We start from the raw sequence: 91,250 nt of genomic DNA, 5'->3' as shown, positions 1-91,250 counted from the left end.
CTTGCATCTCCTAATCTATACTTATTGAGCTTGTCCAATACGACATACTTATTGAGGTATGTACAAATATGAAAAAAATTTTCTGGCAAAAGACAACACTTACCCGTATATATATTATAATAAATATGTGTATTTCGCAATCCTAAAATGGGGATATCATGGTGGAAATCTAAAGATTTCTATGTGGATATGGGGATAAAAAGTTACCATAATAAATGAAAAGCTTTAAAAATGTGTATAACTGAGCGAAAAATGAAAAATCTTGTAAAATCAAGGGGTTTAAGGTAAAAATGTGTAGAAATAGTGGATAGTAAAACCAGTCATACACAATAAATCCACGTATAATCCACGGAAAAAAGTAAAGTTATCCACAAGTTATCCACAATTTGTGGATAATATTACGTAAACCGAAATAAAAGAAAAAAGTAACTATTGAGCCGTTTAAACTCAGATTCGCAGTGGTCTATGCTTTTCCGTCGCACACGCGGCGGAATCTTCGCTGATGGCTGAATAGTTACAGAAAAAACTTTTATTTTCTACTTTATACTTGACGTAGACAATGTTTATGAATATAATGGAAATGATGTTCTATGAAGAAAAATAGCAGAATTTAAGAATAGATAAAGGAGGTGCTGACCTATGAAAATGACTTTTCAGCCGAAGAAGAGATCCAGAGCAAAAGTTCATGGATTCAGAGCAAGAATGAGTACAAAAGGCGGACGTAAAGTATTAGCTGCCAGAAGATTAAAAGGAAGAAAGAAATTATCAGCATAAGACCGCATTTATGTGGTCTTTTCTTCTCTTGGTAAATTTAGACGGCATATATAAATAAGAAGGGACAGGAGTCCTAGAGAGTAAAGAGAAGGAAAAATTTATGGAATTTTCGGAGTCGTTAAAAAAAAATAGAGATTTTCAAATCGTCTATCGTTGTGGAACATCACTTGCAAACCGTTATCTAGTTATGTATGTGCTGGAAAATGAGTTAAAAAAAAATCGTTTGGGAATATCAGTAAGCAAAAAGGTCGGCAACAGTGTAGTAAGACACAGGCTGACCAGATTGATAAGAGAGTGTTATCGTCTGAATGAAAGCAGATTTCAGGTAGGGTATGATATTGTGGTAATTGCCAGAGTATCTGCAAAAGATCAAAATTATAAGAAGATCGAACAAGCGCTTCTTCATTTAGGAGAAAACCATAAAATTCAATCAGGTAGGTAAGATGTTAAAGAAATTTATGATAAAAATTATAAAATTTTATCAAAAATATCTGTCTCCGATGAAGAGAACAAGATGTCCGTATTTTCCAAGCTGTTCACAGTATGGCTTGGAGGCAATACAGAAATATGGAGCAATAAAGGGCGGATTGCTGGCAATTTGGAGGATTTTAAGATGTAATCCATTTTCCAAAGGTGGATATGATCCGGTACCCTAAGTTCAGGAGGAAATAGTTTTGGAATTATTAATAGCGACAAAAAATGGGATCCCCATCATTGGACAAATAGGTTCTGTCTTGGGTTGGATCATGGACGGTATTTTCAAAGTTTTGAACAGTATGTTTGGAATAGAGAATATTGGTCTTTGTATTATCATTTTTACAATTCTCATGTATTTACTGATGACTCCTCTGCAGATTAAGCAGCAGAAATTTTCTAAATTAAGTGCGGTTATGCAGCCGGAGATCACAAAGATTCAAAAGAAATATCAAGGAAAAAGAGACCAGATTTCCATGCAGAAAATGCAGGAAGAAACTTCTCTGGTTTATCAAAAATATGGCGTTTCACCGACAGGAAGTTGTGTGCAGTTAGCTATCCAGTTTCCAATATTGATGGCGTTATGGCAGGTAATTTATAAAATACCTGGATATGTAGGAAGCGTGAAAGGTGTATTTACTGATGTAGTAAATCAGATTGTCGGTGTCAGCGGTTATAGTGATTTAATTCAGAATTTTATGACAGACAACCATGTAACCCGTGCAAAGCTTATCATGGATGGGGCAAATGCCACAAAGGATTCTGTCATTGATGTGTTATATAGTTTTTCTCCAGATCAGTGGAGAAGTTTTGCCGATATCAAGGAATTTGCCGGTTTTTCTGATGTAATACAAAGTACAGCCAGTAGTCTGTCTGATATGCAGATTTTTGGTGTGTTGAATATCGCAGACCAGCCTTTGACGATTATTAAATCAGCTTTTGGAAGCGGTTCTTGGTTGGTATTGGCAGCAGCAGTGCTAGTACCACTGCTGGCATGGCTGACTCAGTGGCTGAATTTCCGTTTAATGCCTACTGCGAGTCAGAATAATAATAACAATAAAGATAATCCTATGATGAATTCTATGAAGACTATGAATACAATTATGCCTGTATTTTCGGCAGTAATGTGTCTAACATTGCCAGTTGGTATCGGTATATACTGGATTTCTGGTGCTGTTATCCGTAGTGTTCAACAGGTGATTATCAATCGTCATATGAGCAAAATTGATATGCAAGTTCTGATTGAAGAAAATATGAAGAAGGCCGAAAAGAAACGAGAAAAGCAAGGTCTTCCCCCACAGAAAATTACAAGTCAGGCTCATCAGAATGCGAGAAATATTGATAAAAATACTAAAGGAGCAGGAAGTTCCGAAAGAGAGAAGAAGGTAGAACAGTCTTATCAGAATGCACAGTACGCAAAACCTGGAAGTTTGGCGGCGAAAGCTAATATGGTTCGAGAATTTGATGAGAGGAATAAGAAGAAAAAGTAATCGAATTGGAGGGGATTACAAATGGAAGAGTATATTCAGGTTTCTGCAAAGACAAAAAATGAAGCGATTACCAAGGCGGCTATTGAGCTGGGAACTGCCAGTGATGAATTGGATATTATTGTAGTAAGTGAAGGAAGTTCAGGATTTTTTGGTATAGGCAGTAAGCCAGCTATTATTAAAGCTAGAAAAAAGGCAGAAGAGATTATAGAAGAAGAATCCCTGAAGGAATTGGAGAAAGAAGTTGTGGAGACTGTAAATCCTACAGTAGAATTGAAGCAGGAAAAGGTCTCAAAGAAACCCCAGGTAGAGAGACCTGCCAGGGAGAAAAATACCAAGAATACTCATAAGAAAGAAGAAAGACAAGATATAGTAAAAGCTGAGGTTAAAGAGAAGACAGGTAAAGAAAAGATAGCGAAGGAAAAGCCTATCAAAGAAAAACCTGTCAAAGAAAAAGTAGTGAAGGAAAAACCAGCAAAACAGACAGAGATACTCACGAATCCAGAAGAAATAAAGGAAATCGAAAACAGAGCAAAAAAATTCTTAGATGAAGTTTTTGCGGCGATGAGTCTTGATGTGGAGATTAAGATTGTCTACAATAAAGAGGACGGCTGTCTGGAAGCGGAGTTTCTTGGCGACGATATGGGAATTCTGATTGGTAAAAGAGGACAGACTCTGGATTCTCTTCAGTATCTAACGAGCTTGGTAGTAAATAAAAACAGACAGGGATACATCCGTGTGAAATTAGATACGGAAGATTATAGAAGGCGGAGAAAAGAAACTCTCGAAAACTTGGCCAGGGGTATCGCTTATAAGGTTAAAAAGACCAGAAAAGCCGTGGTATTAGAGCCAATGAATCCTTATGAGAGAAGAATTATCCATTCAGCGCTTCAGGGAAATCGCTATGTGGAGACGACAAGTGAGGGAGAGGAGCCCTACCGTCATGTAGTCGTAAAACTCAAAAGGGAAAGATAATCTAAAGAATATCAGTATTTGAAAAACTTTAAAGTTGTATGAATGAACAGAAAAATGTTATTCTAGGTGAAAGCGTGAATAACACGACTTGTACGTGTGCGAACCTAGAATAACATTTTTTTATGTAATAGGAAAGGCATTGTCATGCTAATGCATGAAAGTCCTTTCCTATATAAGAAAAACTTATTATACTAAGGTATAAAATATTGGGGAGGTATCGGTTATGAATACAACGATTGCAGCGATATCCACAGCTATGAGTGCTTCAGGGATAGGAATTGTTAGAATTAGCGGTGAGCATTCGGTGGATGTGATAAAAAAGATATATCGATCGAAAAACGGAAAAAAGCAGTTAGACCAAGTGCCATCCCATACCATTCATTATGGTTATATCTATGATGAAGAGGAAATGATCGATGAGGTATTAGTGATGGTCATGAGAGCTCCAAGGACGTACACAGGGGAAGATACCGTAGAAATTGATTGTCATGGCGGAGTCTGCGCAATGAGAAGAGTCTTGGATACGGTTTTGAAGCACGGAGCGAAAACAGCAGAGCCCGGAGAATTTACGAAACGAGCTTTTTTGAACGGAAAACTGGATTTGTCACAGGCGGAGGCTGTTATAGATGTGATAAATTCTAAGAATGAGTTTGCTCTGAAAAGTTCTATGAGTCAGCTTAAAGGTTCTGTGAAAAGGGAAATCGAGAAGATCAGGTCTTCTCTGATTTATCACATCGCCTATATAGAATCGGCTTTGGACGATCCGGAACATATCAGTATAGATGGATATGGGGAGGAACTGAAAATGACGACGACTCAGGAAAAAGAAAAAATATACCGGCTTTTGAGTACTGTAAGAGAAGGCAAAATGATAAGAGAGGGAATTCAGACAGTCATTCTCGGAAAGCCAAATGCCGGAAAATCCTCTCTTCTCAACCTTTTAATAGGGGAAAATAAAGCGATTGTGACAGACATTGCGGGTACTACTAGGGATGTACTGGAAGAATGTATTACTCTGTCAGGTATTTCATTGAAAATTATTGACACAGCCGGGATTCGGGATACAGAGGATTTGGTTGAACAGATCGGTGTGGATAAAGCAAAGGAAATGGGGAAAGAAGCGGACTTAATCCTGTATGTTGTGGATTCTTCTGTTCCATTGGATGAAAATGATGAGAAAATTATAGAAATGATGGAAGGAAAACAGGCGATTGTTCTTTTAAATAAAACGGATTTAGAGTCAGTTGTAGAAGAAGAAGAGTTGAAGGTGAAAACAGGACATTTTGTTTTACCAATTTCCGCAAAAGAGGAAACAGGAATTCAAGATCTGGTGGAAAAAATTAAAGAGATGTTTTTTGATGGAAATATTACTTTTAATGATGAAGTGTATATCACAAATGTTCGTCAGAAGGAAGCTTTAGAAGAAGCCTATCACAGCTTGGAATTAGTGGAACAAAGTATATCTATGGGAATGCCGGAGGACTTTTTTTCTATAGATCTCATGAATGCATATGAGGCACTGGGAAGAATTCTGGGTGAATCTGTGGGAGAAGATCTGGTGAATGAGATTTTCAGCAAATTTTGTACAGGAAAGTGAGAAAGGAGAAATCATGAAACGGCTGACGGAATCGTATGATATCGTAGTAGTTGGAGCAGGACACGCCGGATGTGAGGCGGCTCTTGCTGGTGCACGGCTTGGGTTTTCCACCGTGATGTTTACTGTGAGTGTGGACAGTATTGCAATGATGCCGTGCAATCCCAATATAGGAGGAAGTTCAAAAGGACACTTGGTAAGGGAAGTGGATGCACTTGGCGGGGAGATGGGAAAAAATATAGATAAGACTTTTTTGCAGTCCAAAATGCTGAATCGCTCAAAGGGACCGGCAGTACATTCTCTGCGTGCTCAGGCGGATAAACAAAGATACAGTAATGAAATGAGAAAGACTCTGGAAAATACTCCGAATCTGACCATAAAGCAGGGTGAGGTAACGAAGCTTCTTGTGAAAGACGGAAAGATTACAGGAGTGGAGACTTATTCAGGAGCTGTCTATGACTGTAAAGCGGTGATTCTGTGTACGGGTACCTATTTGAAAGCGAGATGTATTTACGGCAATGTGAGCAGTGATACGGGGCCGAACGGTCTTCAGGCGGCAAACCATCTGACAGATTCTCTGAGAGAATTGGGAATAAGGATGTATCGCTTTAAGACGGGGACACCGGCCAGAATTGCGGGAAATTCCATAGATTACAGTAAGATGGAAGAACAGTTCGGGGATGAGAAGATTGTACCATTTTCTTTTTCTACAGATCCGGAAAGTGTACAGATTCCGCAAATTTCCTGTTGGTTGACTTATACCAATGAGAGAACGCATGAGATTATCCGGGAGAATCTGGACAGGTCTCCGTTGTTTTCAGGTATGATTGAAGGAACAGGTCCTAGATACTGTCCGTCTATTGAAGATAAAGTGGTACGTTTTGCAGATAAAAATAGACATCAGGTGTTTATCGAACCAGAAGGACTGTATACGAACGAGATGTATATAGGTGGAATGTCCAGCTCTCTTCCTGAGGATGTCCAGTATCAGATGTACAGATCTGTGGCAGGACTGGAAAACGCCAGAATTGTGAAGAGTGCCTATGCGATTGAATATGATTGTATCGATGCGAGACAGCTAAATGCGACTTTAGAGTTTAAAAATATAAAGGGGTTGTTCAGCGCGGGACAGTTCAATGGAAGCTCCGGCTATGAGGAGGCGGCCGCTCAGGGACTGGTGGCTGGAATCAATGCCGCTTTAAAGATTCAGGGTAGAGATTTCATGGTATTGGACAGATCGGAGGCTTATATAGGAGTGTTGATTGATGATCTGGTCACGAAAGAAAATCATGAACCCTATCGAATGATGACTAGCCGGGCGGAGTACAGGCTGCTTTTAAGACAAGATAACGCGGATTTGAGGCTTAGAAAAAAAGGATATGAAGTGGGATTGATCGACGAAGAGGTTTATCAAAGAACTTTGGAAAAAGAGCGATTAATCGAAAGGGAGATTAAGAGGATAGAACATGTGACTTTAGGAGCTTCAGAAGCGGTTCAGAACGTACTAGAAAGGTATCAAAGTACGGCCTTAAAGAGTGGAACAACGCTTGCAGAGCTGATTAGGCGTCCGGAGCTGAATTATGAAATCTTAGCTGAAATAGACCCAGAACGTCCGCAGCTTCCTTGGGATGTAAAAGAACAGGTCAATATCAACATAAAATATGATGGATATATCAGAAGGCAGAAAAAACAGGTGGAACAGTTCAAAAAATTAGAGGAGAAAAAGATACCTGAGAATATTGATTATGATGAGATCAGCGGACTAAGAATTGAGGCGAAGCAAAAACTGAAATTATATCGTCCAATGTCTATTGGTCAAGCTTCGAGAATAGCAGGTGTGTCTCCTGCGGATGTATCTGTGCTCCTTGTATATATGCCTAGATTTTATAAAAAAAGAGAGGGGGAATAAGATGTACGATCTCACAGTTTTGGACAGAGGATGCGCAGAATTGGGAATACAGCTTGAACAAAGACAGAGAGAACAATTTGTTCAATATTATGAACTGTTGATTGAGTGGAATAAAGTGATGAATCTCACGGGAATCACAGAGTTTGAAGAAGTGCTGCAAAAGCATTTTGTGGACAGCCTATCAGTGAAGAAAGTAGTAGATTTGACAAAGATAAGCAGGGTGATTGATGTGGGTACTGGTGCTGGATTTCCAGGAATTCCACTGAAAATTGTATTTCCAGAATTGAAGATTACATTGTTGGATTCGTTGCAAAAGAGAATTAAATTTTTAAATGAAGTGATAGGGAGATTGTGTCTGAAGGATATAGAGGCGATTCATGGAAGGGCAGAGGAATACGCTCGCAGGAAAGAATACAGGGAACAGTATGATTTGTGTGTCTCTAGGGCCGTTGCGAATCTAGCCTCTTTGTCGGAATACTGTCTTCCTTACGTGAAGGTAGGTGGTTGGTTTGTTCCATATAAGTCAGGAAAGATACAGGAAGAGCTGGAAAACTCGAAAAAGGCGATGGAATTGCTGGGAGGTAGAAAAAAAGAAGTTGTTTTCTTTCAGCTGCCTGACAGTGATATTGACCGTTCTTTGGTAATTGTGGAGAAGGCGAAAAATACCTTGAAAAGATATCCGAGAAAGGCCGGAATGCCGACGAAGGAGCCTTTGATCTAACAACAAATGAAGCATTTATTGAGAAGCAGAGATATGGAGATGTCTCTGCTTCTTTCACATTATAAACACATTTCTACCCCATTTCCATCACAAAAAAATCGTAGAATTGATCTGTGACTGTGAGGTGTTACGGTTTACTCACTTACAGTTCGTGAGCAGTAACATGCTTCGTGATGCACACAAACTGCTGTTTACAGCAGTTTGGTGCAAATACGTCTCGGGATTTTTGTACAAATGTACAAAACACCTCGCGGAATATTGGAGGCATGAACTGTAACCGTGAGGGTTCTCTGTTTTTAAATCTAAGTTTGAAGGAGGAGAGATTATTTGATTGAGGTAAAAAATTTAGTCAAGAGATATGGAGATCATTTGGCGGTGGATGATCTCAGTTTTACAATCGAAGAAGGAAAGATTTATGGCTTTTTGGGGCCAAATGGAGCAGGAAAATCGACGACAATGAATATGATAACAGGGTATATCGCATCTACAAGCGGTGATATTTTCATTGACGGGCACAATATCCTGGAGGAACCGGAGCAGGCGAAAAAGTGTATTGGCTATCTGCCGGAACAGCCGCCGGTTTATGGGGACATGACAGTGGAAGAATATCTGAAATTTGTTTCGGAGTTAAAGAAAATTCCAAAGGAAAGAAGAATGTCAGATATATCTGAGGTTATGGAGTTAGTGAAAATAACGGATATGTCCCATCGACTGATTAAAAACCTTTCCAAAGGTTATCGCCAACGTGTAGGGCTGGCACAGGCAATCTTGGGATATCCGGAAGTCATTATTTTAGATGAGCCTACAGTCGGCCTGGACCCAAAGCAGATTATTGAAATCAGGGATTTGATTAAGAGTTTAAAAGAAAAACATACTGTAATTTTAAGTTCGCATATTCTCTCAGAAGTGAGTGCGGTGTGTGATTATATTTTAATTATTTCCCATGGAAAGCTTGTGGCCAGTGATACGCCGGATAATCTCAGTCAGTTGGCTTTGGGTTCGAATACGTTGAAAATTACGGTGAAAGGGACCAAGGAGACGGTAGAAGCTGCCTTAAAAGAGATGGAAAATTTAGAAGAATATCAGATCAAAGAGTCCTCAAACGAGACAGACGCAGTGGATGTCACAATCAAGACTGTGGAGAAGACAGATGTGAGAGAGGATGTTTTTTATAAAATGTCTGAAGTTCGGTGCCCAATACTCCAAATGCAGATGAATCAGGTATCTCTGGAAAATATTTTCCTGGAGCTGACAGAGGATTCAGACAAAGAGGAGGAGAAACCGGAGAGAAAATCCTTTTTTAAAAAAAAGCGTGAAGGATTCCTGGAAAAAAAGGAATTAGAAGAGGAAGAGATTCTGGAAAAGGGGGATGACGAAGATGCTGGCAGTTTATAAAAAAGAATTAAAGACTTATTTTACTTCTGTGATCGGATATCTTTTTATCTCCTTCATTCTTGTACTGATAGGTATATACTTTACAAGCTATAACATCGGGGCAGCTTATCCCAAGTTTGAGGTTACTTTAAGCGCGGGAACCTTTGTCTTTCTAATTGCAGTTCCAATTTTGACGATGAGGATACTTGCAGAAGAGAGGCGACAGAAGACAGACCAGCTTCTTTTTACCTCTCCGGTTTCTATAGGAAGAATTGTAATGGGTAAGTATTTAGCGTTGGTGACAATCTACTTAGTTCCCATTGTTATATTGTGCTTTTATCCTTTGATACTCAGACAGTATGGAGAGGTGACTTTAGGGTCGGCATACTCTGCTATTTTAGGATTTTTTCTGTTGGGATGCGCGAATCTGGCAATAGGTGTATTTATGTCTGCGGTGACAGAGAGCCAGGTAATCGCGGCGGTGCTTACGTTTTTAGTGTTGTTTGCCTGCCATGTGACAGAAGGAATTTCTTCCTTTTTTTCAGAAACAGCATTTACCTCCTATGCGGCTTTTGTCGTGGTGTTGGCTGTCCTTACATGGGGATTGTATACGATGATTCATAATACATTTATATCGGTGACAATTGGTGTAGCAGCAGAGGTAGCGCTTTTGATTGCATATCTGACTAAAGCGAGTATATTTGAGGGGGCAATTCAAAAGGTTTTAAATATATTCAATATTAGCGGCCATTTTGATAATTTTATCAATGGAATTCTGGACATACAGGGAATTATATATTTCTTGTCAGTGGTAATTGTATGTATCTTTTTGACAGTACAGTCCATTGCAAAGAGACGCTGGAATTAGGAGGGCCCAAGTTATGAAAAAATTTAAGATAAATGGAAAAGGACTTGTGGGGACAATCAATAAGAAACAGATGAAAAAAGGGTCTTATAGTATTGCAATTACAGCTATCGTGATTGCGATAGTGATAGCTGCGAATTTAGTTATGGCAGAGATTCCCTCTCAATATACACAGGTTGATGTCAGTGAACAGAAGTTATATACAATATCAGATGAGACACAGAAATTGTTGAAATCTTTGGATGAAGATGTCACCATGTACTTTATTGTACAGTCCGATAACAAGGATGGAACTGTGGAAAAATTGCTGGAACGATATGAGGATGCTTCTTCGCATATCAAAGTAAAGCAGATGGACCCTGTTCTTCATCCTAGCTTTACAGATAAATATACGTCTGAAGAGTTGGCGGAAAACAGTGTGATTGTGGTATGCGAAGATAAGAGCAAAATAGTAGACTACAGCTCTATGTACCAGCAGGAAATGAATTCATATAGCATGTCCTATGAAACGACAGGATTTGATGGGGAAGGGCAACTCACGAGTGCGATTTCTTATGTAACTTCAAATGATTTACCGATGATGTACAATATAGAGGGGCATGGAGAGAGTAGCTTGAGTTCATCTCTAGAATCGTCCATTAAAAAGGGTAACATAGATGTACAAAGCTTAAATTTGCTGACAGAGGGAAAGGTTCCGGAGGATGCTGACTGTATCCTTATAAATTCTCCGACAAGTGATTTTTCAGAAGATGAAAAAAATGCAGTGATTGAGTACCTGGAAGATGGTGGAAAAGCGTTAATCTTTTCCGATTATACTGCGGAGGACATGAAAAATTTTGATGAGATTCTCAGAACATACGGTGTGGAAAGAGAAGATGGAATTATTTTTGAGGGTGACAGCCAGCATTATTTATCACAGATGCCATATTATTTAGTTCCTGATATAAATAGCACAGATATTACACAGGATTTGAAAGAAAAGGGAACATATGTTCTTGTTCCGGTTGCGCAAGGAATTAAAAAGATAGATAAATATAGAGACAGTCTGGATATACAGTCATTACTCTCTACAACGACTTCTTCTTATTCTAAGGTGAACATGAACAGTGAGACACTGGAAAAGGAGGAAGGTGACATAGATGGACCCTTTGACACGGCAGTTTCTATTCGGGAGGAAGTGGATGAAGATACAGAAACTCAGATTGTGTATTTTTCAACCTCTGCGATACTACAGGAACAGGTAAATCAGATGGTGTCGGGCGGAAATATTGACTTGGTCATGGACTGTCTAAGCTGGATGTGTAAGAGCGAGAATACTGTATCTGTACAGGCAAAAGATCTGACAGTTTCATATTTGACTTGGACTGGTCATGCGGCCGGAAGCTGGAGCATCTGTCTCATTCTAGTAATTCCTGGAGCAATTTTGATTTTAGGTGTTGTTATATGGATGAGGAGGAGAAAACAGTGAAAAGGAAGAATGTTTTAAAAATTGTTTTCTCTGTCTTGGCATTGGTTTTGCTGATAATAACGTATGTTTCTCTGAAAAATATCAATGAAAAAAAGGAGAATGAAGAGAAGACGGCAGAAGAAATATTATCAATACCAGCCGAAAACGTGGAAAAAATATCTTTTTCTTTAGATGAACAGACAGTAACCTTTGAGAAGCAGGATGATAAATGGATATATGCCGATGATAAGAATTTTCCAGTCGATGAAGAGAAATTACAGGAGACTGTGGATGGATTAGAGTCGATTACTTCTGATAAAGAATTAAAAGACGTAGATGACTTGAGTGAGTACGGACTGAAAGATAATTCTGGTAGGAAAATTGAAATCTATACTACGGAAGGTGAAAAAAGGACTATTCAGATAGGAGACATGAATACGACTACTCAAAGTTACTATGCAATCATCGATGACATAAAGGATACGGTATATATGATTGAATCTAGTTTTGTATCTCTCTATGATGGAAAACTTTATGACTATGCAGAGGCTGGAACATTTCCAGTGATATCTTCAAATGAAATTGATGAGATACAGGTAAAGAAGAGTGATTCTTCATATACCCTGAAAATATCTTCAGAAGTGTCAAGCGGTTGGATGATTGAGACAGAAAACGTAAATGAGGAGGCAGATTCTTCAGCGGCTTCGCAAGCTGCAACTTCTATCAATAGTCTCTCTTATTTGGACTTTATTGATTATAATTGTGAGGATTATTCAAAATATGGATTGGAGAATCCAGAAGCTGAAATTTTAGTAAAATATCATCAGGAAGTCGAGTTAAAGGAAGAAGATAGTGAATCGGATGATGAAGAGACCAAAATAGAAAACAAGGAGATTCTGTTGAAGATTGGAAATAAGGAGGATAACAATTATTATGTATGTGTAGATGGTTCGAGAGAAATCTATACGATGAGTAATGATTCACTGGAAAACTTATTGGGAAAAACAGTCTCCGACTATTGGAATCTAAAAGTAAATTATTATTCAATTACGGATCTCAAATCTATGAGTGTTGAGCATGGAGGGGTAAAAGATGTTCTCTCAATAGAGAAGAAGACTGATGAAGATGGAGAAGGAGAGGAGCTCTATTATGTGAATGGAGAAGAAGCCGAAGAGGACAGTTTTAAAAACTTTTTCAACGGCGTAGTGAATATTTCAGCCAAAGAAAGATTAGAAGAAACTTATCAAGCAGACGGGGATCCTGAATGGAAGTTTATATTTGAAAACGAAGACGCGAGAGAAGAAGTATCATACTATATATTTGATGAAAATTTTTATGTTGCTGTTAAGGATAATGGTACCTCTTACCTTATCAACAAATTAGATGTTACAAATTTGGATAATTTACTGAAGGTATTAAAGAATGGAGGAGATGGTGGAGAAGAGCAATAAAAGAGAACTAATGAATTTGGGGAAATGTTTCACGTGAAACATATTGGTAAAGGAAAGCTGCCATAAGGCAGCTTTCCTTTTTGGAAATATACCATAACACTTCACTAAGAGGATATGCACGCCACAATGACGATTTTTACCGTAAAACGGTGTTGCGGCAATGCACATAAAGGCTTCGCACGAGCCGCAATGCGGCGGAATGGAAGATGGTGATTTGTGCCTTGCCATAGGCGGAGAAATCCTGCAAGCAGGATTCTTTTTTATTCGCTTTTGCTATAGATTTTTAGAGTATTTAAAAACTCAGATGGATTTTCAAGGTGTGGAAAATGTTTTGAATAGCCTATGATAGTGGTTTCGATGGCAGGGTTGTATTCCACGTAGTTTTCAGAGATTTCCTTTCCACCTGGTTCTTCTTCGCCTTCTAGAATTACAATACTCTGATTGATAGAGCGAAGTCCGTGAACAATATTTAAATTCAAGAATTTTCCAGTTATACTTGCAAATAAGTATTTAGAGCTTCCTTCTTTTTCGCGGTGAGCTGCCTCATAGTATGCGTCCACATTTTCAGAGGTTACATGGAATGGATTAAAATAATAATTTTCCATAAATAGTGTTGTCACGTTTTCTCTGGAAGTTAGCATATTGTAGATGAGTGTACCAAAAATAGGAATTTCTATAGCAAATTTTCTAAGTTTACTTTTCTTATCGGGAGATTGATTTAAGCAGTATAGGCTGGGCGGATTTACTAAAAAAATCTTATTAAAAAGAGATTTTTCGCTGTGACAGGCCATAATAGTAAAAGATCCAGAATAACCGCTGGCTATTACAGTTGTCTTTTCACCTATAACTTTTTTAATAAAGTCATTGATTAGTTGTACATAGATGAAATTTGTGTAAGTGATTTTAGGCTTGTCTGAACGTCCACATCCCAGTAAATCGAGGGTGTAAACAGTATGGTTTTGTGACAAATCTTTTTCAATTTTGTGCCATTCATACGCAGAACCGCCAGGAGTCAGATCATGAATTAATAGGACAGGAGAACCCTGACCATGTTTTGTATAATAAATTTGACCAAATCTCCAATCAAAATAGTTCTTATTATATACGTGAAGCGTATCTTTCAAAATAGAGGATGCTGCAATGATGCGATTGATAATATGAATAATGGCAGTGGCGGATGTAAAAAGAATTCCTAAAGTGATAAGTTTACGTTTGTGTTTTTTCATTTAGGCGCCTCCGTTATGTAATAAATTATATTATTATTATACGTCATTGAGACTTAATATACAATAAGTTTATAAAGATTTGAGATTTATGGAAGTATTCACAACTTTTCCCAAAGACAATTAGGAATGAAAATCTTTCTTAATTATAGAGCATATTTTTTGTCCGGTGTGTCTTATATTTCAGTAAAAGAGTTAGAGGTATGTAGGGGGACTTTTTCATCTGTAGATCTCAAGGTCAGTGAAACAGATCTATAAAAAGTAAAGAAGATTTACAGTTTTGAGAGCTTTGAATCGTAAAAATTTACGAAGGGATAGAGAAAATGATGGTAGGGAATTTAATTGATATTGTAATATTTTGTGGATGATATGGACAGAAAAATTTGACAGAGTAAAAAAAGAGCAGGTTAAACTAAGAGCATGTAATCAATATCAGTATAAAAAATCTGTATTTATAGTAAACGTGGTATATGGTAACACAGAAAGCAAATTATGTGTATTGTTATGAGGATTTGTACTAAAATAATTGATAGATAAATATGCAAGTGAAATATCAAAGAAACGTGATATAGTATCTTTTGTTCGGTTAAGCACAGTTTATATTTGGGAAAGGAATAAACCATATATGTTAGATATATAAAATTTAGAATTAAGTTATAAAATAAATTTAGAGTGCATAAATACATAGGTAAAATAGAAGGTAGAATGTTTCACGTGAAACATACCAAGTGTTTCGTGAAAATGCATAATTTTAGAACAAAATAAATAGAGTTTTTCTTTCATGTTTCACGTGAAACATTTTTTCGATTTTGTAGATATAGAAAATGAAAAGTGCTATAATACTACTATCCTTATAAAAAATTGGAGGAATAGTAGTGGGTAGAACGATTGCAATAGCAAATCAGAAAGGCGGGGTCGGTAAATCGACAACGGCAATTAATTTGTCCGCGTGTCTGGCTGAAGCTGGTAAAAGAGTTCTCACAGTTGATATTGATCCGCAGGGCAATACAACCAGCGGTTTGGGAACGGATAAAAATGGAGTGGAATATACGTTATATGAATTATTGTTGGGTGATTGTGATCCAAAAGATTGTATTATTGAAAATGTAGTAGAGCGTGTGGACTTGATTCCTTCAAATGTGAACCTTTCTGGGGCGGAAATTGAATTAGTCGGAATAGAAGAGCGTGAGTATATTCTAAAAAATGTTTTGGAGAGAATTAAAGAAGGCTATGACTATATTATTATGGACTGTCCGCCTTCATTGAGTATGTTAACAATTAATGCGTTAACAGCAGCCGATTCGGTGTTAGTTCCCATACAGTGTGAATATTATGCATTGGAAGGTCTTTCACAGCTTATTCATACAATTGAATTGGTTCAAGAGAGGCTGAATAAGAAGTTAGAGATAGAGGGCGTAGTGTTTACTATGTATGATGCTAGAACAAATTTGTCATTGGAAGTCGTAGAAAATGTTAAAGAAAATTTGAATCAAAATATTTATAAGACAATTATACCGCGAAATGTGCGGTTAGCAGAAGCACCAAGTTATGGATTGCCCATTAATATGTATGATCCTAAATCTACAGGAGCAGAGAGCTATAGGTTATTAGCAGAAGAAGTGATAAATAGAGAGGGTGGTGAATAATGGCTATGAAGAGAGGTCTTGGCAGAGGTCTGGATGTTATGATTCCAGACAATCATACTGGAACGACAAAAAAGAGTAGTAGGACAACCAAGACGATAGTCTCCATGGAGCAAGAAAGTGAAAAGAATGTAAGAGATTATGTGGTTCCAACTGGTGAGGTGAAAGTAAAGATTTCCAAGGTGGAACCAAATAGAGAACAACCAAGGAAACAATTTGATGAAGATTCACTTTTGGAACTTTCAGAGTCCATTAAACAGTACGGAGTTTTGCAGCCGCTAGTTGTGTCCGATAAAAAGGATTATTATGAGATAATTGCAGGGGAGAGAAGATGGCGCGCGGCTAAGCTTGCCGGATTAAAAGAAGTTCCAGTAATTATAAAAGAGCTTAGCAAGCAGGAGACAGTGGAGATATCTTTAATTGAGAATATTCAGAGAGAAGATTTGAATCCCATTGAGGAGGCTATGGCTTTCAAACGGCTTTTAGATGAATTTCATTTAAAGCAGGATGAAGTTGCAGACCGCGTGTCAAAGAGTCGCACTGCCGTTACAAATGTAATGCGTCTGCTAAAGTTGGAAAGTGAAGTACAGCAGATGCTGATTGACGAAATGATTACGGCAGGTCATGCAAGAGCACTTTTAGGGATATCAGACAGAGAGCTTCAGATAAAAATAGCGAATAAGGTATTCGATGAAAAATTGAGTGTACGTGAGACTGAAAAGCTGGTAAAATCCATTTTAGAATCTAAAAAAGAAAAACCTATGAAAAAGGATACAGCAGAAGATGCGATCTATGAAAGTCTGGAAGAAAAAATGAAAGGGATTATGGGGACAAAAGTAATCATAAATCGTAAAAAAAATAATAAAGGAAAGATCGAAATCGAATACTATTCTAGAGACGAATTAGAGCGTATTATTGAGCTTTTCGAAACCATAGGGTAGGGAGGTTCAAAGAATGAGTGATCTTTTTAGTTCAATGGGGATTGATACTGGAATCGTTGTGATTATATTAATGGTTCTGGTGGTTATACTCTTGGTATGTCTGATTAGTACAAACTTGCGTTTGTCAAGGTTGGAACATAAATATAAGATATTTATGAAAGGTAAGGATGCAAAATCTCTGGAAATTACTTTCGCCAGAAAGATGGCGCAGATTGATAAGCTTTCAGAATTGACAGAAAGATATATGAAAGAAAACAATCAACTGCAAAAAAATTTTCAGAGAATTTTCAGCAAATATGGAGTTGAGAAGTATGATGCCTTTGACGATGTCGGAGGAAAGCTAAGCTTTGCACTGGCGATGTTAGATAAAAATAATTCTGGATTGGTTTTAAATGCTGTGCACAGTAGAGATAACTGCTTTTTGTATCTCAAAGAGATTGTAAAGGGAGAATCTTATGTGATGCTCAGTCAGGAAGAAGTGGAAGCACTTCGAAGAGCTGTTAATTATGGAATTGAAGATTTAGAGGAAGTTACAGAGAAAAGTAAAAAAGACGTTTCATCAAACCAAATGAAAAAAGAATAAATTCCGAAGGAGGATATAAAATGTTAGATATAAAATTTGTAAGGGAAAATCCAGAGCTTGTAAAACAAAACATCAAAAATAAGTTTCAGGACAGCAAGCTGCCGCTGGTAGATGAGGTTTTGGAGCTGGACAAGCAGAATAGAGAGATTAAACAGGAAGTAGAAGCGCTGAGAGCCCAGAGAAATAAAATTTCTAAGCAAATCGGAGCATTAATGGGACAAGGGAAGAAAGAAGAGGCGGAGGAAGTCAAAAAACAGGTAGCTGAATCGGGAAATCGTATTGAGGAGCTTTCTACTAAAGAAAAAGAAGTGGAAGAAAAGCTTCTCCGAAATATGATGGTGATTCCAAATATCATTGACCCTTCTGTTCCGATTGGCAAAGATGACAGTGAAAATGTGGAAGTTGAGAAATTTGGGGAGCCGATAGTACCAGAATTTGAGATTCCTTATCACACTGAAATAATGGAAAGTTTTCAGGGAATAGATTTGGACAGTGCCAGAAGGGTTGCTGGAAACGGATTTTACTATTTGATGGGAGATATTGCTAGACTTCATTCGGCAGTGATTTCTTATGCACGTGATTTTATGATTGATAGAGGTTTTACTTATTGTGTGCCACCATTTATGATTCGCAGTAACGTGGTCACTGGTGTCATGAGTTTTGCTGAGATGGACGCAATGATGTATAAGATAGAGGGTGAGGATTTATATCTCATTGGGACTAGCGAACACTCCATGATAGGAAAATTTATTGATACAATCATACCTGAGAATACGCTTCCTCAGACCTTAACCAGTTATTCTCCTTGTTTTAGAAAAGAAAAAGGTGCACATGGTCTTGAAGAGAGGGGAGTGTATCGTATTCATCAATTTGAGAAGCAGGAGATGATTGTAGTATGTAAACCTGAAGAAAGCCCAATGTGGTTTGATAAATTGTGGCAGAATACGGTAGATCTGTTCCGCTCTTTGGATATTCCTGTACGGACTTTAGAATGCTGTTCGGGTGATTTGGCAGATTTAAAAGTTAAATCTGTAGATGTAGAAGCCTGGTCTCCGAGACAGAAAAAATATTTTGAGGTGGGCAGCTGCTCAAATTTGGGGGATGCTCAGGCACGCCGTCTGAAAATTCGTGTAAATGGTGAGAAAGGCAAGTATTTGGCGCATACACTAAATAATACCGTAGTTGCACCTCCTAGAATGCTAATTGCATTTTTGGAGAATAACTTGAATGCGGATGGTTCTGTGAGTATCCCAGTGGCGTTGCAGCCATATATGGGCGGTATGAAGAAAATCGAGAAGAAGAATTAAGGAAATCTTAAATATTTCCGGGAGGTGATAGATTTGCATAGCTATCTGAAGACCATAGGATTCTCCAGCTTAAGCAAAGCTGAGTTGAATGAGATTTTGGAAGAAGTAGTAAAGAACTATGATGAGAAATATGTTGCAGAGTCTCATCCAGAACATTTGTATGCTGAGTTTTCTAAAAATTACGGATGTGACTGTGGAATTACTGTGTGTGGAGAATATGATGAAGAGAATCAGTTCCACATGGAGTACTATTATCCGTTTTTTCGCGGCACAGGAATCACCACTCAGGAAAGTGTGATCGTCGAGAAACATGCGGATAAAGAATCTTATGCAGGCGCCTGTGATGACCTTAGAATAGGGGTGACGATGATTTTCTATCTCCAGAATTGTACAGAGTATGTGAGTGAGATGCAAAAGAATAATTTTGATCAAAATCATATGCCGTTGACTCTATCAGGGCTAGCGAAGGAAGGGAAAATTCTTCTTCCAGTCAAGAAAGATCAGAAGCAGGTTGCGAAGGAAAAAGAGCTTGCGAAAAACAGATCGACACTGATAGCGGCAGCCCGAAATGGGGATGAAGCAGCAATGGAAAACCTCACTATGGATGATATCGACACATACTCTATGATTTCTAGAAGAATTGTAAAAGAAGACGTGTTTACAATTGTAGATTCCTATTTTATGCCTTATGGAATTGAGTGCGATAAGTATAATGTAATGGGAGAAATTATTGATTGTGTTGATTTTCGGAATATCCTGACAGGCGAAAAGATTTATCAGATGACTATAGAATGCAATGATATGCAGTTTGATATCTGTATTAATGAGTCTGATTTGTTGGGAGAACCGAAGGTGGGGAGAAGATTTAAAGGAATCATATGGCTGCAAGGGCAGATACAGTTTTGCAGTTATGCTTAGGTATAGAAAAGGATATGGTTTTTCCATGAATTTAGAGTTTTATCGTGTGATGTTGGAATTTTTCATGTAAAAGTAAGTATATAGAATTATCCACCTTTGCTAATGTCTTTTCATTTAGAAAAGGTGGATAATTTCATATTTTGCTATTTTATGAAGTAGTATTTATAGAAAAGAAATCACTGTTCTTGTATGGGTAGTCATGTTCTATGGGTAGTTCTTCTTTGGTGATTTTTTGAAAGCCTACTTTTTCTTAGAACCTATGTGCCAGTCTGTATTTTTAGGTGTGTCTAATATGATTCTTTTTATACCATTCTCTTTTGCAAAGTTTAAAAGTGTCTCATATAATTTACTTCCTAAGTAATGAGGACTTCCTCGTTAGGTTTGTATACGTGAAACTTTTATAAGATGGCAAGGCCATTGCCGCATACCATTAGTCCAATAGAGCCTGTAACTTTTCCTTGATCTTTTGCAACCTCCAAATTTCCATCCTTATCTATATAGTTTACTTTGATGTACAGCAATTCTGGCTGATTGTCTATTGAGACAAACGGGCGTGCAAGAAAGGATACAAAGCCATTCCATTTTGGGGTTGAGAACTGTAGCTGTGAGCAAGAATAAGCCTTGAATAGCAATATACCACAAATCGAAAGAAAAAGGAGTGTGATCGGCTCTAAGCCAGCAAAAACACTATTCTATACATCTAATTCCCAATTTTGTCCTTATATAAGTGCAACTCCAATACACGTGAAGAGAAATCCTATTAAGACGATATTGGAAATTGGAAGCTTTCAAAAAGCGGCAGAACATCTTAACTATGCACAGTCCACCGTAACTCCGCAAATGCATCAGCTAGAACAGGAATTTTCTATCAAATTGTTTGAAAAGATTGGACGTATAATGAAGCTCACACAAGCGGGTAAAGGGCTGATTCCATATATTGATAATGTGATTGAAGTGGTTCACAAATCAAATGCCTCAGATTTTGAAAAATTTTTGCCAAGATGGTACTAAGTGGAATTGTCCATAAACGCTACCGTTTGTTATGACATACGAATAAAAGCAATGAGTGGTCGTTGATCTTGGAATTCATTATAATATCGGAGGTTATGGGGATACAATTGTAGCAGAAAGTTTACAACAGGATGAATTTGTTTTGATTTGTAGTACAGAACTTGAAGTAATTGATACAGATTTCATTTTTCGAGACCAGCGGAAAAAATTATGCCTGTTGGCCGATTAAGGTAGCTGTTATTACAGAAAGATCATTGAGTATCTACGCACAAAAAAATCCTTTTGGAAAGCGAAATCAATCTTTTCAGTACAGAGGCGATAAAACAACTTGTAAGAGAGAATCTAGGGATTGCATATCTGCCTTGTTTATAGTAGAGCAAGAACTAAAGAATGAAATTGTTCGAGAGATTCCCATAGGTATCCAAAATAAAATGATCGAAACTGTTTTGAGAAAAGACCAAAAAGAAAACTGTCGCTTCAAATATTGAAGCGACAGCCTCTTATGTATAATGAGATGATTGCAATATAATTTTGTTAGATTAATCCTTCTGACATCATAGCATCAGCAACTTTCTTAAATCCAGCAATATTTGCTCCAGCTACCAAATCATAGCCAAGACCATACTCTTCAGCTGCGGATGCAGACATATCATGGATATTTTTCATAATCTGTTTTAATTTTGCGTCTACTTCTTCTTCTGTCCAAGAATATCTCATGGAGTTCTGAGACATCTCCAGAGCTGATGTTGCAACACCACCGGCGTTAACTGCCTTAGAAGGAGCAACCACTTTACAATTTTTCTGCAGATATTCCAGAGCGTCATTGGTGGTAGGCATATTAGCTACTTCGATGTAGTATGGAACACCATTTGCAACGATCTTCTCTGCCCATTCCATGTTGACATCATTCTGAGTAGCACAAGGCATAATCAAATCAACTTTAACGCCCCATGGTTTTTCACCAGCATGGAATTCACAACCAAATTTATCAGCATAATCCTGAACTTTATCACGTCCGGAGTTACGCATTTCCACTAAGTAGTTGATCTTTTCAGGGGTAGTAACACCATCTGGATCATAGATGTATCCGTCTGGACCAGACAGGGTAACAACTTTTCCGCCCAACTCAGCAACTTTTTTACAAACGCCCCAAGATACATTACCAAAGCCAGAAACTGCGATAGTCTTTCCTTTGATATCCTCTCCAAAGTGTTTCAGAACTTCAACTACATAATATACAGCGCCGAATCCGGTAGCTTCTGGACGAATCAGAGATCCACCGTAGCTTAATCCTTTACCAGTCAGAACGCCATTTTCAAAAGCGCTTCTGATTCTCTTGTACTGTCCAAACAGATAACCGATTTCACGTCCACCTACGCCAATATCACCAGCAGGAACGTCTACATCTGGTCCAATGTATTTGTAGAGCTCAGTCATAAATGCCTGACAGAAACGCATGATCTCTGCGTCAGATTTTCCTCTTGGGTCAAAGTCAGAACCACCTTTGCCGCCGCCGATTGGAAGACCGGTCAAGCTGTTTTTGAAAGTCTGCTCAAAACCGAGGAATTTGATGATTCCAGAATACACAGAAGGATGGAATCTTAAACCACCTTTGTAAGGTCCAATAGCGCCATTGAACTGGCATCTATATCCACGGTTAACATGTGGTACCCCATTGTCATCTGTCCAGGTAACGCGGAAGGAGAACATTCTATCAGGTTCAACCATTCTCTCTAACAGAGCAGCTTTTTCGTATTCTGGATGTTTTTCAATAACTACTTCCAGAGATTTGAAAACTTCTTCTACAGTCTGGATAAATTCTGGCTCATTTCCATCGCGTTGTTTTACAGTATCAAGAACTCTTTGCATATAAGCATTCATGTTAAAAATACCTCCTTAAAAATGCTTTAGTTAATCTGCTGTGAACGCCCCAATTCATTCACCTAAACTTAGTCTAATCCGACGAGGCGCAAAAGTCAATAGGGTAAAAATAAAAAAACTATTTATTAATTCTTAACAAATTATATTTATTTTTTAACGAAAAAATAGGATTTTTGTTTATTTAATGCAGAGTGTTTTAAAAAATTAGCCTGACAAGCTGCTGAGAGGAGAAAAAAATTAGCCTTGTTGTGCTAATTTTTAAAACAACTCAATGAATATTTGACATATGCCATTAAAAATTTAAGAAAAAAGAGTCTATATGATTTTGAAAAGTTGTGAAAAAAAAGACATATAAAAATATTGTGAGAATTGCCATTGAAAATGAAGTGGACAGTAAAAGAATAGAAGAATAAAATTGAAAAAAGTCTTCTCAAATAGGAATAATTGTGATATAATGTTTTAGCTGAATTAGACAGATTATGTCTAATTCAAGAAGACAGTTTTTTGGAATTTAGCATAGCTCAGTTGAATGGAGCGATGAATGCCAAAATAGTGTTTCATTAGGATTTAAATTGAATAATTGGGTTGTAACGATTGTATAAGATCGTTATAATATAGATGGGTTCCTGTAGCTCAGCAGGATAGAGCGATTGCCTCCTAAGCAATAGGCCGCTGGTTCGACTCCAGTCAGGAACGTAAAAACGCCATGAATCAGAAGATTTATGGCGTTTTCTAGTAGTAAGAAAAGACGATAAAGTTTTATAATATCATAAAATGTATTCTTATTTATGTCCAAAGGCTAGGCAACATAATATTATGTTGCCTAGCCTTTGGATTTTTTATGTTAATGGAAATACTTTTTTAAATTAGCGTGAAAAAAGTATTTCCTTATAATATAAACGCTTTACAAGGATGTGTATTTCAAGATTGAAGGGATGAAGGAGCTGAAGTGGGCTTGCTCACTTTGTTCAGTTTTGTTTTATAGATCATAAGATAATATTTGTGCAAGGGTTATTGTCAATGTGCGGCCGTTATCTACGATAAAATATTTGAGATTTCTTAGGTAATCGAAGTGATCTTTTCGGAATTAGGAATATAGATGAAGTCTGTTTTTTTCACAAATTTAAGAGAATTTCTGTGCTAACATATGCTATATTTCAGAGCTTCTAAAGATGTTATAGTGAATTTAGAATTGATAATTTATCTATTTGGAGGGAACGATATATGTTTGAAAGACAGATTAAAGTAAGTAACAAAACAGGGCTTCACGCTAGACCGGCATCTGATTTGACAGTTCTATGTCAAAAATTTGATAGCGATATATTGATTATAACACCAGATACAGAGATCAATCCAAAGAGCATTATCAGTATTTTGGCAGGAGGAGTTAGTCAAGGAACGACGATCAGGCTTCGTGTAGAAGGAGTTGATGAAGAAGAAGCAGGAGAACAGATCAGTAGATTTATCGAAGAGCTGAAAGAATAAAAACTTACTATGTAAAACGTGACGCGGCAAGGGGATGGTAGATGTGGAACTAAAAAGCAGGTCGGCGTATATTTTGAAGTTTATATTAGAAAACCCGGAAAGTAGCTCGATAAAACAGATTACAGAAAAACTAAATATTACACGCAGAACATTTTATTACGATGTGGAGCAGATTAATGATTGGCTCAGCAGTGAGGGACTCGGAAAACTGGTGATTAAATCTCGAATGGTCACGATAGATTCCGATAGGAGGGATGAGCTGGTTAATAGAATAAAAAGAAATGAGAGTTATTTTTATTCGATAGAAGAACGAAGAATACTAGAACTAATCTTTATATCACTGTCCACGGAGGTCGTGACGATTGAAAAAATGCAGAAAATCTTCGATGTCAGTAAAAATACCATATTAACGGACATCAAAGAGTGGAAAGCAGCCTTAATTGGACTGGATATTTCTATTGTGAGTACGATAAAAGTAGGGTATGTGCTTCAAGGTGAAGAATTCACTATAAGAAAAATGATCGGAAAACAGATAAAAAAGCTAGAGAATTTTCAACCTAAAATTGTCCTGGGAAAATGGATGCAGGAGTCTCTCGCGAAGATATCTGGAGAAGAGTACGATTACCGGGAGATTGCCAGATGTCTGATTAAACAGTATGAACAAGATGAAAATATTAAATTGGTCTCAGAGAATGAGGAATTTGAATGTAGCATGATACTTGTATCATGGATAAGAAGTATGGAAGGGTATACGGTAGTTCTCAATGCGGAGGAGAGAGCAGCTCTGGCAGTGACATGTCCATATCAGTCATTGAAAAAGAGTTTTCAGAAGCTGAAGGAATATAACCTGGAAATACCAAACTCGGAGATTTATTACATTGCGACTCTTTTGCTGGGAATTAAGATCGCTCAGTTTGTATCGCAGGATCAAGAGAACCTGTATATCTATCGCTTTACAGCTTCATTGCTAAAGAATTTTGAAAGAATTGCATGTATAGCGTTTGAAAACAGAGAGAGATTGGCTAACAGGCTAAGAGGTCATATACGTCCATTGTACTATCGTCTGAAATATGGCATGCAGTCTACAAATCCTCTGCTTAAAGATGTTATGAGAATGTATCCTGAGATATATGAGTTCACAGAAAGATCGGTTCGTGCCATGCCGGATGAGTTGGCGCAGACGTTGACGGACGATGAAATTGCGTATCTAGCTGTTTATTTTATCAGTGATGAAAAAAAGCAGGTGGTGACGAATACTGTTGAAAATAAGTCAAAAATATTAGTATTGTGTGCAGCTGGTATGGCTACGTCTACTCTGGTAAAGGAGCAGTTAAAGGAATTGCTTGGAAATATCGCTGATATAGAAGTCGGGATTGTCTCGGAAGCTGAAAAATATAGATTAGATAATTATACTCTCATCGTGTCGACGAGCTATTCGGATATATTGAATCAACACAGAAATACAATTTTTACGGAAGTAGTTCTGCAAGATAAAGATAAGAGAAAGATCATTCAGCTATTAAATCAGTACGGTATTGTCGGCAGATATGATAGAACAATACAGAGAATTATAGCGAGCGTAGAAGATAATCTAACAGGTCAGATTGAAAAGAACGAGTTATATTTTGATATTCTTCGTATTTTATATGAGGACGGGAAACGGGAGAGTATCGGAGAACAAATTTCTTTCAGAGGCTATATGGAAGATGGATGTTTCGTGAAAATTCCAAAGACCGGTGATATGGAGGAACTTCTTATAAAAGGCTGTCAGACTGCGGTCCATGAAAAATCATGGAAACGGCTTTATGACAGGCTATACAATATGATACGCCGGCACAGATTGAAATATTATGAAATTCAGAAGAATGTCGTGTTGATTCATTGTCCTATGCAAGGAGATATGAACCGGTCAGTCGGATTTTCTGTTGTGGTTTCAGAAACCGTTATTCCAATTACAGAGTATATTTCCGGCAAGATATTCATATTTTTCGTGACAATTGACCAGAGAACACATTTTGCATTGTTAAAAGAAATATATGATTACTGTGACAGTGGGGAGGGCAGGGAACTGCTTGAAACTGTCATGAAAGACTAGTGAGGAGGAGCGATATGATTGAGATAAAAGGCTCAGAGGGGGCTGTAGGGTATGCGGTAGGAAAGGTCGTCATCTTGAAGGAACAGAAATACACTGCCGAAATTAGAACAGTTAAAAATCCGGAAGAAGAACTGAAGAGATTAGAAAAAGCGAGAGACGATTACAGGAGAGAACTAGAAGAAGTGTGGGAAGAGACAAAGATCAATGCGGGTGCGGATTCCGCCGCAATTCTTCAGGCGTATAAAGAGATGGTAAACGACGAAATCTTTTTTCAGAGACCAATCAGACGTGTGCGGGAAGAACGTATCAATATTGAGCTTGCGCTGGAAGAAGAGAAAAAAAGTGTGGCAGCAGTGTTTATGAGTATGGATGATCCTTATATGAAGGAAAGAGGAACGGATATTGAAAATGTATGTAATACTCTGATTAAAAAGATGAAAGGGATAGAGTCTCCTGCTGAAAAAATCGAAAAGATCAAAGAGAGTTTTATTTTGGTGGCGGAAGATCTCACGCCTATTGATACCGTACGTTTGGATAAAAGATACTTGAAAGGTTTCGTGACAGAAAGAGGCGGCAGGACTTCTCACACGGTTATTCTCGCGAAAACACTTGGTATCCCTGCCGTGGTAGGGGTAAGTGGTATCACGCAGCGTACTAGAGATGGTGAAACGATTTGCATTGATGGTGCTGGGGGCAGAGTAATTTTAAATCCGGAGGATGAGATTCTCAAACAGTATGAAAAAGAGAGACAGAAAACTGAGAAAAGAAGGGAGCTTTTCGAACGGTTAAAAAATGAACGGGCAGTTACAATTGACGGACGTAGGATAGATATCTGTGTCAATTCCGGAGATATGGAAAGTGTACGTGGGTTGGACATGGAAAGCTGTGATGGAGTGGGGTTGTTCCGCACAGAATTTCTATATATGGCTCAGGATGATTACCCGACAGAAGAATTTCAATATGAGGTATACAAGGAATTGGCCAGAAAAGCGGGAGGAAAAGAGGTGATTATACGTACTCTGGACATAGGAGGAGATAAACAGGCTGATTATATGAAGCTACCCAGGGAACAAAATCCATTTTTGGGATATCGTGCTATCAGAATATCTCTGGACAGGACAGAGATATTTAAAACTCAGTTAAGGGCAATACTTCGCGCGTCGGCATATGGAAAAGTATCGATTATGTTTCCTATGATCGTAAATCTTGAAGAATTAAGGAGAGCAAAGACTTTTGTAGAGGAGTGTAAGTGGGAACTGGACAAGCAGGATATCCCTTATGACACGGAGATAAGAGTCGGGATTATGGTGGAGACGCCAGCGGCTGTACTTTTGAGTGATAAACTAGCTGAGGAGGCGGACTTCTTTAGCATTGGAACTAATGATCTGATTCAATATATTACCGCAACGGACCGTATGAATGAACATACACAATACTTGTACAAAAGCTGTAATCTGTCAGTTCTTCGCGCTGTGAGGATGGTTGCTGAAAATGCGCATAGGGCAGGAATCCCGGTGGGAATTTGTGGAGAAGCTGCGTCTGATGAAAGAATGACATACATATGGTTGGGGCTTGGAATTGATGAGTTGAGTATGGTTCCTTCACAGGCATCACATATTAAATATATTGTTAAGCATATTTCACAAAAAGAGGCGGAAAAGACGGTCCAAAAGGTTTTTGAAATGGATGCTGCCGATGAGGTGGAACAGTATCTGAAAGAAAGAATGGCGGACTATGAGGAAATCCTATAAAGGGGGAGATCAATGAGGACAACTTGTATTTACTGTGGGAAACCACTGGGGAAGAAACCTCAGATCGTATTGGTGGGAAAGGACAGAAAAGAAAAACTTTTGTGTTGCAGTGTGCAGTGTTATAACGATACAAAACGATTTATTGAGTGGGATAGGAGGTACCGTTTGATATCATATATCGTCATTGCAGTATGTGTAGGGATGAATCTGTTTGTGATAGGAAATGAGGTCGATCGTTGGTGGAAGTATATCCCCACTGTAATTATAGGCATTTGCCTGTCTGTTTGGCCTCTTGTATTTACACATTATCATACTTATGAAAGATACGGTATTACGAGGACATTAAAGTATGTAAGGCTTGCAGGATATGTAATCATTGCTGCGGGTATCATTTTTACGGTGTTTGGTCAATAGAACAACGACGAAATTTTCTGATCTTCCAACGATAATAGGTATAAAAATTGTAAATTTAATTTGGGAAAATGTGAAAAAATCTGTTCTTTTTGCATTAAAAGCAGAATGATATCATATTATTACAAATTATGTTATCGATAACTATAATAATTCTAAAAAGTAAAGAGGTGATGTGGTGTGAAATTACTGGATGAAGAATTGGTAATCCTGGATGCGGATGTCAGGACAGCAGAAGAATGTATCCGTCTTGCGGGAGAGGCGTTTCTTCAGAAGGGATATGTGAAGGAACCTTATATACAAGCAGTTGTGGAACGTGAGAGAGTATATCCCACAGGGCTTCCCGGAAAAGGCATAGCGATAGCAATTCCTCATACGAATAATACATATGTGAATAAACCGGCGATAGGGGTTGTCATTCCAAGTAGTCCTGTGAAGTTCTGCGCGATGGGGACAAAAGAACAGTGGCTTGACTGTGAAGTTGTTATTCCGCTTGTAATCAAGGATTCTGATATGCAGATCAATATGCTCAGGCAGATGATGAAGATTATACAGAATGGGGAACTGCTCAGAAAAATCAGAGATTCAAAGGATAAACGGGTGATACTAGAGTGTTTGAAATCTTTGGAAGAATAAAATTAGGAAAAGGAGACTAAATTATGAGAGCGATTAAAGTGTTGTCAGTATGCGGTTCAGGAACAGTAAGTTCTGCTATGCTATCGTCCAAACTTGAGGACGTATTTGCAGAGAAGGGATATGATATGGAAGCGACAGAGGTGAGTCCAGGAGGTGTTCCTGGTGCAATGCAAAGCGGTGGTTACGACATGATCGTATATACAAGTCCAGTAGAAGGTGATTATGGAGTTCCAATTCTGAATGCGACAGGTTTTTTGGTAGGAATCAACGAAGAAGAGTTTATAGAAGAACTGATGCAGGTCGTGGAGAAACTACAGTTGTAGGAAAGGGAAAGTTTTTAGAACGTGAATACGAGAGAGGAAAGGTAGTGTTATGTGGGATGTATTAAAACTATTTTTTGATACTTTTGAAAACTATATTACAGTTCCAATTATTATCTTTATCATTTGTCTGATATTTAAAGCGCCAGTGAAAAAAGCATTTATGTCAGCCGTACTGATCGGGGTAGGGTTAAAGGGCATGGCGTTTATCACAAGTGCATTTGGTTCGGTGCTGTCGGAGCTGGTGAATAAACTGATCGAGAATACAGGGCTCAACCTACCTGCATTAGATGTAGGATGGCAGGCGGTTGCGTCGGTAGCATATTCAACAAATATTGGAATGATGTTCATCGGGGTAGGATTGATTTTCCAAATTATTATTTTTTTGGTCAAGATTACTGATATTTTCCAGCCTTCAGATCTCTGGAATAATTATTCTATCATTGTATGGGGGTCCATGTTTTATCAGATTAAGAAAAATATGTTAATGGCATTTGTCTTGATGCTTTTCATTAATCTGGTGACGCTACTGATCGCAGAAGTAGTTCAAAAGAGATGGTCTACCTATTATAATTATCCAGGCTGTGCGATGATTGCACCACATCATATGGGAGACGCACCAATGTACCTTGTATTGGATGTGGTACTTGGCAAACTCGGTGCAGATAAGATTAATTTGAGGCCGGAGACTATCAAGAAAAAGATGGGCTTCCTTGGAGAACCGATGTATGTCGGTTTGATTGTCGGAGTGATTTTGGGTGTAGTTGGGAATATCACTACACTTAATACAATGGAGTCCTGGGGACAGATTGCGAATGTGGCAGTCACCTGTTCGGCAGTTATGGCAATCTTTCCAAAGGTTGCGGGTCTATTTGCGTCAGGGTTTACCACAATCACAGATTACTCAAGAAAAACTTTGAAGAAATCCAAATATGGAAAAGACAGAGAGTTTATCATTGCTGTGAATGATGCGTTGGGTTATGGCGAGGCGGCAACTCTGACAACAGGCTTGCTCGTGATTCCGGTCGCGCTGCTGTTAGCATTTATTCTTCCGGGGAATATTGTTCTTCCGGTCATGGTACTCCCATCGCTGCCATATATGGTGGAAGTTCCGGTTTCACTGTCGAATGGAAATATCTTTAAATCCTGGGTGGCAGCGTGTATCGTATTCTGTGCGAAACTTTTGATGGCATCCTCTTGGGCAGCAGTATTCACTGAGATTGCAGTGGGGGTTGGATTCGAGGTGACGGAAGGTGCTGTTATGATTATCGGATTTATCATGTCTAATTGTACGGCTGGTCTGATTACGTATGCGTTTATGACAATGAATCCAGTAATTATTATTCCAGTAGTGGCACTGTATGTAGTTTGTTTTGTGTTATTCAAGAAGAATAAGACAAAAGTATGGGATTATCTCGAGAGAAATGCGACAGGATACCAGAAGACAGCGGCGGCGTCAGGCGGAGACACAGTTTGATAGGGATTTAGGAAAGGGATCAATATGAAAATTGTAGCAGTAGGAGATATTATCGTAAGTGAAGCTCTTCTTGCGCAGGCGGCGTCTTCGCTGAATGTGGGAGAGAAGGCGGAGATCATAGAAATGTTCTGGCCGGCAAGAGACAGAAAAGATTTTCAGCGGAAAGCACTGAATTTGGAGATGAATGGACCAGATGCGGAAGAAATCCCAAATGAGCTGTACGAGGAAGTGAGAGACGCGGACATATTGCTGGTTCATTTCTGTCCGGTATCAAGGCGTCTGATCGAAGCAGGAAAAAAACTGAAACTGATCGGGACGTGTAGGGGCGGTATGGAGCATATAGATGTTCAGGCGGCGACAGAGAAAAATATCCCTGTTATCCATGTCATCAGAAATGCGGAGGCTACGTCTGATTTTACGGTGGGACTTATGTTTGCAGAGACGAGAAATATTGCCAGAGCTCATGCAGCGTTAAAAGAAGGGATATGGAGAAAAGAATATGTGAATTCCGGATATACAACAGCAATGCGCGAGATGACAGTAGGAATCGTGGGGCTGGGTCACATTGGGAGGCTGGTTGCCGAGAAAGTTACCGGAATGGGGATGAAAGTGATTGCCTATGACCCATATGTCACGCAGGAATCTGTGGATGAAAGAGGGCTAACTGTGACGATGAAGGAAAAAGAGCAAGTTTTCAAAGAAGCCGATATCGTATCTCTTCATTTGCGGGTGACACCGGAGACAGAAAACAGTATCAACAAAGAGATCATCGGCCTTATGAAGCCGACTGCTTACCTGATTAATACTTCCAGAGCCAAGGTACTGGATAAGAACGCCCTTATAGAAGCACTTCAGAATAGGGCGATCGGTGGAGCGGCATTGGATGTATATTGGGATGAACCTCTGGACAAGGATGACCCAATTCTGAAGCTGGATAACATTACACTGACACCGCATAATGCCGGCAATGTTGTGGACGCCCTTCCAAAATCTCCGAGGCTTCTCGTGGGAGTAATCAATGATTTCTGGGAGACCAAAAAGAGTGATATGGTAGTGAATCTCAGGCAGATTATGCTGAAACAGTGAACAAGACAAAAAGGAGAGCTTAATATGTTATTACAGAAGGAAAGAGAGCTTGTGGTTGAATATGGAAAGAAAATGAGTTCATCGGGACTTAGCAAAGGGACAAGCGGAAATATCAGTATCTATAATAGAAAAGAGCAGCTAATGGCCATAAGCCCGTCAGGAATTGGATATTTTGAAACTATGCCGGAGGATGTGGTCATCATGGATCTCCACGGGAATATCGTAGAAGGGGATAAAAAGCCTTCGAGCGAATGGGGACTTCACACGGTATTTTATCTAAATAAACCGGATGTGGAGGCAGTGGTACATACACATTCTACATTTTGTACAACATTTGCGTGTCTTAATCAACCGATTCGCGCGTTGCATTATGTGATCGGCGGAGCAGGTACAGCGACAGTTCCATGTGCTCCTTACCGCACATTTGGCACACCGGAGCTTGCCGAGGCTGCGATAGAGGCGTGTGGAAAAGGGAAAGCGGTTCTTCTTGCGAATCACGGACTGCTGACGTGTGGTCCTAATATCGGTAAGGCATTTGGTCTGGCAGTCAACATGGAGTTCTGCGCAGAGATGCAGTTTCGTGCAATGTGCGTGGGGGACCCGGTAATTTTAAGCGATAGCGAGATGGAAAATGTCATGGAGAGATTTCAGTCATATGGTCAGCCGAAGAAGGACGGGGAGAGTAAAGAACCAAATTGTTATTGATCCACACAGGAGAAAACGATGAAAATGAGAAGAGCAGTTTTATACAGGCAGGAGGAATTGAGAATCGAGGAGTGTCCTATCCCAGAGATTGGTGACGGTGAGGTTCTTGTCAAAAACAAGATATCTACGACTTGTGGAACAGATGTCAAGATTTATAAGCGAGGATATCCTCTTCTTGTTCCGCCTCACCCATTCGGACATGAATTTTCAGGAGTAATCGCCGCAGTAGGAAAACGAGTAAAGGGATTTAAAGAAGGAGACAGAGTGGCCGTGCATAATACGGCCCCCTGTAATGAGTGTTATTACTGCAAGAGAGGCCTGTCTTCCATGTGTGAAGATATGCTGTTTAACCGCGGCTCATATGCGGAATATGTAAAGGTTCCAGAGAGGATTGTCAGACAGAACATGTTTGTATTGGGGGATAGAGTTTCTCACAAGACAGCATCGCTTATGGAACCGTTTTCCTGTGCGGTATATGGAATTGAGGAATGTCCGATTCATCTTGGAGATACTGTGGTGGTGAATGGGGCAGGGCCTATAGGACTGATGTTTGCGAGGCTTGCTGTTCTAAGAGGAGCAAGGGTTCTGGTGACGGACATGGCAGAAAACAGACTGGAACAGGCGAGAAAAATGGGAGTTCACAAGGCAGTCAACATGACGGGAGTGGATGACACTGTCACAGCAGTCAAAGAACTGACCGTTGGCGGCAGAGGAGCGGATGTGGTGATAGAGGCAACAGGTCTGATAGGAGTATGGGAGACGAGCGTGGAGATGACGAGAAAGGGCGGATTTGTTCTTTTGTTTGGAGGGACGAAATCAGGAAGTGTCCTGCAGGTGGACGCGACACGCATTCACTACTCCCAGGTGACAATAAAAGGTGTGTTTCACACGACGCCGAGACATGTACAGACGGCGCTGGAACTTTTGAAGATGGGAGTTATTTCCAGCGATGATTTTATTCAGCATGAATACCCTCTGGAACATCTAGAAGAAGCAATCTTAGAACATGCAGCACAGAAGGTAATAAAGAACTGTATTGTGTATTAAGAAGGAAGGAAAGAGATGTATTCAATTAAATTAGGCTGTGAAAAGATGTATTGTGGCGAGAATGCGGTACAGGCACTGAAGACATTGGGTGGAAAAAGAGCATTCATCGTGATGAGTGGAGATATATTGATCGAAGTTGGTTCTTATAAGAGAGTTGCCGATGTATTGGCGGAGGCGGGTTTTACATGTGAAGCCTATACGGAGGTGGAACCGGAACCGAGTTTTCAGACCATTCTAAAAGGCGCAGAAAGGATGAATGAATTCGAACCGGACTGGGTGATCGGTTTCGGCGGCGGTTCAGCAATGGATGCCGCAAAGGCGATGTGGGTGTTCTATGAGAATCCTGATTATACGACATTGGAAGAGACGATGCCGCCTAATACGATCAGGCATCTGAGGGAGAAGGCAAGAGTATGTTGTATTCCGACATCTGCTGGGACAGGAAGTGAGGCGACGAGGGCTGCATTGATTAAAGATACTGTGCATAAGAAAAAGTACTCAGTGCGGGATATGAATGGCCGCCTAGTTCCTGACGTTGCTATTTTGGACCCTTCATTTACCGTATCAATGCCAAAGAGCTTAACGGCAGCATCGGGAATGGATGCTTTGACTCACGCTATTGAGTCTTATGTGACACCGACGGCAAATCCATTTTCCAGAGCTATGTCACTCGCGTCGTTTCTATATGGATATCAAAATCTGGCACTTTGCTATGAAAGGGGAGACGATCTGGAAGCGAGGGCAAATATGCTTGCAGCCTCCTGTATGGGGGGAATTGCATTTTCAAATTCTGGACTAGGAATTGTACACGGAATTGCTCATTCGTTTGGTGCGGAGTATGGAGTGCCTCATGGACTGGCCAACGCTGTTGTGCTTCCATATGGTTTGGAGTTTAACAGTCAGTTGAGAGAAGTGAAGAAGCAATATGATGAGCTGTCAAGTTTTGTTGGACAGCCCTCGCTTGTGGAGGCAGTAACAGAATTGAATCGACGTATTCATATTCCGATTTGTATGAAAGAAGTGGTGAAGGACGAGCAATTATTTATAGAAGAGCTGGAGAAATTAACAGATAAGGCGATGAGTGATGTAGCTACGCCGTTTAACCCAATCTCTCCCACACGTGAGGAGATGCAGAGTCTGATATTGAAGGTATATTATGGAGAATAGAAGCAGTCGAAGCTGCCATACTGATTTACAGTATGGCAGCTTTAATTATTAGTCGATGAAAATTTCTTCTTAATCTAGTATAAAAATAGTTTATGTAGATGCATGCTGGTCTATAAATTCGATTTCGACTTATGGCAAAATACAATGGATGAAGTAGTTTTAATCCCATTTTAACATGATGAGAATAACTCATAATCCCTATTTTATTTTGGGTATGCTAAATTCTTAGGGTACTTAAAGGAAAGGTTAGGGATGAAAGATGTTTAAGGTATTTAGGCCGGATGGATGATTACAGAAGAGAATAGCTTGCAACAGATTTCAGCTAAGTATAGATCAGGAAGAAAGGAGAGTATGGAAAATCCATACAAAGAAATCATATGATGGATGTTATTATGGTTGCTGTTTTGCTCGTCTGCTTTGGAAGTATGAAGCTGTTTGCTGACTGGTGCGAAAAGCAGGTAAAAGTTCAGAGAGTAAAGGAGGATGAAGAATCATGATTTTACTTGGAGCGATTATCATACTTTTAGCAGGATATCTGGTATACGCACTGGTATATCCGGAGAAATTATAAAAAGTGGAGGAGAAATAAATGTTACAGATACTTATCTCGCTGGCGATATATATGGTATTGGTAATACCGATGGGTACTTACATGTATCATATCGCGACTAATAAAAAGACGTTTGCGGATCCGGTTTTCAACCGTATTGACAACGGAATCTACAAATTGTGCAGAATCAATCGCCAGGGCATGAACTGGAAACAGTATGCGCTGCACCTTTTGATGGCCAATGCTGTCATGGTATTTGTAGGTTATCTCGTTTTGAGATTCCAGGGAGTTCTTTTCAACAACCCCAACGGAATCGAAGGAATGGAACCAACCCTTTCTTTTAATACAATCATCAGCTTTATGACGAACACAAACCTTCAGCATTATTCTGGAGAGTCAGGTCTTTCTTATTTGAGCCAGATGTTGGTCATCATTTACATGATGTTCACATCAGCAGCTTCCGGTTATGCGGCTTGTATGGCATTCTGCCGTGGACTTGCCGGAAAGAGAAAAGATCTTGGAAACTTTTACGAGGATATGATTCGTATCACTACGAGAATCCTGATTCCAGTTTCCATTATCGGTGGTCTGATTTTGATTAGTCAGGGAACACCAGAGAACTTCTTGTCTAACCAGACGATACATACAATTGAAGGCAAGCTTCAGGACTTAGCGATGGGACCTGTCGCAGCTCTGGAGATTATTAAGCACTTAGGAACAAACGGTGGTGGTTTCTTTGGCGCGAACTCGACAACGCCATTTGAGAACCCGACCATTATTTCTGACCTCGTAGAGATGTATTCCATGATGATTCTCCCAGGTGCCTGTGTAATTACCTTTGGTAAGATGGTACAGGAGAGAAAAAGATCTGAGAATAAAACTGTTGAGGCAGCAAAGAAGATTTCAATCTTTGGAAAACAGGGAAGAACCGTTTTTGCAGCTATGGCAATTATCTTTATGGTAGGTGTTTGTGTCTGCTTCTTCTCTGAGAAAGCCGGCAACCCGATTCTGGCAGACGCTGGGGTCAGCCAGGCGATGGGAAGTATGGAAGGGAAAGAAGTGCGATTTGGCATTGATCAATCTGCGCTGTTCACTACGGTTACGACTTCCTTTACAACCGGTACTGTAAACAACATGCATGATACACTGACGCCACTCGGCGGTATGGTTCCGCTGCTTCACATGATGTTGAACTGCGTATTCGGCGGTAAGGGCGTTGGTTTGATGAATATGGTTATGTACGTCATCTTGGCAGTCTTCTTATGCGGCCTGATGATCGGACGTACACCGGAATACTTAGGAAAGAAAATTGAAGGCCGAGAGATGAAACTGGTTGCGCTTGTACTGATCGTACATCCGTTGCTGATTCTTGGTTTCTCAGCTTTGGCAGTTTCTACAACCGGAGGCATTGAGGGAATCACAAACCCAGGATTCCATGGACTTTCCCAGGTGCTGTATGAGTACTCCTCATCAGCGGCCAACAACGGTTCTGGATTTGAAGGATTGGCTGATAACTCTTACTTCTGGAATATTACCGCAGGACTTGCGATGTTCTTCGGAAGATACATTGCAATCATTGCTCAGCTTGCTATCGCAGGAAGTATGCTTGCTAAGAAGAAAGTGAATGAGACTGTCGGTACACTGCGTACAGACAATGCAATCTTTGTGATTATTCTTGTAGTTGTTGTATACATTTTTGCAGCACTGACATTCTTCCCGGCATTGGCACTTGGACCGATCGCAGAGCATTTGACTTTGTGGATGTAACAGCTGACTGACGTTCGGGCTGCATGATTTGTAGCTATTAAAATGAGAAAGGATATCAACTAAGATGTCAAAGGAAAATAAAAAGACTAAATTTGTGACAAAAGATATTCTGAAAAGCTCCTTAATTGGGGCCTTTCAGAAACTGAGTCCGAGATATATGATAAAGAACCCCGTAATGTTCGTGGTTGAGATCGGATTTTTCATTGCACTGGTTCTTACCATTTTCCCAACAGTGTTTGGTGACGACAGTACTCTTAGAGTATATAATGGTTTGGTAGCGGTGATTCTGTTTATCACAGTTTTGTTTGCAAACTTCGCAGAATCTGTGGCAGAAGGACGAGGCAAAGCACAGGCAGAGTCCTTGAAGAAGACAAAAAAAGATACCATGGCACATTTGCTTTTGGACAATGGCGAAGAGAAGCTGGTAAATGCTTCTGAGCTGAAAAAAGGCGATGTTGTTATTGTAAGAACAAATGAGTTAATTCCTAACGATGGTGAGGTTATCGAAGGTATCGCTTCTGTAGATGAGTCAGCGATCACTGGTGAGTCTGCACCGGTAACCAGAGAGGCAGGCGGAGACTTTTCTTCCGTCACAGGAGGTACTACCGTAGTCAGTGACTGGCTGAAAGTCAGAATTACTTCTGAACCTGGTAAATCCTTCCTGGATAAGATGATTTCCCTGGTAGAGGGAGCTTCCAGACAGAAAACTCCAAACGAAATTGCATTGAATACCCTGTTGGTTGGTTTAACAATCATTTTCCTGATTGTAGTAGTAACTTTGTATTGCTTCGCAGATTATTCAGAGACAGCTATTCCGGTAGCAACAATGATTGCACTGCTGGTTTGTCTGATTCCTACCACAATCGGTGGTCTGCTCTCCGCAATCGGTATCGCGGGTATGGACCGTGTAACCAGATTTAATGTCATCGCAATGTCAGGTAAAGCTGTAGAGGCCTGCGGTGATGTTGATACCATGATCCTTGACAAAACTGGTACCATCACTTATGGTAACCGTCTGGCGGCGGATTTTAAACCGGTAAAAGGAAGATCAAAAGAAGACCTGATTGACTACAGTGTTATGACTTCTCTGTGTGACAATACTCCAGAGGGTAAATCAGTAGTGGAATTGGGAAAAGAGATGGGCACCAAGATCGGCGAGGAAGCAGCAGAGCAGATGGAATTCGTAGAGTTTACTGCTCAGACTAAGATGAGTGGTGTCAACCTGAAAGACGGCACTCAAGTACGTAAAGGTGCTTACGATGCAATTAAGACTTATGTGACAGAAAAAGGCGGAAAGGTTCCGGAGGATTTGGAAGGAATCGTGACAGAGATTTCCAGCTTAGGGGGAACACCGCTGGTAGTGTGTGTAGATAACGTGATTTACGGTGTCATTTACCTGAAGGATACTGTAAAACCGGGTCTGGTAGAGAGATTTGCAAGACTCCGTGAGATCGGTATCAAAACTATCATGTGTACAGGTGATAACCCACTGACAGCAGCTACTATCGCAAAAGAGGCTGGTGTGGATGGATTTATCGCAGAGTGTAAACCAGAAGACAAGATCGTTGAGATCAAGAAAGAGCAGGCAGAAGGTAAGATCGTGGCTATGACCGGTGACGGTACGAACGATGCTCCGGCTCTGGCACAGGCTGACGTTGGTCTGGCTATGAACAGTGGTACAGCAGCGGCAAAAGAAGCAGCAAACATGGTAGATTTGGATTCTGACCCGACGAAAATTTTGGAAGTCGTTGAGATTGGTAAACAGCTTCTGATTACCAGAGGTTCTTTGACGACATTCAGTATCGCGAACGACGTGGCAAAATACTTTGCAATTATCCCGGCAATGTTTACGCTGGTTATTCCACAGATGGAAGTACTGAACATCATGCATTTGGCTACTCCGTTCAGCGCGATTTTGTCAGCACTTATTTTCAACGCGATTATCATTCCTTGTTTGATTCCTATCGCAATGAAGGGTGTAAAATACAAACCAATGCGTTCTGAAAAGATGTTGCTGAAAAACATGGGAATCTATGGACTTGGCGGTATCATTGTTCCGTTTATCGGAATCAAGATTATTGACTTGCTTGTGTCACCGTTGCTTGCTCTTTTAGGACTATAAAAGGAGAGAAGAGAAAAGATGAAAAATTTTGTATCATATTTTAAAAAAGCTTTTATCCTTACCCTGGTGTTGATGGTAATGTGTTCCGTTATCTATCCGCTGGTATTGACCGGGTTAGGCCAGGTGATGTTCAAAAAACAGGCGAATGGAAATTTGGTCGAGGTAAACGGTGAGGTAGTAGGGTCCGAATTGGTGGGACAGAATTTTACTGATGACAGATACTTCCATGGGAGAGTTTCTTCTGTAAACTATAACACTTATACAGAAGAGGAAGCGGAAGATGGAACCTATGGTGGTGTAAGTTCAGGTTCATTCAACTATGGTGCGACGAATCCTGATCTGGAAGCCAGAGTAAAGGAAAGCGTAGCAGACTTTAAAGAGCGCTATAAAGACGCTACTGGCGAGGAACTGACAGAGGATATTCCAGCAGACCTGATGACAGCATCCGGTTCTGGTCTGGACCCACACATCAGTCCTGCATCAGCAGAGATTCAGGTGCCGATTGTAGCTGCAAACAGCGGACTCTCTGAGGAGAGAGTAAGGGAGATTGTAGACGAGAATACAAGTCACAAGATCCTAGGCGTCTTTGGTGAGGAAAAAGTAAACGTTCTGAAATGCAACATTGCCATTGCACAGGAGATCGGAGAACTCACAGCAGATGCAGAGTAAGTATAATGGACAGCGTGGTGAGAGAGGAAATCACTGTGCTGAATCTAAGAGGTTGCTGCAGAAGGAATACCTTCTGCGACGGCCTCAATTTTGCGTGATAAGCTCGGCAAGTGGTAACCGTACTTGCACGAGCGGACATTTGCCGGGCAACGGACGGCGAGCAGCTATGCTGCGAGCTGTACGCAGTATTGAGGCGGATAGGGGACGATAGCTCTCTCCTATCCGGTTGTGTAAAGGGGAGAAAATATGAGCGAAGAGATGAGACCTGACCCAGAGAAGCTGCTGCGGCAGATTCAACAGGAAGAACAAAAGGAGAAGAAAAAAAAGAGAGGCAAATTCAGTATCTTTTTGGGATATGCGGCAGGTGTTGGAAAGACCTATGCGATGTTGGATGCTGCGCATCAGGCACAGAAAAATGGGATAGATGTAGTTGCAGGTTACATCGAACCTCATGCACGGCCTGAGACGCGAGCAATGATGGAAGGCTTAGAGGTATTGCCGCCGCTGATGGTGGAATATAAGGGAATAGAACTGCGGGAGATGGATTTGGATGCAGTCTTGAAAAGACGGCCGCAGCTCGCCTTGGTGGATGAACTGGCCCATACGAATGCTAAGGGGCTGAGGCATCAAAAGCGGTATGAGGATATCGAGGAAATCCTGGATGCAGGAATTGATGTCTACACGACGGTTAATATCCAGCATCTAGAGAGTCTGAATGATATCGTGGGAAGCATTACCGGAATCCATATGAAAGAAAGAGTGCCGGATACGGTATTTGATTCTGCAGACCAGGTGAAAATTATTGATATTGAACCTGAGACACTGATACAAAGGTTGCAAGAAGGAAAAATCTATAAGTCAATTCAGGCTGAGAGAGCGCTGAATAACTTTTTTGCAAAGGAAAAGCTAATCTCATTAAGAGAGATCGCTCTGCGCAGAACTGCGGATAGAGTGAACAGAATAGCGATTGAAGAGAGCAAGATGTACCGTGACAAAAAGTACTATACGGGAGAACACGTTTTGACTTGTATCTCTCCTTCTCCTACCTGTGCAAAAGTGATTCGGAGCGCCTCACGTCTGGCTTATGCTTTTCATGCAAACTTTACTGCCTTATATGTTGAGACTCCTGATCTTCAAAATGCAGACCGAAAAGTAAAAAAAATGGTCGAAGAAAATATGCATTTAGCAGAAGCTCTGGGAGCGAAGATCGCTACGGTGTTTGGAGAGGATATTCCCTTTCAGATAGCGGAGTATGCAAAAATCTGTAGCGCATCAAAGTTGGTTCTAGGAAGAACAAATCACAAAATATGGCTGGGACAGAAAAAGGGAACGCTCACCGATCAAATTACACAATATATTCCTAACATGGATATCTATATTATTCCTGATACCAGCAATCGGGCTGAGAGATGGGCGGTTCCCAAAGATGTGGCAAAGCACAAGAAAGAGGAGAAAAATGGAAGCCTGTTTTTAGACCTTATAAGGGGTGTTGCTACACTTGGAATTGCCACAGTAGTAAGTTTAGGTGTGGAACAAGTCGGCTTTATGAGTGCAAATATTATCATCATTTACCTGTTTGCGATTCTGATGCTGTCTCTCTACTCACGGAGAAGGTGGGTTTCGGCAGTGGCGGCACTGCTCAGTGTATTTTTGTTTAACTTTTTCTTTGTACCGCCGATCTACAGTTTTGCCGTTCATGCGCCGGCTTACTATACGACCTTTGTGTTTATGTTTCTGTTTGCATTTATTATTTCTACGATTATCACCAGTGAAAGAAAACAGGCAAAAGAGAGTGCGAAATTTGCATATCGCACGGAATTACTCTTGGAAAATAGCAAGAGGATGCGGCGGGTTCATACAGTCAGAGCTCTATTGAAGGAACTCAGCAATCAGGTACTGAAGTTGATGAATCTGTCAGTGATATTTTTTGTGAAAAAGGATAATAAAATGACGGGACCATGGTTATTTCCAAGGGTAGGGATGGACAAGGCTCAGCTTCGGGATATGTTAGATGATCAGGAACGTGCCGTTGTACAGTGGGTCCTGGAGAATAAAAAAAGAGCTGGCTGTTGTACACATACGCTTCCAGGCGCCCAGGCTATGTATCTTCCTATTAAAAGTGGTGACGAGATCTATGCGGTTATGGGAATTGTTTTGGAGGAGAAAAGGGAAATTCCGCCTTTTGAGTATGGACTGCTCACTGCTATGCTGAATGAGGCAGCGCTGGTGTTTGCGAGAATATATATGACCAACAATAATGTAGAAGAGCAAAAAGGAGATCAAAAAACGGCTCGATGACGTGGGAGTCTATTTCTGTACAATTCATTCATTTTTTGATATATTTATATGAATAAAAATAAAGAATAGGGGTGAATCGTATGTCTGCTCATATACAAAGTGCTGCCGATGAAAATGAACACATCATGGTATGTCTGTCGGCGTCCGCTTCAAACCCAGAAGTGATACGTCAAGCAGCCAGGATTTCCAGTTCTTTTCATGGAAAATTTACTGCGTTTTATGTGGAGATGTCTGGTATGGATGATATGCCAGTTCAAGAGAGAAATAATCTTCAGGCAAATATTCGAATGGCGGAACAATGCGGGGCTAATATCATAGTCTCCTATGGAAATGATGTGGCTGAACAGATCGCTGAGTACGTCAAGGTGGCAAAAGTGACACAAATCATAATGGGGAAGACCTATAAGGGCAGACGTTGGCTTTTTAAGAGAGACAGTATCTCAGACAAACTGTTAAAGATTGCCCCTAATTTAAAGGTGATGCTGATTCCAGATCCATTGGAAGAAGAACATAAAATTCACTGGGTCAGGAGAAGAAGGAACCAAGATTTCTACCGGAATTCTCTGAGGCTGTCAATAGATATACTGACAATTTTTTTATTCTTGCTGCTCTCAACAGGCATTTGTGTTCTTTTTGAGGAAAATGAATTTCAGACGGACAATCTGCTGATGATCTATATGATGGGTGGGCTTTTACAGGCACTGTTTGCACGGTGCAGAATCAGCAGTATTTTGTATGCTTTAGGCAGCGTGATAGTATTCAATTATTTTTTTACCGAACCTCGGCTGACACTGCATGTGAATGATACGAGTTATATCACCACCTTTTTTGTGATGTTTGCCACATCAATGACCGTCTCTACTCTAGTTCAGCAGATGAAAAGAGTGGCAAAACAGGCTGCAGAGAAGGCATATCGTACAGAAATTTTGTTGGAAACAAGCCAAAAGCTGCAACAGGCAGAGGATGTCTCTCAGATAGCACTACAGTCTATTCAGCAGTTGGAAAAACTGTTGAACTGTACTGTGTACTGTATTCCGGGAAAACCAAGCTCAGATATGAAGTTGCAGGACTACTTTGCCAGCAACAAGGAAGCCAATGGGCTGTCACGGGATGAAATTGCGGTGGCAAGCTGGGCATATAAGAACAACAAGCACGCAGGGGCTACAACGGGAACACTTCCTGGCGCGAGATGCCTTTATCTGACTGTACGCAATGGGGATAAAATTTTTGCGATTATAGGAATTGAGTTAAATGGAAAGGTTCCCACCGCCTTCGAGAAAAGTGTAATGCTGGCTTTGCTCAACGAATCGGCGCTGGCATTTGAGAAAGAGGAACTGCGTAGGCGAGAGAGGGAGACTGCTCTTAGATTACAACAGGAGCAGCTCAGAGGGAATCTGCTGCGGGCGATTTCTCACGATTTGAGGACACCTCTTACGAGTATTTCAGGAAATGCGGATATGCTGATGAAAAGCTATCAAATGATGGCGGACTCTGAGCGCACGAGAATATTTCACGATATCTATGAGGATGCGGTGTGGCTGATTAATCTGGTGGAAAACTTACTGTCGGTGACGAGAATTGAAAATGGAACCATGGATATTGTACTTCAGCCAGAGATGGTAGAGGATGTTCTGGATGCTAGCATGAAGCATTTGAACCGTCATGTGAAAAACCATAAGCTCAAAGTAAGTCAGGCTGATGATATGCTGATGGCAAAAATGGACGCAAAATTGATCATACAGGTACTGACTAATTTAGTCGACAACGCGTTTAAGCATACACCGGAAGGGTCTGAGATTGAGATAAATGTATATGAGAAAAGACATAAAGTTGTCTTTGAGGTGGCTGATAATGGTGACGGTGTGCCGGAAGACCAGAAAGAGAAAATTTTCACAATGTTCTATTCAGGAGATCACACTACATCGGATGGACGAAGATGTATGGGAATGGGGCTAACACTTTGTAAGTCAATTATAGAAGCCCATGGAGGAAGAATTTGGGTGGAGGATAATCATCCGCATGGAGCTGTCTTTCGGTTTGAGATAGAAGCAGAGGAGGTAAATTTCTGATGAAAAAAGAAAATATGCTGATTATGGTGGTCGAAGATGACAAGCTGGTGGGAAATCTCATAACGAGTACTTTGAAAGTAAATGATTACAAGTATATACTGACTACGACAGGAAATACGGCGATTATGGAAGCAGTCTCCCACAGGCCGGATGTAATTCTGTTGGACTTAGGACTTCCTGATATAGATGGGATTGAGGTGATTAAGAGTGTGAGATCTTGGTCTATGTGTCCGATCATCGTCATAAGTGCCAGAAGTGAAGACAAAGATAAAATTGACGCGTTAGATGCAGGTGCGGATGACTATCTGACAAAACCCTTCAGTGTAGATGAATTGCTGGCCAGGCTTCGCTCTACAATGAGAAGAATTCAGTATCTAGAGGATAATGCGGGAAAAGAGACACCGGTTTTTGAGAACGGTCAGCTTCGAATCGACTACTCTTCCGCGTCGGTTACGGTAAAAGGAGAAGAAATTCATCTAATGCCCATTGAATACAGTCTTTTATGTCTACTGGCACAGAATATCGGCAAAGTTCTGACGCATTCCTATATACTGGATAAAATCTGGAAGAACAGTATTGAGAGCGATTTGTCTTCTCTGAGAGTATACATGACCTCTCTGAGAAAAAAAATAGAAATTGGATGTGAGAGGGGAACCTATATACAGACGCATATCGGCATTGGATATCGTATGGTTCGGGTGGAAAAATGAGTGATAAAAGGACAGTGGTCTTGAAAATGATACAGGTGTTGAAATCGGTGGCGGTGATGATTGGATGCCTTGCGGGCGCGACTTTGATAGGAATGGTTTTTCACTGGATGAAATTTCCAGATACCAACGTGGTGATCATCTATATTTTTTCTGTACTGCTGACCGCACGTTTTGTCCCAGGCTATGGATATGGGGTTGCGGTTTCCGTAGCGGCGACACTGACGTTTAACTATTTTTTTACAGCACCGTATTTTACATTGAATGTGTATGATCTGTCTTATCTGGTGACCTTTGTGATTATGACAGTGACCGCGATTATGACCAGTGCGCTGACATCTAGGGCGAGGAAGAGCGAGCGCCAGGCGTGGGAAAAAGAAAAAATCGCGAATGCACTGTATGGATTGACACATCGGCTTACCAATGCAGCAGATTTGGATGAGATTGTCTCAGCGGTCATTGAGCAGGTGAGTAAAGTATTGGGATGTGATGCAGCGTGCCTGTGTTTTAATCAGGAGGGTTGTCCCATGGAGACTTATCAACAGCAAAGAGGTAGTGAACGGATGATTCAAAAAACTGGAGAAGAGGATTTCGCCAGGTATTCCGAGGGAAACGTCTTTGGGAAAAACACAGTCTGTGTGGGAGAGAAGTTTTGTGATTGGCCTATCTACGGCAAAGACAGAATTCTAGGTGTACTGCGGTTGCCAAAAGATACCGCGGTTGGTACCATGAGAGGTTATCTGCCGTTGATGCAGGCTATGTTGGAAAACACAGCATTGGCTATGGAGCGAGTATGGAATGTGCAGGAGAGCAATCGTTCGAAGGCGGAGATGACCCAGGAGAGATATCGCGGGAATCTGCTGCGGGCAATCTCACACGATTTGAGGACTCCTCTGGCGGGAATCATGGGGAGTTCGGAACTTTTGATGGATATGCTGAAGGAGGACAAGGAGGGCCGTGAGCTGGCCTCTGGCGTCTATAAGGATGCCGATTGGCTGCTGTCTTTGGTAGAAAACATCCTGAATCTCACGAGGCTCCAAGATGGCAGGCTTATCTTGAATAAGCAGCCGGAGGCGGTAGAGGAGATTTTGGGCAGTGCAATTGCCCATGTGACAAAGCGTTATCCAGGAAGAGAAATTACGGTGGATATTCCGGAAGAACTGCTGATGGTACCTATGGATGGAAGATTGATGGAACAGGTTCTCGTGAATCTGATGGACAATGCAGTGAAGCACACATCGGAGGAAAAAGAAATTCGTGTGGTGGTAAAGACGCAGGAGGAGCAAGGAGAAGTACTGTTTCAAGTGTTGGATGAGGGTAGTGGAATCGCTCCGGCAGATTTGCCTCATATTTTCCAGCTGTTTTACACGACGAGTACGAAAAGTGCAGATGCCAAGAGAGGTGTTGGTCTGGGATTGGCGATCTGTGAGTCTATTGTGAAGATGCATGGAGGAACGATTACCGCGGGCAACCGGAAAGATTGCAAAGGAGCGGAGTTTTCCATTCGGCTCCCTATGGAGGTGTCTCATGAAAAATAGTAGTATTCATATCTTGGTCATAGAAGATGATCCTCAGATTAGAAACTTTATATCTTATGTGCTGAAGCAGGAAGAGTTTTTGTGTACAGCTGTGGGGACTGCGCAGGCTGGCATGTCGGAGTTGGTGTCAGGGCAGATAGATTTGATGATTCTGGATCTGGGGCTGCCGGACTATGATGGCATCGAGGTGATTCAAAAAGTCAGAGAGTGGTCGGAGATTCCTATTGTGGTGGTGTCTGCGAGAGACCAAGATCAGGAAAAAGCAGCAGTGCTGGACAGCGGAGCAGATGATTATCTGACGAAGCCTTTTTCAGCAGTGGAGCTTTTGGCCAGAATTCGGGTGGCGCTGCGGCACCTTTGCAGGCTGGGAATCGGAGGACAGAGGGTTCAGACTACGGCGAAGGTCAAGGATTTGAGTATAGATTTTGAGAAGCATTTGGTGTACTTGGAGGGAAAAGAAATCCATGTGACTCCCATGGAGTACAGCCTTTTGAATCTATTCTTTCACAACATCGGAAAAGTACTGACCACAAGTTATATTTTAAAAGAAGTTTATGGAGTTCATTATGGAACAGACACTCAGGCGTTGAGAGCACTGATGGCTGGTCTCAGGAGGAAAATAGAAAAAAATCCGGCGAAGCCCCAGTATATTTTGACAGAGATTGGAGTGGGATACCGGCTGAGTGAAAATTAAATTCTCACAGGATTCTCACACAGATTTAGAATCTCTCACACCATCATCACAAAATCTTTGTTATTCTTTAGATAAAGAAAATATCCTCGATAAAGAGGTAAAGGAGAAGATAGAGATGATGGAGAGAGTATTTAACAGAAATAAAAGTAATTTATATACATTTTGCAAAGCAGGAAAGAAGCTGATTAATAAGGGTAAATATGAGGAGTGCAGATTGTTGGCGGCGGATGCCATGAAGAATTATCCAGATGCGCCGGAACCTCATAATATATTTGGAATTGTATTGGAGAAGCAGGGAAACCACGCGTCAGCAATGAGACATTTTCGGGCTGCGTACGCATTGGACCCATCTTATGCGCCGGCACGGCAGAATCTTGAAAATTTTGGAACCTTTGAGCAGAATTTAGGCTGTGCGTTTGGTGATCTGGAGGAGCAGCAGAATGCACAGAGTGAGGATAAAGTAATTGCATAACAGGTAGTTGAAAGGGTACTGTTGCCGTGAAAGCGGCAGCAGTTTTTTTATTGTATAGGAAACGAAGTTTCCTATACAATAAAAAGCCCTCCGGGCGAGATGCACACGCCGCAATGGGGAATTTCACCGCAAGGCGGTGCTGCGGCGGCGCGCAAAGTGGGGCGCGCCCCTCAAAGATTGAGAGAATGAGGAGTTGAAGTGGGCTTGCCCACTTTGTTATATAATAGGAAAGACCTTGTCACGCTAATGGGTGTAAGTTCTTTCCCATTACATAAACGCTCCGCTATGGATGCGAACGCCGCAATGAGGAATTTCACCGTTTTGCGGTGTCGCAGCAGTGCGCAAGCGGAACGAGCCCCTCAAAGATTGAGGGGATGAGGAAATGGAAGCAGGCTTATCCACTTTATTATGCTATTTGATATTGAAAAAAATTAAATCTTATGATAAATTGAAAATAGTCAGAATTAAGTCAGAAAATAGCTTTCAAATTTTTAAAAAGTTAGATGTCGACAAAATAGGAGGACAAGGAAATGCAGACTGTGAGATTGGGAAAGACGGAGATTGTGACCAATAAAAATGGTTTTGGGGCGCTGCCAATTCAGAGAATCAGCGACGCGGAGGCTGTGAAGCTGCTGAGAAGAGCTTACGACAGAGGGATTACATTTTACGACACAGCTAGATTTTATACAGACAGCGAGGTTAAGATTGGTCTCGCCTTCAAAGGAATGAGGGATAAGGTATACATTGCTTCAAAAACAGCGGCGGTGACGCCGGAGGCTTTTTGGAAAGATTTAGAGACCACGCTGAATAATCTTCAGACGGACTATCTGGATATTTATCAATTTCACAATCCTGATTTTTGTCCGAAGCCGGGGGACGGCAGTGGGGTCTATGAGTGTATGCTAAAGGCGAAGGAGCAAGGGAGAATCCGTCATATTGGTATCACCAATCATCGCTTAAAGGTGGCTGAGGAGGCAATTGATTCCGGGCTTTATGACACTCTTCAGTTTCCATTCTGTTACCTGGCTACGGAGAAAGACATTGCACTGGTGAAAAAATGTGAAAAAGCGGATATGGGATTCATTTCTATGAAGGCTTTGTCAGGAGGATTGATTAATAACTCAGCGGCAGCTTATGCTTTTCAGGCACAGTATGAGAATGTTTTGCCCATTTGGGGAGTACAAAGGGAGGAAGAACTGGATGAGTTTCTGTCCTACATAGATCATCCGCCTGTGATGACGGAGGAGCTGCGGCAGGTCATTGATCATGACAGGGAAGAGCTGTGTGGGAATTTCTGTCGTGGATGTGGATATTGTATGCCATGTCCGGCAGGTATCAAGATCAATGACTGTGCGAGAATGTCTTTGATGATACGGAGGGCGCCGACTCAGATGCAGCTGACAGCAGATATGCAGAAGATGATGATGAAGATCGAAGACTGTCTGCATTGTAATCAATGTATGGAAAAATGTCCTTATGAATTGAACACCCCTGAGCTTCTTCAGAAAAATTTGAAAGATTATAAGGAGATTCTAGCAGGAAAAGAGATTCTTTCCAATAAAGAGACGCAGTTTTAAAAAAAATGTAACGAATAGCCAATAGCAGCTTCCGGTAGTGAAATAAGGTGATTGTAAAATAACAGTGTTGTTGGTATAATGATAAAAGTAATAGAAATATAGGCATTTATGACAATGGAAAGTTCGCGAAGCGTGCTTTCCATCGTTTTAGGAGGAAGTCTTTATGAACCGTAAGAAGATTATAATAGACTGCGACCCCGGGATTGATGATTCAATCATGCTCTGTCTGGCAGCAGCATATGAGAGACAGCTGGAAATTCTGGCAGTGACTACAGTTGCGGGAAATCATCTGATTAATAAAGTAACCAAGAATGCGCTGGATGTTTTAGATTTTCTGAAGATGGATGTGCCGGTGGCCAGAGGGATGGATACACATATTCTGAATCCAGTAAGACCGGCAGAGGATGCTCATGGGGAGAACGCATTGGGAAATGTGACACTTCCTGACTCCGTGAGAAAACCGGTGGATGAGCATGCGGTGTTGTATATTCGCGACCTTTTGATGGGATTGGGAGAAGATGAGAAAGTCACGTTGGTGGTTACTGGCCCTTGTACCAATATAGCAATGCTTTTCCGGCTGTTTCCACATATAAAAAAGAAAGTTCAGCAGATTGTACTCATGGGAGGCGGTGTAAAAAGCGGCAATGTGACTTCGGCGGCAGAATTTAACATGCATGAGGACCCGGAAGCGGGAGAAATTGTATTCCAGTCAGGAGTTCCCATCGTCATGGCAGGTTTGGATGTGACCTGGCAGTGCGGACTGACCCGTCGGCAGATTGAGAAGCTCTGTCAAGTGGGAGGAAAGGTAGCTAAATTCTGTGGAGATATGGCAGGATACGCCTTTGAGAGAAGTTTTCATGAACTGCGTAGAATTTTGCCCATACATGATGCGGTGACGATTATGTATTTGGTTCACCCAGAAATCTTTCAGGATGAAGATGCGTTCGTCCATGTGGATTGTTCTTATGGAATCAGCCGCGGAGAGACAGTCTGCGATTTTCGCTGGTGGAGATTCGAGGAGGAGCCTGCAGTCAAGGTTTTGCTGAGCGCAGATGAGAACAAATTTCAGGAACTTTTAATAGAAGCTATATTTGAACTGGATGAGAGACTGGGTAACCTATGAACTATATTGTGATGGATCTGGAATGGAATCAGTGTCCGGACGGAAAAGAGTATGCCAATGAAAAGCTGCCTTTTGAGATCATTGAGATTGGGGCAGTAAAACTAAATCAGAACAAAGAGATTGTTGGACGTTTTCATGAGATCATCAGGCCCCAGGTGTATAAGTGGATTCATGCGAAGACCAGAGAGGTGGTCCATCTGAACTATAGGAATTTAGCAAATGGCAAGTCCTTTTCGGCAGCAGTCCAGGATTTTTTGGTGTGGTGCGGAGAGGACTATCGATTTTGTACCTGGGGAACTCAGGATTTGCTTGAATTGCAGAAGAATATGAGATATTATCAAATTCTAGAGAGTCTTCCTGGGCCAATTCGTTACTACGATGTACAGAAATTATTCAGTATAGCCTATGAAGATCGGTCCAGCCGCAGAGCTTTGGAATATGCAATTGAGTATTTGAATATAGAAAAAAAGTATAAGTTTCACAGAGCACAGTCGGATGCCTATTACACGGCAGAAGTTCTTCAGAAGATTGAGGACCCTGAAGTTTATTGTTATGATTCCATAGACGTGTATCAGAATCCTAAGGGGAAGAAGCAGGAAATTCATATTAAATATCCTACTTACGATAAATTTATTTCCAGGGAATTTAGCAGTAAGGAAAAAGCGATTCGGGATCGCGAAGTGAACAGCACGAGATGTCCCGTGTGTGCGGTGGCTGCCAAGAGAAAGATCCGTTGGTTTACTACGAATTCCAAGCAGTATTACAGCGTGTCTCTATGTCAGAGCCATGGCCTGGTAAAAGGAAAAATCCGCATGAAGAAGACAGAGAACGATACTTTTTATGTGATTAAAACTATCAAGTTGATAGATACAGCAGATGCGAAGAAGATTCAGGAAAAGCAAGAATCCCTTCGCATCAGAAGACAGTTAAGAAGAAAGCGCAGCAAGGAAAAGTAAATTTTCTTGCTGTTCATAGGAATCGGAAGCTCCCAAGAACCAGTTGTTGTGTTTGTACAGATAGCTGGTTCTTAATTTTTTGTTTCCAATAGGGTTTGGAATAATGGTTGTCTTTGCGTATATTTTGTCTGTGTCTATCTCAGTAGGCACGGTGATAAAATAACCGTGATAGGCAAACATTGGACTTTTTGACTGTCTGTAATCGAGCACAGTCTGGGTGAGGGGGTCTAGATTGATATCCAAATATTTAGGCCCTTTCTTTTCGACTTGGATATTCTTGAAGTTGTTAAATCCGTAGTCAAAAAGGGCAGCCGTATCTGTGTAAGTGTAGGTTCCCTCGTCTTGCAGTACTACACAGATTAAAGTCATATGTCCTCTCTTAGCATAAGTCACCAGAGTGTTTCCGGCAGCTTGGGTGTAGCCGGTTTTGCCGCCCAGACAGCCTTCATAATAATAACCTGTGTTTGACATCATCTTGTGGTGATTGTACAAAACGCGGGGCTCCGTGTACAGGTTTGTGGGTTCGATCGTGTACTCCAAGGTGGTTGCTACTTTGCGAAACTGGGTGTTTTTCCAGGCATACCGGGCGATCAATGCCATGTCATGGGCAGTAGTGTAGTGGTGTTTATCGGGAAGACCGTTGGCGTTGTTGAAATGCGTTCTGGTACATCCGATTTGTCTCGCGGTCTGGTTCATCAACTCCACGAAGTTTTTTAGATTTCCACAGCTTTGTTCTGCAATAGCTGTCGCTACTTCATTGGCGGATGCCAGCATGATGGCACGGTAACAGTCGGAAACTTTCATCTGTTCTCCTACCAGGCAACCGATATTGGAACTGTCCACATCCTGATGGGTGATTGCATAGTCAGAGAAAGTGACGGTATCATCTGGATTACAGCGCTGCATCGCGAGTGCGGTGGTCATAATCTTAGTGATACTGGCAGGGTATAGCTTCTTATGGGCGTTTTTGCTGTAGAGAATAGCTCCGGTATTCGCGTCCATGAGAACGGCTGAGCCAGCTTCTACTTTTGGACCTTCAGGCCATCCTTTGATTTGGTTTGAAGTGATCTTGCCGTCGTAATAGGCGGTATGGGGAACTGGGGTCGGAGTGGGGTCGGAGACCGCTTCATTCGCAGGCGGGATATCTTCTGCTGTGGCGGATACTGGGACAGTAATAAAGAGAGACTGCATCAGCAAAATCACAGCTAGGATTGAGAGCAGTATAGTTTTATTTTGCTTCATAGTAATTCCTTCTTTCGTTGTGAATTTTTTCAAAATATTTTTTATGATTTTGTCTTTGTCTATAGGTGTTCTTTGATGATAACAAGAAAGCGAGAATTTGTCCAGGCAGGTATATGTAAAAATGGTAGCAGTTCATCTATGAGAAGAGACTCTATAAGTACCATGTTAACAATAATGAAATGTCACAAAAAATAAGAAGAATAGGAAGAAGGTCTTGACACGGGGAATTAATCATTAGTATAATACACTACAAATAGGGAAAAACCACGATGGAGACAGTAGGTTGTATTTGAAAAGCACAGCGAGCCGGGGCGGGTGGAAGCCTGGTATGAGTAGAAACAGTTGAAAATCCCTCCGGAGTTTCGAGTCTGAAAGCGGAAGCGAGTAAGAGGAGACGGATTTCTTCCGTTATCAGGAACGGGTATAAGCTAAAACAGCAGTACCATGTAATAGGTGGTCAGCGAATGCAGAACTTTCGTCCTTTTACAGGATGGAAGTTTTTTTTTCCTAAAATAAGAGAAAGAAAACGTTGTAGAAATTTAATAATAAAGTAGTAGGAGGTATGAATCGTGTATCAGAAAGTAGATACGAATCTGAATTTCGCAGACAGAGAGAAAAAAGTCGAAGAATTCTGGAGAGAAAACCATATTTTTGAAAAAAGTATGGAATGCCGCAAAGAAGGCGAGACTTATACTTTTTATGATGGTCCGCCGACGGCCAATGGAAAACCTCATATCGGACATGTATTGACTAGAGTAATCAAGGATATGATCCCCCGTTACCGTACAATGAAAGGGTATATGGTTCCGCGAAAAGCGGGCTGGGACACCCATGGACTTCCTGTGGAACTGGAAGTGGAAAAAATGCTGGGCTTAGATGGCAAAGAGCAGATTGAGGAGTACGGTCTGGAACCATTTATCAATCACTGCAAAGAAAGTGTTTGGCAGTACAAAGGAATGTGGGAAGACTTTTCCCAGACGGTAGGCTTTTGGGCGGATATGGAGCATCCTTATGTAACCTATCATGACGATTTCATTGAATCTGAGTGGTGGGCATTAAAGAAAATCTGGGAGAAAGGGCTGCTCTACAAGGGATATAAGATTGTTCCCTATTGTCCAAGATGTGGAACGCCATTGTCCAGCCATGAGGTTGCTCAGGGGTATAAAGACGTGAAAGAGCGCTCCGCAGTTGTACGCTTTAAGGCAGTGGGCGAGGATGCCTACTATCTGGCATGGACCACGACTCCATGGACTTTGCCGTCCAACGTGGCTCTCTGTGTCAATCCGGTGGAATGCTATGTGAAGGTCAGAAAGAATGACGAGGGAAAAGTCTACTACATGGCAGAAGCTCTGGTGGAAAAAGTGTTGGGCGAAGATGTGGAGATTTTGGAGCGTTACACAGGAAAAGATCTGGAATATAGAGAATATGAGCCGTTGTTTAATTTTGTAACGCCAAAGAAAAAAGCTTACTATGTGACTTGCGCGGACTATGTCACTTTGACAGACGGTACCGGCGTGGTACACACTGCTCCGGCGTTTGGTGAGGACGACTCTCAGGTCGGCCGCCGCTATGATCTGCCGTTTGTACAACTGGTAAATGAAAAAGGTGAGATGACTGAGGAGACAGCTTGGGCAGGAAAGTTCTGCAAAGACGCGGACCTGCCGATTCTTCAGGACTTGGAGGACCGTGGTCTGCTGTACGACGCTCCGAAGTTCGAGCACAGCTACCCGCATTGCTGGAGATGTGACACCCCGCTGATCTATTATGCCCGTGAGTCCTGGTTCATCAAGATGACTGCGGTCAAAGACGATCTGATTCGCAACAACAATACGATCAACTGGATTCCGGAGAGTATCGGAAAAGGACGCTTCGGTGATTGGTTGGAAAATGTCCAGGACTGGGGAATCAGCCGTAACCGTTACTGGGGGACTCCTCTGAATATCTGGGAGTGTGAATGTGGACATATGCATTCCATCGGCAGTAAGGCAGAGTTAAAAGAGATGTCTGAGAACTGTCCGGAGGATATTGAGCTTCATCGTCCTTACATCGATGAAGTGACGATCAAGTGTCCGAAATGTGGAAAGGAAATGCACAGAGTACCAGAGGTAATCGACTGCTGGTTTGACTCTGGGGCGATGCCTTTTGCACAGCACCATTATCCATTTGAGAACCAGGAACTTTTTGAACAGCAGTTCCCGGCAGATTTTATCTCTGAGGCTGTAGACCAGACTCGTGGATGGTTCTATTCTTTGCTGGCGATCTCAACTTTGATCTTCAACAAAGCTCCATATAAGAATGTAATCGTTCTGGGACATGTGCAGGATGAGAATGGACAGAAGATGAGCAAATCCAAAGGCAATGCGGTTGACCCGTTTGACGCGCTGAGAGATTACGGTGCAGACGCAATCCGCTGGTATTTCTATGTGAACAGCGCTCCATGGCTGCCGAACCGTTTCCATGGAAAAGCGGTTGTGGAAGGCCAGCGTAAATTCATGGGTACTTTGTGGAATACCTACGCATTTTTCGTGCTGTACGCGAATATTGATAAATTTGATGCGACAAAATATACTTTGGATTATGACAAGCTGCCGGTTATGGACAAATGGCTGTTGTCTAAGCTGAATTCTGTAGTAAAAAGTGTGGATGAGAATCTGGAAAACTACCGGATTCCTGAGAGTGCGAGAGCGTTGCAGGATTTTGTGGATGAGATGAGCAACTGGTATGTCAGAAGGAGCAGGGAGCGTTTCTGGGCAAAAGGTATGCCCCAGGATAAAATCAATGCTTATATGACACTGTATACAGCTTTGGTGACCATCTCTAAGGCAGCAGCTCCGATGATTCCGTTTATGACAGAGGATATCTACCGCAATCTGGTATGCAGTATCGACAAAGATGCTCCGGAAAGTATTCATCTGTGCGACTTCCCTGAGGTGAAGGAGGAATGGATTGACAAGGAACTGGAGAAAAATATGGAAGATCTGCTGGATGTGGTTGTGTTGGGAAGAGCTTGCAGAAATACCGCAAATATCAAGAACCGCCAGCCAATTGGAACCATGTTTGTGAAAGCTCCATTCGAATTGGATGATTTTTACCTGGATATTATCGCAGATGAGCTGAATGTAAAAGAAGTGAAGTTCGCGGATAATGTCGGCTCCTTTATTTCTTATAACTTTAAGCCACAGCTGAAGACTGTAGGCCCGAAATATGGTAAACTGCTGAATGGTATCCGTCAGTATCTCTCTGAGGTGGACGGAACGAAAGCGATGGAAGAGTTAAAGGCAAATGGAACTTTGAACTTCCAGGTGAACGGCAGTGATGTCTCTCTTTCTGAAGAGGATCTGTTGATCGAGACAGCTCAGAAAGAAGGATATGTGACAGAGAATAGTGGCAAGATTTCCGTAGTTTTGGATACGAATCTGACACCGGAGCTTTTGGAAGAAGGCTTTGTGCGTGAGATTATCAGCAAGATCCAGACCATGAGAAAAGAAGCGGGCTTTGAAGTGACAGATAAGATCTGTGTATCTGCAAAGAATAATGAGAAGGTTATGGAAATCATGAAGGCCAATGCAGAGGAAATCAAAGTGGAAGTTTTGGCAGATGAGATGCTCTTAGGTGAGACGAAAGGCTTTGAAAAAGAGTGGAACATCAACAAAGAAAAAGTGACGATGGGTGTATCCAAACAGTGATAGGAGGACGATATGATTATCGACAAACAGTTTGAAAAAGAGACGTTTAAGAAGAGTGTGCGCGACAATGTGAGATTTTTGTTCAGAAAGACATTGGAAGAGGCGACTCCTCAGCAGATCTTTCAGGCAGTTTCTTATTCTGTAAAAGATGTAATCATTGATAACTGGCTGCTGACGCAGAAGACATACGAAGAGCAGGATCCAAAGACGGTGTATTATATGTCTATGGAGTTTTTGATGGGTCGTGCTCTTGGAAATAACCTGTTGAACTTAACTGCTTATAAGGAGGTTAAGGAAGCTCTGGATGAGCTGGGAATCAATCTGAATGCGATTGAAGACGAGGAACCAGACCCAGCTTTAGGCAATGGTGGTCTGGGCCGTCTGGCCGCCTGCTTTTTGGATTCTCTGGCGACTCTTGGATATAGTGCCTATGGATGTGGAATTCGTTACCGCTATGGGATGTTCAAGCAGAAGATCGAGGATGGATATCAGATAGAAGAGCCGGACAACTGGTTGAAAGATGGGTATCCATTTGAGCTGCGCCGGCCGGAATATGCAAAAGAAGTGCATTTCGGTGGGTATGTGAGAGTGGAGTACGATCAAGAAAAAGGTGAGAATAAGTTTATTCACGAAGGGTACCAGGCAGTAAAGGCAATTCCCTATGATATGCCGATTGTGGGCTATAACAATAAGATCGTGAACACGCTTAGAATCTGGGATGCGGAACCGATTGTGGATTTTGGACTGGATTCTTTTGACAAGGGAGATTACCGCAAAGCAGTAGAGCAGGAGAATTTGGCGAGAAATATTGTGGAAGTTCTCTATCCAAATGACAATCACTATGCAGGAAAAGAGCTTCGTCTGAAACAGCAGTATTTCTTCATCTCCGCTAGTATTCAGGCTGCGATTGTAAAATATAAGAAGACTCACGATGATATTATGAAGCTTCACGAAAAGGTGACGTTCCAGATGAATGATACGCATCCAACGATGGCGGTGGCTGAGCTGATGCGTATCCTGATGGACGTGGAAGGCTTAGGATGGGACCAGGCATGGGCAATCACTACAAAGACCGTGGCTTACACCAACCATACGATCATGGCGGAGGCGTTGGAAAAATGGCCGATTGAGCTGTTTTCCAGACTGCTTCCGAGAATCTACCAGATCATTGAGGAGATCAACCGTAGGTTCATTATCGAGATTCAGAATCGCTATCCTGGCAATTATGAGAAAATTAAAAAGATGGCGATCATCTATGATGGTCAGGTAAAAATGGCGCATCTGGCGATTGTGGCAGGCTATTCCGTAAACGGTGTGGCGAGACTTCATACGGAAATTCTGAAAAATCAGGAGCTGAAGGATTTCTATGAGATGATGCCAGAGAAGTTTAACAATAAGACCAATGGAATTACCCAGAGACGATTCTTGCTTCATGGAAATCCACTTTTGGCGGATTGGGTGACTAGCCATATCGGAGCGGACTGGATTACCGATTTGAGTCAGATTCGTAAGCTGGCGATCTATGCAGATGACGAGAAAGCTCAGCAGGAGTTTATGAATATCAAGTATCAGAATAAGGTGCGCTTGGCGAAGTATATTCTGAAGCACAATGGCATTGAGGTAGATCCCAGATCTATTTTTGATGTACAGGTGAAGAGGCTGCATGAGTATAAGCGGCAATTGCTGAATATTCTGCATGTGATGTATCTGTATAATCAGATCAAGCAGCATCCAGAGATGGACTTTTTCCCAAGGACTTTTATCTTTGGTGCAAAGGCGGCAGCAGGTTACAGACGTGCAAAGCTGACGATTAAATTGATTAATGCGGTGGCGGATGTAGTAAACCATGACACCAGCATCAATGGAAAGCTGAAAGTGGTATTTATTGAGAACTATCGTGTTTCTAATGCTGAGATGATTTTTGCAGCAGCCGATGTGTCTGAACAGATCTCGACGGCGAGCAAGGAAGCTTCCGGTACTGGAAATATGAAGTTTATGCTCAACGGTGCCGTGACTCTCGGAACCATGGATGGAGCGAATGTAGAGATTGTGGAGGAAGTTGGGGAGGAGAATGCGTTTATCTTCGGCCTTAGTTCCGATCAGGTTATCAATTACGAGAATCATGGAGGCTATGATCCTCATGTGATCTACAATACGGATGGGGAGATTCGCCAAGTAATGATGGAATTGATTAATGGAAAATACTCCAATGATACAGAATTGTTCCGAGATCTCTATAATTCTCTGCTGAATACTCAGAGCAGTGACCGGGCGGACACCTATTTCATTTTGGCGGATTTCCGGTCATATGCAGAGGCTCACAAAAGAGTCGAAGAGGCATATAGGGATGAGAGACGTTGGGCGAAAATGGCGATGCTGAATACTGCGTGCAGTGGAAAGTTCACATCTGACAGGACGATACAGGAATACGTGGATGATATTTGGCACCTGGATAAGGTGAAAATTGACGCGGAGTAATCATCGGATAGGGGGCCCTTCCCCCATCCGCCGCGTTTATTGTGCAGAATAGGAGCTGTTGCAAAATAGATGTTTCATCTATGGAGCAATAGCTCCTTTTTCAAGAGTTCCAGATAGGTAATCGACAACTGACTCAAGGGCATGTTAGCTGGAACTATATAACCGAAGTGAACACGGAGGTTTTCATCCAGGGGTCGACTGACCAGGCTGTATTTTCGACAGGTTTTTTCGTCCAGAGGCATACAGTCCAGCGTAAAGGCCCGGTTATCAGAAACAAGTTGGTACATAATATCGGTGTTGGAGACCGTAATCCGAGCTTTCGGGCAAATCTTGTCAAGAAGTGAGTAGACTTGCAGAGTGAGGGAATTCATACGGGAGCATTTCTCGGTGATATAGGTATAACCTTCCAAGTCTTCAGGCTTGATGGAACTTCTGGCAGCAAGGTCAGAGTTCTGGTGAACAGTGATTTGATATTTGGAACAGAGTAGATCATGAAAGTCTAGCTTAGAGCTTTTGAAATAAGACATCCAGTCGCTCAATTGCGGGTCGATAATTGTGACAATTCCTAGATCGTAACCAAAATTTTTTACTCGGTCCACAGCCTCATAACATCCGCAGAAAAACATGTCAAAGTTAAGATGAGGGTTTTGGGCATTTTGGCTGCATAGGTTGACAAAGGCGTTCTGAGCCTGGGAGACAAGGGTTGTTGCAAGGTGGAAAGAAGATACCGGAGACTCCTTGAAGTTTTCCAGGCTGGAGAATTGCTTTAGCACATTGCGGGCCTGTATGATAAATTCATATCCGCGCACGGTGGTTCCAGAGATGCCCTTTCGGTTTCTCTCGAAGATATCAAAGCCCAGTTCTCTTTCTAAGTCACGTATTGCCTGGCTGAGCCTTGGCTGGGAGACAAAGAGAGAGTGAGCGGCCAAACTGAAAGAGTGTAGTTTATATACTTCTACAACATAGATGATTTGTTGAATATTCATAAGTCCTCCAAAGGTTCAATAGTCCTAAATACTTACTTTGGTATATATTAATACACGAAACAGTGAGAGTAAAGAGTTATTTGCTTAAACCAAAGCATAGACACTGGCATACCTTAAAGTGAGAATGAGAAATAGGGTGAAAGATTATGGAAATCAGAGGTATTGATGTGAGCGCGTATAATCGTGTGACAGACTACAAAAAAGTGGCGAAGGCTGGGATTAAAGTAGCAATTCTTCGAATCACAGAGAGAGGAAATAAAGTAGACTCTACTTTTTATGGAAATTATGAAGGCTTTGTGGGAGCAGGAATTAAAGTAGGGGTATATAAATACAGCTATGCGCTGTCTGTAGCACAAGCCCAGGAGGAGGCCCGCAAAGTCTTGGAGACTCTGAGCGGCAGAAAATTGGATTATCCAGTTTTCTATGATATGGAATGGAGTGAGCAAAGATCTTTACCGAGAACCACAGTGACAGCTATAGTGAAAGCATTCCGCAAGGTGATTGTGGATGGTGGCTACTTATTTGGAATTTACTGTAATACAGATTGGTATTACCATGTGCTGGATACAGCATCCCTTCCTTATGATTATTGGCTGGCTGCGTATCCTTATAATGATAAAGGACAAATCGTCGAAAGTTTGCGTCCACCGGTAGGAATCGGCTGGCAGTACAGCTCAAAGGGACGGATTCCGGGGATAGAAGGAGACGTGGATTTGGATGTGTTTTATAAAGACTTTTCCGGCGGGAGCTCTGGGGAAGATGCTTCAGGTACTGTTTCCTACACGGTAAAAGCAGGGGACACACTATCTGGAATTGCTCAAAAATACAATACTACGGTGGAGAAACTGGTGAGCCTGAATCATATCAGCGATGCAAATCTAATCTATGTCGGACAGAAGATTCAGATTCCGAAGACAGATGAGGCCTACAAAACTTGGGTGGGTGCCTGTACGGGAAACAGTGTCAATGTGAGAAAAGGACCGGGGTTGAGCTACGGCAATATTGCAGGGTATCCGAGACTGAACAAGGGGAACCTTGTGGATGTAATCGGGGAGAAAAACGCGAATGATGGGGTACCGTGGTACTATATTTGGATTGCGAAGAAGTATAAAGGTTATGTCCGTCATGATTACATCCGCAGAGTATGATGAGAAAATCGAGTGATACAGGAATGAATCAGAGAGAAACTTTCATATATTGTAAAAAAACTGGCAGGTGCTTATGAACTATCTATGGGGCGGTATGATTCTCATAGGAATCGTCTATGGAATGTGTACTGGTAACATATCAGAAGTCACGCAGGCAGTCATACAGTCATCGAAAGAAGCGGTGAATCTTTGCATTGGAATGGCGGGGATCACCGCTTTTTGGAATGGGCTGATGAAGATTGCGGAGGAGTCCGGGATGGTGGAGGGGATGACCATTAAAATTCGACCTCTGTTGAACTTTTTGTTTCCCGGTTTGGTGGGGGAGGAAAAGGCCAGGAAATATATAGCGGTAAATATGATCGCAAATTTTCTGGGGCTGGGAATGGCAGCCACACCGGCAGGGTTAAAAGCGATGGAAGAACTGGAAAAGATAGAGGAGGCCAGAAGAAGAGGTGCCATCTCTGGAAAACCGCGGCCGAGGGGAGAAGCGAGCAATGAGATGTGTAACTTTCTTATTATAAATATTTCTTCGTTGCAGCTAGTGCCGGTGACTATGCTGGCCTACCGTGGTCAGTATGGCAGCGTAAATCCAACGGCGATTATAGGTCCGGCGATTGTAGCGACTATGGTCAGTACTGTGGCAGGAGTTATTTACTGTAAATGGAAGGACAGAAGGTAGAAAGATGAGATTTTTTATGTTTCTCTCTAATTTTATATTCCCTCTTATGATATTTGTGATTGTCGGTTATGGGCTTTTGATGAAGAAGGACATATACAGTGCTTTTTTATCAGGAGCTCAGGAGGGCCTGGGAATTGTTGTGAGGATACTGCCTACGCTCATTGGACTGATAATAGGGGTGGGAGTTCTGCGTTCCTGTGGGGTGTTGGATTTGCTGGGAGATTTGTTTTCTAGATTTACAGCCGAGACGGGCTTTGGACCAGAGCTGTTTTCCCTGGCGCTGGTGAGACTTTTTTCTTCCAGCGCAGCGACAGGGGTAGCCCTAGATATTTTTAAGGAGTATGGGACCGATTCTCTTACAGGACTTGCAGCGTCCATTATGATGAGTTGTACGGAGACCGTGTTTTATACGATGAGCGTCTATTTTGCTGCTGCTAAGATCACGAAGACCCGTTATACGGTGAGAGGGGCGCTTCTGGCTACGGCGGCGGGAATCGCGGCGAGTGTAGTGTTGGCGGCAGGTATGATATAAATATATCGGCATAAAAGATGGGTAGATATAAGAAAAACGAATAACAATATAAGTTTTGGATATTATACAAGGAAAAGGCCCAACGCTATAATAAATAACAATGGTGCTGTACTGAAGTATGCGGTTTGAAAAAACTGTTGTTGAGGGAAGGTAGCAGATGAAAAAAGACCAGGCTGTCCTGGGACGCGCGGCTAGGATTGCGGTCAGATAGTGAGAGGGAGAAATATGAGTGAAAAAACAAGTCTGTTGAATATCATACGTTTTGCCGGAGCTTATATTGCTTATATCATAGGTTCTGGTTTTGCGACGGGACAGGAGATTATTCAGTTCTACACGTCTTATGGATATCTCAGCGTCGGTGCAATTTTAATCAGTATGTTTTTCTTTGCATGGGTAGGAAGTACCGTAATGAAGGTGGGATATGACCACAAGAACGAGCCGGAAGGAGGAGCATATCAAAGATACTGCGGTAAGTATCTGGGTACGTTTTATGAGTATTTTGTGCCGTTCTTTCTGTTCTGTGTAGTGGTGATTATGATTTCAGGAGCGGGAGCTACACTGAATGAGTACTATGGAATGAATCACTATGTAGGAAGCCTTTTGATGGCAGTTCTCATTTACGTTGCATATATATTTGGCCTGAAGGGTCTGGTAAATATCATTGGATGTATCGGGCCTGTGATTATTTTGTTTACCATGATCGTAGGGCTGGTTACTTTGGTTGAATCAGGTTCAGGTTTGGCTGAGGCAGGTAAGGTAATGGAGGAAATGTCCATTGCTCAGGCTGCGCCGAACTGGTTGTTAGGCGGTCTGCTCTATGCGGCTTACAATATCTTTGGTTCCATCATCTTTTTAACTGCCCTGGGACGGACAGCCAAGAGCAGAAAGGAAGCGTCTATGGGTGGTGCTGTAGGCGGTATTACACTGATGCTGGCGACTCTAGTCATGAATCTGGCATTTTTGTCTGATATTGGAGAGGTTGGAACTTTGGCAATTCCTACGCTGCACCTGGCTGACAATATCTCGCCGATTATCGGTGTCATCTTCTCCGTTGTCCTGCTGTCTGGTATTTTCTCCACAGCGGCTCCTATGACATGGACTGTCTGTGATAAGATCGTAAAAGAAGGTTCTTTAAAATCTAAGATTGTGGCAGGAGTGATTGTCGTTGCGGCATTCTTCTGCGGACAGCTTCCATTTGACCAGCTGGTAGGCACTGTTTATCCGTATACCGGATATCTGGGAATTCTATTGTTTATCTGCGTGATTGTGTATGTGGTCAAGGGAAAAGCGGGGAGGAATGAAAAGTGAAACTAAAGATTCGCAAAGAGCTGTGTGAGATGGAGAAGAACAGCTACGCGTCGGACCAGATCGTACTTCCAGAAGGGGGAATTGACTGTAGCGAAGGGTGTAACCCTTATGGCTATCCGGAGGGAATACTCCAGGTGGCTAGAGCGTTTAAGTCGGAGAGATTTGCGCCATATCCGCACAGTATGGCGGCTTACAATGGAATCTGTGCATACTGGAAGAGTCAGTGTTTCCTGAAGCGGGATAACATTATGCTGACGGATGGAAGCATCTCTGCTATCTATATAATTAATAATATTTTTAATGTCAAGGGAGCTAAGGTGTTGGGAATTGCGCCGCAGTTCACGGACTTCGGCGCGAACATCCGCCTTCTAGGAATGGAATATGTGTCTGTTCCGTTGAGAAGGGAGAATAACTTCCAGATTGACATAGAGGAATTATTGGACAAGATAACAGGAGATCTAAGCCTGTTATATATCGACAATCCTAACAATCCTACGGGACAGGTAGTGGACAGCAAAGATATCGAGCGGATTTTGAAAAAGGCAGAGGACTGTGGGGTTTGTGTGATTGTGGATGAGGCATATGGAGACTTTATGCCGAAAGATAATTCTGCAGTAAAGTTTTTGGCATCCTATGAAAACCTGATCGTGATTCGTACGTTGTCAAAGGGATTTGGGCTGGCCGGCCTTAGGGTAGGCTATATCTTGGCTGCCGAGAATCTGATTCGCTGTATGTATAAGATGACAAATCCATATCAGGTAGGTGAGATTTCCAGAGAGCTGGCGGGAGCGGCTTTGACGGTGGAAAATCATATCGCAGACCATATGGAGAATTTCGCGAGACAGAAAAGAGAGCTCAGAGAGAATCTGGGTGGGGAGCTTCGGATGGCTGAAACTTGTGACACGGTATCTATCTGTTTGATTTATCATCAGGATTCGAAGGTTGATCTGCACAGACGCTTTATTGAGGAAGGTGTTCTGACTGTACCGGGAGCAGAATTTGACGAATTGAATTCTTCCTATGTGAGAGTGAGAATGCCAATGGAGAAAGATTTTCCTGTTTTGCTAAAAGCAGTAAAGAAGATTGGCCAGGAATAGAAACGGTGGTGCAGTCATTGATCTGACAGCATGGATTTAAAATAATGAGAGAGAGTATCCTAGAAGCTTGGGATATTTTCTCTCATTTTTTCTGTTTCAGGAAAGATCTTTCCTATAGCAGAAACGCTCCGTTTTGTGATGAAAGATTCATGGGACATTTGCATATAACAGTGTAAAGAAGGTAAACGGAGAAAATATATGTTTACGATAAGTCTGTGTATGATTGTGAGAGATGAGGAAGGGACGTTGAGACGGTGTTTGGACAGCGTTAAGGAGGTAGTAGATGAGATTATTATCGTGGATACAGGTTCCAGAGATCATACTGCCGAGATTGCGAGGGAGTTCACAGAGAAGGTCTATGAATTTCAGTGGATAGATGATTTCTCAGCGGCCAGGAATTATGGTTTGGAGAGGGCTACTCAGGATTACTGTATGTGGTTAGATGCGGATGACGTGTTAAAGCCGGAAGAAGCGGAAAAGATTCAGAGACTGAAAGAGGAGATGCCGGTGGACGTAGATGTGGTGATGATGAAATATGCGATTGCCTTCGACGAGTGGGATAGACCGACTTTTACCTATTATCGTGAGAGACTAGTGCGAAACGGAGACAGATGCCGGTTTGCAGGGCGGGTACATGAGGCGATCACACCATTTGGAACAGTCAAGTATGAAGAGATTTATGTGGAACACCGGAAGGTGAAAGCCTCAGACTCGAATCGAAATTTGCGGATTTATGAGAGAATGGTGCGGGAAGGGGAGATATTGGGGCCGAGGGAGACCTATTATTACGGAAGAGAGCTGTACGATCATGGACGGTGGAGAAAGGCAGGGAGAATGCTGCGGGAATTTCTAAAGATGCCTTCTGGGTGGGAGGAGGATAAAAAAGAGGCATGCAGACTTTTGGCTGTTTGTTATTATAAACAGGGACACAGAGAAAAGGGGTTGCACAGCCTGCTAAGAGGACTGGCATATGGAGCTCCAAGACCGGAGCTATGCTGTGATTTAGGTGGGTGGTTTTTGGAGGAACAGATGTGGGAGACTGCGGTCTATTGGTATGAACAGGCGCTTCAGGCGCCACGTCCGGAAAAAGGATTTTGCCGAGAGAACAGTAGGGGGTACCTACCTTGTTTACAGCTGTGTGTGTGCTGGTATCGGTTGGGAAATTATGACAAGGCTCTCTATTATCACAAAGAGGCTGGCAGATGGAATCCAAGGGGGAAGGAGTATTTGAGAAATGTTCCTTTTTTTGAAAACCTAGCATATTGTAAATAGAAACTTGGTATTTGGGAGACGAGTATAGAATGATGTTTAGAAATAATGATTCTTCAGATGAAATGAGAGCCAGTTCGAATTGCTGTGGATGTGGTCCAAATCATGGCATGGTAGGTCCGACCGGGCCGAGAGGTTGTCCTGGCCCTCCAGGCCCGAGAGGATGCCCGGGTCCGACCGGCCCGAGAGGCTATACGGGGCCTACAGGGGCAATGGGGCCTCAGGGATACGTGGGTCCGACGGGGGCCACCGGTCCGACTGGGCCTATGGGAGTAACCGGTCCGACGGGTCCTACCGGCTTAGCAGGAGTGACAGGGCCCACAGGCCCGACCGGCCCAACCGGAACGGGAGCGACGGGTCCGACCGGCCCGACTGGTCCAACGGGAGTAACGGGTCCGACGGGTCCGACAGGAGCGACGGGAACAGGAGCCACAGGTCCGACCGGCCCGACTGGTCCAACAGGAGTAACGGGCCCAACGGGTCCGACAGGAGTGACGGGAACAGGAGCCACAGGTCCGACCGGCCCGACTGGCCCAACGGGAGTAACGGGCCCAACGGGTCCGACAGGAGTGACGGGAACAGGAGCCACAGGTCCGACCGGCCCGACTGGTCCAACGGGAGTAACGGGCCCAACGGGTCCGACAGGAGCGACGGGAACAGGAGCCACAGGTCCGACCGGCCCGACTGGCCCAACGGGAGTAACGGGCCCAACGGGTCCGACAGGAGCGACGGGAACAGGAGCCACAGGTCCTACAGGTGCGGTGGGAGCGACAGAGGCGTTGATATATGCCCAACACTGTTGGTTTGGTTAGTGTAGAAGAAAATTATAGTTTACGATAGATAAAGAGAATTTTTCGCATAGCGGACAATCAGATTTTCATAGGATGTATGGAAAAATTTCTATATAAATCAGCTTTGTAGAAGTAAACGGGGGAATCGATATGACAGATGTAAGACGACCGTCGAAAATGAGTCAGCAGAGATGGGGGGATATAAGAAAGGAGGAATTGACGGATATTTCTCAGATTCATCTGGATGAGAATTTAAGCCCGGAGCAAAAAATGTGTTCCTTTTTGGAACAGGTAGGAAACCCTTACTGCTTTTTGTGTGGGGAGACACCGGTGCAAATTTGTTTTACTGAAAATGGGCCTGAGCTTGGAGAGCTTCTGCAGGCTTATTTTTTGCGTTTGAAGCAGAGCTGATTGCTTTCGGAGATTAGAATGGTACGTATAAGGAAGGAATTACCTGAAGAATCTTTCGAATTAAAAAAACGTATTGTCTGGCGTATAGCTGTCTATATCCGTCTTTCCCGCGAGGATGGAAAGGATGAGAGCCTAAGCGTCTCCAATCAAAGAAAGATTATCTTAGAGTATGTGGAGGAGAATTTTCAAGAAGAGGATATAATTGAGGATATTTATATCGATGATGGACAAAGCGGCACAGATTATGACCGTCCTGAGTTTCAGAGAATGCTGTGTGATGTGGAGAGAGGAAAGGTTAATTGTATTGTCTGCAAAAATCTTTCCCGAGCGTTTCGCAATTACTCTGATCAGGGATACTTTTTGGAAAGCTATTTTCCTAAGTTTCACACTCGATTTGTCACGCTAGGAGACCCTAAAGTAGATACTTTTACCGACCCTGAGGTAGTTAGCGGAATGGAGGTTCCGATCAGCGGGCTTATGAATGACCGCTTTGCTTGCAAGACTTCTAACGATATCAGAAGAACTTTTGACACAAAAAGGCGTAGGGGTGAATTCATCGGAGCTTTTGCCCCCTATGGATACCTTAAAGATCCTGAGGACAAGAACCATCTAATCATTGACCCGGATGCAGCAGAGGTGGTGAGAGATATTTTCTGTTGGTATGTCTATGGGGATATGAAAATGGAGAAAGAAAAAGAGGAACGATTCAGAGGAAATATGAGCAAGGAGGGAATAGCCCGAAGGCTAAATGATCTGGGAATTCCCAATCCCACCGCCTATAAGCGTCGTCAGGGATTGAAATACTGTAATCCTCAGATAGAGAAAAATGATGGACTTTGGCAGGGGGCTAGTGTTGCAGCAGTTCTCTCCAATGAAATGTATACTGGAACTATGGTTCAGGGAAAACAAAGAGTGGTCAGCTATAAGGTACATGACAGAGAGCGAGTGCCAAAAGGAGAGTGGTATAGAGTACGGAATACCCATGAGGCCATTATCACGGAGGAGATGTTTGCTTTAGCTCAAAAGATGCAGGCGAGAGAGAGGAGGCGAGCTCCAGGAAAGCGTTGCAACTATCTTTTTTCAGGATTTTTGAAATGTGCGGATTGTCATAAAAGTATGACTAGAAAACCATCGAGAAATATCGTCTACTTTAACTGTTCTACCTATAAACGCAAATCTAAAAATAAATGTACCATTCACTCAATTCGGCTGGATGTGCTGGAAAAAACTGTGCTGACGGTGATTCAAAGACAAATTGAACTGGCGGGCTGCGTGGATGAGACGATTTCAAGAATTACTAAATGGCCTGTTGCTGGCATAGAAAAAAGTAGATTGCAAACATTGCTGTTTATGCGTACCCGGGAGCTGAAAAAGTCAGAAGATCTCTTGGCGGAGTCTTATCTGGACTGGAAAAATGGAACACTCACGCTTGAACAATACAGTAAGATAAAAGGGAAACTGGAAGAGCAAGAAAATCGGCTTAAAATTGTGTTGAAAAATATTAAAGAAGACTTGAAATCAGAAAGGCAAAAAAATATTTGTGGCAACATTGATCTTGAATATTTCCTGAGACATGGAAATATTTTTTCTTTGTCCCAGGGAATTCTTACAGAGTTGGTAGAAGAAATTCTTGTGCATGAGAACGGTGGGATTACGATTGTCTTTTGCTTTAAGAATCCATATTCATAGTGTACAACGGAATCAATAATTGGGCATAAAAGAGTGGAGCGACTGGTCCGACAGGGCCTACTGGGGCGACTGGTCCAATAGGTGCAGACGGACCAGTAGGGCCCACCGGTCCGACGGCCGCAGTAATATTAGAACAACCGATAGCTGAAAATTTGCCGTTGGACTGCTCAGATTTCATTGCTTGGGAAAGGGTCTGAAAACCGAAAGTTTATAGTGACTTTGCCGTTTTCGTGAACTTGAATAGAGTGGATAAGTTCTGTCAGCAGACTGTGTTCTAGCTTGCTGATGTTCTTTGTGCTAAGAAAGTTATCCAGATAGGGAGAAGCAGAGTTTTTCAGAGAGACGCTTCTTTCTTTTAAGGCGGAGATAGATTTTTGAAGCTGACAAGAACGATCTTTCAGTCGGGTATACAGCCTTGTATAATCGTCTGAAGAGAGAATGCCGGCATACAAGTCGAGATGGAGTTGGTCTTGTACGGTGCTTAGTTTTTTCAATTCTTTGTTTTGTGAGAGTAACTGATTGTCAATTTGAGTTGCTTCTGAACTGGAATTCGAAGCGATTTCTATCGTTTTTAGGATTTGATGTAAATTTACCAAAAGTTCAATTTGCTTTTGGAGGGTGAAAAGGACGGCTTCTTTGAGACGGTCTTCATGGATACTGTGTCTTGTGCACTTGAATTTAGATTTGCGGGTATAAGTACTGCAACAGTAGTAGACATTGTTTTTTGAGGTTTTACGGGTCATAGATTTTTGGCAGTCGGCACAGCGAAGAAGGCCAGAAAACAAATGTACTTGGGTTTGTCCTGGTGCAGTTCTGGTATTCAGACGGCTGCGGGCCTGGGCTTTTTCAAACAGCGCGGGGCTCACGATAGGGACGTGAACATCTTTCACAATATACCAGTCTTTTTCTGGAAGCTGTACCCGGCGGTGAAGCTTATAGCTGAGTACTTTTTGGCGGCCTTGGACGAGACATCCGGTGTAAGTTCTGTTTCGCAGGATATCGTGTACAGTTTTTTCACTCCACAGGCCATCATTATTGTAAATCTGGGGATTCCAGTAATTAAGTCCCTGGCGGCGTTTATGAATGGTAGGGTTTGAGATACCCATTTCGTTGAGCTTCAGGACAATACCACGTTTACTCATCCCATCGTCGGCAAACCAATGAAAAATATCTTTCACGACTTTTGCGGCCTCTGGGTCAACGACCAGATGGTTTTTGTCCACTGGGTCTTTGAGATACCCATAGGGAGCAAATGCGCCGATGAACTCGCCGCTTTTTCGTTTTGTATCAAAGGTGCGGCGAACATCCAGGCTGGTTTTGTAGGCGTATTGCTCATTGATAAATCCCGTGATGCTGACTTCTAGGCTATGGACGACCTCTGGGTTCAGGTAGGTATCAATTCGGGGCTCATAAAGGGAGATAAAGCGGGTGTTGTACAAGGGAATAAACTCTTCTAAGAATTTTCCTTGGTTGGCGCTGTTTCTGAATGCACGGGAAAGGTTTTTGGTGACAATGCAGTTGATTCGTCCGTTTTTTACATCGCTGGTCAGACGCATGAATTCTGGCCGTGTGTCGTCAGAGGTGCCAGTGCGTCCGTCGTCTATATATTCGTCTGTCACGAAGCAGCTGCCGTCGAAACAGGCGGCGATCTGTTCGTCCAGTATTTTTCTCTGGTTCGTGATACTTTCACTCTCGCTGTTTCCATCGTCCCTGGAAAGCCGGATATATTTTCCGATTCGCCAGACTTTTGGGGCGGAACTGTCTGAATACGAAATAGAAGTCTGATGGATATAAGTCATAATACCTCCAGTACATGATTTAATAAAAGATTCCGATCAAGAATATGATATGCTGCCTGTCTTTTATGCCGAGACACACGAATCGAAATTCCATTGCCCTAGGCAGTCTGAGAAAAACGGTGATGTCAGCCACGATAAGTGCACCGTATGGTTTTACGAATGGTGCTGGCTGAACTGTTACAATCTATAAGGGAAAAACTGGATAAAAAAGGTTGAAATTTCAGAAAGAATCTCGTATAATTAGATTAGCCAATACAAACATCGAGAAAACATAGCCAAGTATCATTGAAAGACTGACTGAAAAGCAGTTGTATCGGCTAGAATAATATAAAAAGCAGACGGAGGTAATATTATGAAAACAGTGATTATCGGAGCAAATCATGCGGGCATTGCTGCCGCGAACACATTGCTGGACAATTATCCGGAGCAGAAGGTAGTAATGATTGATCGAAATAGTAATCTGAGTTATCTCGGTTGTGGTACTGCACTTTGGGTGGGCAGACAGATTGATTCCTATGAGAATCTTTTCTATACTAACAGAGAGGCTTTCGAGGCAAAGGGAGCAGATATCCGCATGGAGACTACAGTGAAAAAAATCGATTTTGAGGGAAAGAAGATTTTCTGTGAGAGTTTGGATGGAGCTACTTTTGAGGAGAGCTATGACAAGTTGATTTTGGCGACAGGTTCTCTGCCGATTGCTCCTCAGATTCCAGGTAGTGATCTGGAGGGAATCAGCTTTTTGAAGCTGTTTCAGGATGGTCAGGAAGTAGACAGACAGATCAGCGACCCTGCGGTAAAGAATGTGGCTGTGATAGGAGCCGGATATATAGGTGTTGAGATTGCGGAGGCTGCAAAGCGAAGAGGAAAAGAAGTTAGGCTGTTTGATGTGGCGTCTACCTCTTTGGCGAGCTATTATGACCCATGGTTCTCGAAAGACATGGACGAAAATTTGAAGAAAAACGGAGTCGAAACCCACTATGGAGAACGAGCGACAGCCTATAAAGGCAGCAAACACGTGGAGGCAGTCGTTACGGACAAAGGAGAATATCCGGCAGATTTGGTGATTAACGCGATTGGCTTTATTCCAAATACCGGTTTGGGAAAAGAACATTTAGAATGTTTTGGAAATGGGGCATACCGGGTGGACAGCCATCAAAAGACGAGTGACCCAGATGTCTATGCAGTGGGAGACTGCGCGACCATTTACTCCAACGCGCTGAGAGCAGAGACCTACATTGCGCTGGCAACCAATGCAGTTCGTTCAGGAATTGTGGCAGGACATAACGTAGGTGGCACCGAACTAGAATCCATCGGAGTACAGGGGTCTAATGGAATCTCTATCTTTGGATACAATATGGTATCCACGGGCTTATCTGTGAACATGGCAGAAAAGAATGGCTTAAAAGTAGAATACACAGATTTTGAGGATTTACAGAGACCTGGATTTATGAAACACAACGCGAAGGTAAAGATACGTATCGTGTATGAGAAAGAGTCTAGACGTGTCGTAGGAGCGCAAATGGCTTCAGAGGAAGACATCTCCATGGGAATTCATATGTTTTCGTTGGCAATAGAAGAAGGAGTGACGATTGACAAGTTAAAACTGCTGGACATTTTCTTCTTGCCTCATTTTAATCAGCCGTACAACTATATTACGATGGCAGCTCTGGGTGCGAAATAAGTTCTGTGTGTCCATAGAGGAATGTTGCCACGGGGCCGACGGGTCCCACCGGAGCCACTGGTCCTACTGGTGCTGACGGAGTGACTGGTGAGACTGGGCCTACTGGGGAAGCTGCCACGATTAGAGTCGGGACAGTGACGACCGGAGATCCAGGGACAGAAGCATCTGTGACAAATTCGGGAACGGACCAGGAAGCTGTGTTTGATTTTGTGATTCCGAGAGGAGAGAATGGGGGAAGCGGAACACCGGTAGAACTGCTGTCTGCTTATTCCGCAGCACCTCAGCCGGGTACGTCAGGAAGTGCTCTGAGGTTTGACCGAAACTCTATGGTAAAGGGAGATGCTATTTCTCATGCTGAAAACAATACAGATTTCACCATCAGCGAGACAGGTATCTATTCGGTTGCATTTAATGGTGTGGTGGCTCCTGCGTCAGGCGTGACGTTCCCCTTTAGCCTCACTTTGTATTTGGAGGTGAATGGAACTGGCGTGAGTGGTTCTGGTACGCAGCATTCTTTCCATACGTCGACAGAGACGGTCAACATGGCGTTTACGGTGCCGGTTGAAGTGACTGCTGTTCCAGCGACTTTGAGGGTGATCGTGGATGGAGATAGCATTATCTACAGTACGGTTTCACTGACGATCTACAAAATAGGTGAGAGTACACCCTAATCCGGAAGCAAAATGTATAAAAAATAAAACCCTGCTTGGCAGGATTCCTAATTTGGCGGACTGTGAAAAACAGTCCGCCTACTTTACGCGATAAGCTGGCTGCTATATCGCGGCGGATAGGGGAACAAATCTTCCCTATTCGATCTATATTTTTACACTTCTAAAAATGACTGATTTTTTTTCAGCATATCTGTAATGATTTCACGTGTGTAGGCACCCAATCTTTTTTGATTTTCCCTAGAAAGCTGTTCAGGATATATTGGTTTTCCATATTCCAAGATAATGTGGCGAGGACAAATTCTAGGAAATTGGTCTTCAAATATAGAGGATGTGTGGTTCATCGCCATGGGGATGATGGGACATTTTCCTTTAGTGGCTACCTTAAAGCTGCCCTCATGAAAAGGCAGAAGATCCAGCTCGTTTTCGTTTTTATTTCTGGTTCCTTCCGGAAAGATGCAGATAGAGATTCCAGATTTCACTTTTTCGATAGCGTTCAGGATGATCTTCATCCCCTGTTTTAAGTCATTTCGGTTGAGAAACAGGCAGTTCAGGTATCGCATCCAGTCAGAGAGCAGAGGGATTTTACGCATTTCATATTTAGCCACATAACCCGTGAGACGTTCGCAGCGGGTATAAGTCAATAAGATGTCGTAGAAGCTTCTGTGGTTTCCGATATAGAGAACCGGGGTGTCTTTTGGAACATTCTCTTCTCCGATTACAGTGACTTTTACTCCTGCTACTTTCAGGCAAAGACGAAATACCGCCTGGACAATGCGCAAGGAGCTGACTGCTTTTAGGTTAGAATTGAATTTTCCAACAATCCATTCTACGATCAAGATAGGGATGGATAGGATCAAAAAACCGACCACGATAATACAAGTTAATATAAAACGAATCATATAGTTTCCTCCAGATGATTTATAGAGATCATCATACCGTTAGTTAATAGACACGGCGTTCTACTTATTATAATCAATATTTAAAATACTTGCAATAAATCTTTTGAGATTTGCATAGAATATGTTGAGAAAAAAGTATGAGGAAAAGTATGAAGAAAATCAGCCTGGGAATTTTAGCCGCAGTTGTTCTCATTGTGGGATTGAGCAGTTGTGGCATTATTAAGATTGACAGAGAAGAAAAACAAAAACTAGATTATACGGTTGTGAAGGAAGAAGATATGCCAAGAGAAATTCAGGCTTTGATTGAGGAGAGGAAGGAACAGGAATTTCAGATGGCATATCAAAGTGGAAATGAGCTGTACCTGGTCAAAGGGTACGGGCAGCAGGAGGGCGGAGGCTACAGCATACAGGTGGAGGCGTTGTCGATGACTGAAAATGCCCTAGAGCTGAAAACAAAGCTGCTGGGGCCTTCTGGGGAAGAAGATCAGTCGCCGGAGCCTTCTTATCCATATATTGTGATTAAAATGGAGTATCGGGATTTGCCGGTACGTTTTCAGAGCTGACTTGGGAAATGTAAAATATAATTTAGTCAAGAAGAGTAAAGGAGAGATTAGATGGAACTGAAAAAAGAGAGAGTGCAGATACTTCGTGTGAAAAGTGAGGCGACGAATCAAATCACATTTGATGAGGACTATAATGTGCCGGATGTGAAACCAGATATCGGAAGAATGATTCAGAGCAAGGGAGAGATTCAGATCGAAGAAGTGAAACTGAATGAAGACCAGGCTTTCATCAGGGCGAAGCTTTGTGTAGATCTGCTGTATGTGGGAGAAGAGGAAGAAGGCCGGGTGTACAGTCTGTCAGCCAGTTTGCCTATCGAGGAGACTCTGAATTTAGAGGGAATTGAGAGCGGAGATAAGATTTGTCTGAAATGGGAGATTGAAGATTTGAGTCTCCATGTGATTAATTCCAGAAAGCTGAATATCAAAGCGCTGGTAACTTTCTTCGCAGTCGTGGATGAGCTGGGGGATATCGCACTTCCTGTGGGAATAGAGGAGGAAGGAATTTCGTGTAAGAAAAAGAATGTTAGAATTATGGGACTTCGCGTACATAAAAAAGATACTATGCGTCTGAAAGAAGAAATTCCTCTGGCGTCGAATAAGCCGAATATTCACGAAATACTATGGCATACTCTGGAGATCAGAGGAGTGGACCTGCGCCCCGATGAGGATAAGGTGTCCGTAAAAGGAGAATTGTTTGTTTTTGTTCTCTATGAAGGAGATGATGAGGGAAATCCGCTTCAGTGGATGGAACATTCGATACCTTTCCGGGGAGAAGTGGAATGCGCGGGCTGTACGGGAGATATGATTCCCAATATCGAAGTGAGTGCACTTCAAAAGGAATTGGGGGTGAAGCCAGACCCGGACGGAGAGGAACGTCTGATGCAGGCCGAGGTGGTTTTGGAGCTGGATATGAAGATATACCAGGAAGAAGAGCATGAGCTTTTGATGGATGTGTATACTCCTACAATGGAATGCAATCCTGTCGTACACAATGAGATTCTGGATGGGTTGTTGGTTAGAAATTTTTCAAAATGTAGGCTAAATGACCGGGTGGAGGTAAAAGAGACTCAGGGAAAAATTTTGCAGATCTGTCACAGCCAAGGTAAAATAAAGGTAGATAAGACCAAGATTGTTGAAAACGGTATCCTGGTAGAAGGAGTAGTACAGATAAAAGTACTCTATATTGTAGGGAATGATGATATGCCGTTTTATTCTATGGAGGCAATGATACCATTTTCTCATGTGATAGAGGCGAAAGGAGTGGATGAAAACTGTATCTATTTTCTCAGGACAGATTTGGAGCAGCTATCTACGACAATGGTGGACAGCAATGAGATCGAGGTAAAAATTGTACTGAATCTAAATGCACTGGTACTTTGCAGGGAAGAGGTTCCTCTGATGGAAGAGGTGGAGGAGATACCGCTAGACCCTTACAGGATACAGAATATGCCGGGCATCACTGTCTACATGGTACAACCGGGAGATACTCTCTGGGATATCGCAAAGAACTTTTACACGACGACAGACCAGATTAAACAGGTGAATCAGCTTAGCACAGAACAGCTTCAGCCATATCAGCCACTACTGTTGGTGAAAGAGGTACAGAGATGATTGTGACTTTACAAATCTGACAAAATCATTTACAATGAATTGTATAAAAATACGTACAATAATACTGTGTTTTTTGAGATGAAACGTGAGAGGGGCTGCCGACAGCGAGTTTTCCGTGTAAGGTGCCAGTGGGAGGAAATCATGCGTTTACGTGCGATGGCGAAAGTGAATTTAGGTTTAGACGTGGTTAGAAAGAGAGAGGATGGATACCATGATGTGCGCATGGTAATGCAGACGATAAAAATGTATGATCTTCTGGAAATCACACCCAGAAAGGCGAAGGGGATTTCTCTTACCACGAACCTTCCTTATATTCCCACAGATGAAAGGAATCTGGTCTACAAGGCTGCGAAACTACTGATGGATGAGTTTCAGGTGGACAGCGGTGTGAGGATGCAGCTTCATAAGTTCATTCCCGTGGCAGCAGGTATGGCAGGAGGAAGCTCAGATGCGGCGGCAGCGATGGTTGGCATCAATCAGATTTTCCAGCTAGGCCTGTCAGAAAAGCAATTGATGGAGAGAGGCGTGTTGATCGGAGCAGATGTGCCCTACTGTGTTCTGCGGGGGACCGCGCTGGCGGAAGGCATTGGAGAGATACTGACGCCGTTGCCTCAGCTTCCATTTTGCTATATCTTGATCGGAAAACCGGGGATTAGTGTGTCCACGAAAACTGCCTACGAGAATTTGAAACTGGAAAGCATTGGGAACCACCCAGACATAGACGGTATGGTGGCAGCCATTGAGGAGCAGGATTTGGACGGTGTGATTAGGCGTATGGAAAATGTGTTCGAGCCGGGAATTGTGCGGCAGTATCCGGTTATCGGCCAGATTAAGACTCTGATGGAGGAGAATGGGGCCGAGAAAGCTATGATGAGTGGAAGTGGTCCGACTGTGTTTGGAATTTTTAAGGACCGAAAAACGTTAAAGCAGGCTTATGACCGTCTAATCAGAAGCCAGCTTGCGAGAAATGTTTTTGCGACTCAGGTGTTTCATACCCGTAGAAGATAGACAGATAAGGAGAAACCAATGACAAGTAATTTTTCGATTCATATGGATGAATACCTGCCTCTCAGGGATGTGGTGTTCAATACATTGCGCAGAGCAATTTTAAAGGGAGAGCTAAAACCAGGGGAACGCCTGATGGAGATCGCTCTGGCAGAGAAATTGGGGGTCAGTCGGACACCCATCAGGGAGGCCATTCGAAAACTAGAGCTAGAGGGATTGGTGATTATGATTCCCAGGAGAGGTGCACAGGTGGCGAATATCACAGAGAAAGATCTCAATGACGTGCTCGAAGTGCGCTGCTGTCTGGAAGAGATGGCCATCGAGAAGGCCTGTGCCAGAATGACAGAACAAGAGCTGGAGGAGCTGGCTGATGCGGAATGCGAGTTTCAGGGACTGTTGGAGGAAGGAGATCTGACAAAGCTGGCGGAGGCAGATGTGGAGTTCCATGAGATTATCTACCGCGCGGCGGAAAATAAGAGGTTGCTGCAGGTGCTCAACAATCTTAGAGAGCAGATCTATCGTTATCGGATTGAATATTTAAAGGATGAAAAGACGAGGAACCGTCTCGTGATGGAGCATCGAGAGATGTATGAGGCGATTCGCGATAGGGACATAGAGAAGGCGAAGAAAATAGCTTCCAGCCATATAGAGAACCAAAGAAAAGGAATCATAGAGAGTATTCATCTGGACAGCCATAAATAGCACAGGTGGAATAAAAAGCAAATATTTGGAAATATTAAGAGAGATGCAAAGACGGCGTCTCTCTTTTGTTATGGAAAGAATTTATGAAAATTCTTCCCATAACAAAAACGCTCCGCAGAGGATGCGCACGCCGCAATGGGGAATTTCACCGCGCAGCGGTGTTGCGGCGACGCGCAAAGTGAGCAAATTCTTTAAAAATAAAGGGATGTGAGAATTAAAGAAAGCTGCCCACTTTGATCTGTTATGGAAAGAATTTATGAAAATTCTTCCCATAACAAAAACGCTCCGCAGAGGGTGCGCACGCCGGCTTCGATAAACAATATGGCTTGAACGTGAGGAGAAAAATATGGGAGAGAAGACACCTGTATACGAAACTGTCAGAAAGAACGAGGAATATATTCGAAAACAGTGTGAAGATTGTGCAGATATCATTATTCGGCCGATGAGATTGGGTGATGAGAGGAAAGTTGAGTGTCTCGTAGTATATCTGGAAGTGGCAGTCTCTAACATGATGTTGGAGGACTCAGTAATCGGCAAATTGATCAATCATTTCTGGGAAATTCCTCCGGGTAAGATGAAAGAATTCTTAAAGGACAACAGCTTGGGAATTTCTGATGTAAAGGAACTGCCGACTTTAGAGGAAGCTATGGGGGCGATGCTGGCGGGAAATGCAATCTTTTTTATGGACGGCTACGACCGCGCGATTAAAATTGCCAGCAAAGGCTATCCGAGTATGGGTGTGGGACAGGCGCAGACAGAAAAGGTCTTGAGGGGGTCAAAGGAGGGTTTTACTGACTCAGTAAAAATCAACAGTGCTCTGATTCGAAAGCGCCTGAAGGATACCCGGATGAAGGTAGTGGAACGACAGATGGGAATTCGGTCAAATACGATGCTTCAGCTTTTGTATGTAGACGATCTGGTACAGGAAGACCTATTGGATGAGATACAGAAGCGGTTGGATGAGTTCGAGATCGATGGAATCTTTGACAGCGGTATGGTAGAACAGTTGACAGAAGAAGTATGGTATTCCCCGTTTCCTCAGTTTCAGGCCACAGAGAGGCCAGACAGGGCGGCGATGGAACTGTTAGAAGGAAGAGTGGTCCTGCTGTGTGACAACTCGCCGATGGCACTGCTTTTGCCCACGACTTTTCACAGCTTTATGACTTCTAGTGAGGATATGTATAATCGGTTTGAGATGGTCTCGTTCATACAAATGTTGAGGTATCTAGCGGTTATGACAGCCACCTTATTGCCCGGTTTGTATCTAGCGGTGATACGTTTTCACACGCAGATTTTGCCGGCGAATCTGATACTATCCTTTGCGGAGGCGCGTTCAGGGGTGCCGTTTTCCAGTATCGTGGAATTAATTTTTTTGGAACTGTCCTTCGAGTTGATACGGGAGGCGGGGGTGCGGATGCCGGGCTCTTTAGGGAGTACCATTGGCATTGTGGGAGGACTGATTGTAGGGCAGGCGGCCGTTACGGCGAACCTGGTCAGCCCGATTGTTGTCATAATTGTAGCATTGACTGCGCTGGGGTCTTTAGCTATTCCAAGCGAAGAATTTTCCGCTCCGTTCCGGCTTTTGAAATATATGTTTTTGTTTGCGGGCGGTTATTTTGGCCTCTACGGCATTGTACTGGGCATTTACCTGGTTGTAAGCCATTTAGCAGGACTTTTGAGTTTTCAAGTGCCATATCTGACTCCTTTTGTGAAGAAGGATGATAGCCAGGGAGGTGGAATTCTCAGAAGACCTCTTCGAAAGATGAACAGCAGGCCAGTGTTTGCCCGGAAAGAACAGAGAATTCGGCTGAGAAGGAGAATGAAGGGATGAAATATGCGGAGAACAATCGAATTTCACACAGACAGCTGACCAGACAATTAGTGCTGAGTCTCACAGCTCCTTTTCTGTTGGGGCTTTTAGGATATCGGTCGATGCTGGGAGCAAATGGAATGCTGGCATCTGTGGCAGTTTTGATTCCTTTATACTTTTATGTGATATTTTTAATTCGCCTGACTCCGTACTATGCAAATCTTCCTAAATATGTTGGAAAATGGTGCAGCCTGTTAATCGGAGTGTTTTATCTTTCTTTTACGGTATTCACGGGAGCATATCTGCTGACTTTGGTGGAAGATGTGGTGCCGATCAGCCTACTTTCTTCGTTTTCTGGCAAGGCGGCCAGCCTTTTGGCGATTTTAGTTTGCAGTTTCGGAACTCATAAGGGGATGCAAAAGAGGGGAAGAATGGGAGAAGTCTCTTATCCTCTCGTGTTGGGATTTTTGTTTCTGTTGCTGATTGTAGCTGCGTTTCAAGGAAGCTGGGAATATTTTCAGGCTGATCCTAGAGGGCTTGAAATCTCAGCGGCAGGGTTTGGTCGGGCGGGCTATGGTCTGCTGGCCGCTTTCACAGGGATAGGATTGCTGCCTTTTGCGTTGGAACATGTGGAGAAAACTGGAAGCGCGAGCAAGCCGGTCTTTTATGGTGTTGCTATCACCAGTCTCTTTTTCTTGGCGTCTTTGGTGGTGCTTCAGGCGAATTACGGTTGGGTCAGACTCCAGGAAGAGGAGTATCCGATTCTGCCTCTTCTGGCGGGGGCGAATCTGCCGGGGGAAGTTCTGGCCAGGTTTGATGTGATTTGGCTGGCGGTTCTGCTCTACAGTCTTTTATTTTCTGTGGGGAGTGTCCTACACTATGGAAGTCATATTCTACAGACTTTACAGCTTGGAACAGGCAGGTACTGGATGCCGATTTTGATGTATCTTCTGACTTGGGAAGAGTTGTGGAAATTTTCTGTGGAGAAGATCTATGGTCTGTCTTTGGTCTACGTGTATTTCCCAGGGTTTCTAATTGTGGGTATGCTGGTTTGGATGAAAAATAGGAGGAAGACATGAAAAGATGGATTGCTTGTATATTGCTGTTTTGTGTGGTTTTTCAGCTGTGTGGCTGTTCAGGGATTGAACCTGAGAAGAGAAGATATCCGTTGGCTATGGGAGTGGACTGGGCGGATGGACAATTTCAGGTCTATTATGCGATGCCCGATCTTCCAGCCTCCACAGGACAGGATAAAAAGGAAGAAGGAGGAGATACCTCTGTGCTGTCTTTTCAGGGAAAATCCTTCCGTGAAATTCAAAAACAGTACGAGTGGTCTCAGGACAAATATCTGGATATGGGGCATTTGGAAGTCTTAGTGTTGGGGCCGGGACTCTTGGAGGGAAGACACTGGGAGACCTTTCTGGAATTTATGAAGAAGAGTCCCCTCGTGGGGGAGGATATGTACGTATTTGAGGGAGAAAATGTGGACAATCTTATGAATTTAAACCAGTCTTTGGGGACATCTCTTGGCCAATATCTGACAGGTATCTATGAAAATCGCCCGGAGGGACGTAAGAAAAGTGGAGTCACACTGAAAGAAGTCTACTATTATTGGTATGAAAAATCTAAGCTTCCGAAGCTTCCGGCGCTGAGGGATGAAAATGGGAAAATTCTAGTGGATTTTGTATAAAAGCATAAGAGAGGGCAATACTTCAGATGTAGCCCCGGTACTGAGGTGTCGGGGGAAAGGAGAATTGCATATGAGATGGATTCAAAAACCTGGAAAGAGGCTGTTAATCTCTGTGCTTGTGGCGATGTCGGCTGTCATCTTTCAAGGCGGTGGAAATATTCAGATGACACAAGGCTTTTGGGGAATTTTGTACCCTGAATACTGTTATTCTGAGAAGCCCTCGGATGAGATATCCGCGAAGCCCCGCTTTACGTTCCGATGGTTGCGCACTCCGAATTTTGGTGATAAAATAGGAGAAAAACATCAGTCGGAGAGTTCATATGAGATTAGATAGAGAAGCGCCGGTGGGAGTTTTTGATTCGGGAATCGGCGGATTGACGGTGGCGAGGGAGATCATGAGAAATCTTCCGTCGGAGAAGATCGTCTATTTTGGAGATACGGCGAGAGTGCCTTATGGAAGCAAATCCAAAGACACAGTACTGAGGTATTCCCGCCAGATTATAAGATTTCTTGAGACAGAGAACGTAAAGGCGATTGTGGTTGCCTGCAACACGGCCAGTGCCTTTGCCCTGAGTGAAATTCAAAAAGAAATGAATTTACCGATCATAGGAGTGATTGAGGCAGGGGCCAGGGTGGCCGCAGAGACGACGATGAATAAAAAAGTAGGTGTGATAGGAACAGAGGGAACGATTCACAGCGGTATCCATGAAAGATGGTTAAAGTCGCTGGACCAGGAGATCACCGTTTACGGAAAACCTTGTCCGCTGTTCGTGCCTCTAGTGGAAGAAGGGTGGTTAAAAGACCCTGTGACAGAAGAGATCGCCGAACGATATCTGAGAGAGCTCTTGGAAAAAGAAGTGGATACTTTAATTTTGGGATGCACACATTACCCGCTTTTGAGATCTCTGATTCAGAAGGTTGTGGGACCTGAAGTGAAGCTGGTGAATCCGGCTTATGAGACGGCTCTGGAATTGAAGAAACTCTTAAGCCAGGAGAACCTGCTTAGCACAGGAAGGGGCCAGGAGGAATTTCCTTATCGTTTTTATGTCAGTGATCTGGCTGAGAAATTTAGGAAATTTGCGGACTCCATATTGCCTTATGACGTGGAGAAGACAAAAAAGATAGATATTGAAAAATATTAGAGAGAGGGCAGAAGATGACAAAAGATGTGTTAATCCGTATCGTGGGCCTACAGTCTTTGGGAGAAGCGGACGGACAGGAACCGATTGAATTGGTAATCGGTGGGGAGTACTATTATCAAAACGGAAGCCATTACCTGAGATATGAGGAGATGGTGGAAGGGTTTAACGAGAAGACCATCAACTATATTAAGATTAGTCCCAAGGGTGTGGAAGTCCGGAAGAAGGGACTTATCAACGTACATATGGTATTTGAGAAAGAAAAGAAAAATGTGACCTATTATGCAACTCCATTTGGAAATATTGAGATGGGGATTTCAGCGGCCAGAGTGCATCTTCAGGAGGGGATTGACCATTTAAACGCAAAGGTAGATTATGCGTTAGAGATGAATGGAGAATATGTGGCTGACTGTTTCTTGACCATAGAGGCTCAGTCAAAGGACGCAGGACATTTTGAAATTTGAAAAAAGCCGTCTTCTTCTTATCGGTACTTTTGATAAGAGAAAACGGCTTTTTCTGTTACATAAACGCTCCGCTGAGGATGCATGCGCCGCAAAGAGGCAAAATCACGGATTGGCCCGGTCCAGCATACGCTTAAAGAATCCTTTTTTCTTGGTGCGTTTTTCAAGAGGCGCGCGGAGTCCACGGGCGCCCACGATGTAAATACCACTGACTTCAGCTTTAATTTCTTTTTTTACCGGAATTTGATCAAAAATATCTGCTTCGCATACTAAAGTCATAATCTTAGGACCGACCTTAGCTTTTACGATAGGAAGCTTTGAACGACGCATTAACTTTGGGGTTTGATCAATGACAAACTGCGGAAGTCCAGAGTTTTTGATGGGCATACGCTTTTTATCGATGATCAGCATAGATACGGTTTGTTTTGCAGCTTCAATCTGCGCTTTTTGTTCTTCCTGTTTTTTCTGAGTTTTTTTGCCGGTGAAATAGAGTACAATAAGGGTGATCAGAAGAATAACAAGAATTACAAGCAGAGTAATCGTTATTTTACTCATGACTGGCCTCCTGATAATAGATTGCTTCATCAACTGTAGACCGATGTTGTAAAAACATTGTTTATAAACAGTTAATTTTTGCGAATTATATTTTATCATTATTTAAGAAAAAAGGCAATTACAAAATTGAAAACAGAGTTACCGCTATGTTATAATGGTGTTACAGTTCAGTCCTTCGATATCTCGCGAGGTGTTTTTGGACATTTTGTGCAAAAATCCCGAGACATATTCGCACCAAACTGCTGTTTGCAGCAGTTTGGTGCATCGCAAAGCATGTTACTGCTCACGAACCACAAGTGAGTGAACAGTAACACAATGGTTATTGCGAACGAAGGGAACAGTAACTCATAATGTTCTTGATCTGAGGGCATACTAAAGATGAACGAAAGATGTCGAAATCTTGTACAAATAAATATTCATAGGGGAGAAACAAAAGAATAGAAAGGGGCAAGAAACATGAAGAAAAATGTGCGGATGATTCTGATTTTGTTCTGTATCACCAGTCTTTTGAGCGGATGTGCATTGCTTCCATTTTCTGATGACAATCCTTTTGCGAAACAAGGGGGAAAAAAGGGAGAAAAAGAGGTCGCTAAGATAGAGGAGGATCCTCAAAGTCAGAGCGAAGAATCCCAAGAGCAGGAAGATAAGGACCAAAAACAGAAGGAAGAAAATAAACAAAAAGAAGATAAAGAGAAGAAAGACAAGGAAGCAGAAAAAGAGAAAACGGTGAAGGAGCAGGCAGATTTGCTCGCGGCAATGTACGACTATGATGGAGCGATTCAACTGCTTCAAAGTCAACCGGATTACAGCAGCAATACAGAGCTTCAGGAAGCTGTAGCCGGGTATGAAGCGACGAAAGCTACCTGTGTGGAATATCCATTGGAGGAAATTACTCATGTGTTTTACCACACTTTGATTAAAGATACCAGCAAAGCTTTCGATGGAGACTCGAAAGAAGCAGGCTATAATCAGGTGATGACAACGATTGATGAGTTCAATAAAATTACCCAGTCCATGTATGAGAAAGGATATGTATTGGTCAGCCTTCATGATATGGCCACATTTCATGAAGATGGGACGGTGACCAGAGGGAAGATCATGTTGCCGCCAGACAAAAAGCCGTTTGTTCTATCTCAGGATGATGTGAGCTATTATCATTATATGGACGGAGACGGTATGGCCAGTAGGCTCGTCTTGGATGAGAACGGGGATGTCAAGGCGGAGTACGTGGAAGATGATGGAACGGTATCGGTTGGAGACTACGATCTTGTGCCGCTTTTGGATACCTTTATCGATGAACATCCTGATTTTTCCTACCGTGGACGTAAGGGAATTCTTGCAATGACAGGGTATAACGGAGTGTTGGGCTACCGTACGGATATTGCCTACAAGACCGGGGAGAATCTCAGTGAAGACCAACAGAAGTTTTTAGACCAAAATCCAGACTTTGACTATGAGAAAGAAGTGGAAGAGGCGAAGAAAGTGGCGGAGGCTATGAAAAAAGACGGATGGGAGTTCGCAAGTCATACTTGGGGACACCGCAACGCCACTTCAGACTCTGCTGAAAAGCTTCAGGAGGACAATGAGAAATGGGAGAACTATGTCGCTCCGATTCTTGGAAAGACAGACATGATCGTCTTTGCGTTTGGCGCGGATATAGGCAATTGGGAGCAGTATACGATGGATAATCCTAAGTTCGCGTACTATAAGAGTCGTGGCTACAATTACTTCTGTAATGTGGATTCTAGCCAGTACTGGGTACAGATCACGGATTCTTATGTGAGACAGGGAAGAAGAAACCTGGATGGTTATCGCATGTACTATAACCCAGAGATGCTCTCAGATCTGTTTGATGCGAAAGAGGTCTTTGACCCGGCAAGGCCGACTCCAGTACCGGAGATGTAAGGGGCAGAACTTTCTTTTTTATAGAAAGTGTGTTATAACTAAAGATGAGTTTTATTATTTGGAAACTCAAAAGGTCTGGGCAGCCAGACCTTTTGCAGATAGAAAGGAGATATTATGAAGAAAAGATGGTGTATCGCTGTTTTGGCCATGTGCATGACTATGGCAGTGACTGGATGCAGTGGCGGGAGCGAGCAGAAGGACTCTAAGACGGAGAGTTCTGCTGAGGCGGGGACGAGTAAATCTGGTTCTAAGATTATAGATGTGGACCCTGCCAAGTATGTAAAACTGGGTGATTATAAAGGAATGGAACTGACGAAAGAAGTGCAGGATGTCACCGAGGAACAGATTCAGGCGACCATCGACAGTGACTTGAAGACGAATGCGAAGACATTAGGTGAGGGAGAGACTGCACAGAGCGGTGACATTGTCAATATTGATTACGTGGGAAAAGTCGACGGAAAGGAATTTGACGGCGGAAGTACGGACGGACAGGGAACCGATCTAGAGCTGGGAAGCGGCAGCTATGTGGAAGGGTTCGAAGATCAGTTGGTAGGAGCGAAAGCCGGTGAGACACGGGATGTAAATGTCACCTTCCCTGAGGATTACGGCAGTGAAGAGCTGGCGAGTAAGGATGCTGTCTTTACTGTGACTGTGAATTCCATTAAGAGGCCTGCTGAGTTGACAGATGAATGGGTGGCTGAGAATACAGATGTGAAGACGGTGGACGAGTATCGTAAATCCATTGTTGAAGATTTGGAAAAGAGTGCAGAGGAATCTTCTCAGATAAATTTGGGGAATACGGCCTGGAACAATCTGGTGTCCGGCAGTGAGATAAAAAAATATCCTGAGGACTTGCTGAAGGAAGAGACGGATTTAGTAAAATCACAGATGGAAGAGCAGTGCAAAGCATATGGAATTGAACTGTCTGACTTTTTGGAGCAGATGGGTATGAACGAGGATGATTACAATACTCAGTGTGAGGAGACTGCAAAGTCTAATCTTCAGATGATTATGGTAGCCCAGGCGGTGATCAATCAGGAAGGGTTGTCTCTGGACGATGAGAAGAGCGATCAAATTCGTGAGGAGATGGCAGCGAACTACGGTTATGAGAGTGTAGACGATGCGATGAAACAGGCAGGCGAGGAGAGGTTTAATCAGAATGTCGGCATAGAGGTTGTGAAGCAGTTCCTGGTAGATAATGCGAAGATTGACACAGGAGAGGCTACACCGGCAGCAGACGATGAGGCGCCTGAGGATGCACAGGAGTAATAAGAATACTTAAAGAGAAAGAGTCCGGTATCACTAAGACTTGTGTTTTCTGTTACAGAAAAAGACGAGTCCGTGTGATATCGGATTTTTTATTGCATAGGAAACTTCGTTTCCTATGCAATAAAAAGTCCTCCGGGCAGGATGCGCACGCCGCAATAAGGTAGTACACCGCAAGGCGGTGTTGCGGCGGCGCGCAAAGTGGGACTGCGCCCCTCAAAGATTGAGGGGATGGGGGAGTTGAAGTGGGCTTCCCCACTTCGCTATGCTTTCCTATAGCAAAAACGCTTCTTCCTGTTCGTTTTGGTGGGAATTACATCTGATTTTTACATTAATTTTACGTGTAGGTGCGGGCAGATTTTACTTAGATGTTTTATGCTGATACCTGTAGTCGAGAGATGAAAGGAGATCAATATTATGAAAATGAAAAAAGCGTTAGCGGCATGTATGGCAGTAATGATGATTGGAAGTACCGTTTTAATGGGATGTGGAAGTCAAGACAACAGTGATACAGGTGCAGATACAAAAACAGAAGCTACAGGGGCAAGTGGACCGATTACCGTTGTGTCAAGGGAAGATGGTTCCGGAACCAGGGGTGCCTTCGTAGAATTATTTGGAGTACAGCAGGAGGATAAAGACGGCGAGAAAATAGATATGACGACGCTGGATGCCAAGGTTACGAACAGTACTTCTGTCATGATGACTACGGTAGCAGGAGATGTGAATGCTATCGGATATATTTCTTTAGGTTCTCTGAACGATACCGTAAAGGCAGTTAAAATTGACGGTACAGAGCCGAGCGCAGAGAATGTGGAAAATGAAAGTTATAAAGTAGTTCGTCCGTTCAACATCGCAGTGAAGGATGATGTGAGCGAGGCAGCTCAGGATTTCATCAATTTCATCATGAGCAAACAAGGACAAGCTGTTGTAGAAGAAAACGGTTACATTCCAGTGGGAGATCAGCCGGAGTATAAAGGAACTTCACCAGAAGGAAAAATTGTAGTGGCCGGTTCTTCCTCCATCTCACCAGTTATGGAGAAGCTGAAAGAGGCATATGAGGAAGTTAACGCGAATGTTACAATTGAAGTACAGCAGAGTGATTCTACGACAGGTATGCAGTCGGTCATTGATGGCCTTTGTGACATTGGAATGGCTTCTCGTGAATTAAAAGACAGCGAGACTTCTGAAGGATTGAGTCCTACAGTAATTGCACAGGATGGAATTGCGGTAATTGTAAACAATGACAGCGGAATTGATGAGCTGACTAGCGATCAGGTAAAATCCATTTACCTTGGAGATGCTCTGGATTGGGAAGATGTCTTAGAATAGTGAATGAAAATCGCGGACAGGAGAGACTATGAATCAGTTAAAAGAAAGAGGAATGAAAATTGTTTTCCTGATTGCAGCCTGTACTTCTGTTTTGGCGGTGGCGTTTATCTGTATATTCCTTTTTGCAAATGGAATACCGGCCATCGGTAAAATCGGAGTGGCGGACTTTCTTTTGGGGGAGACCTGGAGGCCCAGCAACGATATCTATGGAATTTTGCCTATGATTTTGGGTAGCATCTATGTGACAGCAGGGGCGATTATCTTAGGAGTGCCGATTGCACTTTTGACTTCTGTGTTCCTGGCTTATTACTGTCCTAAGAGGATGTATCCGGTTTTGCAGTCAGCGGTTTCTTTGATGGCAGGCGTACCGTCTGTAGTATATGGTTTCTTTGGCCTGGTAATGATTGTGCCGACGATGCAGCAGATTACAGGGCGGGACGGAAGCAACATGCTGACGGCGTCTATCCTGCTGGCGATTATGATACTTCCGACGATTGTAGGAGTGACGGAATCGGCTATCCGAAGTGTTCCTGGTTCTTATTATGAAGGTTCCCTGGCTTTGGGGGCTACCCATGAGCGCAGCGTCTTTTGTGCGATTCTTCCGGCGGCAAAATCTGGGCTTATCGCCGGAGTGGTTTTGGGAATCGGCAGAGCGATCGGTGAGACTATGGCAGTGATTATGGTAGCCGGCAACCAGGCCAGAATGCCCGCGGGATTGTTGCGGGGAATCCGAACTCTTACTTCCAATATCGTTTTGGAGATGGGCTATGCGGCAGATCTGCACAGAGAGGCTTTGATTGCTACCGGAGTGGTCTTGTTCGTCTTCATCCTGATTATCAATTTAGCAGTATCTTTGCTGAACAGGAGGGCTGAAAATGGAAACTAAAAACAGTCAGACTCTGAGACAGAAGCTAAAGGGCTATAAGGCACACCCATTTTCAGCGATTGTGGCTGGGATGGTACTTCTGGCAGCGTTGATTACTTTCTGTGTACTGATCTTTTTAGTAGCTTTTATTCTGGTAAAAGGAATCAGATATCTCACACCGGATTTGTTTGCTTTGAAATATACGACAGAGAATGCGTCGCTTATGCCTGCATTGGTTAACACTTTGATTATTACAGCGCTTTCTCTTTTGATTGCGGTGCCGATTGGTGTTTTTGCGGCAATATTCTTGGTGGAATATGCGAACAGGGGTAGTCGTCTGGTATCTCTGATTCGGATTACCACGGAGACACTGTCAGGAATTCCATCAATTATTTACGGTTTATTTGGACTGCTGTTTTTTACGACGGCGTTGAAATGGGGATTTTCTCTTCTGTCAGGTTCCCTTACACTTGTGATTATGATTCTTCCGTTGGTCATTCGTACCACAGAGGAAGCTCTGAAATCTGTGCCGGATTTCTATAGAGAGGCCAGTTTTGGACTAGGAGCAGGGAAACTGCGGACGATCTTTAAGGTGGTTCTCCCCAGTGCGGTTCCTGGGATTTTGGCCGGAGTTATTTTAGCTACCGGAAGAATTGTCGGTGAGACGGCAGCTTTGATTTATACTGCTGGTACTGTGGCCCAGATTCCTGGAAATTTACTGGGTTCAGGAAGGACGCTGGCAGTGCATATGTATTCTCTGGCCAGTGAGGGACTCTATATGAACCAGGCATACGCCACAGCGGTAGTACTGCTGGTTATCGTACTTTTAATCAATTGGATATCCGGCCGAATTGCAGCTAAGATCGCGAAACATTGAGTCGGAGGAAAGGAACCTATGCAGGATATAAAGAAGCAAAACATAAAGATTGAGATAAAGAATATGAATTTATATTACGGGGATTTCCACGCGTTAAAGGATGTAGAGCTCGCGCTTCCTGAGAAACAGATTACGGCGTTTATAGGACCTTCTGGATGCGGAAAGTCTACACTGCTGAAATCTCTGAATCGTATGAATGATCTTGTAGAAGGCTGTAGGATTACTGGAGATATTACTTTAGATGGGGAAGATATCTACGGGAATATGGATGTAAACTTTCTTAGAAAGCGGGTGGGAATGGTCTTTCAGAAACCGAATCCGTTTCCCATGAGCATCTATGACAACATTGCCTATGGCCCTAGGACTCATGGAATCCGCTCAAAGGGAAAACTGGATGAGATTGTCGAAAAATCTCTGAGGGATGCAGCGATCTGGGATGAAGTAAAAGACCGCCTAAAATCCAGTGCGCTGGGAATGTCCGGGGGTCAGCAACAGAGACTTTGCATTGCGAGGGCGCTGGCAGTTCAGCCAGAAGTATTGCTGATGGATGAGCCAACCAGTGCTTTGGACCCAATTTCTACGACAAAAATTGAGGATTTGGCAGTTCAGCTAAAGAAAGATTACACGATTATTATGGTGACGCACAATATGCAGCAGGCGGCCAGGATTTCTGACAAGACAGCTTTCTTTCTCTTAGGAGAAGTGGTTGAGTTTCATGACACTCACCAGATCTTTTCAATGCCAAAGGATAAGAGAACAGAAGACTATATCACAGGGAGGTTTGGTTAAATGCGGATGCGGGAACAATTTGAGGAACAGCTGGAACAGTTACATCGGGAAGTCACAGAGATGGGAAACCTATGTGAACAGGCGATTGCTCTGGCGACGAAGGCTCTGTTTGGAGGCAACGATCAGCTGGCAAAGGAAGTATTCAGACGGGATGCGTCGATTGACCGCAAGGAGCGAGAGATTGAGGATCTCTGTATGCGTCTGTTTCTTCATCAACAGCCAATGGCTAGAGATTTAAGAACAGTCTCGGCAGCGCTGAAAATGGTATCAGACATGGAGAGAATCGGAGATCAGGCGGCAGATGTCGCAGAACTGTCCCGGTATATCGGAGATCAGACACTTCAAAGTAAAGTATCTCTGGGAGAGATGGCAGAAGCCACAAAAGCGATGGTGAATGCCAGTGTGGAAGCCTTTGTCAAAGGAGACGAAGAACTGGTCAAAAAAGTGATTCAGGCGGACGACAAAGTAGATGGATTGTTTGAGCAAGTGAAAGAAGAGATCATGAATCTGATCTATCAAAGAGATATTGATGCGAAAGCCTCTCTGGATTTGCTGATGGCAGCCAAGTATTTTGAGAGAATCGGGGATCATGCGGTCAATATCGCTGAGTGGGTGGAGTATTCCATCACAGGTGTTCACACCAACAATGAACATGTGAATATATGATAGGCGGTGTTAAGAGAATTTATCGAGAGCGAAGGATAAATCGAAATATAGAAAAGAGGGTGTTTTCCATCAGCTTAGCTGATGGAAAACACCCTCTTCTTAAGGTAGATGGGATATGTAGATTTATCATTCGAAAATGGAAGATAGTTGATTCATTATGGTAATAGAAATGTATGGACGTTCTCCGCTGTAGTCCTTCACCAGAGAAAGCTCCTCATTATAGAGGCTGGTGATATTCTTTGAATTTTCGCAGTAACTGTAACGGCTGCTGTCCATGTTTCTGTCGGCCTCGGTATAAATCTGTTTATAGAAAGCCTTACACTGTTTCAAAGCGGTGTCTGAGTTGCTGGA

The 91,250-nt window shown here is 42.5% G+C and carries 80 protein-coding genes and 1 tRNA gene (1 of these 81 running past the window's edge); 73 read left to right on the top strand and 8 right to left on the bottom strand.

What is annotated here, in order from left to right; all coding sequences use genetic code 11:
- The first annotated feature begins 639 nt into the window (after positions 1–639).
- The 12 genes from rpmH (at position 640) to BLHYD_RS17140 (ending at position 13,071) form a co-directional block, all read left to right on the top strand.
- Positions 640–774, top strand: coding sequence for a 50S ribosomal protein L34 (gene rpmH / locus BLHYD_RS17195; RefSeq protein ID WP_005952426.1), 135 nt, complete (start codon positions 640–642; stop codon positions 772–774).
- A 100-nt stretch (positions 775–874) separates the two neighbouring features.
- Entirely contained in the window at positions 875–1,216 is a 342-nt protein-coding gene (gene rnpA, locus BLHYD_RS17190) for a ribonuclease P protein component (protein ID WP_005952424.1), read from the top strand.
- A gap of 1 nt (position 1,217) precedes the next feature.
- Positions 1,218–1,430, top strand: coding sequence for a membrane protein insertion efficiency factor YidD (gene yidD, locus BLHYD_RS17185; protein WP_005952423.1), 213 nt, complete (start codon positions 1,218–1,220; stop codon positions 1,428–1,430).
- Between the two features lie 18 nt (positions 1,431–1,448).
- Entirely contained in the window at positions 1,449–2,738 is a 1,290-nt protein-coding gene (locus BLHYD_RS17180; protein WP_005952421.1) for a YidC/Oxa1 family membrane protein insertase, read from the top strand.
- 21 nt (positions 2,739–2,759) lie between these two features.
- On the top strand, positions 2,760–3,710 hold the full coding sequence (gene jag / locus BLHYD_RS17175; protein WP_021844446.1) for an RNA-binding cell elongation regulator Jag/EloR: 951 nt from the start codon (positions 2,760–2,762) through the stop codon (positions 3,708–3,710).
- A 223-nt stretch (positions 3,711–3,933) separates the two neighbouring features.
- Entirely contained in the window at positions 3,934–5,307 is a 1,374-nt protein-coding gene (gene mnmE, locus BLHYD_RS17170; protein WP_021844445.1) for a tRNA uridine-5-carboxymethylaminomethyl(34) synthesis GTPase MnmE, read from the top strand.
- A complete protein-coding gene (gene mnmG / locus BLHYD_RS17165) occupies positions 5,273–7,213 on the top strand; it encodes a tRNA uridine-5-carboxymethylaminomethyl(34) synthesis enzyme MnmG (protein WP_005952369.1) in 1,941 nt (646 codons plus the stop codon). Before mnmE ends, mnmG begins: the two co-directional genes overlap by 35 nt.
- A gap of 1 nt (position 7,214) precedes the next feature.
- A complete protein-coding gene (gene rsmG / locus BLHYD_RS17160) occupies positions 7,215–7,934 on the top strand; it encodes a 16S rRNA (guanine(527)-N(7))-methyltransferase RsmG (protein WP_005952367.1) in 720 nt (239 codons plus the stop codon).
- Positions 7,935–8,261: 327 nt separating this feature from the next.
- On the top strand, positions 8,262–9,329 hold the full coding sequence (locus BLHYD_RS17155; protein ID WP_005952365.1) for an ABC transporter ATP-binding protein: 1,068 nt from the start codon (positions 8,262–8,264) through the stop codon (positions 9,327–9,329).
- Positions 9,313–10,176 carry an ABC transporter permease gene (locus BLHYD_RS17150; RefSeq protein WP_021844441.1) on the top strand — a complete coding sequence of 288 codons (864 nt, stop codon included), beginning with the start codon at positions 9,313–9,315 and terminating at the stop codon, positions 10,174–10,176. The genes BLHYD_RS17155 and BLHYD_RS17150 overlap by 17 nt, the downstream gene beginning before the upstream one ends.
- 13 nt (positions 10,177–10,189) lie before the next feature.
- A complete protein-coding gene (locus BLHYD_RS17145) occupies positions 10,190–11,641 on the top strand; it encodes a GldG family protein (protein ID WP_005952361.1) in 1,452 nt (483 codons plus the stop codon).
- Positions 11,617–13,071 carry a DUF4340 domain-containing protein gene (locus BLHYD_RS17140; RefSeq protein WP_005952358.1) on the top strand — a complete coding sequence of 485 codons (1,455 nt, stop codon included), beginning with the start codon at positions 11,617–11,619 and terminating at the stop codon, positions 13,069–13,071. The genes BLHYD_RS17145 and BLHYD_RS17140 overlap by 25 nt, the downstream gene beginning before the upstream one ends.
- 260 nt (positions 13,072–13,331) lie before the next feature.
- Here the strand turns inward: BLHYD_RS17140 and BLHYD_RS17135 are convergent, their stop codons facing one another.
- A complete protein-coding gene (locus BLHYD_RS17135; protein ID WP_005952356.1) occupies positions 13,332–14,297 on the bottom strand; it encodes an alpha/beta fold hydrolase in 966 nt (321 codons plus the stop codon).
- An 872-nt stretch (positions 14,298–15,169) separates the two neighbouring features.
- On the opposite strand from BLHYD_RS17135, the gene BLHYD_RS17130 reads away from it, so the two are divergent.
- The 6 genes from BLHYD_RS17130 (at position 15,170) to BLHYD_RS17105 (ending at position 20,697) form a co-directional block, all read left to right on the top strand.
- Entirely contained in the window at positions 15,170–15,940 is a 771-nt protein-coding gene (locus BLHYD_RS17130) for a ParA family protein (protein WP_005952354.1), read from the top strand.
- On the top strand, positions 15,940–16,878 hold the full coding sequence (locus BLHYD_RS17125) for a ParB/RepB/Spo0J family partition protein (RefSeq protein ID WP_005952352.1): 939 nt from the start codon (positions 15,940–15,942) through the stop codon (positions 16,876–16,878). Before BLHYD_RS17130 ends, BLHYD_RS17125 begins: the two co-directional genes overlap by 1 nt.
- A gap of 13 nt (positions 16,879–16,891) precedes the next feature.
- Positions 16,892–17,461, top strand: coding sequence for a DUF4446 family protein (locus BLHYD_RS17120; protein WP_005952350.1), 570 nt, complete (start codon positions 16,892–16,894; stop codon positions 17,459–17,461).
- A gap of 20 nt (positions 17,462–17,481) precedes the next feature.
- On the top strand, positions 17,482–18,768 hold the full coding sequence (serS, locus tag BLHYD_RS17115; RefSeq protein WP_005952348.1) for a serine--tRNA ligase: 1,287 nt from the start codon (positions 17,482–17,484) through the stop codon (positions 18,766–18,768).
- 33 nt (positions 18,769–18,801) lie between these two features.
- The gene (locus BLHYD_RS17110) at positions 18,802–19,686 is read left to right on the top strand and encodes a DUF3881 family protein (protein ID WP_021844436.1); all 885 of its coding nucleotides are present in this window, start codon (positions 18,802–18,804) and stop codon (positions 19,684–19,686) included.
- Between the two features lie 660 nt (positions 19,687–20,346).
- Positions 20,347–20,697: a helix-turn-helix domain-containing protein gene (locus BLHYD_RS17105; RefSeq protein WP_242648416.1), complete on the top strand. Its 351-nt coding sequence runs from the start codon at positions 20,347–20,349 to the stop codon at positions 20,695–20,697.
- 534 nt (positions 20,698–21,231) lie between these two features.
- Here the strand turns inward: BLHYD_RS17105 and gdhA are convergent.
- Positions 21,232–22,578: an NADP-specific glutamate dehydrogenase gene (gene gdhA / locus BLHYD_RS17100; protein ID WP_005952338.1), complete on the bottom strand. Its 1,347-nt coding sequence runs from the start codon at positions 22,576–22,578 to the stop codon at positions 21,232–21,234.
- A 622-nt stretch (positions 22,579–23,200) separates the two neighbouring features.
- On the opposite strand from gdhA, the gene BLHYD_RS17095 reads away from it, so the two are divergent.
- From BLHYD_RS17095 to BLHYD_RS16980, 25 genes are all read left to right on the top strand, one after another.
- Positions 23,201–23,274: transfer RNA gene (locus tag BLHYD_RS17095), tRNA-Arg, on the top strand.
- A gap of 528 nt (positions 23,275–23,802) precedes the next feature.
- Entirely contained in the window at positions 23,803–24,063 is a 261-nt protein-coding gene (locus tag BLHYD_RS17090) for an HPr family phosphocarrier protein (RefSeq protein WP_005952335.1), read from the top strand.
- Between the two features lie 34 nt (positions 24,064–24,097).
- Complete coding sequence (locus BLHYD_RS17085) at positions 24,098–26,158, top strand: BglG family transcription antiterminator (protein WP_005952333.1); 2,061 nt, start codon at positions 24,098–24,100, stop codon at positions 26,156–26,158.
- Positions 26,159–26,172: 14 nt separating this feature from the next.
- On the top strand, positions 26,173–27,909 hold the full coding sequence (gene ptsP / locus BLHYD_RS17080) for a phosphoenolpyruvate--protein phosphotransferase (RefSeq protein WP_005952331.1): 1,737 nt from the start codon (positions 26,173–26,175) through the stop codon (positions 27,907–27,909).
- A 12-nt stretch (positions 27,910–27,921) separates the two neighbouring features.
- A complete protein-coding gene (locus BLHYD_RS17075) occupies positions 27,922–28,323 on the top strand; it encodes a hypothetical protein (protein WP_005952329.1) in 402 nt (133 codons plus the stop codon).
- A 177-nt stretch (positions 28,324–28,500) separates the two neighbouring features.
- Entirely contained in the window at positions 28,501–28,956 is a 456-nt protein-coding gene (locus BLHYD_RS17070) for a PTS sugar transporter subunit IIA (protein WP_005952325.1), read from the top strand.
- A gap of 23 nt (positions 28,957–28,979) precedes the next feature.
- Positions 28,980–29,279: a PTS sugar transporter subunit IIB gene (locus BLHYD_RS17065; protein WP_021844431.1), complete on the top strand. Its 300-nt coding sequence runs from the start codon at positions 28,980–28,982 to the stop codon at positions 29,277–29,279.
- 49 nt (positions 29,280–29,328) lie between these two features.
- Positions 29,329–30,753, top strand: coding sequence for a PTS galactitol transporter subunit IIC (locus tag BLHYD_RS17060; protein WP_005952321.1), 1,425 nt, complete (start codon positions 29,329–29,331; stop codon positions 30,751–30,753).
- 24 nt (positions 30,754–30,777) lie between these two features.
- Positions 30,778–31,839: a 2-hydroxyacid dehydrogenase gene (locus tag BLHYD_RS17055; RefSeq protein ID WP_005952319.1), complete on the top strand. Its 1,062-nt coding sequence runs from the start codon at positions 30,778–30,780 to the stop codon at positions 31,837–31,839.
- A gap of 24 nt (positions 31,840–31,863) precedes the next feature.
- Positions 31,864–32,544: an L-fuculose-phosphate aldolase gene (locus BLHYD_RS17050; RefSeq protein WP_005952317.1), complete on the top strand. Its 681-nt coding sequence runs from the start codon at positions 31,864–31,866 to the stop codon at positions 32,542–32,544.
- 18 nt (positions 32,545–32,562) lie between these two features.
- On the top strand, positions 32,563–33,591 hold the full coding sequence (locus BLHYD_RS17045; protein WP_005952315.1) for an alcohol dehydrogenase catalytic domain-containing protein: 1,029 nt from the start codon (positions 32,563–32,565) through the stop codon (positions 33,589–33,591).
- A 15-nt stretch (positions 33,592–33,606) separates the two neighbouring features.
- On the top strand, positions 33,607–34,758 hold the full coding sequence (locus BLHYD_RS17040) for an iron-containing alcohol dehydrogenase (protein ID WP_005952313.1): 1,152 nt from the start codon (positions 33,607–33,609) through the stop codon (positions 34,756–34,758).
- 493 nt (positions 34,759–35,251) lie between these two features.
- Positions 35,252–35,329 carry a K(+)-transporting ATPase subunit F gene (kdpF, locus tag BLHYD_RS17570; RefSeq protein WP_081447179.1) on the top strand — a complete coding sequence of 26 codons (78 nt, stop codon included), beginning with the start codon at positions 35,252–35,254 and terminating at the stop codon, positions 35,327–35,329.
- An 18-nt stretch (positions 35,330–35,347) separates the two neighbouring features.
- On the top strand, positions 35,348–37,075 hold the full coding sequence (gene kdpA / locus BLHYD_RS17035; protein ID WP_005952309.1) for a potassium-transporting ATPase subunit KdpA: 1,728 nt from the start codon (positions 35,348–35,350) through the stop codon (positions 37,073–37,075).
- A 64-nt stretch (positions 37,076–37,139) separates the two neighbouring features.
- Positions 37,140–39,197, top strand: coding sequence for a potassium-transporting ATPase subunit KdpB (gene kdpB / locus BLHYD_RS17030; protein ID WP_005952307.1), 2,058 nt, complete (start codon positions 37,140–37,142; stop codon positions 39,195–39,197).
- 18 nt (positions 39,198–39,215) lie between these two features.
- Positions 39,216–39,866, top strand: coding sequence for a potassium-transporting ATPase subunit KdpC (gene kdpC, locus BLHYD_RS17025; RefSeq protein WP_005952305.1), 651 nt, complete (start codon positions 39,216–39,218; stop codon positions 39,864–39,866).
- Positions 39,867–40,112: 246 nt separating this feature from the next.
- Complete coding sequence (locus BLHYD_RS17020) at positions 40,113–42,164, top strand: sensor histidine kinase (RefSeq protein WP_005952300.1); 2,052 nt, start codon at positions 40,113–40,115, stop codon at positions 42,162–42,164.
- Positions 42,165–42,244: 80 nt separating this feature from the next.
- Positions 42,245–44,233 carry an ATP-binding protein gene (locus tag BLHYD_RS17015; protein ID WP_005952298.1) on the top strand — a complete coding sequence of 663 codons (1,989 nt, stop codon included), beginning with the start codon at positions 42,245–42,247 and terminating at the stop codon, positions 44,231–44,233.
- Positions 44,233–44,943 carry a response regulator gene (locus BLHYD_RS17010; protein ID WP_005952296.1) on the top strand — a complete coding sequence of 237 codons (711 nt, stop codon included), beginning with the start codon at positions 44,233–44,235 and terminating at the stop codon, positions 44,941–44,943. Before BLHYD_RS17015 ends, BLHYD_RS17010 begins: the two co-directional genes overlap by 1 nt.
- Positions 44,940–46,478, top strand: coding sequence for a DUF4118 domain-containing protein (locus tag BLHYD_RS17005; protein WP_005952294.1), 1,539 nt, complete (start codon positions 44,940–44,942; stop codon positions 46,476–46,478). Before BLHYD_RS17010 ends, BLHYD_RS17005 begins: the two co-directional genes overlap by 4 nt.
- The gene (locus BLHYD_RS17000; RefSeq protein ID WP_005952292.1) at positions 46,468–47,172 is read left to right on the top strand and encodes a response regulator; all 705 of its coding nucleotides are present in this window, start codon (positions 46,468–46,470) and stop codon (positions 47,170–47,172) included. The genes BLHYD_RS17005 and BLHYD_RS17000 overlap by 11 nt, the downstream gene beginning before the upstream one ends.
- 115 nt (positions 47,173–47,287) lie before the next feature.
- Positions 47,288–47,644, top strand: a complete 357-nt coding sequence (locus BLHYD_RS16995) for a tetratricopeptide repeat protein (protein WP_021844426.1) — start codon at positions 47,288–47,290, stop codon at positions 47,642–47,644.
- 530 nt (positions 47,645–48,174) lie between these two features.
- On the top strand, positions 48,175–49,221 hold the full coding sequence (locus BLHYD_RS16990) for an aldo/keto reductase (protein ID WP_040350907.1): 1,047 nt from the start codon (positions 48,175–48,177) through the stop codon (positions 49,219–49,221).
- A gap of 163 nt (positions 49,222–49,384) precedes the next feature.
- The gene (locus tag BLHYD_RS16985) at positions 49,385–50,344 is read left to right on the top strand and encodes a nucleoside hydrolase (RefSeq protein ID WP_005952264.1); all 960 of its coding nucleotides are present in this window, start codon (positions 49,385–49,387) and stop codon (positions 50,342–50,344) included.
- Positions 50,341–51,300 carry a 3'-5' exonuclease gene (locus BLHYD_RS16980; RefSeq protein ID WP_005952262.1) on the top strand — a complete coding sequence of 320 codons (960 nt, stop codon included), beginning with the start codon at positions 50,341–50,343 and terminating at the stop codon, positions 51,298–51,300. The genes BLHYD_RS16985 and BLHYD_RS16980 overlap by 4 nt, the downstream gene beginning before the upstream one ends.
- On the opposite strand, the gene BLHYD_RS16975 is transcribed toward BLHYD_RS16980, so the two are convergent.
- Positions 51,271–52,542, bottom strand: a complete 1,272-nt coding sequence (locus tag BLHYD_RS16975; protein ID WP_005952260.1) for a D-alanyl-D-alanine carboxypeptidase family protein — start codon at positions 52,540–52,542, stop codon at positions 51,271–51,273. The genes BLHYD_RS16980 and BLHYD_RS16975 overlap by 30 nt on opposite strands.
- A 569-nt stretch (positions 52,543–53,111) precedes the next feature.
- Here BLHYD_RS16975 and ileS point away from each other — a divergent pair.
- Positions 53,112–56,228, top strand: coding sequence for an isoleucine--tRNA ligase (ileS, locus tag BLHYD_RS16970; protein WP_005952256.1), 3,117 nt, complete (start codon positions 53,112–53,114; stop codon positions 56,226–56,228).
- Positions 56,229–56,240: 12 nt separating this feature from the next.
- Positions 56,241–58,706, top strand: coding sequence for a glycogen/starch/alpha-glucan phosphorylase (locus BLHYD_RS16965; RefSeq protein ID WP_005952254.1), 2,466 nt, complete (start codon positions 56,241–56,243; stop codon positions 58,704–58,706).
- A gap of 74 nt (positions 58,707–58,780) precedes the next feature.
- On the opposite strand, the gene BLHYD_RS16960 is transcribed toward BLHYD_RS16965, so the two are convergent.
- Positions 58,781–59,692: a LysR family transcriptional regulator gene (locus BLHYD_RS16960; protein WP_005952253.1), complete on the bottom strand. Its 912-nt coding sequence runs from the start codon at positions 59,690–59,692 to the stop codon at positions 58,781–58,783.
- Positions 59,693–59,838: 146 nt separating this feature from the next.
- On the opposite strand from BLHYD_RS16960, the gene BLHYD_RS16955 reads away from it, so the two are divergent.
- The 9 genes from BLHYD_RS16955 to BLHYD_RS16915 all read left to right on the top strand — a co-directional run bounded on the left by BLHYD_RS16955 (position 59,839) and on the right by BLHYD_RS16915 (position 68,616).
- Complete coding sequence (locus BLHYD_RS16955) at positions 59,839–60,840, top strand: GH25 family lysozyme (RefSeq protein WP_005952251.1); 1,002 nt, start codon at positions 59,839–59,841, stop codon at positions 60,838–60,840.
- 73 nt (positions 60,841–60,913) lie between these two features.
- Positions 60,914–61,519 (top strand): nucleoside recognition protein, encoded by a 606-nt coding sequence (locus tag BLHYD_RS16950; RefSeq protein WP_005952249.1) that lies wholly within the window; start codon positions 60,914–60,916, stop codon positions 61,517–61,519.
- Positions 61,520–61,523: 4 nt separating this feature from the next.
- Positions 61,524–62,051, top strand: coding sequence for a spore maturation protein (locus tag BLHYD_RS16945; protein ID WP_005952247.1), 528 nt, complete (start codon positions 61,524–61,526; stop codon positions 62,049–62,051).
- 225 nt (positions 62,052–62,276) lie between these two features.
- The gene (locus BLHYD_RS16940) at positions 62,277–63,359 is read left to right on the top strand and encodes a YkvI family membrane protein (RefSeq protein WP_005952246.1); all 1,083 of its coding nucleotides are present in this window, start codon (positions 62,277–62,279) and stop codon (positions 63,357–63,359) included.
- Positions 63,356–64,456, top strand: a complete 1,101-nt coding sequence (locus tag BLHYD_RS16935) for a pyridoxal phosphate-dependent aminotransferase (protein WP_005952244.1) — start codon at positions 63,356–63,358, stop codon at positions 64,454–64,456. Before BLHYD_RS16940 ends, BLHYD_RS16935 begins: the two co-directional genes overlap by 4 nt.
- A gap of 198 nt (positions 64,457–64,654) precedes the next feature.
- Positions 64,655–65,728 (top strand): glycosyltransferase, encoded by a 1,074-nt coding sequence (locus tag BLHYD_RS16930; RefSeq protein WP_021844418.1) that lies wholly within the window; start codon positions 64,655–64,657, stop codon positions 65,726–65,728.
- A gap of 29 nt (positions 65,729–65,757) precedes the next feature.
- A complete protein-coding gene (locus BLHYD_RS16925) occupies positions 65,758–66,537 on the top strand; it encodes a hypothetical protein (protein ID WP_331676212.1) in 780 nt (259 codons plus the stop codon).
- A 129-nt stretch (positions 66,538–66,666) separates the two neighbouring features.
- Positions 66,667–66,927: a DUF6870 family protein gene (locus BLHYD_RS16920; RefSeq protein WP_021844356.1), complete on the top strand. Its 261-nt coding sequence runs from the start codon at positions 66,667–66,669 to the stop codon at positions 66,925–66,927.
- 18 nt (positions 66,928–66,945) lie between these two features.
- A complete protein-coding gene (locus BLHYD_RS16915; RefSeq protein ID WP_005952234.1) occupies positions 66,946–68,616 on the top strand; it encodes a recombinase family protein in 1,671 nt (556 codons plus the stop codon).
- A 167-nt stretch (positions 68,617–68,783) separates the two neighbouring features.
- Here the strand turns inward: BLHYD_RS16915 and BLHYD_RS16910 are convergent, their stop codons facing one another.
- Positions 68,784–70,415 carry a recombinase family protein gene (locus BLHYD_RS16910; RefSeq protein ID WP_005952232.1) on the bottom strand — a complete coding sequence of 544 codons (1,632 nt, stop codon included), beginning with the start codon at positions 70,413–70,415 and terminating at the stop codon, positions 68,784–68,786.
- Positions 70,416–70,767: 352 nt separating this feature from the next.
- Between BLHYD_RS16910 and nox the strand changes: the two genes are divergently transcribed.
- Together nox and BLHYD_RS16900 are read left to right on the top strand one after the other, a co-directional pair.
- On the top strand, positions 70,768–72,096 hold the full coding sequence (gene nox / locus BLHYD_RS16905; protein ID WP_005952226.1) for a H2O-forming NADH oxidase: 1,329 nt from the start codon (positions 70,768–70,770) through the stop codon (positions 72,094–72,096).
- Between the two features lie 80 nt (positions 72,097–72,176).
- Entirely contained in the window at positions 72,177–72,767 is a 591-nt protein-coding gene (locus BLHYD_RS16900; RefSeq protein WP_005952224.1) for a hypothetical protein, read from the top strand.
- A 152-nt stretch (positions 72,768–72,919) separates the two neighbouring features.
- On the opposite strand, the gene BLHYD_RS16895 is transcribed toward BLHYD_RS16900, so the two are convergent.
- Positions 72,920–73,666 carry a lysophospholipid acyltransferase family protein gene (locus BLHYD_RS16895; RefSeq protein WP_005952222.1) on the bottom strand — a complete coding sequence of 249 codons (747 nt, stop codon included), beginning with the start codon at positions 73,664–73,666 and terminating at the stop codon, positions 72,920–72,922.
- A 149-nt stretch (positions 73,667–73,815) separates the two neighbouring features.
- Here BLHYD_RS16895 and BLHYD_RS16890 point away from each other — a divergent pair, with 149 nt between their 5' ends.
- The 10 genes from BLHYD_RS16890 to BLHYD_RS16845 all read left to right on the top strand — a co-directional run bounded on the left by BLHYD_RS16890 (position 73,816) and on the right by BLHYD_RS16845 (position 82,650).
- Positions 73,816–74,229, top strand: a complete 414-nt coding sequence (locus BLHYD_RS16890; protein WP_021844354.1) for a protease complex subunit PrcB family protein — start codon at positions 73,816–73,818, stop codon at positions 74,227–74,229.
- A gap of 51 nt (positions 74,230–74,280) precedes the next feature.
- Positions 74,281–75,840, top strand: coding sequence for a DUF3794 and LysM peptidoglycan-binding domain-containing protein (locus BLHYD_RS16885; protein WP_005952218.1), 1,560 nt, complete (start codon positions 74,281–74,283; stop codon positions 75,838–75,840).
- A 141-nt stretch (positions 75,841–75,981) separates the two neighbouring features.
- On the top strand, positions 75,982–76,848 hold the full coding sequence (gene ispE / locus BLHYD_RS16880; RefSeq protein ID WP_021844353.1) for a 4-(cytidine 5'-diphospho)-2-C-methyl-D-erythritol kinase: 867 nt from the start codon (positions 75,982–75,984) through the stop codon (positions 76,846–76,848).
- An 18-nt stretch (positions 76,849–76,866) separates the two neighbouring features.
- Positions 76,867–77,547 (top strand): GntR family transcriptional regulator, encoded by a 681-nt coding sequence (locus tag BLHYD_RS16875; RefSeq protein WP_021844352.1) that lies wholly within the window; start codon positions 76,867–76,869, stop codon positions 77,545–77,547.
- Positions 77,548–77,893: 346 nt separating this feature from the next.
- Positions 77,894–79,378 carry a spore germination protein gene (locus tag BLHYD_RS16870; protein WP_005952213.1) on the top strand — a complete coding sequence of 495 codons (1,485 nt, stop codon included), beginning with the start codon at positions 77,894–77,896 and terminating at the stop codon, positions 79,376–79,378.
- Entirely contained in the window at positions 79,375–80,436 is a 1,062-nt protein-coding gene (locus tag BLHYD_RS16865) for a GerAB/ArcD/ProY family transporter (protein ID WP_005952212.1), read from the top strand. The genes BLHYD_RS16870 and BLHYD_RS16865 overlap by 4 nt, the downstream gene beginning before the upstream one ends.
- Positions 80,433–81,047 (top strand): Ger(x)C family spore germination protein, encoded by a 615-nt coding sequence (locus tag BLHYD_RS16860; protein ID WP_005952211.1) that lies wholly within the window; start codon positions 80,433–80,435, stop codon positions 81,045–81,047. Before BLHYD_RS16865 ends, BLHYD_RS16860 begins: the two co-directional genes overlap by 4 nt.
- Positions 81,048–81,117: 70 nt before the next feature.
- Positions 81,118–81,381: a hypothetical protein gene (locus BLHYD_RS16855; protein ID WP_021844351.1), complete on the top strand. Its 264-nt coding sequence runs from the start codon at positions 81,118–81,120 to the stop codon at positions 81,379–81,381.
- On the top strand, positions 81,368–82,189 hold the full coding sequence (gene murI / locus BLHYD_RS16850) for a glutamate racemase (protein WP_005952209.1): 822 nt from the start codon (positions 81,368–81,370) through the stop codon (positions 82,187–82,189). The genes BLHYD_RS16855 and murI overlap by 14 nt, the downstream gene beginning before the upstream one ends.
- A gap of 14 nt (positions 82,190–82,203) precedes the next feature.
- The gene (locus BLHYD_RS16845; RefSeq protein WP_005952208.1) at positions 82,204–82,650 is read left to right on the top strand and encodes a YwiB family protein; all 447 of its coding nucleotides are present in this window, start codon (positions 82,204–82,206) and stop codon (positions 82,648–82,650) included.
- Between the two features lie 102 nt (positions 82,651–82,752).
- Here BLHYD_RS16845 and BLHYD_RS16840 read toward each other — a convergent pair whose 3' ends face one another.
- Positions 82,753–83,202: a hypothetical protein gene (locus tag BLHYD_RS16840; protein ID WP_021844350.1), complete on the bottom strand. Its 450-nt coding sequence runs from the start codon at positions 83,200–83,202 to the stop codon at positions 82,753–82,755.
- A gap of 456 nt (positions 83,203–83,658) precedes the next feature.
- Between BLHYD_RS16840 and BLHYD_RS16835 the strand changes: the two genes are divergently transcribed.
- From BLHYD_RS16835 to phoU, 7 genes are all read left to right on the top strand, one after another.
- Complete coding sequence (locus BLHYD_RS16835; RefSeq protein WP_005952206.1) at positions 83,659–85,107, top strand: polysaccharide deacetylase family protein; 1,449 nt, start codon at positions 83,659–83,661, stop codon at positions 85,105–85,107.
- 114 nt (positions 85,108–85,221) lie between these two features.
- Positions 85,222–86,376 (top strand): trigger factor, encoded by a 1,155-nt coding sequence (gene tig / locus BLHYD_RS16830; protein ID WP_005952205.1) that lies wholly within the window; start codon positions 85,222–85,224, stop codon positions 86,374–86,376.
- Between the two features lie 414 nt (positions 86,377–86,790).
- Entirely contained in the window at positions 86,791–87,702 is a 912-nt protein-coding gene (locus BLHYD_RS16825) for a substrate-binding domain-containing protein (RefSeq protein ID WP_005952204.1), read from the top strand.
- A 28-nt stretch (positions 87,703–87,730) separates the two neighbouring features.
- On the top strand, positions 87,731–88,588 hold the full coding sequence (gene pstC / locus BLHYD_RS16820; protein ID WP_005952203.1) for a phosphate ABC transporter permease subunit PstC: 858 nt from the start codon (positions 87,731–87,733) through the stop codon (positions 88,586–88,588).
- Positions 88,578–89,444 carry a phosphate ABC transporter permease PstA gene (gene pstA, locus BLHYD_RS16815; protein WP_005952202.1) on the top strand — a complete coding sequence of 289 codons (867 nt, stop codon included), beginning with the start codon at positions 88,578–88,580 and terminating at the stop codon, positions 89,442–89,444. Before pstC ends, pstA begins: the two co-directional genes overlap by 11 nt.
- Before the next feature lie 18 nt (positions 89,445–89,462).
- Positions 89,463–90,233: a phosphate ABC transporter ATP-binding protein PstB gene (gene pstB, locus BLHYD_RS16810; RefSeq protein ID WP_005952200.1), complete on the top strand. Its 771-nt coding sequence runs from the start codon at positions 89,463–89,465 to the stop codon at positions 90,231–90,233.
- 6 nt (positions 90,234–90,239) lie between these two features.
- Complete coding sequence (phoU, locus tag BLHYD_RS16805) at positions 90,240–90,899, top strand: phosphate signaling complex protein PhoU (RefSeq protein WP_040350965.1); 660 nt, start codon at positions 90,240–90,242, stop codon at positions 90,897–90,899.
- Positions 90,900–91,025: 126 nt separating this feature from the next.
- On the opposite strand, the gene BLHYD_RS16800 is transcribed toward phoU, so the two are convergent.
- Positions 91,026–91,250 carry the end of a hypothetical protein gene (locus tag BLHYD_RS16800; RefSeq protein ID WP_005952195.1) on the bottom strand. The gene runs 1,143 nt beyond the window's last position, so the window shows 225 of its 1,368 coding nt (coding positions 1,144–1,368); its start codon lies beyond the right edge, outside the window; it ends in the stop codon at positions 91,026–91,028.

This window comes from Blautia hydrogenotrophica DSM 10507, from assembly GCF_034356035.1.
GTDB lineage: Bacteria > Bacillota > Clostridia > Lachnospirales > Lachnospiraceae > Blautia_A > Blautia_A hydrogenotrophica.
The sequence above is the reverse complement of the archived record's forward strand: the minus strand, read 5'-3'. Positions and strand labels throughout refer to the sequence as shown.

What these genes read in the sequence shown, in the direction of transcription:
- rpmH (WP_005952426.1), top strand. Translation starts at nt 640, where the DNA reads ATGAAAATGACTTTTCAGCCGAAGAAGAGATCCAGAGCAAAAGTTCAT.
- rnpA (WP_005952424.1), top strand. Translation starts at nt 875, where the DNA reads ATGGAATTTTCGGAGTCGTTAAAAAAAAATAGAGATTTTCAAATCGTC.
- yidD (WP_005952423.1), top strand. Translation starts at nt 1,218, where the DNA reads ATGTTAAAGAAATTTATGATAAAAATTATAAAATTTTATCAAAAATAT.
- jag (WP_021844446.1), top strand. Translation starts at nt 2,760, where the DNA reads ATGGAAGAGTATATTCAGGTTTCTGCAAAGACAAAAAATGAAGCGATT.
- mnmE (WP_021844445.1), top strand. Translation starts at nt 3,934, where the DNA reads ATGAATACAACGATTGCAGCGATATCCACAGCTATGAGTGCTTCAGGG.
- mnmG (WP_005952369.1), top strand. Translation starts at nt 5,273, where the DNA reads ATGAGATTTTCAGCAAATTTTGTACAGGAAAGTGAGAAAGGAGAAATC.
- rsmG (WP_005952367.1), top strand. Translation starts at nt 7,215, where the DNA reads ATGTACGATCTCACAGTTTTGGACAGAGGATGCGCAGAATTGGGAATA.
- BLHYD_RS17150 (WP_021844441.1), top strand. Translation starts at nt 9,313, where the DNA reads ATGCTGGCAGTTTATAAAAAAGAATTAAAGACTTATTTTACTTCTGTG.
- BLHYD_RS17145 (WP_005952361.1), top strand. Translation starts at nt 10,190, where the DNA reads ATGAAAAAATTTAAGATAAATGGAAAAGGACTTGTGGGGACAATCAAT.
- BLHYD_RS17140 (WP_005952358.1), top strand. Translation starts at nt 11,617, where the DNA reads ATGGATGAGGAGGAGAAAACAGTGAAAAGGAAGAATGTTTTAAAAATT.
- BLHYD_RS17135 (WP_005952356.1), bottom strand. Translation starts at nt 14,297, where the DNA reads ATGAAAAAACACAAACGTAAACTTATCACTTTAGGAATTCTTTTTACA.
- BLHYD_RS17125 (WP_005952352.1), top strand. Translation starts at nt 15,940, where the DNA reads ATGGCTATGAAGAGAGGTCTTGGCAGAGGTCTGGATGTTATGATTCCA.
- BLHYD_RS17120 (WP_005952350.1), top strand. Translation starts at nt 16,892, where the DNA reads ATGAGTGATCTTTTTAGTTCAATGGGGATTGATACTGGAATCGTTGTG.
- serS (WP_005952348.1), top strand. Translation starts at nt 17,482, where the DNA reads ATGTTAGATATAAAATTTGTAAGGGAAAATCCAGAGCTTGTAAAACAA.
- gdhA (WP_005952338.1), bottom strand. Translation starts at nt 22,578, where the DNA reads ATGAATGCTTATATGCAAAGAGTTCTTGATACTGTAAAACAACGCGAT.
- BLHYD_RS17090 (WP_005952335.1), top strand. Translation starts at nt 23,803, where the DNA reads ATGTTTGAAAGACAGATTAAAGTAAGTAACAAAACAGGGCTTCACGCT.
- BLHYD_RS17085 (WP_005952333.1), top strand. Translation starts at nt 24,098, where the DNA reads ATGGTAGATGTGGAACTAAAAAGCAGGTCGGCGTATATTTTGAAGTTT.
- ptsP (WP_005952331.1), top strand. Translation starts at nt 26,173, where the DNA reads ATGATTGAGATAAAAGGCTCAGAGGGGGCTGTAGGGTATGCGGTAGGA.
- BLHYD_RS17075 (WP_005952329.1), top strand. Translation starts at nt 27,922, where the DNA reads ATGAGGACAACTTGTATTTACTGTGGGAAACCACTGGGGAAGAAACCT.
- BLHYD_RS17065 (WP_021844431.1), top strand. Translation starts at nt 28,980, where the DNA reads ATGAGAGCGATTAAAGTGTTGTCAGTATGCGGTTCAGGAACAGTAAGT.
- BLHYD_RS17060 (WP_005952321.1), top strand. Translation starts at nt 29,329, where the DNA reads ATGTGGGATGTATTAAAACTATTTTTTGATACTTTTGAAAACTATATT.
- BLHYD_RS17055 (WP_005952319.1), top strand. Translation starts at nt 30,778, where the DNA reads ATGAAAATTGTAGCAGTAGGAGATATTATCGTAAGTGAAGCTCTTCTT.
- BLHYD_RS17050 (WP_005952317.1), top strand. Translation starts at nt 31,864, where the DNA reads ATGTTATTACAGAAGGAAAGAGAGCTTGTGGTTGAATATGGAAAGAAA.
- BLHYD_RS17045 (WP_005952315.1), top strand. Translation starts at nt 32,563, where the DNA reads ATGAAAATGAGAAGAGCAGTTTTATACAGGCAGGAGGAATTGAGAATC.
- BLHYD_RS17040 (WP_005952313.1), top strand. Translation starts at nt 33,607, where the DNA reads ATGTATTCAATTAAATTAGGCTGTGAAAAGATGTATTGTGGCGAGAAT.
- kdpF (WP_081447179.1), top strand. Translation starts at nt 35,252, where the DNA reads ATGATTTTACTTGGAGCGATTATCATACTTTTAGCAGGATATCTGGTA.
- kdpA (WP_005952309.1), top strand. Translation starts at nt 35,348, where the DNA reads ATGTTACAGATACTTATCTCGCTGGCGATATATATGGTATTGGTAATA.
- kdpB (WP_005952307.1), top strand. Translation starts at nt 37,140, where the DNA reads ATGTCAAAGGAAAATAAAAAGACTAAATTTGTGACAAAAGATATTCTG.
- kdpC (WP_005952305.1), top strand. Translation starts at nt 39,216, where the DNA reads ATGAAAAATTTTGTATCATATTTTAAAAAAGCTTTTATCCTTACCCTG.
- BLHYD_RS17020 (WP_005952300.1), top strand. Translation starts at nt 40,113, where the DNA reads ATGAGCGAAGAGATGAGACCTGACCCAGAGAAGCTGCTGCGGCAGATT.
- BLHYD_RS17015 (WP_005952298.1), top strand. Translation starts at nt 42,245, where the DNA reads ATGTCTGCTCATATACAAAGTGCTGCCGATGAAAATGAACACATCATG.
- BLHYD_RS17010 (WP_005952296.1), top strand. Translation starts at nt 44,233, where the DNA reads ATGAAAAAAGAAAATATGCTGATTATGGTGGTCGAAGATGACAAGCTG.
- BLHYD_RS17005 (WP_005952294.1), top strand. Translation starts at nt 44,940, where the DNA reads ATGAGTGATAAAAGGACAGTGGTCTTGAAAATGATACAGGTGTTGAAA.
- BLHYD_RS17000 (WP_005952292.1), top strand. Translation starts at nt 46,468, where the DNA reads ATGAAAAATAGTAGTATTCATATCTTGGTCATAGAAGATGATCCTCAG.
- BLHYD_RS16995 (WP_021844426.1), top strand. Translation starts at nt 47,288, where the DNA reads ATGATGGAGAGAGTATTTAACAGAAATAAAAGTAATTTATATACATTT.
- BLHYD_RS16990 (WP_040350907.1), top strand. Translation starts at nt 48,175, where the DNA reads ATGCAGACTGTGAGATTGGGAAAGACGGAGATTGTGACCAATAAAAAT.
- BLHYD_RS16985 (WP_005952264.1), top strand. Translation starts at nt 49,385, where the DNA reads ATGAACCGTAAGAAGATTATAATAGACTGCGACCCCGGGATTGATGAT.
- BLHYD_RS16980 (WP_005952262.1), top strand. Translation starts at nt 50,341, where the DNA reads ATGAACTATATTGTGATGGATCTGGAATGGAATCAGTGTCCGGACGGA.
- BLHYD_RS16975 (WP_005952260.1), bottom strand. Translation starts at nt 52,542, where the DNA reads ATGAAGCAAAATAAAACTATACTGCTCTCAATCCTAGCTGTGATTTTG.
- BLHYD_RS16965 (WP_005952254.1), top strand. Translation starts at nt 56,241, where the DNA reads ATGATTATCGACAAACAGTTTGAAAAAGAGACGTTTAAGAAGAGTGTG.
- BLHYD_RS16960 (WP_005952253.1), bottom strand. Translation starts at nt 59,692, where the DNA reads ATGAATATTCAACAAATCATCTATGTTGTAGAAGTATATAAACTACAC.
- BLHYD_RS16955 (WP_005952251.1), top strand. Translation starts at nt 59,839, where the DNA reads ATGGAAATCAGAGGTATTGATGTGAGCGCGTATAATCGTGTGACAGAC.
- BLHYD_RS16950 (WP_005952249.1), top strand. Translation starts at nt 60,914, where the DNA reads ATGAACTATCTATGGGGCGGTATGATTCTCATAGGAATCGTCTATGGA.
- BLHYD_RS16945 (WP_005952247.1), top strand. Translation starts at nt 61,524, where the DNA reads ATGAGATTTTTTATGTTTCTCTCTAATTTTATATTCCCTCTTATGATA.
- BLHYD_RS16940 (WP_005952246.1), top strand. Translation starts at nt 62,277, where the DNA reads ATGAGTGAAAAAACAAGTCTGTTGAATATCATACGTTTTGCCGGAGCT.
- BLHYD_RS16930 (WP_021844418.1), top strand. Translation starts at nt 64,655, where the DNA reads ATGTTTACGATAAGTCTGTGTATGATTGTGAGAGATGAGGAAGGGACG.
- BLHYD_RS16925 (WP_331676212.1), top strand. Translation starts at nt 65,758, where the DNA reads ATGATGTTTAGAAATAATGATTCTTCAGATGAAATGAGAGCCAGTTCG.
- BLHYD_RS16920 (WP_021844356.1), top strand. Translation starts at nt 66,667, where the DNA reads ATGACAGATGTAAGACGACCGTCGAAAATGAGTCAGCAGAGATGGGGG.
- BLHYD_RS16915 (WP_005952234.1), top strand. Translation starts at nt 66,946, where the DNA reads ATGGTACGTATAAGGAAGGAATTACCTGAAGAATCTTTCGAATTAAAA.
- BLHYD_RS16910 (WP_005952232.1), bottom strand. Translation starts at nt 70,415, where the DNA reads ATGACTTATATCCATCAGACTTCTATTTCGTATTCAGACAGTTCCGCC.
- nox (WP_005952226.1), top strand. Translation starts at nt 70,768, where the DNA reads ATGAAAACAGTGATTATCGGAGCAAATCATGCGGGCATTGCTGCCGCG.
- BLHYD_RS16895 (WP_005952222.1), bottom strand. Translation starts at nt 73,666, where the DNA reads ATGATTCGTTTTATATTAACTTGTATTATCGTGGTCGGTTTTTTGATC.
- BLHYD_RS16890 (WP_021844354.1), top strand. Translation starts at nt 73,816, where the DNA reads ATGAAGAAAATCAGCCTGGGAATTTTAGCCGCAGTTGTTCTCATTGTG.
- BLHYD_RS16885 (WP_005952218.1), top strand. Translation starts at nt 74,281, where the DNA reads ATGGAACTGAAAAAAGAGAGAGTGCAGATACTTCGTGTGAAAAGTGAG.
- ispE (WP_021844353.1), top strand. Translation starts at nt 75,982, where the DNA reads ATGCGTTTACGTGCGATGGCGAAAGTGAATTTAGGTTTAGACGTGGTT.
- BLHYD_RS16875 (WP_021844352.1), top strand. Translation starts at nt 76,867, where the DNA reads ATGACAAGTAATTTTTCGATTCATATGGATGAATACCTGCCTCTCAGG.
- BLHYD_RS16870 (WP_005952213.1), top strand. Translation starts at nt 77,894, where the DNA reads ATGGGAGAGAAGACACCTGTATACGAAACTGTCAGAAAGAACGAGGAA.
- BLHYD_RS16865 (WP_005952212.1), top strand. Translation starts at nt 79,375, where the DNA reads ATGAAATATGCGGAGAACAATCGAATTTCACACAGACAGCTGACCAGA.
- BLHYD_RS16860 (WP_005952211.1), top strand. Translation starts at nt 80,433, where the DNA reads ATGAAAAGATGGATTGCTTGTATATTGCTGTTTTGTGTGGTTTTTCAG.
- BLHYD_RS16855 (WP_021844351.1), top strand. Translation starts at nt 81,118, where the DNA reads ATGAGATGGATTCAAAAACCTGGAAAGAGGCTGTTAATCTCTGTGCTT.
- murI (WP_005952209.1), top strand. Translation starts at nt 81,368, where the DNA reads ATGAGATTAGATAGAGAAGCGCCGGTGGGAGTTTTTGATTCGGGAATC.
- BLHYD_RS16845 (WP_005952208.1), top strand. Translation starts at nt 82,204, where the DNA reads ATGACAAAAGATGTGTTAATCCGTATCGTGGGCCTACAGTCTTTGGGA.
- BLHYD_RS16840 (WP_021844350.1), bottom strand. Translation starts at nt 83,202, where the DNA reads ATGAGTAAAATAACGATTACTCTGCTTGTAATTCTTGTTATTCTTCTG.
- BLHYD_RS16835 (WP_005952206.1), top strand. Translation starts at nt 83,659, where the DNA reads ATGAAGAAAAATGTGCGGATGATTCTGATTTTGTTCTGTATCACCAGT.
- tig (WP_005952205.1), top strand. Translation starts at nt 85,222, where the DNA reads ATGAAGAAAAGATGGTGTATCGCTGTTTTGGCCATGTGCATGACTATG.
- BLHYD_RS16825 (WP_005952204.1), top strand. Translation starts at nt 86,791, where the DNA reads ATGAAAATGAAAAAAGCGTTAGCGGCATGTATGGCAGTAATGATGATT.
- pstC (WP_005952203.1), top strand. Translation starts at nt 87,731, where the DNA reads ATGAATCAGTTAAAAGAAAGAGGAATGAAAATTGTTTTCCTGATTGCA.
- pstA (WP_005952202.1), top strand. Translation starts at nt 88,578, where the DNA reads ATGGAAACTAAAAACAGTCAGACTCTGAGACAGAAGCTAAAGGGCTAT.
- pstB (WP_005952200.1), top strand. Translation starts at nt 89,463, where the DNA reads ATGCAGGATATAAAGAAGCAAAACATAAAGATTGAGATAAAGAATATG.
- phoU (WP_040350965.1), top strand. Translation starts at nt 90,240, where the DNA reads ATGCGGGAACAATTTGAGGAACAGCTGGAACAGTTACATCGGGAAGTC.